101 protein-coding genes, 1 pseudogene and 1 riboswitch (2 of these 103 running past the window's edge) are annotated in these 115,042 nt (G+C 64.9%); of the genes and pseudogenes, 60 read left to right on the top strand and 42 right to left on the bottom strand.

The window, feature by feature from the left end; all coding sequences use genetic code 11:
• Both FB466_RS08700 and FB466_RS08695 read left to right on the top strand, forming a co-directional pair.
• On the top strand, window positions 1-1,011 hold the end of the coding sequence (locus FB466_RS08700; protein WP_141917659.1) for an invasin domain 3-containing protein. It extends 14,802 nt beyond the left edge of the window; 1,011 of the gene's 15,813 nt are visible here — the last part of the coding sequence; its start codon lies off the left edge, out of view; it ends in the stop codon at window positions 1,009-1,011.
• A gap of 45 nt (window positions 1,012-1,056) precedes the next feature.
• The gene (locus tag FB466_RS08695; RefSeq protein ID WP_141917658.1) at window positions 1,057-1,440 is read left to right on the top strand and encodes a hypothetical protein; all 384 of its coding nucleotides are present in this window, start codon (window positions 1,057-1,059) and stop codon (window positions 1,438-1,440) included.
• A 145-nt stretch (window positions 1,441-1,585) separates the two neighbouring features.
• On the opposite strand, the gene FB466_RS13495 is transcribed toward FB466_RS08695, so the two are convergent.
• The 4 genes from FB466_RS13495 to FB466_RS08680 form a co-directional block, all read right to left on the bottom strand.
• Window positions 1,586-1,744, bottom strand: a complete 159-nt coding sequence (locus FB466_RS13495) for a hypothetical protein (RefSeq protein ID WP_170206084.1) — start codon at window positions 1,742-1,744, stop codon at window positions 1,586-1,588.
• On the bottom strand, window positions 1,741-2,850 hold the full coding sequence (locus tag FB466_RS08690; protein ID WP_141917656.1) for a hypothetical protein: 1,110 nt from the start codon (window positions 2,848-2,850) through the stop codon (window positions 1,741-1,743). The genes FB466_RS13495 and FB466_RS08690 overlap by 4 nt, the downstream gene beginning before the upstream one ends.
• Entirely contained in the window at window positions 2,847-3,248 is a 402-nt protein-coding gene (locus FB466_RS08685) for a PadR family transcriptional regulator (protein ID WP_141917654.1), read from the bottom strand. Before FB466_RS08685 ends, FB466_RS08690 begins: the two co-directional genes overlap by 4 nt.
• A gap of 592 nt (window positions 3,249-3,840) precedes the next feature.
• A complete protein-coding gene (locus FB466_RS08680) occupies window positions 3,841-4,824 on the bottom strand; it encodes a magnesium and cobalt transport protein CorA (protein ID WP_141917652.1) in 984 nt (327 codons plus the stop codon).
• Window positions 4,825-5,004: 180 nt separating this feature from the next.
• Here FB466_RS08680 and FB466_RS08675 point away from each other — a divergent pair, with 180 nt between their 5' ends.
• The 3 genes from FB466_RS08675 (at window position 5,005) to FB466_RS08665 (ending at window position 7,058) form a co-directional block, all read left to right on the top strand.
• Window positions 5,005-5,988 carry a Gfo/Idh/MocA family protein gene (locus tag FB466_RS08675; protein ID WP_141917650.1) on the top strand — a complete coding sequence of 328 codons (984 nt, stop codon included), beginning with the start codon at window positions 5,005-5,007 and terminating at the stop codon, window positions 5,986-5,988.
• A gap of 38 nt (window positions 5,989-6,026) precedes the next feature.
• Window positions 6,027-6,614, top strand: coding sequence for an isochorismatase family protein (locus FB466_RS08670; RefSeq protein WP_141917649.1), 588 nt, complete (start codon window positions 6,027-6,029; stop codon window positions 6,612-6,614).
• A 159-nt stretch (window positions 6,615-6,773) separates the two neighbouring features.
• Window positions 6,774-7,058 (top strand): hypothetical protein, encoded by a 285-nt coding sequence (locus FB466_RS08665; RefSeq protein WP_141917647.1) that lies wholly within the window; start codon window positions 6,774-6,776, stop codon window positions 7,056-7,058.
• Window positions 7,059-7,166: 108 nt separating this feature from the next.
• Here FB466_RS08665 and hpaD read toward each other — a convergent pair whose 3' ends face one another.
• The 5 genes from hpaD to FB466_RS08640 are packed head-to-tail and all read right to left on the bottom strand — an operon-like array spanning window position 7,167 to window position 12,954.
• Complete coding sequence (gene hpaD / locus FB466_RS08660) at window positions 7,167-8,243, bottom strand: 3,4-dihydroxyphenylacetate 2,3-dioxygenase (RefSeq protein WP_141917646.1); 1,077 nt, start codon at window positions 8,241-8,243, stop codon at window positions 7,167-7,169.
• Complete coding sequence (gene hpaE, locus FB466_RS08655; RefSeq protein ID WP_141917644.1) at window positions 8,240-9,829, bottom strand: 5-carboxymethyl-2-hydroxymuconate semialdehyde dehydrogenase; 1,590 nt, start codon at window positions 9,827-9,829, stop codon at window positions 8,240-8,242. The genes hpaD and hpaE overlap by 4 nt, the downstream gene beginning before the upstream one ends.
• 2 nt (window positions 9,830-9,831) lie before the next feature.
• Window positions 9,832-10,776, bottom strand: a complete 945-nt coding sequence (gene dapA / locus FB466_RS08650) for a 4-hydroxy-tetrahydrodipicolinate synthase (protein WP_141917643.1) — start codon at window positions 10,774-10,776, stop codon at window positions 9,832-9,834.
• 55 nt (window positions 10,777-10,831) lie between these two features.
• Complete coding sequence (locus FB466_RS08645) at window positions 10,832-11,494, bottom strand: GntR family transcriptional regulator (protein ID WP_141917641.1); 663 nt, start codon at window positions 11,492-11,494, stop codon at window positions 10,832-10,834.
• Window positions 11,491-12,954, bottom strand: a complete 1,464-nt coding sequence (locus FB466_RS08640; protein WP_141917640.1) for a fumarylacetoacetate hydrolase family protein — start codon at window positions 12,952-12,954, stop codon at window positions 11,491-11,493. Before FB466_RS08640 ends, FB466_RS08645 begins: the two co-directional genes overlap by 4 nt.
• 238 nt (window positions 12,955-13,192) lie before the next feature.
• Between FB466_RS08640 and FB466_RS08635 the strand changes: the two genes are divergently transcribed.
• The 10 genes from FB466_RS08635 to FB466_RS08590 all read left to right on the top strand — a co-directional run bounded on the left by FB466_RS08635 (window position 13,193) and on the right by FB466_RS08590 (window position 28,521).
• On the top strand, window positions 13,193-14,587 hold the full coding sequence (locus FB466_RS08635; protein ID WP_246054591.1) for an MFS transporter: 1,395 nt from the start codon (window positions 13,193-13,195) through the stop codon (window positions 14,585-14,587).
• Window positions 14,588-14,673: 86 nt separating this feature from the next.
• Entirely contained in the window at window positions 14,674-15,219 is a 546-nt protein-coding gene (locus FB466_RS08630) for a flavin reductase family protein (RefSeq protein WP_211344790.1), read from the top strand.
• A gap of 63 nt (window positions 15,220-15,282) precedes the next feature.
• Complete coding sequence (locus FB466_RS08625) at window positions 15,283-16,827, top strand: 4-hydroxyphenylacetate 3-hydroxylase N-terminal domain-containing protein (RefSeq protein WP_141917638.1); 1,545 nt, start codon at window positions 15,283-15,285, stop codon at window positions 16,825-16,827.
• Window positions 16,824-17,798, top strand: coding sequence for an AraC-like ligand-binding domain-containing protein (locus tag FB466_RS08620; protein WP_141917637.1), 975 nt, complete (start codon window positions 16,824-16,826; stop codon window positions 17,796-17,798). The genes FB466_RS08625 and FB466_RS08620 overlap by 4 nt, the downstream gene beginning before the upstream one ends.
• 173 nt (window positions 17,799-17,971) lie before the next feature.
• A complete protein-coding gene (locus tag FB466_RS08615; RefSeq protein ID WP_141917635.1) occupies window positions 17,972-19,780 on the top strand; it encodes a thiamine pyrophosphate-binding protein in 1,809 nt (602 codons plus the stop codon).
• A 118-nt stretch (window positions 19,781-19,898) separates the two neighbouring features.
• On the top strand, window positions 19,899-20,726 hold the full coding sequence (locus FB466_RS08610; RefSeq protein WP_141917634.1) for a hypothetical protein: 828 nt from the start codon (window positions 19,899-19,901) through the stop codon (window positions 20,724-20,726).
• A gap of 57 nt (window positions 20,727-20,783) precedes the next feature.
• Window positions 20,784-21,470, top strand: coding sequence for a potassium channel family protein (locus FB466_RS08605; protein ID WP_141917632.1), 687 nt, complete (start codon window positions 20,784-20,786; stop codon window positions 21,468-21,470).
• 200 nt (window positions 21,471-21,670) lie between these two features.
• Window positions 21,671-27,172 carry a DUF6531 domain-containing protein gene (locus FB466_RS08600; protein ID WP_141917630.1) on the top strand — a complete coding sequence of 1,834 codons (5,502 nt, stop codon included), beginning with the start codon at window positions 21,671-21,673 and terminating at the stop codon, window positions 27,170-27,172.
• The gene (locus FB466_RS08595; RefSeq protein ID WP_141917629.1) at window positions 27,169-27,549 is read left to right on the top strand and encodes a hypothetical protein; all 381 of its coding nucleotides are present in this window, start codon (window positions 27,169-27,171) and stop codon (window positions 27,547-27,549) included. The genes FB466_RS08600 and FB466_RS08595 overlap by 4 nt, the downstream gene beginning before the upstream one ends.
• 711 nt (window positions 27,550-28,260) lie before the next feature.
• On the top strand, window positions 28,261-28,521 hold the full coding sequence (locus FB466_RS08590) for a hypothetical protein (RefSeq protein ID WP_141917627.1): 261 nt from the start codon (window positions 28,261-28,263) through the stop codon (window positions 28,519-28,521).
• Between the two features lie 359 nt (window positions 28,522-28,880).
• On the opposite strand, the gene FB466_RS08585 is transcribed toward FB466_RS08590, so the two are convergent.
• The gene (locus FB466_RS08585; RefSeq protein ID WP_141917625.1) at window positions 28,881-30,329 is read right to left on the bottom strand and encodes an aldehyde dehydrogenase family protein; all 1,449 of its coding nucleotides are present in this window, start codon (window positions 30,327-30,329) and stop codon (window positions 28,881-28,883) included.
• A gap of 218 nt (window positions 30,330-30,547) precedes the next feature.
• Between FB466_RS08585 and FB466_RS08580 the strand changes: the two genes are divergently transcribed.
• Complete coding sequence (locus FB466_RS08580; protein WP_141917624.1) at window positions 30,548-32,080, top strand: GMC family oxidoreductase; 1,533 nt, start codon at window positions 30,548-30,550, stop codon at window positions 32,078-32,080.
• A gap of 56 nt (window positions 32,081-32,136) precedes the next feature.
• Here the strand turns inward: FB466_RS08580 and FB466_RS08575 are convergent, their stop codons facing one another.
• Both FB466_RS08575 and FB466_RS08570 read right to left on the bottom strand, forming a co-directional pair.
• A complete protein-coding gene (locus FB466_RS08575) occupies window positions 32,137-32,316 on the bottom strand; it encodes a hypothetical protein (RefSeq protein ID WP_141917622.1) in 180 nt (59 codons plus the stop codon).
• Between the two features lie 219 nt (window positions 32,317-32,535).
• The gene (locus FB466_RS08570; protein ID WP_141917945.1) at window positions 32,536-33,183 is read right to left on the bottom strand and encodes an NADPH-dependent F420 reductase; all 648 of its coding nucleotides are present in this window, start codon (window positions 33,181-33,183) and stop codon (window positions 32,536-32,538) included.
• 198 nt (window positions 33,184-33,381) lie between these two features.
• Between FB466_RS08570 and rfbB the strand changes: the two genes are divergently transcribed.
• From rfbB to FB466_RS08545, 5 genes are all read left to right on the top strand, one after another.
• Window positions 33,382-34,377 carry a dTDP-glucose 4,6-dehydratase gene (rfbB, locus tag FB466_RS08565; protein ID WP_141917620.1) on the top strand — a complete coding sequence of 332 codons (996 nt, stop codon included), beginning with the start codon at window positions 33,382-33,384 and terminating at the stop codon, window positions 34,375-34,377.
• Window positions 34,378-34,407: 30 nt separating this feature from the next.
• A complete protein-coding gene (locus FB466_RS08560; protein ID WP_141917618.1) occupies window positions 34,408-35,463 on the top strand; it encodes a glycosyltransferase family 4 protein in 1,056 nt (351 codons plus the stop codon).
• On the top strand, window positions 35,460-36,902 hold the full coding sequence (locus FB466_RS08555) for an O-antigen ligase family protein (protein WP_141917617.1): 1,443 nt from the start codon (window positions 35,460-35,462) through the stop codon (window positions 36,900-36,902). Before FB466_RS08560 ends, FB466_RS08555 begins: the two co-directional genes overlap by 4 nt.
• Window positions 36,899-38,179, top strand: a complete 1,281-nt coding sequence (locus tag FB466_RS08550; RefSeq protein WP_141917615.1) for a polysaccharide biosynthesis protein — start codon at window positions 36,899-36,901, stop codon at window positions 38,177-38,179. The genes FB466_RS08555 and FB466_RS08550 overlap by 4 nt, the downstream gene beginning before the upstream one ends.
• A gap of 209 nt (window positions 38,180-38,388) precedes the next feature.
• Window positions 38,389-39,633, top strand: a complete 1,245-nt coding sequence (locus FB466_RS08545; protein WP_170206083.1) for a polysaccharide pyruvyl transferase family protein — start codon at window positions 38,389-38,391, stop codon at window positions 39,631-39,633.
• Window positions 39,634-39,674: 41 nt separating this feature from the next.
• Here the strand turns inward: FB466_RS08545 and FB466_RS08540 are convergent, their stop codons facing one another.
• Window positions 39,675-41,672, bottom strand: a complete 1,998-nt coding sequence (locus FB466_RS08540) for a primary-amine oxidase (protein ID WP_141917611.1) — start codon at window positions 41,670-41,672, stop codon at window positions 39,675-39,677.
• 187 nt (window positions 41,673-41,859) lie between these two features.
• Between FB466_RS08540 and FB466_RS08535 the strand changes: the two genes are divergently transcribed.
• Window positions 41,860-43,380: an APC family permease gene (locus tag FB466_RS08535; RefSeq protein ID WP_141917609.1), complete on the top strand. Its 1,521-nt coding sequence runs from the start codon at window positions 41,860-41,862 to the stop codon at window positions 43,378-43,380.
• A gap of 107 nt (window positions 43,381-43,487) precedes the next feature.
• On the opposite strand, the gene FB466_RS08530 is transcribed toward FB466_RS08535, so the two are convergent.
• Complete coding sequence (locus FB466_RS08530; protein WP_141917607.1) at window positions 43,488-44,447, bottom strand: AraC-like ligand-binding domain-containing protein; 960 nt, start codon at window positions 44,445-44,447, stop codon at window positions 43,488-43,490.
• 112 nt (window positions 44,448-44,559) lie between these two features.
• Window positions 44,560-45,375, bottom strand: a complete 816-nt coding sequence (locus FB466_RS08525) for an IclR family transcriptional regulator (RefSeq protein ID WP_246054590.1) — start codon at window positions 45,373-45,375, stop codon at window positions 44,560-44,562.
• A 55-nt stretch (window positions 45,376-45,430) separates the two neighbouring features.
• Here FB466_RS08525 and FB466_RS08520 point away from each other — a divergent pair, with 55 nt between their 5' ends.
• The 5 genes from FB466_RS08520 (at window position 45,431) to FB466_RS08500 (ending at window position 49,896) form a co-directional block, all read left to right on the top strand.
• On the top strand, window positions 45,431-45,967 hold the full coding sequence (locus tag FB466_RS08520) for a flavin reductase family protein (protein WP_141917605.1): 537 nt from the start codon (window positions 45,431-45,433) through the stop codon (window positions 45,965-45,967).
• A gap of 45 nt (window positions 45,968-46,012) precedes the next feature.
• Window positions 46,013-47,470, top strand: a complete 1,458-nt coding sequence (gene hpaB, locus FB466_RS08515) for a 4-hydroxyphenylacetate 3-monooxygenase, oxygenase component (protein WP_141917603.1) — start codon at window positions 46,013-46,015, stop codon at window positions 47,468-47,470.
• 193 nt (window positions 47,471-47,663) lie between these two features.
• Window positions 47,664-48,314 (top strand): hypothetical protein, encoded by a 651-nt coding sequence (locus tag FB466_RS08510; RefSeq protein ID WP_141917602.1) that lies wholly within the window; start codon window positions 47,664-47,666, stop codon window positions 48,312-48,314.
• A 62-nt stretch (window positions 48,315-48,376) separates the two neighbouring features.
• Window positions 48,377-48,805: an OsmC family peroxiredoxin gene (locus tag FB466_RS08505; protein ID WP_141917600.1), complete on the top strand. Its 429-nt coding sequence runs from the start codon at window positions 48,377-48,379 to the stop codon at window positions 48,803-48,805.
• A 101-nt stretch (window positions 48,806-48,906) separates the two neighbouring features.
• Window positions 48,907-49,896: a hypothetical protein gene (locus FB466_RS08500; RefSeq protein WP_141917598.1), complete on the top strand. Its 990-nt coding sequence runs from the start codon at window positions 48,907-48,909 to the stop codon at window positions 49,894-49,896.
• Here FB466_RS08500 and FB466_RS08495 read toward each other — a convergent pair.
• The 3 genes from FB466_RS08495 to FB466_RS08485 all read right to left on the bottom strand — a co-directional run bounded on the left by FB466_RS08495 (window position 49,893) and on the right by FB466_RS08485 (window position 52,892).
• Window positions 49,893-50,651, bottom strand: coding sequence for a polyprenol monophosphomannose synthase (locus FB466_RS08495; RefSeq protein ID WP_141917597.1), 759 nt, complete (start codon window positions 50,649-50,651; stop codon window positions 49,893-49,895). The two genes, FB466_RS08500 and FB466_RS08495, sit on opposite strands and share 4 nt — an antisense overlap.
• Window positions 50,652-50,654: 3 nt before the next feature.
• Window positions 50,655-52,262 (bottom strand): glycosyltransferase family 39 protein, encoded by a 1,608-nt coding sequence (locus FB466_RS08490; RefSeq protein WP_170206082.1) that lies wholly within the window; start codon window positions 52,260-52,262, stop codon window positions 50,655-50,657.
• 69 nt (window positions 52,263-52,331) lie between these two features.
• Window positions 52,332-52,892: a MarR family winged helix-turn-helix transcriptional regulator gene (locus FB466_RS08485; protein WP_141917594.1), complete on the bottom strand. Its 561-nt coding sequence runs from the start codon at window positions 52,890-52,892 to the stop codon at window positions 52,332-52,334.
• Window positions 52,893-52,976: 84 nt separating this feature from the next.
• Between FB466_RS08485 and idi the strand changes: the two genes are divergently transcribed.
• From idi to FB466_RS08455, 6 genes are read left to right on the top strand one after another with little or no spacing between them, the layout of a single operon-like run.
• On the top strand, window positions 52,977-53,558 hold the full coding sequence (idi, locus tag FB466_RS08480) for an isopentenyl-diphosphate Delta-isomerase (protein ID WP_141917592.1): 582 nt from the start codon (window positions 52,977-52,979) through the stop codon (window positions 53,556-53,558).
• Entirely contained in the window at window positions 53,558-54,646 is a 1,089-nt protein-coding gene (locus FB466_RS08475) for a polyprenyl synthetase family protein (RefSeq protein WP_141917591.1), read from the top strand. The genes idi and FB466_RS08475 overlap by 1 nt, the downstream gene beginning before the upstream one ends.
• The gene (locus FB466_RS08470) at window positions 54,646-55,539 is read left to right on the top strand and encodes a phytoene/squalene synthase family protein (protein ID WP_141917589.1); all 894 of its coding nucleotides are present in this window, start codon (window positions 54,646-54,648) and stop codon (window positions 55,537-55,539) included. Before FB466_RS08475 ends, FB466_RS08470 begins: the two co-directional genes overlap by 1 nt.
• A 29-nt stretch (window positions 55,540-55,568) precedes the next feature.
• Entirely contained in the window at window positions 55,569-57,155 is a 1,587-nt protein-coding gene (gene crtI / locus FB466_RS08465; RefSeq protein ID WP_246054589.1) for a phytoene desaturase family protein, read from the top strand.
• Between the two features lie 33 nt (window positions 57,156-57,188).
• Window positions 57,189-57,536, top strand: a complete 348-nt coding sequence (locus tag FB466_RS08460; RefSeq protein ID WP_141917586.1) for a lycopene cyclase domain-containing protein — start codon at window positions 57,189-57,191, stop codon at window positions 57,534-57,536.
• Window positions 57,533-58,693: a prenyltransferase gene (locus tag FB466_RS08455; protein ID WP_246054588.1), complete on the top strand. Its 1,161-nt coding sequence runs from the start codon at window positions 57,533-57,535 to the stop codon at window positions 58,691-58,693. Before FB466_RS08460 ends, FB466_RS08455 begins: the two co-directional genes overlap by 4 nt.
• Before the next feature lie 27 nt (window positions 58,694-58,720).
• Here the strand turns inward: FB466_RS08455 and FB466_RS08450 are convergent, their stop codons facing one another.
• From FB466_RS08450 to FB466_RS08440, 3 genes are all read right to left on the bottom strand, one after another.
• On the bottom strand, window positions 58,721-60,574 hold the full coding sequence (locus FB466_RS08450; protein ID WP_141917584.1) for an ABC transporter ATP-binding protein: 1,854 nt from the start codon (window positions 60,572-60,574) through the stop codon (window positions 58,721-58,723).
• A 42-nt stretch (window positions 60,575-60,616) separates the two neighbouring features.
• Window positions 60,617-60,835 carry a hypothetical protein gene (locus tag FB466_RS08445; RefSeq protein ID WP_141917583.1) on the bottom strand — a complete coding sequence of 73 codons (219 nt, stop codon included), beginning with the start codon at window positions 60,833-60,835 and terminating at the stop codon, window positions 60,617-60,619.
• A gap of 94 nt (window positions 60,836-60,929) precedes the next feature.
• On the bottom strand, window positions 60,930-62,384 hold the full coding sequence (locus tag FB466_RS08440; protein ID WP_141917581.1) for an MFS transporter: 1,455 nt from the start codon (window positions 62,382-62,384) through the stop codon (window positions 60,930-60,932).
• Window positions 62,385-62,595: 211 nt separating this feature from the next.
• Between FB466_RS08440 and FB466_RS08435 the strand changes: the two genes are divergently transcribed.
• The 8 genes and pseudogenes from FB466_RS08435 to FB466_RS08400 all read left to right on the top strand — a co-directional run bounded on the left by FB466_RS08435 (window position 62,596) and on the right by FB466_RS08400 (window position 70,498).
• Entirely contained in the window at window positions 62,596-62,889 is a 294-nt protein-coding gene (locus tag FB466_RS08435) for a S24/S26 family peptidase (RefSeq protein ID WP_141917579.1), read from the top strand.
• Window positions 62,890-62,980: 91 nt separating this feature from the next.
• Complete coding sequence (locus FB466_RS08430) at window positions 62,981-63,985, top strand: sensor histidine kinase (RefSeq protein ID WP_141917578.1); 1,005 nt, start codon at window positions 62,981-62,983, stop codon at window positions 63,983-63,985.
• The gene (locus FB466_RS08425; RefSeq protein ID WP_141917576.1) at window positions 63,978-64,700 is read left to right on the top strand and encodes a response regulator transcription factor; all 723 of its coding nucleotides are present in this window, start codon (window positions 63,978-63,980) and stop codon (window positions 64,698-64,700) included. The genes FB466_RS08430 and FB466_RS08425 overlap by 8 nt, the downstream gene beginning before the upstream one ends.
• 209 nt (window positions 64,701-64,909) lie before the next feature.
• Entirely contained in the window at window positions 64,910-65,257 is a 348-nt protein-coding gene (locus FB466_RS08420; protein ID WP_141917574.1) for a hypothetical protein, read from the top strand.
• A gap of 100 nt (window positions 65,258-65,357) precedes the next feature.
• On the top strand, window positions 65,358-67,502 hold the full coding sequence (locus FB466_RS08415) for a YcaO-like family protein (protein WP_170206081.1): 2,145 nt from the start codon (window positions 65,358-65,360) through the stop codon (window positions 67,500-67,502).
• On the top strand, window positions 67,486-68,817 hold the full coding sequence (locus FB466_RS08410) for a nitroreductase family protein (protein ID WP_141917571.1): 1,332 nt from the start codon (window positions 67,486-67,488) through the stop codon (window positions 68,815-68,817). Before FB466_RS08415 ends, FB466_RS08410 begins: the two co-directional genes overlap by 17 nt.
• Before the next feature lie 65 nt (window positions 68,818-68,882).
• A pseudogene (locus FB466_RS08405) lies at window positions 68,883-69,737 on the top strand (ABC transporter ATP-binding protein); the annotation flags it as partial.
• Window positions 69,734-70,498 (top strand): ABC transporter permease, encoded by a 765-nt coding sequence (locus FB466_RS08400; RefSeq protein ID WP_141917568.1) that lies wholly within the window; start codon window positions 69,734-69,736, stop codon window positions 70,496-70,498. The pseudogene FB466_RS08405 and the gene FB466_RS08400, both read left to right, overlap by 4 nt.
• On the opposite strand, the gene FB466_RS08395 is transcribed toward FB466_RS08400, so the two are convergent.
• From FB466_RS08395 to ribD, 6 genes are all read right to left on the bottom strand, one after another.
• Window positions 70,448-71,944 carry a DUF6421 family protein gene (locus tag FB466_RS08395; protein ID WP_246054587.1) on the bottom strand — a complete coding sequence of 499 codons (1,497 nt, stop codon included), beginning with the start codon at window positions 71,942-71,944 and terminating at the stop codon, window positions 70,448-70,450. The genes FB466_RS08400 and FB466_RS08395 overlap by 51 nt on opposite strands.
• Window positions 71,945-72,062: 118 nt before the next feature.
• Window positions 72,063-72,578: a GNAT family N-acetyltransferase gene (locus FB466_RS08390; protein ID WP_141917566.1), complete on the bottom strand. Its 516-nt coding sequence runs from the start codon at window positions 72,576-72,578 to the stop codon at window positions 72,063-72,065.
• Window positions 72,579-72,585: 7 nt separating this feature from the next.
• Entirely contained in the window at window positions 72,586-73,059 is a 474-nt protein-coding gene (ribH, locus tag FB466_RS08385; protein WP_141917564.1) for a 6,7-dimethyl-8-ribityllumazine synthase, read from the bottom strand.
• Window positions 73,056-74,387 (bottom strand): 3,4-dihydroxy-2-butanone-4-phosphate synthase, encoded by a 1,332-nt coding sequence (ribB, locus tag FB466_RS08380; RefSeq protein ID WP_141917562.1) that lies wholly within the window; start codon window positions 74,385-74,387, stop codon window positions 73,056-73,058. Before ribB ends, ribH begins: the two co-directional genes overlap by 4 nt.
• Window positions 74,387-75,070 carry a riboflavin synthase gene (locus FB466_RS08375; RefSeq protein ID WP_141917560.1) on the bottom strand — a complete coding sequence of 228 codons (684 nt, stop codon included), beginning with the start codon at window positions 75,068-75,070 and terminating at the stop codon, window positions 74,387-74,389. The genes ribB and FB466_RS08375 overlap by 1 nt, the downstream gene beginning before the upstream one ends.
• Window positions 75,070-76,131, bottom strand: coding sequence for a bifunctional diaminohydroxyphosphoribosylaminopyrimidine deaminase/5-amino-6-(5-phosphoribosylamino)uracil reductase RibD (ribD, locus tag FB466_RS08370; RefSeq protein ID WP_141917558.1), 1,062 nt, complete (start codon window positions 76,129-76,131; stop codon window positions 75,070-75,072). The genes FB466_RS08375 and ribD overlap by 1 nt, the downstream gene beginning before the upstream one ends.
• A gap of 61 nt (window positions 76,132-76,192) precedes the next feature.
• Window positions 76,193-76,379, bottom strand: a riboswitch (FMN riboswitch).
• 373 nt (window positions 76,380-76,752) lie between these two features.
• Here ribD and FB466_RS13490 point away from each other — a divergent pair.
• The 3 genes from FB466_RS13490 to FB466_RS08360 all read left to right on the top strand — a co-directional run bounded on the left by FB466_RS13490 (window position 76,753) and on the right by FB466_RS08360 (window position 78,352).
• Complete coding sequence (locus FB466_RS13490) at window positions 76,753-76,926, top strand: hypothetical protein (RefSeq protein ID WP_170206080.1); 174 nt, start codon at window positions 76,753-76,755, stop codon at window positions 76,924-76,926.
• A gap of 137 nt (window positions 76,927-77,063) precedes the next feature.
• Window positions 77,064-78,113, top strand: coding sequence for a glycosyltransferase family 2 protein (locus FB466_RS08365; protein WP_141917556.1), 1,050 nt, complete (start codon window positions 77,064-77,066; stop codon window positions 78,111-78,113).
• Complete coding sequence (locus FB466_RS08360; RefSeq protein ID WP_170206079.1) at window positions 78,059-78,352, top strand: hypothetical protein; 294 nt, start codon at window positions 78,059-78,061, stop codon at window positions 78,350-78,352. Before FB466_RS08365 ends, FB466_RS08360 begins: the two co-directional genes overlap by 55 nt.
• Here the strand turns inward: FB466_RS08360 and FB466_RS08355 are convergent.
• The gene (locus FB466_RS08355) at window positions 78,349-79,359 is read right to left on the bottom strand and encodes a sugar-binding transcriptional regulator (RefSeq protein ID WP_246054586.1); all 1,011 of its coding nucleotides are present in this window, start codon (window positions 79,357-79,359) and stop codon (window positions 78,349-78,351) included. The genes FB466_RS08360 and FB466_RS08355 overlap by 4 nt on opposite strands.
• Window positions 79,360-79,481: 122 nt before the next feature.
• Between FB466_RS08355 and FB466_RS08350 the strand changes: the two genes are divergently transcribed.
• The 3 genes from FB466_RS08350 (at window position 79,482) to glpK (ending at window position 83,587) form a co-directional block, all read left to right on the top strand.
• The gene (locus FB466_RS08350; RefSeq protein WP_141917553.1) at window positions 79,482-81,215 is read left to right on the top strand and encodes a glycerol-3-phosphate dehydrogenase/oxidase; all 1,734 of its coding nucleotides are present in this window, start codon (window positions 79,482-79,484) and stop codon (window positions 81,213-81,215) included.
• A gap of 73 nt (window positions 81,216-81,288) precedes the next feature.
• Window positions 81,289-82,041 carry an MIP/aquaporin family protein gene (locus FB466_RS08345; RefSeq protein ID WP_141917551.1) on the top strand — a complete coding sequence of 251 codons (753 nt, stop codon included), beginning with the start codon at window positions 81,289-81,291 and terminating at the stop codon, window positions 82,039-82,041.
• A 31-nt stretch (window positions 82,042-82,072) separates the two neighbouring features.
• Window positions 82,073-83,587: a glycerol kinase GlpK gene (glpK, locus tag FB466_RS08340; RefSeq protein ID WP_141917550.1), complete on the top strand. Its 1,515-nt coding sequence runs from the start codon at window positions 82,073-82,075 to the stop codon at window positions 83,585-83,587.
• A 107-nt stretch (window positions 83,588-83,694) separates the two neighbouring features.
• Here glpK and FB466_RS13885 read toward each other — a convergent pair whose 3' ends face one another.
• From FB466_RS13885 to sdhC, 9 genes are all read right to left on the bottom strand, one after another.
• Window positions 83,695-84,570 carry a DUF3592 domain-containing protein gene (locus FB466_RS13885; protein WP_141917548.1) on the bottom strand — a complete coding sequence of 292 codons (876 nt, stop codon included), beginning with the start codon at window positions 84,568-84,570 and terminating at the stop codon, window positions 83,695-83,697.
• Between the two features lie 282 nt (window positions 84,571-84,852).
• On the bottom strand, window positions 84,853-85,368 hold the full coding sequence (locus FB466_RS08330; RefSeq protein ID WP_170206078.1) for a DUF3592 domain-containing protein: 516 nt from the start codon (window positions 85,366-85,368) through the stop codon (window positions 84,853-84,855).
• A 148-nt stretch (window positions 85,369-85,516) separates the two neighbouring features.
• The gene (trpS, locus tag FB466_RS08325) at window positions 85,517-86,524 is read right to left on the bottom strand and encodes a tryptophan--tRNA ligase (RefSeq protein WP_141917544.1); all 1,008 of its coding nucleotides are present in this window, start codon (window positions 86,522-86,524) and stop codon (window positions 85,517-85,519) included.
• A 50-nt stretch (window positions 86,525-86,574) separates the two neighbouring features.
• A complete protein-coding gene (locus FB466_RS08320) occupies window positions 86,575-87,423 on the bottom strand; it encodes an exodeoxyribonuclease III (protein WP_141917543.1) in 849 nt (282 codons plus the stop codon).
• A gap of 23 nt (window positions 87,424-87,446) precedes the next feature.
• On the bottom strand, window positions 87,447-88,487 hold the full coding sequence (locus FB466_RS08315; protein ID WP_141917541.1) for a YihY/virulence factor BrkB family protein: 1,041 nt from the start codon (window positions 88,485-88,487) through the stop codon (window positions 87,447-87,449).
• Window positions 88,488-88,608: 121 nt separating this feature from the next.
• A complete protein-coding gene (locus tag FB466_RS08310) occupies window positions 88,609-89,373 on the bottom strand; it encodes a succinate dehydrogenase iron-sulfur subunit (protein ID WP_141917539.1) in 765 nt (254 codons plus the stop codon).
• Window positions 89,374-89,375: 2 nt separating this feature from the next.
• On the bottom strand, window positions 89,376-91,190 hold the full coding sequence (gene sdhA, locus FB466_RS08305; protein WP_141917538.1) for a succinate dehydrogenase flavoprotein subunit: 1,815 nt from the start codon (window positions 91,188-91,190) through the stop codon (window positions 89,376-89,378).
• Between the two features lie 28 nt (window positions 91,191-91,218).
• Window positions 91,219-91,665 carry a succinate dehydrogenase hydrophobic membrane anchor subunit gene (locus FB466_RS08300; RefSeq protein WP_141917536.1) on the bottom strand — a complete coding sequence of 149 codons (447 nt, stop codon included), beginning with the start codon at window positions 91,663-91,665 and terminating at the stop codon, window positions 91,219-91,221.
• A gap of 11 nt (window positions 91,666-91,676) precedes the next feature.
• Window positions 91,677-92,108 (bottom strand): succinate dehydrogenase, cytochrome b556 subunit, encoded by a 432-nt coding sequence (sdhC, locus tag FB466_RS08295; protein ID WP_170206077.1) that lies wholly within the window; start codon window positions 92,106-92,108, stop codon window positions 91,677-91,679.
• Between the two features lie 235 nt (window positions 92,109-92,343).
• Here sdhC and FB466_RS08290 point away from each other — a divergent pair, with 235 nt between their 5' ends.
• The 12 genes from FB466_RS08290 (at window position 92,344) to FB466_RS08235 (ending at window position 106,943) form a co-directional block, all read left to right on the top strand.
• Window positions 92,344-93,462 (top strand): mannose-1-phosphate guanylyltransferase, encoded by a 1,119-nt coding sequence (locus FB466_RS08290; RefSeq protein ID WP_141917534.1) that lies wholly within the window; start codon window positions 92,344-92,346, stop codon window positions 93,460-93,462.
• 65 nt (window positions 93,463-93,527) lie between these two features.
• Entirely contained in the window at window positions 93,528-94,592 is a 1,065-nt protein-coding gene (locus tag FB466_RS08285) for a BMP family lipoprotein (protein WP_141917533.1), read from the top strand.
• A gap of 171 nt (window positions 94,593-94,763) precedes the next feature.
• Window positions 94,764-95,864 (top strand): BMP family lipoprotein, encoded by a 1,101-nt coding sequence (locus tag FB466_RS08280; protein WP_141917531.1) that lies wholly within the window; start codon window positions 94,764-94,766, stop codon window positions 95,862-95,864.
• Window positions 95,865-96,022: 158 nt separating this feature from the next.
• A complete protein-coding gene (locus FB466_RS08275; protein ID WP_141917529.1) occupies window positions 96,023-97,540 on the top strand; it encodes an ABC transporter ATP-binding protein in 1,518 nt (505 codons plus the stop codon).
• Complete coding sequence (locus FB466_RS08270) at window positions 97,537-99,132, top strand: ABC transporter permease subunit (RefSeq protein WP_425460902.1); 1,596 nt, start codon at window positions 97,537-97,539, stop codon at window positions 99,130-99,132. The genes FB466_RS08275 and FB466_RS08270 overlap by 4 nt, the downstream gene beginning before the upstream one ends.
• Window positions 99,132-100,379, top strand: coding sequence for an ABC transporter permease (locus tag FB466_RS08265; protein WP_141917528.1), 1,248 nt, complete (start codon window positions 99,132-99,134; stop codon window positions 100,377-100,379). Before FB466_RS08270 ends, FB466_RS08265 begins: the two co-directional genes overlap by 1 nt.
• Window positions 100,380-100,437: 58 nt before the next feature.
• Complete coding sequence (locus FB466_RS08260; RefSeq protein WP_141917526.1) at window positions 100,438-100,905, top strand: cytidine deaminase; 468 nt, start codon at window positions 100,438-100,440, stop codon at window positions 100,903-100,905.
• Complete coding sequence (locus FB466_RS08255) at window positions 100,902-102,191, top strand: thymidine phosphorylase (protein WP_141917525.1); 1,290 nt, start codon at window positions 100,902-100,904, stop codon at window positions 102,189-102,191. The genes FB466_RS08260 and FB466_RS08255 overlap by 4 nt, the downstream gene beginning before the upstream one ends.
• 403 nt (window positions 102,192-102,594) lie before the next feature.
• On the top strand, window positions 102,595-103,908 hold the full coding sequence (locus FB466_RS08250; RefSeq protein WP_141917523.1) for a quaternary amine ABC transporter ATP-binding protein: 1,314 nt from the start codon (window positions 102,595-102,597) through the stop codon (window positions 103,906-103,908).
• Between the two features lie 11 nt (window positions 103,909-103,919).
• Window positions 103,920-104,819, top strand: a complete 900-nt coding sequence (locus FB466_RS08245) for an ABC transporter permease (RefSeq protein WP_141917521.1) — start codon at window positions 103,920-103,922, stop codon at window positions 104,817-104,819.
• The gene (locus tag FB466_RS08240) at window positions 104,816-105,694 is read left to right on the top strand and encodes a glycine betaine ABC transporter substrate-binding protein (protein WP_141917520.1); all 879 of its coding nucleotides are present in this window, start codon (window positions 104,816-104,818) and stop codon (window positions 105,692-105,694) included. The genes FB466_RS08245 and FB466_RS08240 overlap by 4 nt, the downstream gene beginning before the upstream one ends.
• Window positions 105,695-105,815: 121 nt before the next feature.
• Window positions 105,816-106,943, top strand: coding sequence for an adenosine deaminase (locus FB466_RS08235; RefSeq protein ID WP_141917518.1), 1,128 nt, complete (start codon window positions 105,816-105,818; stop codon window positions 106,941-106,943).
• A 60-nt stretch (window positions 106,944-107,003) separates the two neighbouring features.
• On the opposite strand, the gene FB466_RS08230 is transcribed toward FB466_RS08235, so the two are convergent.
• The 4 genes from FB466_RS08230 to FB466_RS08215 all read right to left on the bottom strand — a co-directional run bounded on the left by FB466_RS08230 (window position 107,004) and on the right by FB466_RS08215 (window position 111,982).
• Complete coding sequence (locus FB466_RS08230; protein ID WP_141917516.1) at window positions 107,004-108,371, bottom strand: CoA transferase; 1,368 nt, start codon at window positions 108,369-108,371, stop codon at window positions 107,004-107,006.
• Window positions 108,372-108,510: 139 nt separating this feature from the next.
• Complete coding sequence (locus FB466_RS08225; RefSeq protein WP_141917515.1) at window positions 108,511-109,311, bottom strand: hypothetical protein; 801 nt, start codon at window positions 109,309-109,311, stop codon at window positions 108,511-108,513.
• A gap of 94 nt (window positions 109,312-109,405) precedes the next feature.
• A complete protein-coding gene (locus FB466_RS08220) occupies window positions 109,406-111,118 on the bottom strand; it encodes a phospho-sugar mutase (protein ID WP_141917513.1) in 1,713 nt (570 codons plus the stop codon).
• A 15-nt stretch (window positions 111,119-111,133) separates the two neighbouring features.
• Window positions 111,134-111,982, bottom strand: a complete 849-nt coding sequence (locus tag FB466_RS08215; protein WP_141917511.1) for a purine-nucleoside phosphorylase — start codon at window positions 111,980-111,982, stop codon at window positions 111,134-111,136.
• A 270-nt stretch (window positions 111,983-112,252) separates the two neighbouring features.
• Between FB466_RS08215 and FB466_RS08210 the strand changes: the two genes are divergently transcribed.
• Window positions 112,253-113,692 carry an NAD(P)H-quinone dehydrogenase gene (locus FB466_RS08210; protein ID WP_141917510.1) on the top strand — a complete coding sequence of 480 codons (1,440 nt, stop codon included), beginning with the start codon at window positions 112,253-112,255 and terminating at the stop codon, window positions 113,690-113,692.
• Window positions 113,693-113,763: 71 nt separating this feature from the next.
• Here the strand turns inward: FB466_RS08210 and FB466_RS08205 are convergent, their stop codons facing one another.
• A protein-coding gene (locus FB466_RS08205; protein ID WP_141917508.1) for an acetyl/propionyl/methylcrotonyl-CoA carboxylase subunit alpha crosses the window boundary here: on the bottom strand, window positions 113,764-115,042 show its 3' portion. Its footprint extends 491 nt past the window's final position; 1,279 of the gene's 1,770 nt are visible here — the last part of the coding sequence; its start codon lies beyond the right edge, outside the window — the gene reads right to left on this strand; it ends in the stop codon at window positions 113,764-113,766.

Below are 115,042 nucleotides of genomic sequence, written 5' to 3'. Positions count from 1 at the left end.
GCCGGGACGAAGCCCGTCACGGTGACCCTGGATGGCGATCCGGTGACCCTCTCGGGAAACGGCGGTGCCCTGTTCGTCTCGGCGGCCGCTGACCCCGCCCAGACCGTGATTGAGGCCACCTCGCCCGTGTCGGCTAATGGCAGCGACTACAGTACCGTGACGGTCTCGCTCTTCGACCAGTTTGGTAACCCCGTGACCCAGCAGGTGCCGGTCACGGTCACCTCAACCCTCGGCACGGCCGGGGCCACCGCCTACCAGGGCGGGGGTGTGTACACCGCCCAGCTTCGGTCAACGACGGGCGGCACGGCCACGGTGTCGGCGACCGTCAACGGGACCCCCGTGACGGCATCCGCCGAGGTGGTGTTTGTGGATGGCACCCCGCCGGCCCCGCCCGCCCTCGACCCCACGGATGGTTCCACGGTGACGGGATGCGCCGAGCCCGGCTCAACCGTGACGGTCTACGATGCGAATGGCACCGTGATTGGCACGGCCGTGGCGGGCGATGACTGCCGCTTCGTGGTCACGCTCAGCCCGCCCCAGCAGCCGGGTAGCGAGATCACCGTGACGGTAACGGATCTGAACGGCAATGTCTCCGATTCGGTCACGATCCGGGTGGGTCTGCTCTGGATGGAGCTGGAGGGCGACCCGATCACTGTGGGTGGTATCCAGCGCGCCTACGGTCATAACTTCCAGCCGGGCGAGGTGGTGTCGGGGCTCATCCAGTCCGATCCGATCAGCCTGGGTACGCAGGTTGCCGACGAGAGCGGCGATGTGGCGTTTGAGATCCGCATCCCGGACAGCTTTGAGCTGGGGGTGCACACGATCACCCTGTCGGGTGGGTTCAGCGGCAGCGTTGACGAGTCGTTTACGGTGATCGCGAAGAAGCCCGGCCTGTCGATCACGGGGGCCGGCGATGGCCTGCCGCTCGCGCTGGGCGGCCTCGGCCTCCTCGTGGGTGGCCTGGTGTTGGTGCTTGTGCGTCGCCGACGGGAGCGCGCGGATGCCTGTTAGCCTGCCCACACAGGACCGTTACGTCATACAAAGGGGATGTCTACCATGAGAAACGTTCGAACTGTTCCGGCCGCGCTGGCCCTGGCCGTCACGCTGCTGGCGGGTGGGGCCCTCGCGGGCTGCACCGCGGCCGATAGTGGCCTGCCTGAGGGTCTACCGGCGAGTTTTCCGGCGGCCGAGGGGGAGGTCTCTAACGCTGTCACCACGGGTGACAACGGTTGGTCGTTCTCGGTGGCGGTGAAGGATGCCGCCGCTCAGAAGGCCGCCGTCACGCGGCTCACCGACAACGGCTACACCGTGATCGGTGAGAGCGAGGCGGGGGGAATCACGACCTACTCCCTCAGCAACGACACGATCAACGCCACCCTCGTCCTCAGTAAACCCGCCGACGACTACCTCGTCGTCTACAACCTCGTCAAGGTCGGCTAGCCCCGCCCGCCGCCCGCTCCGCTCTGCCCTGCCCCACTCCGGGTGACTTTTCCTCACAGATCGACGTTTATTTCGTCGAACTGTGAGGAAAAGTCACCCGGAGCGCTGTGTGAGCGGCAGGCGGCGGCAGGCGGGGCAAAGGGGGTTAGGCTCCGCCGTTGCTGGGTTCCTCCGCCGGCCACGCGGCCACGATCAGCGAGCGGGATGCCCGCGGCAACACCTCCGAGGCCGTGATGCTGCGGTGGATGACCTCCGTTCCCGGGGTGGTGAAGAGGTCGCCGGGCAGGTGGGCTGCGTCGATCATCCCTTGTCCTCCGGGTTCTCGTCGGTGCTGCCGGGGGTGGGGGTGCCGGTCGGTGCCGGGGTTGCGGTCGGTGCCGGCGACTCGGTGGGCTGCGCGGGGTCGTCCGGGTCCTCCGTGTTGGCGCTGGGTAGTGAGTTGGTCCGCTCAAACGGACGGGCGGCTTTCTCGGGGGTGGAGCCGATCTCTCCGATCCCGTTGAGGCGGGCCTCTCGCAGCGGGTAGACGTTCCACACGCTGTTGCCGTTCTCAATCCCGTAGGTCACCAATCCGTACTCGACCATATCTCCGTCGTAGAAGGTGTTGCCGATACTCATGGTGCTGTCGCCACCCGGGGTGGTGGATAGCGGCTGACCGGTCTCGTCAAACAGCTGCACATTGTCGAGCGGGTTGCCCTCGGCGTCGTACGGGAAGATGTTGAGCACCTGTCGGTCGTCCAGCCAGAGACCGCCGCCGTTGGTGGAGATGGAGACGGTTTCCGGAATCAAGCGTGAGGTGGCGTAGCCGGTCACGGCGGGCAGTGCGAGCACACTGCACACGTTGACCAGGACGAGAAGTTTGCGCATCCAACGCCGCCACAACCAGTGCCCGCGGCCCCACTGCACGCTCACCACCACGCAGACGAGCCACGCCGCCCAGGCCACCCAGTAGCCCCGGTTAAAGTACCCCAGGCCGACCTCTGCCATGACCGCCAGGGTAAAAAAGATGACGGTTCCTCGTAGCACCCACCAGAGGGGCCGCAGCGCCACCAGGAAGTCGAGTGTCCCGTTTCCGAGTGGTGTCGAGCGGATGCTCGCGGCCCACGTCGCCCGCACGTCACGTGCCCAGGTGCCCAGCTCCCGTAGCGGTCGCCGTTCGGCCGTCACGTCGGTGGCGGGTGCCGCCTCGGGCAGTCCCGCGGCGGTGCGCAACTCGTTGGCGTAGGCGACGGCGTCGTCCAGGGTGAGCTGCTGGGCCTCCGGGGTGGCGGCCAGGTCGGCGGCCTGGTCGGTGAGGTCGGATTCGAGCCCTTCGGTGAGCTCGGTGATCACCTCGGGGGCGAGGTCGCCGAGCGCCGCCCGAACGGCATCGGCAAATTCCCGGATGCGGGGTGCGTTCTCAGTAGTCATGACTTGTCCTCGGTGTGGCTGGGTGAGCCCGGGTGGCTCGCGGTGGTGATCTGGCTGGGTGGATCGGTGAGGGGGGCCGGTGTTTCCGCCAGCAGAAGGTTGAGGGTGTCGGCAAATCTCTGCCAGCTGGTGCGCTGCTCGGTGAGCATCCGTTTTCCCTCGGGGGTGATCGCGTAGTACTTGCGGTGCGGTCCGCCCTCGGAGGGCACCACGTAGGTGGAGAGCGCCCCGGCGGTGTAGAGCCGACGCAGGGTGCCGTACACCGAGGCGTCCCCCACCTCGCTGAGGCCGGCGGCGCGCAGTCGGCGCACAACGTCGTAGCCGTAGCCGTCCTCGTGGCGGGTGACCGCCAGCACGGCGGCGTCGAGCACCCCCTTGAGCAATTGAGTGGTATCCATGTGTCTCCTATCAACGGACTCCACACTACTACGCAATCCACACTAGTGCGCAAGTCGAAAGACTAAAACGCGATAGTGAATGCGGTTACACCCGCTCGTGCGCGCTCGGGTGAGATGTTCTGTCCCACGCGTCTACCGGCGTGCAGAGCGGGATGCCCTGCCCCTCGGCAAACGCCCTGCTCGTCACGGTGATCTCCAGTCACAACGGCGAACGGCGCGGCGGTAATCTGTCGCGATCCGGTCGCAGAGGACTGGACATATCGCGGAGGTGCGCGGTAAAACTCCGCGAAACCACAGGAGTGGCACGTCTGGAGAGAGTCACAGGAGGTCAAAATCTTACGAATTATGCTCGCAAGCATTTTTCCGTGCAGTGGAAAAACATCTAGCCTCAGAGAAACGAAATATATTTAATATGGTTAACTGAGGGTGCTATTCTAAGATCTGTCATTGTGCCTACGTCGAGCCGCCCTAACAGCTCCGGGGTGCCGTGGCAGAAACTCTGCCCCCGGCAGAGGCTGCCTTCTGGTCGCACCCTACCCTTCATGCGGCCAGAAGGCAGCTCCGGGGTACCCTGGGGGCCGGTACTCAGGGTTTAGAGCCACCGCTTCCACTTGAAGGCCACGTAGAGACCCCCACCCAGCAGGCCCATCCCCACGAGTGCCAGTGCGTAACCGTACTCCCAGTGCAGCTCGGGCATGTGATCGAAGTTCATCCCGTAGATGGCCCCGATCAGCGTGGGTGCAAAGAGAATGGCGGCCCAGGCCGAGATGCGCTTGGTCACATCGTTCTGTTGCTGCGCCACGAGCGTCGCGTTGACCGTGAGTGCGTTCTGCAGGAGCGAGCGGAAGGACTCGGAACGTTCAATGACCCGGATGACGTGGTCACGAACATCCCGATACCGGCGCTGCAACTCCACGGGCACCTGGTACTTGTCGGCCCCACGCAGCAGCGCGTCGAGCATCGACAGCAGGGGGCGGGTGGCGCGCTGAAACTCGACGACCTCGCTGAACAGTTCGTAGATGCGCCGCGAGACCTCGGGGTAACCGGCAAAGAGCTGCTCCTCAATCTGGTCGATGTCTTCCTCTAGCCCGTTGGTTACGGGGGTGTAGGCGTCAACCACCTCGTCGAAGAGCGCGTAGAGCAGCGCCTGGGGGCCCATCGCGAGAAGCTCGGGTTTGCGCTCCAACCGGCTGAGGCTGCGCCGCACGAACCCGCTGTCCCCCGGGTCCACCTTGACCACGCTGATGAAGAAGTTGGGCCCCACAAACAGGTGGAGCTCGCCAAACTCCACGCGCTCATCCTCGTCCACGTAGACGGCGGGCCGCAGCACCACAAAGAGGGTGTGGGCGTAGCGTTCCAGCTTGGCACGCTGGTGGCCGCGCAGGGCATCCTCGACGGCCAGCTCGTGTAAACCAAACTCCTGACCCACCGAGATGAGCTCGTGCTCGGCGGGCCGGTCCAGGGCGATGAAGGCCATCCCTCGGTTCTCGCGCAGCAAGCGGAAGGTGTCGTCGAGCGTCTCGGCGGTGTGGGCAAGTTTGCCGTCCACGTAGATGCTGTTGGTTGAGAGGGTCATGGCGTTCTCCTGGCGGTGCGGCCGTGGGCGTGCGGATGGTGCGTGTGGATGTTCGGAGAGGGTGGGGGAGTGGGGCCAGCGTACCAGCGCGGTCCAGCCCCTCGGGCGCAGAATACCCTAGCATTGCGGAAAGGGCCGCCGCGCACCCCCGTGCTGGCCAGAAACGAGAGGAGTCGCACTATGTCCCGCACCATTCGCTGGGGTGTCCTGGCCCCGGGCGGTATCGCCCGCATCGTGGTCGCCGACCTCATCGCCGAGGGCCTCGTGGTGCACGCCGTCGGTTCGCGCGATGCGGAGCGGGCCCGCGCTTTTGCCCGGGAGTTTGGTATCCCCGCGACCCACGGAAACTACGCAGATCTTGTGGCCGACCCCGATGTGGATGTGGTCTACATCGCGAGCCCGTACCCGTTCCACCACGAGCACGCCCTGCTCGCGCTCCGGGCGGGTAAACACATCCTGGTCGAGAAGCCGTTTGCGCTCAACGCGGCCCAGGCCGCCGAGGTTGTCGAGGTCGCGCGGGAGCGCTCCCTGCTCGTGGTCGAGGCCATGTGGACCCGGTTCCTGCCGCATATGGCGCGCATCCGCGAGATCATCGCGAGCGGGATGATCGGCGACGTGCACACGCTCATGGCCGACCACACCCAGGCCCTCTCCGCGGACCCGGAGCACCGCATCAACAACCTGGCCCTCGGCGGCGGAGCGCTCCTCGACCTGGGCGTCTACCCGGTCTCGTGTGCCCACGACCTCTTCGGCGAGCCCGACACCGTGCAGGCCACAGCAATTTTTAAGGAGACGGGGGCGGATGCCCAGGTCGCCACGATCCTGGGCTACCAGGATGGCCGCATCGCCACGAGCCTGTCGGCCAGCGACACCCGCGGCCCCAACCGCGCGAGCATCCTCGGCACGGAGGGTCGCATCGAGATCGAGGGCGTCTGGTACCAGCCCACCGGCTTCACGGTGTACGACCGGGAGGATCGGGAGATCGACAAGTTCATCTCGCTCGTCACGGGTACGGGCCGCGGTCTCCAAGCCGTCGAGGTCACCCGCCTGATTGAGGCGGGCGAAACCGAGTGTGAACTCATCACGCCCGGTGAGTCCATTGCCGTGATGCGCACCCTCGATCGGGTTCGCGCGGAGGTGGGGCTCGTGTACCCGGGGGAGTAGGCTGGCGCGAGTTATCCCTGTGCGAATGGAGACCCGTTATGGCTAAGGCCTTGCTCATCATTGACGTTCAGAACGATTTTGCCGAGGGTGGTGCGCTTGCGGTGGATGGCGGCGCGGCTGTCGCGTCGGGGATTACCCGGCTGATGACGGCGAGCGTGGGTGAGTATGACCTCGTGGTTGCCTCCCGCGACTGGCATACGGCCGGTAGTGACAACGGTGGTCACTTTGCCGTGCGGGGTGAGGTGCCTAACTTCTCGACCACCTGGCCGGAGCACTGTGTGGTGGGTACCGAGGGTGCCGACTACCACCCCCTGCTCAACCTGGAGCCCATCGACGTACACCTGCGTAAGGGTATGGGAGTGCCCGCCTACTCGGCGTTTGAGGGGGTGGCTCCCGACGGTTCGACGTTGAACGAGGTTTTCGCCGCCAATGACATTACCGTTGTGGATGTTGTGGGCCTTGCCACCGACTATTGCGTGTTGGCCTCGGCCCGGGATGCCCTCGCTGCGGGCCAGCAGGTGCGGGTCTTCACCGACCTCGTTGCGGGGGTGGCCCCCGCAACGAGTGTCGCGGCGCTCCGGGAGCTGGCCGCGGCGGGCGCGGTGCTCGAAGAGGCCGATGTGTAGAGTGTCTACATTAAATAGCGGATTTCTTATAATGTTTTCTGTAGATGTCGCCGGTATTTCCGCGATCGCGTGACTTAATCAAAAGCCATTTATATGTTTCTGTTGACGGATAATTTTGGCCCCGCAGCGCCGCTCAGGGCCCTTCGTGCAAGGGAAACCATGAAAAACTACCTCATTACCCGGCCCTCCGTGCTCTGGCTGATCGCCGGGGCTCTTCTTCTGTCTGTGTGCTGCTACTCATGGCTACACAGCGATCTTCAGATCACCACCGTGCTATTCACCAACGGCGGGAGTTTCCTGGGCGTGCTGCTCCTGCTCCGATACTTCTTCGGTACGCGCCGTGCCCCCAGCGTCACCGCGGACGCTCCGGTCGCCTCTCCGGCCCTCCCGAGCGATAACGTCCTCGTGCCCGCCGCCGCGCAGGCCACCGCCGAGCACATCTAATACCTGCACGCGCAGCAGGCGCGGGCCTCCCACAACGGTGCCCTCTGCATCCCCATCGGTTGGGGGGAGATGCAGAGGGCTCGTTTACGTGCGGCTGGTGTGCGTGGGCTACAGCTGGTACCCCAGCTTGTACTCGGGCATATCCTCGCCCTTGCGGGTGTAGGAGAAACCGTCGGCCCCAATCGTCACGGCCATCTCGCTCGGTTCCTCACGAGCCACAATCGGCTGGGGGATGCCGTCCAGGTCAAGCACCGGCGAGGCATCCGTGTACCAGCTGGGCACCACCGGGCTGCCCCACCAGTCGCGGCGCTGGTTGTCGTGCACATCCCAGGTGACCACGGGGTTATCCGGGTCCCCCGTGTAGTAGTCCTGGGTGTAGATTTCTACGCGGTGGCCGTCCGGGTCGCGCAGGTACAGGTAGAACGCGTTCGAGACGCCGTGGCGGCCGGGTCCGCGCTCGATGGTGTCCGATTTGCGCAGCGCGCCGAGCTTGTCGCAGATGTAGATGATGTTGTGTTTCTCGTGGGTGGAGAAGGCTATGTGATGCATCCGCGGGCCGTCGCCACCGGTGAGCGCGGTGTCGTGTACGGTGCCCTTGCGGTGCATCCATGCGGCGTAGGTCACCCCGTCCTCATCCTTGATGTCCTCGGTCACTCGGAAACCGAGCTCCTCCATGTACGTGCGGCCGCGGGGCACATCGGGGGTCACCTGGTTAAAGTGGTCGAGGCGCACGAGCGCTCCGGCCCCGTACAGTTCGTAGTTCCAGGCCAGGCGCTCCACATGGTCCACCTGGTAGAAGAACTCGTAGGGGAAGCCGAGCGGGTCCTCCACGCGCACCGAGTCACCCACGCCCCGCACGAAGCCGGTTGCGCGGCGCTCCACCCGGCAGCCCAATTCGCGGTAGTAGGCCTCGGCTCGATCAACATCTTCGGGGGTGCGCACCCGGTACGAGAAGCTCGCAACCGCGGCCACGGGGCCCAGGCGCAGCACCAGGTTGTGGTGGATGAACTCCTCCAGGGAGCGCAGGTAGATCTCGGTGTCCGACTCCTCGGTCACAACGAGCCCGAGGATGTCCACGTAAAACTCGCGGGAGGCGGCGAGGTCGGTGACCACCAACTCCATGAAGGCGCAGCGCAGAATGTCCGGTGGGGTCGCCGTGGGGGTGGGAATGATGCCATTCGTCATTGAATTGTCCTTTTCCTAGGGGGTGGGTACCGGATGCGCGGTGATCGGGGGGCGAGCTCCGCGCATCCGGGTTTCTGTGGTTCGGCGGGGCTAGCGGCCCCGAAGCGGGCGGTGTGCACGGCCCCGAGGGTGATGTGCACGGCCTGCTGGTCGGTGTAGAAGTCAATCGAGCGGTAGCCGCCCTCGTGGCCGAGGCCGGAGGCCTTCACCCCGCCGAACGGGGTGCGCAGGTCGCGTACATTGTGCGAGTTGAGCCAGACCATGCCCGCGTCGATTGCCTGCGCGAAGGTGTGGGCCCGCTTCAGGTCGTTGGTCCACACGTAGGCGGCCAGGCCGTAGCGCACGCCGTTGGCGAGCCGTAGCGCCTCCTCGTCGCTGTCAAACGGTGTGATCGCCACGACCGGGCCGAAGATCTCCTCCTGGAAGATGCGGGCCTCGGGAGACACATCCGCAAACACCGTAGGTGAGACGTAGTTTCCCTCGGGGAGGTTCTCGGGCCGCCCCCCGCCAGCAAGTAAGCGGCCTTCCGTGCGTCCGATCTCCACGTAGCTCATGACCTTGGCGTAGTGTTCCGGGTGCACGAGCGCGCCCACCTCCGTGGCCGGGTCGTGCGGATCGCCGACCACGATGTTCTTCGCGCGGGCCGCATAGCGCTCGCAGAACTCGTCGTACACGGCGCGCTCCACCAGGATCCGGCTGCCCGCCGTGCAGCGTTCGCCGTTGAGTGAGAACACCCCAAAAAGTGTGGAGTCGATGGCGGCGTCGAGGTCGGCGTCGGCAAAGACGATTGCCGGGGATTTGCCGCCCAGCTCCATCGACATACCCTTCAGGTTCTCGGCACAGTTGCGGAAAATCAGCTGGCCCGTGCTGCTCTCGCCGGTGAACGAGATGAGGGGAACCTCCGGATGCTTCACGAGCGCGTCGCCCGCCTCCTCCCCGATGCCGTTGACCAGGTTGAAGGCCCCCTCAGGCAGCCCCGCCTCCGCAAAAATGCTGGCCCAGAGACTCGCGGAGAGCGGGGTGAACTCGGCCGGTTTGAGCACAACCGTGCAGCCCGAGGCGAGTGCGGGTGCGAGCTTCCAACTTTCCAGCATAAACGGCGTGTTCCAGGGGGTGATCAGGCCGGCCACCCCGATGGGCTTGCGGTTCACGTAGTTGATCTGCGTACCGGGTACCTTGTAGAGGTCGTCACGCTGGGCCACGATCAGATCGGCGAAGAAACGGAAGTTTTCGGCCGCCCGTTGCGCCTGGCCGAGGGCCTGGGTGATGGGCAGGCCGGTGTCGAAGGTTTCAAGCTCGGCCAGCCGGGCATCCTGGGCCTCGACGGCGTCGGCGATCCGGTTGAGCACCCGGAAGCGTTCGCGTGGTTTCATCCGCGGCCAGGGTCCCTCACGAAAGGCGGTGGTTGCGGCGGCGACCGCGAGAGCGATGTCCTCCCGCTGCCCGGCCGCAGCGGTCGCGTAGGTCTGGTTTGACACGGGATCAAGCACGTCAAACGTGGCACCGTTCACACTATCGACGAATTTTCCGCCAATGTAGTGCTGGATGTGCGTGGGCAGATTCTCGGGAATGTAGTGCTGTGCCATGATTATGCTCCCTTAATAACAAAGCCCTCGGGGGAGGTGAGGTAGTCGGACCCCGCCGCCAGCAGGCTCCTGATCTGCACCAGCCCGGCCTCGGTGGGGGCAATCAGCGGTGGGCGGACATGCCCGGAGTTGATGAGCCCCTGCTGCTCCAGCACCCACTTGCCGGGGGCCGGGTTGGTCTCGACGAAAAGGAGGTCAACGAGCGGGTGCAGGCCGTAGTGAATTTTTCGGGCCAATTCGAGGTTGCCCGCCTCGGCCGCCTCGAACATCTGTGCCGTGGCCGCCGGGGCGATGTTGGCTGTTGCGCTGACGAAGCCCGCGCCGCCCAGCGAAAGGAGGGGCAGGCAGAGCAGCTCAATGCCCGACCAGACAAGAAGTTCGGGACCGCACAGGTGAAGCACCCGGGAGAAATGCTCAAAGTCTTTCGTGGTCTCCTTCACCCCAACAAAGTTGTCGAGGTCGCGGAACAGGCGGGCGACGGTCTCGGGGGCGATATCCACGGCCGTGCGGCTGGGCACGTTGTACGCCACGATGGGCAGGTCGGGAAACTCCTGGGCCACCGTCGTGTACCAGCGATACAGGGCCTCCTGGGTGGGGCGCGAGTAGTAGGGGGTGATGATGAGCGCGGCATCCGCGCCGGCGTCACGAGCTGCCGCCGTGAGCTCGATGGTCTCGTCGAGTTTCGCGGAGCCGGTGCCGGGCATGAACGGCACCCGGTCGCCCACGGCGGTGGCGACCGTGCGGATGGCCTCGGCCCGCTCCGCAACGGTCTGTGCGCTCGGCTCACCCGTGGACCCACCGAGTGAGATGCCGTGCGAGCCCGAGGCGAGCTGCCACTCCACCAGGTTACGGAGTGCGTCGTGGTCAACGGCACCCTCGGCCGTAAACGGCGTCATGAGGGGGGCAATCGAGCCGCGAATCTGGTGCGGATTACTGCGGAATTTCATGGTGGGTCCTTACTGCTGGGGCGGGCATCGTTGCTCGCGGGAGGGGGACGGAGGGTCAGTGCAGCGGGTCTGGCCGGTGCGCCAGGAACGCCTCAAGAGTGTTGGTGCGGTGGGCTCGCGCGGCCTTCTCAACCTCATCGGCCGGGGCCCCGGTCTCGATCAGGTGCAGGATGTTGTCGTGCTCTCCGACCGATTGCGCGGCTCGCCCCGGCACAAACGAGAACGTGGTCTCGCGTTGCCTGGCCAGGTTCTCCCAGCCCTTGCGGGCCAGGTCGAGCAGGTGCGGATTGGGGCAGCGCTCGAAGAGTACCGAGTGAAACTCGTGATTGAGCTGGGTGAAGAGGGCCGGGGCGAAGTCGGTGAGGGCGGCGCGCATCCGCTCGTTGACGGCGCGTGCCGTTTCGATATCCTCCGGCGTGATGCTGCCCAGGGCGAGCGCCGTGGCGGCACCCTCAATAATGCTCAGCGTCTGCATCGTGTGGTGGTACTCCACGGTGTCGATCACGGAGACCGTGGCCCCCACGTTGCGCTGGTATTCGATCAGGCCCTCGGCCTCCAACATCCGCAGGGCCTCGCGCACGGGCACGGGGCTCATGTCGAGGGTGCGGGCGAGCTGGTCGAGCACCAGGCGGTGACCGGGGGCGTAGCCGCCCGAGGCGATCTCCTCCCGGAGGTGCTGGTAGGCGCGCTGGGCTTTGCTGAGGGTTGTGCTGGTCATCCGCGGGTCTCTTTCCAGGTGGTGTAGGCCTCCCGCCAGGAAGCGTTCATGGGGTACAGGCCATCCACGCCGTGCCCCGCGGCCACCTGTTCGGCGATAAAGGTTTCCTCGTCCTCCTGAATAATGGAGTCGGCTACCAGCTCGTCAACGAGGTGCTCGGGGATCACGAGGAGGCCATCGGCGTCGCCCACGATAATATCGCCGGGTTGCACGGCCGCCCCGCCACAGGTAATGGTGGTGTCCACCTCCCACGGGACGTGGCGCCGGCCGAGCACGGCCGGGTGGCCGCCACCGTGGTAGGTGGGGATGTCCATCGCCGCCACGAGGGCGAGGTCGCGCACGCCGCCATCGGTGATCAGCCCCACCGCGCCGCGTACCCGGGCGCGCAGGGCGAGGATATCGCCCAGGGTGCCCGTGGTGCGGTCGCCGCGGGCCTCGATCACGAGCACATCGCCGGGGGTGAGGGAGTCGAATGCGCGCTTCTGCGCGTTGTAGCCGCCGCCGTGTTCGCGGAACAGGTCTTCGCGGTTGGCGATGTAGCGCAGGGTGCGGGCCCGGCCCACGAGGCGTTCGGTGGGGCGGGTGGGGGTGAGGCCGTCAATGGAGACGTTGTTGAGGCCGCGTTTGCGCAGCTGTGCGCTCAGCGTGGCCGTGCCCACCGAGTTGATCCGCGCGATGCGTTCGGCGGTGAGGAAGGGCTCGTCGGCGGCTAGTCCCGCGGCCTCGGCGCTGCCCCAGGCCTCGGCGCGCTGGGTGTCATCAACCTGCGGGCCAGCCCCGAAAGCACCAAAGGGGACGGTTCCCTCGGTGATGGGGGTGACCAGGCGGCCGGTGCGGGGTGCGCCGGGCGAGTGGGGGGCATCCACCTCAACCTCGACCGTGTCGCCCGGGACCACAACGCTCGATCCGGCGGGTGTTCCGGTGAGGATAATGTCGCCTTTTTCGAGTGTGATCAGCTGTGAGAGGTCGGCGATGAGCTGACCGAAGGGGAAGAGTAGCTCGCCCGTGGTGTCCTCCTGGGCGAGGGTGCCGTTGACCCAGGTGCGCACGCGCAGCCGGGCGGGATCAACCTCCGCCGCGGGGATGACGTGGGGTCCGAGAGGGGTGAAACCGTCGCCCCCCTTGGAGCGCAGGTTGGAACCCTTGTCGGGGACGCGGAGGTCGTAGAGGCCAAAATCGTTGGCCGCCGTGATGCCGGAGACGGCGGCCCAGCCCTCCTCGGGGCTGACGCGGCGCGTGGTGCGGCCGATGATGAGCGCCACCTCGCCCTCAAACGCGAGAAGTTCGGTGCCAAGGGGGCGTTCGAGCGGGGTGCCCGTGCGGGACACCGAGGTGCTGGGCTTGATGAAGTAGGAGGGGAGTGCGGGGGTGCGGCCGCGCTGCTCGGCGCGGCTGCGGTAGTTCAGGTGAACGGCGATGATCTTCCCCGGGTCAATGTCCGGGTGGGGGATGCTCGTCATGACGTCCTCGTCTCGTGGGTGCCGCTGTGCTGCTGGCGGTGGTGTCGGGGTTATTGCCGGTGGGTTCCCGGGGATATGTGCGGTGATGCGACGTGCTTGCCGTTTATATCTAATATCGTATACGATTACTCGGGAAGTTATCAACGTTGAAACTTTGACCCGCTACCGGGACCGAGAGGCCCGGGACCGCATCCCAGAATCACCCCACCCCAGAATCACCGAGACAAGGGAGTCTTTCGTGACAACACTCGATACCCGCACGGGGCGCGAACAGCGCCGCGTCGCCGCCGCAACAATCGTGGGCACCACGGTTGAGTGGTACGACTTTTTCATCTACGCGAACGCCGCCGCACTCGTCTTTGCCCCGCTCTTCTTCGAGCCGCTGGGTGCCCAGGCCGGCATCATCGTCTCGTTCGCCACCGTGGGCGTGAGCTTCCTGTTTCGCCCCATCGGTGCCATCGTGGCCGGCCACCTGGGTGACCGCCTGGGGCGCCGGGCGATGCTCGTCATGACACTGCTCCTGATGGGCCTCGCAACCGTGCTCATCGGCGTGCTGCCCACCTACGCCCAGATCGGCCTCGCGGCCCCCATCCTGCTCGTGCTGCTGCGCGTGATTCAGGGATTCTCGGCGGGCGGCGAGTGGGGCGGGGCCGCCCTGATGGCGGTCGAACACGCCCCCGACGGAGCGCGCGGTCGCTACGGGGCCTACCCCCAACTGGGGGTGCCCCTCGGTATGCTGCTGGCCACTGCGGTGCTGGCCGTCATGACGGGCACCCTCACCGAGGAACAGTTCCTCGGCTGGGGCTGGCGCGTGCCGTTCCTGCTGAGCATCGTGATGATCGCGGTCGGTTTTCTCGTGCGCTACCGGGTGAGCGAGAGCCCCGTCTTCCAAGAACTGACCGAGAGCAAAGCCCAGTCGCGGATGCCCCTGGTAGAGCTGCTGCAGAAGCACTGGAAAGTCGTGCTGCTGGCCGCCCTCACCTTCGCTGCCAACAGCGCCGTGGGTTATATGGTCACGGGCGGGTACGTGCTGTCGTACACGACCGCCGAACTGGGGATGGACCGCACCACGATCCTGTTGTGCGTGAGCGCATCCTCCGTGGTCTGGCTGCTCAGCACACTCTACGCGGGGCACCTCTCCGACCGGATCCGCAGCCGCACCCGGGTGTACCTGATCGGTTTTGTGCTCACCCTGATCTGGGTGTTCCCGATGTTCTGGCTGATCAACACGCAGTCGGTGCTGATGATTCTGGTCGCGCTGCTCGTACTCTCGGTGGGCCTGGGCTTTACCTACGGACCCATCGCGGCGTTCTTCTGCGAGACGTTCCCCGCCCGTGTGCGCTACTCGGGGTCCTCGCTCGCCTACGCTCTCGGGGCCATCCTGGGTGGTGCGTTTGCTCCGATGATCTCCACGGCGCTCGTGCAGCGCACGGGAACCACCCTCTCGGTGTCGGCGTACCTGGCCGGGGTGACGGCTGTGGGCATCGTGGCCATTCTGCTCATGAGAGACCGTTTCGGCTCCTCCCTACGCCAGGACGGCCAGGATGACCGCGACCGCGAGTTCCGGGAGACCGGGGCGATCAAAACCGCGGCCGCAGAGGCGCGACGGGCGGCCCGCGCCGTGCGCTCGTGACCATCTTCCGGGCGCTCGTGCCCAACATTCCCCGGCCACTCCGCCGTAGATTGAGGGCATCGCCCGCCACAACGAAGGAGGAGACAATGATGTCTGTTCACATCGCCCCCGGCCCCGTGCCGGTTACCGCCCCGGCCGCTGCGCCCTCGGCCCCGCTCGACACCCGCGCTCTGCGCGGCGCTCTCGGCCAGTTTGCTACCGGGGTCACCGTGGTGACCTACGAGCATGCGGGCACCACCTACGGGGCCACCGTGAACTCGTTCACCTCCGTATCGATGGACCCGCCGCTCGTACTCGTCTCGTTTATGCGCTCCAGCGGGGCCGCCGTCCGCCTACCCGACACGCCGTTCTCCATTAACATCCTGCACGACTCGCAGAACGCGACCGCCTGGCACTTCGCCGGTCGGCCGCAGGACGATCACAGTGTTGAGTGGGTCGTTGACGGTGTGGCCCCGCGTCTGGCCGACTCCCTCGCCTACGTCACCTGCACCCCCTGGGCGCAGTACGACGGTGGCGACCACGTGCTGATCGTGGGCCGGGTAGAGAGCTTCGGGGCCGAGGAGAGTGTCGGTGAGACCGGGCGGGCACCGCTGCTGTTCTTCCGCGGTGGGTGGCGGGCGCTCGCACGCTAGACCCGCCGCGCATCCCCAGCCCCCTTCTCCCGCCCCTCACCCCAGCACCCGAAAGAGACCCCCATGACACCCCCCACCACCCGCCCTATGACGGGCAATGAATACCTGGAGAGCATCCGCGACGAGCGCACCGTCTTCGCCTACGGCGAGCGCGTGAAGGATGTGACCACGCACCCCGCGTTCCGCAACTCGGCCCGCATGATCGCCCGCCAATACGACGCCCTGCACGACCCCGCGACGAAGGACGCCCTCACGGTGCCCACCGACACGGGCAGCGGCGGCTACACCCACGCCTTTTTCCGGGCCCCGAAATCCGCGGATGATCTGATTAGGGGTCGTGACGCCATCGCCGAGTGGGCCAAGCTCAGCTACGGCTGGATGGGTCGCTCGCCCGACTACAAGGCCGCCTTTCTCGGCTCGCTGGGTGTCAACCACGAGTTCTACAACCCGTACGTGGAGAACGCGCAGCGCTGGTATCGGGAGTCGCAGGAGAAGGTGCTGTACTGGAACCACGCGATTGTGAACCCACCCATTGACCGCAACCGTCCCGCCGACGAGGTGGGGGACGTGTTTGTGCATGTCAAGCGGGAGACCGACTCGGGGGTGATCCTGTCCGGGGCCAAGGTGGTTGCCACGGGCTCGGCGCTCACCAATATGAACTTCATCGCGCACTACGGTATGCCCATCAAAGACAAGCGTTTCGCGATTGTGTGTACCCTGCCCATGAACGCGCCCGGGCTCAAATTGATCAGCCGTGCCTCCTACGCGATGGCCGCTGATGTGGTGGGCAGCCCGTTCGACTACCCGCTGTCCAGCCGACTCGACGAGAACGACGCCATCCTGATTCTCGATGAGGTGCTGGTGCCGTGGGAGAACATCTTCGTTTATGGCGATCTCGATAAGGTGTCGAACTACTCCACCAAGTCGGGGTTCAAGGCTCGCCTGCTGCTGCACGGCTGCACCCGTCTGGCCGTGAAAATGGACTTCCTCACGGGCCTGCTCGTGAAGTCGCTGGAGATGACGGGGTCGCGCGACTTCCGCGGGGTGCAGACGCGGATCGGTGAGGTGATGGCCATCAGGCACCTGTTCTGGTCGCTGTCCGAGGCGATGGCGCGTAAGCCGGAAGCCTGGATTGACGGGTACGTACAACCCGACCGGGTGGCCTCGATGGCGTTCTCCTGGTTCCTCACCACGCAGTACCCGCGGGTGCTGGAGATTGTGCAGCAGGATCTCGGTTCGGCGCTCATCTACCTGCCGTCGCACGCCGCCGACTTTAGCAATGAGGAGATCCGCCCCTACCTCGACCAATACGTGCGCGGCTCGGGTGGGGTGGACTCGCTCGAACGGGTTAAGACACTCAAGGCCATGTGGGATGCCACGGGCACCGAGTTTGGTTCGCGCCACCAGCTGTACGAGCGCAACTATCAGGGCAACCACGAGCAGGTGCGCATCGAGATCGACGCCGTTACCACCGAGCGCGGGATGACCGGCGACTTCATCAGGTTTGCCGAGCAGCTGATGAGCGAGTACGACGAGAACGGCTGGACCGTTCCCGATATGATCCCGAATGATGACGTCACCGTGATCGGAAAGCTGAACCTCGGGTGACCACCTTCTCCACCGTGGCGGAGGTTCACGGTCTGTCCGAGTGGCGACAGACCGTGAACTCTCTGCTCCTCCCGCTCGTGATCGAGAGCGTGGATGCCGACCACTTTTCTGCACGGATCGAGACGTGCCGGGTGGGCGGCATCCGCCTTTTTAACGTGTGGGCGTCGCCGCACACGTTGGAGCGCACGAGCCGCCTGGCCGAGGCCGGTGCCGACCCGGTGTACTCGATCTCGCTGCAGCTGACCGGCAGGAGCACGGTGACGCAGAACGGCAACCACGGGGTGCTCGAACCGGGTGACTTTGCCGTGTACGATTCGACGCTGCCCTATCGGCGCGAGTTTCCGGTGGACTCCCGCACGCTCGTGGTTATCTTCCCGCAGCAGATGATTGCCCTGCCGCCGCGGGCGCTTGCGGGTATTGGCGGGGTGCGCATCGCCGGGTCCGAGGGGCTGGGGCGCATCGTGTCACCCTTTCTGGTGGGCATTGCGGAGAACCTGGCCGTGCTGGGCGGGCGCACGGGCCTGAGCGTGACCCAGTCGGTCGTGGAGATGGTGTCGGCCGCGTTTGTGGAGACCATCGGGGTGGTGGCCGCAACCGCGGGGGCGGGCGGCTCGGCGGCCGTCACACCCTGCGCCCGGCTGGAACAGACCATGCGCATCCGGGAACACATCATGGCGCGCCTGGGCGACGCCGACCTTACCCCGGCCGTCATCGCCGCCCACCACTTCATTTCGACCCGTCACCTACACCACCTTTTTCGGGAGCAGGGTACGAGCGTGGCCACCTGGATTCGGGAGCGGCGGCTGGAAATGAGTCGGCGTGATCTCTCCGACCCGATGCGGGAGGGCGAGACGATTCGGGAGGTGGCGAGTCGCTGGGGTTTTGTGGATGCGACGCACTTCTCCACCCTCTTCCGCCGCACCTACGGGGCGAGCCCGCGTGAGTATCGGCGGAGCGCCCTCGGCGAGTAGCCCGGGTGGGCCGGGGGCTTGAACTGGGTGACGGATGCGGGGTACAGTACGTGGGTCCGACATCCTTCTCGATGTCGTTGCTCGAAAAAGGGGCAACAGCGCGGATGCCCCCAGCGACGGCGGCCCGTAGACACACACGGAAATCTGTCCGTTGTCTGGAGAAGGAAGCCCCCATGACACACCCGTCTTCTGTCGTACCCGTTTATGCCGACCCTGCCCGCCCCGACCGGGTAACCGTCTCGATGCGGGTGGCCGGGGCTCTCGCCCCGCACCTCACCGACTGCTTCGGGGTGATGGGTAACGGCAACGCACACTTTCTGGATGCGCTGTGCGGCCCGGACGCGGGCGACCTCGCTGCGGTCGCCGTGCGCTACACCGCCGTGCGGCACGAGTCCGGCGCTGTGGCCGCCGCGGACGCCTACTACCGGGCGAGCGGCCGGGTGGCCCTCGCAACCGCGACCTACGGGGCCGGGTTCACCAACACGCTTACGGCGCTCGCGGAGTCGGTACAGGCGCGCATCCCGCTGCTGCTTGTGGTGGGGGATGCCCCCAGCACCGGGTTCCGCCCCTGGGATATCGACCAGCCCGGGGCCGCCGCCGCTCTCGGCGCGCGCACGTTCACGGTGGGCATCGGGGATGCCGCTGCCACCGCGATGCGCGCCCTCAACTATGTCCGCGAGCACCGCACGGCGGCGGTGCTCGCGATCCCCTACGACCGGGCAACGGCCACGGCGCTGCCCGAGGCGGACCTCCCGCCGCTGTCGGTGATCGCCCCTGTGGAGCCGGAGGCCGCCGCGATTGCCGCCGCCAGCGACGCCCTGCTCGGTGCCCGACGCCCACTCCTGCTCGCCGGTCGGGGGGCGTGGCTGGCCGGGGCCGGTCCGGAGGCGCAGCGCCTCGCCGACCTGCTCGGCGGGTTTACCGCGACGACGCTCCTGGCCCGTGGCCTCTTCGGTGAGAGCACCGCCGACCTGGGCATCGCGGGCGGCTTCGCCTACGACCGCGCCGCCGAACTGATGGCCGAGGCCGATGTGCTGCTCGTGGTGGGGGCGGGACTCAACCAGTTCACCCGCAGTTTCGGGGCGCTCTGGGGGGAGGGTGCCCATATTATCCAGATTGACCGGGAAGAGAGGGCGACCCACGAGGGGGTACACACCTTTGTGCGTGGGGACGCTCGGGTGGCGCTCAGCCGGATCGCCCAGCGCGTTGCCCGGAGCCCTCGCCCCTCCGGCCCCACCTGGCGGGAGCGGATGCCCGAGGTTGCCGCCGGGGCTCACGCGCAGCGCCCGCCGGGGGATGCCGTCGCCCGTGACGGTCGCCTCGACCCGCGCAGCCTGGCCCGCCGTCTCAACGAGATCATCCCGGCCAATCGCACGGTGGTGCAGGATGGCGGTCACTTCCTCGGCTGGGCCCCCAGCTACTGGGATATTTCCGCACCCGACCGTCTCGTCATGGTGGGGACGGCGTTCCAATCGATTGGTCTGGGGATGTCGAGCGCCGTTGGTGTCGGGGCTGCGGTGGCCGACGGCACGGTGGTGCTGTGCACGGGGGACGGTGGGGCGTTGATGGCGCTCGCCGATTTTGAGACGGTGGTACGCACCCTGCGCAGCGGTATCGTGGTGGTCTTCAACGATGCGGCCTACGGGGCGGAGATTCACCAGTACGGTTCGCGCGGTCTGGGTACCGGGCCCATGCTCATCGACGAGGTTGATTTTGCGGGGGTTGCTCGTTCGCTGGGTGCGACGGCGGCCACGGTCACGACCCTCACCGATCTGCGCGCGCTCGAACACTGGGTGGCCGCCGGTGCGACGGGGGTGTGCGTGCTCGATTGCCGCGTCTCGACGACCGTGCGTGCCCCGTACATTGGGGAGGTTGTGGCGGCGGCCCGGGCTGCCGAGTCTCTGGCTGTCGAGCCTGTGGTCCCCGCCCTGGCGGCCCCCGCCTCGCCGGCCCTCCCCCCAACATCCCCAGCCCTGCGGTGATTTTTGTCCGCCAGCCCGAGTTATTTTCTCGGTCCGGCGGACAAAAATCACCCGGGGGGAGGCGTGGGTGGGGGGTCCGATATGCTCCTTGCCCGCCGGAGCCGCTACCCTGGGTGTCATGAAGCATCAGCTCGTCCTCGACAAGATCCCCTCCCGTAGTCTCGTCTACGCTCTCGACCAGGACATCGCCCGTTGTACGCGTACGCAACTGGCGGTTGCCAAGCTCGAAGGCCGGTCCCTGGCCTCCACCGAAGGCTCGGTACTCGGGCCCGTCCTCACCCGATGGCGCTGCCTGATCGACGCCGAGGAGGCCGATATCAACGCCCGCAACGTCGGGCTCGTTGCCCTGGCCGTCCAACTCCACGCCCACGGATTCGCCGATTCCGGCATCACGCGGCGTGCGCTCGCGGCCATCGACGAGCTCAATGACAACGTGGTGCTGTCGGACGCTTTTTGGCGTGACTCCCCGGCGATCAAGGCCCTCCTCACCTCCGCGCCCGCCGCAATCACGCGCGTGCCGCGGGTTTTCCAAGACTTCACCGCGTTCCGCGTCGGTGATGCCGTCTCGATTCGGGTGGGTGATCTCTACTACGCGGCCGCCGTCATCGACATTGAGGACGACACCGATCACCCCATCCTGCACGTCTACGAGGGCGAGTTCACCGAGCCGCCCACGGCCGAGCAGTTGGAGGGTCGCTCCGAGGCGCGGCCCCGAGGGCGCGGCAGGTGCAGTGTGGCTGGTTTGGCGCTCCTGCCCGATCCCGCCCGTCAGGTGAGTCTGATCGAGGGATACCGTATCCTCTGGCCCATCGGCGAGGAGCCGCGGGATGGCGAGGGTCGCTACGCCTCCATCTCGTTGCCCGAGCTCGCGGACTTTGTGGTGCGGGTGGCTGGCGACCGCGCGCCCGCACCCGCTCACGCGAGCGCTAACGCGCTGGTCGGCTAGCCACGGTTCCTTCCGGGTGCGGGGTATTATTTCCTCACCCGGAAAGGTGGCCGCCGCATGACGAGGTCCGAGAAACCCGACCCCCGTGTGGTTCGGCGCGCCCGCTGGGAGCGTGCGACCAGTTCTCCCCTGCTGGTGTGCGGGGTGCTGTTTATCGTGGCCTATTCGGTGCTGGTGCTAGTACCCAGCCTACCCGGCTGGCTTTCTCCGATTATTCTCGCGGTGGTTATCGCCACCTGGCTTATTTTTCTGTTCGACTACGTCGCCCGTTGGTTGCTGACGCCACGCGGGCAACGGGGGCGTTTTGTGCGGGCCACCGTGCCCGACCTGCTCTCGGTGCTGATGCCGCTCTTCCGGGCGTTCCGGGTGCTCCGCGACATCCCGTATCTGAGCCACCGTACCGGTGCCGCGGTGCGCACGCGCGTGGTTGCCTACGCCGCCTGCTACGCCGCCGTTTTCATCTACGTCATCTCTCTCGCGACCCTGCGGGTGGAGCGGGATGCCCCCGGCAGCACCATCACCACGCTTGGTGATGCACTGTGGTGGGCCTGTGTGACGGTTGCCACCGTGGGCTACGGCGACACCTACCCGGTCACGGGTCTGGGCCGCCTCTACGCCGTGATGTTGATGGCGGGCGGAATCGTGATCGTGGGTACGGCCTCGGCTGTTGTGATCTCGTACCTGAACGAGCACATCCTGCGGGTGTCTCGGCGGGATGCTGAGGGCAGCACTCCCGTCGAGTAGCGCCCGTAAAAATAGTTGTTGTGGGTGTTTCCGGGGGGTTATCGCCGTGAGCAGGTGAAATCCGGGGCCCGGTGGTGGGCTTTTGGCGAGACGCTCTGGGGCGGTCGGGGCCGGGGTGTGTGCTGGGGTATCGTGGCTGTTGCTTTGTTATTTGTGCGGTGCGTAGCATCCCTGCTGACGGGCCCAGGAAAGGTGAGTTTATGTCTGGAATGCACGGCAGCGACCCTCTGGTCTTCAACTACGGCACCGCAGACGGGCTGGTGTCGGCGTTTAATAACGCGGCCTCAACGGTTGAGGGGCAGTCGGCGTCACGGGCCTCCTACGTTACGACCGGGCAGCAGGACTTCCAAGGCCACTTTGCGAACCTGTTTACGGCGAATGCGTCAACAGCTGCGAGTGACGCGACGCGCCTCGTGGCGGCGTTGCGGCTGGTGGCGACGTATGCGCAGGAGCTGCGGGATGCCGCCACCGAGGAGGATGCCCGTCGTCGGCGTGCGCGGGAGTGGGAGGAACGCCAGGACAATCGGAGCGTGGGCGATTACATTAGCGATTTCTTTACGGGTGGCGAGGATGCCCCCACCGAGAAGCCTCAGCCAGCCCCGCGCCACGAGGCCCCCGCGCCCACGTCCGGTTCCCGTGACACCCCGGCTGGGGCGGCTGGCGGTGCGGCTGGCGGCACCTCGGCGGCCCGGCCGAGCAGTCTGCGCTCATTCGCCACGGGTATCTCGGGCCTGGATCAGCTGCTGAGCACGACCCCGGGAACGCTGCGGGGCACGCTCGCGGATTTTGTGGCCCAGTGCCAGTGGGGCACCCTGGACGGTTCGGGAGTGGTGACGGCCTACGACAAGTGGTTGTTGGCTAATGCTAACGATGCGACGTGGGCGAACACCCTGGCGGCTGCGTTTGCGGCGGCTGGCGGTGAGGCTGCCGTGTCGCGGGTGTCGGATGCTGCGCTGGGCTCGGCCCTGGCCGCGGCGGGCGTGAACGCGTCGCGTTCGGCCCTGCAGATTGATCCGCCGACGGCGTTTGGGGCACCGCCCACGACGGGGTATTCGATGGACCCGGTGAACACGGCCACGGGTAATTTTATCGAGCCCGAGGTCGATCTGGGTGGTGTTGGTGGGGCTGCATCCCTGCGGCTGTCTCGGATGTATAACTCGCTGGACTCGCGGGTGGGGGTCTTTGGCCCCGGGTGGTCTTCGGTCGTGGAGATCGCGCTGACCCTCTCCGATGAGGGGGCGGTCTGGCGGATGGGTGACGGGCGCGAGGTTCATTTCCCGCGCCAGGGCGCGGGCTGGGATCGCGCGCGCGGCGAGAACTTTTGGTTGGTGGTAGAGCCGGAGGCCGGGCACGGCTCGGTTCTGGTGGTGCGGGATAACGCCGGGTCGCGGTGGGAGTTCACGCCCGCCGGAGTGTGGCTGGGTTCCAGTTCGGGCCCGGGCACCGCGGTGCGGGTGGTACGCGGTGCCGACGGCGAGGTCGCCCGCCTCGCACACGAGCGTGGCCGCTTCATCGACGTGGAGTATGCGGATGGCCGGGTGGCCGTGGCTCAGGCCTCGGATGGGCGCCGGGTGGAGTACGTGTACGACGACTCCGGGCGGCTCGTGGAGGTACACTCGTCGGCCGGGGTTCGTACGTATCGGTGGAACGAGGCGGGCCTGATTGAGGCCGTTGTGGCGGCCTCCGGTGTGGTGGAGGCTCGGAACGAGTACGACGACTCCGGCCGGGTGACGCTCCAGGTGTCTCCGCACGGCCGTCGGGTGCGGTTTGCGTATCTGCCGGGTCGGGTGACGGTGGTGTCGGATGAGGACGGGTCGCGGTCGAACTCGTGGATCGCCGATGCCAAGGGCCGCCTCGTGGGCGTGCTTGATAGCGAGGACCGGCGTCAATCGATGTCGTATGATTCCCACGGCAACCTGGTGTCCTCAATTGCGCGGGACGGTGGCGTCACGGTGCACGCGTATGACGAGCGTGGGCGTAAGGTGCGTACGGTCACGCCAGAGGGTGCGGATATCACGTACGGGTGGGATGATCGTGACCGGGTGACGACACTGGTGACCGAGTCCGGAAGTGTCGTTGAGTACGAGTATTCCGGGGATGACCGTAACCCGTCGGTGATTCGGGATCCCCTCGGCGGGCGAACCGAGATGACCTGGACGGGCGGCCTGCTCACCCGGGTGGTTGACCCGGTGGGGGTGGCCGTCTCATTCACCTACGACGACTGGGGCGACCTGATCGCCACCACCAGCCAGACCGGCGCCTCGGCCCGTATCGTTCGCGATCACGCCGGTCGGCCGGTGCAGGCGATTACCCCGGCCGGCAGCGTCACACGGTTCACCTACAATTCTGCGGGGCAGCTCTCGGCCCGCGAGGGCCCGGATGGTGCCCTCTGGCGGTTCGAACATGACGGTGTGGGCCGGGTCACGGCGATTGTTGACCCGCTCGGTGCCCGCACCGAGATGACGTACGGGCCAAGCGGTGAGCTCACCCGCACGACGGATGCGCTGGGGCGTGTCATCGAGCGTTCCTTCGACGACCTGGGCAACGTGGCTAACGTGGTGCTGCCGGACGGGGCCAGGTGGGGTTTTGCGCACGACGCACTGTCGCGTCTGACGGCGATTACCGACCCGGGCGGTCACGACTGGACGCGCGAGTACGGCCCAAACGGTGCGCTCACCGCGGTTGTTGACCCCACCGGGGTGCGCCTGGATGCGAGCGCCGACCGTGCCGCGGGCACCGGTGCCCTCACGGACGCGTTTACCTCGATGTCGTTCCAGTTCGACGAGTTCGGCCGCCCCTCCCGGGCGGAGTCCGCCGACGGCACGGCCGAACTTGTCACCTACGACGGGGCCGGTAACCCGGTTGAGCTGGTGGACGGCGAGGGCGGGCTGACCCGCCTCGAACGTAACCTGGCGGGCCGCATCATCCGGATCACGTCACCGACGGGTGCCGAGACCCGGTTCGAGTATGACGAGTGTGGGCGCCCGTGGCAGACGGTTGATCCGCTGGGTGCCGTCACCACGCTGTCGTACAACGCCGATTCGCGCGTCGCGTCCCGCACCCTGCCGACCGGTGAGGTGGAGTCCTTCACCTACGACGCGGCGGGCCGGTTGATCTCGCGGGTGGCCCCGGGCCGGGGCGTGGCCCACTACGGCTACGACCGGGTGGGCCGCCTCACGTTCTCGCGGGACACCTACTACGGCACGCGCCGGTTCCGCTACAACCTGGCTGGTGAGCTCGTCCGGGTGGAGAACGGTGTCGGTGGGAAGACCTGCTACGAGTACGATGCCCGCGGTCGTCTCATGCGGATCACGGACCCGGTGGGCGGGGTCACGACCCGTACGTATACGAGTACCGACAAGGTGGACTCTGTGACCGACCCGCTCGCCCGGGTCATAACCGCGACGTATGACGCGGCCGGTCGGCAGCTGACGCAGACGGATGCCGACGGGCACGTCACCTCCTGGACGTATGATGCGGCCGGTCGGCAGGTCACCGTGAGTATTGATGGCCGGCTGGTGTCCTCCGTGTCGCGGGATGCCGCGCGGCGGCGAGTGCAGTTCACCGACCACACCCGCACGGACGGCCGGGCTGTGGAGCACGCGTTGGAGTATGACCGTCGCGGCCAGTTGATCCGCCGCACCCGGGGCGAGAGCGAGATGAGCTGGGCCTACGATGCGGATGGTCGGCGGGTGTCGTTCACCGATCACACCGGAACCACCACCCGCTACACGCACGATCGGGCGGGGAACCTCACGGGCGTCGCTCACCCGCACCTGGGTGAGGCGTTCTTCGCCTATGACGGTGGAGGCCGCCTGGTGAGTTCGTCTGCGGGCGACCTGGCCCAGTCCTGGGAGTACTCGGACGGGTGGCTCACGGCCCATACCCGCACCGGTGCCGAGGGTGTGGGCAGCACCGTCATAGGCCGCGACGAGGACGGCCGCATCACGTCCGTCACCCACGACGCCACCACAACGTACCGTTACGACGGGGCTGGGCAGTTGGTCGCAGCCGTGACGGATACCGGCGGCGTCGCCGCGCAGGCGTCCTGGACCTACGACGCCGCCGGTCGCCTGGTCACCGAACGCGGTGCGGGCGGTGCTGAGCGCCAGTACACGTATGATGCGGCGGGCCAGTTGCTGAGTACCATCCACGGTGGCGTGACGACCCGCTACTCTTACGACGGTTCTGGTCGGCGCATCCGTGAAGCGTCAAGCGACGGTTCTGGGTGTGACTATGTGTGGGATCCGCGCGGGTATCTCACCCGGGTAACCGCGACGAATACCAGCGGGGTAACAACGCGTCAGCACGAGTTGTGGGTGGATGCCACAGGCGAGCTGGCCGAGATCACCGCAACCGGCACTGGCAGTACCGCTCCGGCGGCGGTGCCGGTGTGGTGGGATACCGCCCGTCCGTTCCCGATGCTGATTGGCGTTGGTGAGACACAGGTTCTCCCCGTGTCTGGGGGCGTGACCGGTATTGGTGGTGTGTGGACCACCCCGGGGTGGCGGGCGACGCGGGCGACGGATGTTGTAGACCCGTGGGCGGTGATTGGTGCCGCGGCCGTGCCCGGTACGCCCGTCCCGGGCAGTGGTGGTGGCGGTGCGCCCGGCAGCCTTGCCGGTGGTGCGGAATCGGATGCGGCCGGTGCCCTCGCCGGTCTGCTCCCTGTGGGTGTGGATCTGACGGCCTCGGGTGGTGTGAGTGTGGGCGGTCTGGAGTGGTTGGGTGCTCGTACCTATGACCCGGCTACGCGTGGTTTTTTGTCGGTGGATCCGTTGGAGCCGGTGTTGGGTGCGGGGTGGTCGGGTAATCCGTATGCGTATGCGGGTAATAACCCCGTAGGTTTATCGGATCCGACGGGGTTGCGTCCGGTGACGGATGAGGAACTTGCGGCGTATAACAACGCGAATAATGGTGCGTTGGCGGCTGCGGGTGAGTGGTTGGGCGATAACTGGGAGTACCTGGCTGGTGGTGCGATGGTCATTGCGGGTGGGGTGCTCATCGCGACGGGGGTGGGTGGGCCGCTGGGCGGTGCGCTTCTGGGCGCGGGTGTGGATGCGATCATTCAGAAGGCGACCACGGGCAGTGTGGATTGGGGCCAGGTCGCGATTAGTGGTGTCTTTGGCATGGTGGGTGGGGGTATTGGTGCGCAGATCGCGGGTCAGGTGGGGGAGGCTGTTGGTTCGACGGCGTACGCGTTCCTGACGGGTCCGGGGCCGCATACGCTGGAGGGTGCGGCGAGTAGTCTTGGTGCGGGACTCGCGATGGCTGTGGTCCCGGGGGGTTTGGGTAGGGTGCTGCCGCCCGCCGCGACCCGGCCACTCGGAGACTTACCCGTCGGCGGCGGAGCCGCGAGTAAACTAGATAACTTGACGCCATCGACTGGAGGATCTGTTTCTGTCTTTAGGGGCGTTGATGGAGCAGAATTTGATTCGATCGCGGATACCGGAATTTGGGCTACCGGTGCAGGTATGGAGGGGAAATTCTTTACCACCACCGGGGATTATGCTGAACAGTGGGTGCAAAAGCTCCTCAAGGGTGATGGTGTTGTACTCGAGACGAATATCCCTAGATTTGTTTTTGACCGGCTTGAGCTAATCGGCCAGAACCTCGATGGAATTGGGCCGGGGATGTATGCTCAAGAGGATGTCCTAGAGCTTATAAACAAAAATATGGATGGAATTAGGTTGTGGGAATGATTAAGAATATTGATAATCCGCTTATTATAGTTCGGTTAGCGTGGTTGCCAAAAGAGAGTGGCGGACGTCGGGCTGGTCCACCAAATACCGAAGGAGTCTACGCTTCAACTTGCCGATTTGAATTATGGCCGAACCCAGAACAAGACGCTGAATCAGAGTCCGAAGCGTTTAGCATTCTGCTTCAACGAGTTGTCGATTCAAGCGAAGAGTGGCAGTACAAGGCAACCTTCTTGGCTCCAGAGCTAGTTGAGTCCATGCTGAAAGTTGGCCGGAAATTAGTTGTCACTGAGGGGCTTCGCAAGGTTGCGTTCGGGGAAATAATTAAGGTTCCGAACGTGGAAGAAAAGGGCGGTGTCATCCGTCGGAACATTAACTGAGACCCTCAGTTCGTCAGCAAGTTTCAGGACTATTCACTCTTACGTTCACCCCAGAGGCTTATTAAAGCGGATACGCCCCCTAAAACAAGTGACGATTTACCCCACGTAGAGATGTGGTTCGCCCCCACCTCCTCCACCACCACATGGTGGGTGGGGGTATTGGTGCGCAGATCGCGGGTCAGGTGGGGGAGGCTGTTGGTTCGACGGCGTACGCGTTCCTGACGGGTCCGGGGCCGCATACGCTGGAGGGTGCGGCGAGTAGTCTTGGTGCGGGACTCGCGATGGCTGTGGTCCCGGGGGGTTTGGGTAGGGTGCTACCGCCCGCCGCGACCCGGCCACTCGGAGACCTACCCACCACGGCACATATTGGTGGGGCACCGGACTCTGTATTGATTTACAAAGCCCTACCGGAAGGAACGACTGATAGGGTCCTTCGAGATGGGTTTGACCCAGCAGACTACCCGGGAAGCGGATGGGGGTATCCCAACGGCAGGGCATACTTCGGACTCGGTTCAGAAGGAGAACGCATAGCGACTGACTACTCGACTTATAGAGGCTACGACCCAATCCCGATAGAAATTGCAATACCAAGGGCGGATTTCGATGCCCACTTCAGTGAGCATATTGGTAGGCATAACGGTGTGCCAAACTCTGAAGTAGCAATCCCTAAAGAGCAATTCGATATTCTTAATCAGTATCCGAGGTCACTTTATGGCTAGCAGTGAGCGTGAAAAAAAAGAAACAATAGGCATGATAGTTCAGGGGGTGGTTATCGATGTCTATAGGTGGGGGGTTTTTGTCGATATAAAAAAAGAATCAATTGGTAATATCGATCCAATATATATTGAGAACGACACTTACGTTGCTGGCGAGAAAGTTACTGTTTTCGTTGAAGCCTATAGAGATAATGAAGGACAGTATTTCTTGCGGCCGTTGGGTAAAGTTCCCTACCGTGAAAGGCTTGAGTTGTAGGCGGAAGCTGGCGTAGCCAGATTGAATCTGGACGGTAGCCTCGAACCAGGATGTTCATGGACTGCTGGTGGTGGTGTCATAGCGCGGTAGCAACGGGAAGGGGCGTTGCTGATGTTTCCACGAGGGCAGTTGACGTTTCAGGACCGGGCAGAGACTCAGTACCGGGTTGAAAGCGGAGTGATCCCTTCGTCACCGGAGCCGCGACTGGTGGCGGTCATTTATGGCCAGAGAATCCGGGTAAAACACCATTCCCGCACGACTGGTCGCAGGACAGAATTATGCACGAAATTTCCGACGTTGTGACAGATCCAAGTTCAGGAACATCGCCGGGGCACTCGGGACGCACCGCGAGCCCCGGCCTACGACTGCCCGTAGTGCAGCCACACCGCCTTCGTCTCGGTGTAGGCGTCAATGGCCTGCGGTCCCATCTCGCGGCCCCAACCGCTCGCCTTGTAGCCGCCCCAGGGGGCCGCCATATCGGGCACGGGCGGCATATTCACAAACACCGCGCCGGCCTTGATGCCGTTGGCGAGCCGCTGCGAGGTGCGGATGTCGTTGGTCCACACCGTCGCCGCCAGGCCGTACTCGGTGTTGTTGGCCCGGGCGATGATGTCGTCCAGTTCATCCTCGCCGTCGTAGGCCATGACCGAGAGGACCGGTCCAAAGATCTCCTCGGTGGCGATGGTCATAGTGTCGTGCACACCCGAAAATACCGTGGGGCGGTAGAAGTAGCCCTCGCGGTCGAGTCGCTGGCCGCCGGTGACCAGCTCGGCCCCCTCGGTGCGGCCGAGGCCCACCAGGCGATCCACGTGACAGAGGTGTTTCTCCGAGACGAGCGGCCCCAACTGGGTCTGCTCGTCGGCCCCCGGCCCCACGGACAGGGCAGAGACGGCCGCAGCCAGCTTGGTGACAAACTCATCCTCGCGTTTCTTATCCACGTAGAAGCGGGTGTAGGCGGCGCAGACCTGGCCCGTGTTGAGCGTGGCCCCCGCGGTGTTTCCGGCCACGGCCGCGTCGATGTTGGCGTCGGCCGCGATGATGCTGGGGGCCTTGCCGCCCAGCTCCAGGGTGAGGCGCTTCAGGTTAGAGTCGGCGCTTGCCCGGGCGATGATCCGACCGACGTTCGTGGACCCCGTGTAGGAGACGTGGTCAACATCCATGTGTGAGGTGAGGAATCCGCCGGTCTCGCCGCCGCCCGTGACCAGGTTGACCACACCGGCGGGGAACCCGGCCTCCGCCGCCAGCTCCACCAGCCGGATGCTCGTGAGTGGGGTCACCTCGGAGGGCTTGATGACGACGGTGTTGCCGGTGGCCAGCGCCGGGGCGAGCTTCCAGGCGAGGATCATCAGGGGAAAGTTCCAGGGGGTGATGAGTGCGTTCACCCCGATGGGTTCGCGCCTCGTGTAGGCGAGCGTCTCGGGGAAGGAAACGGGGGTCGTGCTCCCCTCGATCTTGGTCACCCAACCCGCGTAGTAGCGGAAGTGTTCGGCCGCCCCGGCCACGCTCACGGCCCGCGAGACGCCAATGGGTTGGCCCTGGTCGCGGGTTTCCAGCTGTGCGAGTTCTTCTGCGTTCCTCTCGATCAGGTCGGCGAGGCGGAAGAGCAAGGCGGCGCGCTGCACGGGCAGCAGCCCGGCCCACTCGGCGGCCCCGAGGGCGGCGCGGGCGGCGGCGACCGCGGCATCCACCTCCGACCGGGTGGCGCTGGCCACCTCGGTGATGACGGTGCCGGTCGCGGGGTCGAGGGTGGGGATGGCCTCGCCCGACCCCGTGTCCCACTCGCCGTTAATGTGCAGGCTGTTTGTCATCGAAGTGCTCCTTAGCGTCGGTGGCGCGGTCGTGGCATCCGGGTGCGGCATCCGGGTCTCGCGTCTTCTCTCAGTATTCCGGGGCGACCCCCGACCTTCTTGTCGGCCCAGGTACAGCAGTTGACCACGAGCGAAGGCCCTGAACCGCAGGTGTGCCCCGCCGCGGGTAGCGTGCCACCCTGTCAGGAACGAAGTGGTTCAGAGAGGAGACACACGTCATGGTTCAGGGTTTTGACACGATCATTGTGGGGGCGGGTTCGGCGGGTTCGGTCATCGCCCGCCGACTGGTGGATGCCGGCCAGCGGGTCCTGCTCTTAGAGGCCGGACGGCCCGACAGCAATCCCCAGATTCACGACCCCGCACTCATGGGCCAGCTGTGGGGTGGCCCCGACGACTGGGACTACTACACGGTTCCGCAGCCGCACGCCCACAACCGCCGTCTCCAGCTGCCGCGCGGCAAGGTTCTGGGCGGCTCGCACTCCCTGAACGCCATGATTTATGTGCGCTGCGCACCGCAGGATTTCGACCACTGGGCCGCCCTCGGTAACGACGGCTGGGCCTGGCGTGACGTGCTGCCGATCTACCGGGAGATCGAAAATTACGAGGGCGGCGCATCCGAGCTACGCGGTACCGGCGGGTTGCTGGATGTGGTGGCGAACGGCCCCCTCCACCCCGTGCAGGCCTCGATTATTGAGGCGTCAACGCAGATCGGCCTGGAACACAACCCGGACTACAACGGTGAGCACCTTGACGGCGTCTCGCAGCAGCAGATTACCCTGCGCGGCGGTGAACGTCTGAGTACCTGGCGGGCCTACGCCGAACCGGTCAACGACGGCGAGCGGCTCGTCACCCGTACGGGCGCGTGGGTGCACCGCCTGCTGCTGGATGCGGCCGGTGATACCGTGCGCGCCGTGGGCGTCGAGGTGGAGCGCGACGGGCAGACGGAGGAGGTGCGAGCCGGGCGGGTGATCCTGTGCGCCGGTGCAATCGACTCGCCGCGCATCCTGCTGCGCAGCGGAATCGGACCGGCCGAGGAGTTGCGCGAGGTGGGCATCACCCCGGTGGTGGATCGCCCCGGGGTGGGGAAAAACCTGCACGATCACCTGCTGGCCCCCGTGATTTTTGCGACGGATAGGCGCGAGGTCATCCCGCCCGCCCCCGGCCAGTCGCCCACCCAGACGCACACCTTCTGGACGTCACGCCCCGAGTTGGAGGTGCCCGACACCCAGCCGATCAACTTCTCGGTGCCCATGTATCAAGACGGTATGACCGGCCCGGAGCGCGCGTTCACGCTCATGGCCGGTATCGTGACGCCGAGGTCACGGGGGAGTATCCGGCTCTCCGGCCCCCACCCGCACGATGAGTTACTGATCGACCTCGCCGCCCTCGAACACGAGGACGACCTGCGCAGCCTCGAAGCCTCCGTTGCCCAGTGCCGCGAGATCGGTGCGGCCCCCGCGCTCGCCGAGGGGTGGGGTGCGCGCGAGATCTACCCCGGGCCGGGGGTGCAGACGGCGGCGGAGCTGCGCGAGTACGTGCGTGAGCGGGTGTGCACCTACCACCACCAGGTGGGGACGTGCGCGATGGGGGTGGGTGCGCTCGCCGTCGTGGACCCGCGGCTTCAGGTTATCGGCGTGGCCGATCTGATGGTGGCGGATGCCTCGATTATGCCCACCGTGACGACCGGGAATACCAACGCCCCGAGCATCCTGATCGGTGAGCAGGCGGCGCGGTTTATTCTCGCGGGGTAGCTGGGTAGCTGGGTAGCTGGGTAGCTGGGTAGCCGGGGACCAGCGGGGTTGGGTGTCTACCGATACAGCAGCTTGTACGCGTTCCAGGTGGTGGCAGCGGCCCCGCCGTTGACGACGGCGATGACGTCGTACCCGCCCGGTGGGACCAAGGATGTGGCCACCGAGGTGTCCCCGGAGTGGGCCCGCACGGCGCTTGTTGATCGGGCCGTGTTCTTCGGGGAGACCGAGGCTGACATTCGCCGGGTGTGTGGCGACTCGGAGCTGATTCTCTCGCTCGGCCGCGGCCCTGCTGCAACGGGAGGGCGAACTCGGCGTGATTCAGCCCGGCGCGCTGGGCGACGCGATCCTGCTGGCGGATGACCCGCTCGTGGACATCTCGGTGCTCGCCGAGTCGCGCATCGAGCGGGTCATCCAGGGGGGAATTCCGGTGTAGAGAGCGGAAGCGTCCGCCCCTCTTACGAGGCGGTGGCGCGCTGGGCGCGGCTCAACGCCTCGGTCATCTCGGCGACCGTGAGGCGGGGGCCGTAGCCGGGCGTGCCCACCTGGATGCGCCAGCTCTCGGCCAGGCTGCCGACATCCACGACATCGAAGCCAAACCGGTCAATCAGCGCGGCAACGGTCTGCTTCGCGTCGGCGTCGTTGCCCGCGATCACGAGCGCGCGGCGGTTATCGGTGCCCGATGGGAGGGCCTGGGCGGTCAGATCGCCGAACGCGATGTGGTTAAACGCCTTGACCACGTGCGAGGTGGGGAGGTGAGCCTGGAGTAGTTCGGCCGAGGTGCTGCTCTCGTCGTCAAGCTCCGCGATAGCGCCGTCGCGCTGCGGGTAGTAGTTATTGGTGTCGATCACGACCTTGCCCGCGAGGGGGGCAACCGGCACGCTCCCGATGTTCTTCAGGGGGATCGTCACGACCACGATCTCCCCGGCCTCGGCCGCCTCCTGCGAGGTTCCGGCGCGGGCGTGTTCGCCCAGTTCCGCCACCAGCTCGGTGAGCGTCTCGGGGCCACGCGAGTTGCTCACCACAACGTCGTATCCGTGTGCCACCGCCAGGCGTGCGAGTTGGCTGCCAATGTGTCCTGCTCCAATGAGCCCGATAGTTGTCATGCAGGCGGCAACCGTGGGCGGATGCCCACTATTCCCCGCATCCGGGATGCCCACGGAATAACAGGGTATGATTCCACCGGAACCCGGCACTGCCCTGCGCGGGCCCGGGCAGCTCTCAGCGCGCTCGTTGGCCAGCATTGCTACGCTATAACCTGTCGGTTTTCGGGGAACCCCCAAATATATATAAGGAGTGGTCATATGCGCGTTCTGGTTACCGGTGGAGCGGGATTCATCGGCAGTAACTTTGTGCACTGGACCCTCGCCCACCGGCCCGAGGTGAGCATCACGGTGCTCGACGCGCTCACGTACGCGGGTAACCGCTCCTCGCTCGCGTCGGTCGAAGACCGCATCACGTTTGTCGAGGGCCGCATTGAGGATGCCGTCGTTGTTGACCCGCTCGTCGCGGAGGCCGATGTGGTGATCCACTTCGCCGCCGAGTCGCACAACGATAATTCCCTCGCCGACCCGGCACCCTTCATTCAGACCAACCTCATTGGCACGTTTACGCTGCTGGAGGCGGTGCGGAAGCACGGTGTACGGTACCACCACATCTCTACCGATGAGGTGTACGGCGATCTGGAGCTTGACGATCCGCACAAGTTCACCGAATCGACACCCTACAATCCGTCGAGTCCTTACTCCTCAACCAAGGCGGGGAGCGACCTGCTCGTGCGCGCGTGGGCCCGCTCGTTTGGTATCCACGCGACCATCTCCAACTGCTCCAACAACTACGGCAACTTTCAGCATGTGGAGAAGTTCATCCCGCGACAGATCACCAACCTGATTGACGGTGTACGCCCCAAGCTCTACGGTGCAGGCCTCAACGTGCGCGACTGGATCCATGTGGATGACCACAACTCGGCCGTGTGGGCCATCATTGACCGCGGTGAGATTGGTCGCACCTACCTGATCGGCTCCGATGGTGAAAAGAATAACCTAGACGTTGTCACCACGCTGCTGCGCATCTTCGGCCGCGCCGAAGACGACTTTGACCACGTACAGGACCGCCCCGGGCACGACCTCCGCTACGCGATTGACTCGACGCCGTTGCAGACCGAGCTGGGCTGGACTCCGCAGTACACCAACTTTGAGCAGGGTCTGACGGACACCGTCAACTGGTACCGCGAGAACGAGGCCTGGTGGCGCGCCGATAAGGCCGCGACCGAGGCCAAGTACCAGGCCAGCGCCTCATAGCTCTCAACCCTCTCACCCTGAAAGCCCCCCGTGATCGTTATTAACTGTCGTTTTCTCACCCAGCCCACCACGGGCGTGCAGCGTTTTGCTGAGCAGATTGTGGCGTCACTGACCCGTGAGCGAGACGACCTCGTGCTCGTCGCCCCCCAGGGTGAGCTGCGGGCGACCTCGATTGGCGGGGTGCCGGTGACGCGGGTGGGTCGGGCATCCGGGCACCGGTGGGAACAGCTCGACCTGCCACGCTATCTGCGCCAGCACGGCAGCCCCCTGCTCGTGAGCCTGACGAGCACGGCCCCCATCCGTTACCGCAACCAGATCTCAACCCATCACGATGTGACCTACGTGCGACACCCGGAGAGCTTCTCCCGCCAGTTTCGCGCCCTGTACTCGTTCCTTGCCCCCCGCTTCTTGAAGAACAGCCGGGCCGTGGTCACGGTCAGCGAGTTCTCGCGCGGTGAGCTGAGCGCGCACTATCACCTCGACCCCGACACGATTACCGTGGTGGGTAATGCGGTTGATGACCGTTTCCGGCCGGGAGACTCCCGGGATACGGATGAGGCACCCTACTTTCTCGCGGTCTCGTCACCGAACCTGCACAAGAACTTTGGCCGGATGATCGAGGCCTACGGCCAGTACGCCGACGAGACGAATTCCGATCTCGTGGTGATCGGAGAGGCCCCCGCCGCCGTTTTTGGTGCGCGAGCTCCCGGTGCCCCCGGCACCGACAGGGTACGCTTCCTGGGGCGGGTTGACGACGACGAATTGATCCGGTTATACCAGAACGCTCGCGCCTTCATCTTCCCCTCGCTCTACGAGGGTTTTGGCATCCCCCCGCTGGAGGCGCAAAAGTGCGCGACCCCGGTGATTGCCGCGCGTGCGGCCGCCATGCCCGAGGTGCTGGCCGATAGCGTGGTGTATTTCGATCCGCTCAGCACCGACGAGATTCGTGAGGCAATTCGCTCGATTGACCGCTCGGCCGAGTTGCGCGCGGATCTCGTGCAGCGGGGTCTCGCCAATGTGCAGCGCTTCTCTTGGGAGAGCTCGGCCCGCACCCTGTCGGGCCTGATAACTCGGGTGACGGCGTGAGTTCCGTGGGCCCGGGCAGCCACTCCGCCGCGGGGCGGGTGACGCCTCGGGTCTCCCGCCGCCGTGACCGGCCGGCCGCCGTGTCTTTCCGTGGCCTGCCGATCTATCAGAAAGCCCTGGTCGGTGCGATCATTTTCTCGCCCCTCCAATCCGGCTTTACCCTCAACCTGGGGTTCCCGCTCAAGATCAGCGAGGTGCTGATCATGTTCGCGGTGCTCAGCTATTTTTTCGGCCGGAGGACCCGCCCGACACCCAGCCTGGAGCGCAAGCTTTTTGTGGCGTTGGGCTTCCTCGTGGGGGTATCGACGGCCTACCATCTGCTCACGCCCGTCACCAACGTAGAGTTACACGGATTCACCCGCTCACCCGAGGTCGATCTCGCCCTCTACTTTTTCTACTCGATGCTCGTACTGGTGATGTGGCTCCTGATGACCACGCTGCCGAGCGGGGTGATGCAGAAGGCGATGATCTGGTCCATCTGGGTGTGTGCCGCTGCCACCTTCCTCCAGTGGGTGCTGAGCCAGGCGGGGATGCTGGAGGTCCTGGAGACGCTCAACTACCAGACCAAGGCCAAGGGGCTGAATCTCGACGGTTCCGACGATGACGTCATGCGCACGGGTTCCTTCGTGGAGGGCCAACAGCTCGGCTTTTTCGCCGGCATGATGATGCTGATCGCGCTCAAGAATCGCGCCTATATCGCGGTCGGCCTCGCCGTGTACTGCCTGATTTACTCGCAGTCCACCACGGGGTTTCTCGGGGTCGCCGTCGCCGTCGCCACGATCCTGTTTCTTCGCCCGCGTCTCAACTCGATCCTGCGCTTCCTGCTGAGCGGGGCCATCGTGGCCGGTATTCTCGCGAGTGTTCCCGCCCTGCGCACCCTGCTCAGTTTTCAGCTGGCCAAGCTGGGCCTTTTTGGGTTGGACGAGCAATTCTCCGGCTCGGATGACTCGCTTGACCTGAGATCCATTAAGACGGAGATCGGGGCCAGGATGACCTTTGACCACCCCCTGATCGGGGTGGGTCCTGGCCGTTACGGCATTAACTTCTTCGACTACGCCACCAACCCGCCGGTGCCCATCTACTACTGGAACCCCGACCACCGTGCATCGGCCGAGAACGTCTACATCCACATCAGTTCGGAGCTCGGTATTCCGGCGCTTCTCTGTTTTGTTGTTGCGCTACTTGCCCTGGTACTCAAGCAGTATCGCGGGCTGCCCGTTGATTTCGCTGTTGGCCTGTACCTCGTGATCGGTATCATTACGCAGGGGTCGTGGACCTTCATCCCCATCTGGATTGGCCTGGCCTACCTGGCCGTTAACGCTCACGATCTGCGCGAGAAACGGCTCATCCGATCGAGGTCAGCCCCGAGTTCTCCCAGCCTCTCGGCGACCGCTCCGCCCGGCCCCACTGTGGATGAGCCGGTGAAGGGGCTTTCGTGAAAAGACTGCTCGGGTTTGCGGGCCAGGCCGGTGGTATCTCTCTCGCCCCCCTCCTGGTGAGTATTGCCTCGGTGTTGACGGTTCCGGTCATTATCGCGACCAGGGGTGGTGACTTTTGGGTGAGCGTCGCGGTGGGTCAGGCCATCGGTGAGATCGCCCGGAGCATCTGCACCTGGGGCTACTACAGCCGAATTGCGCCGGTGAGCGCCCTGTCTATCCCGGACCGCCTTGACCACTATTTTGAGTCCATCGTGACGCGCCTGCTGATTGTTATGGTGGTCGTTCCGGTCATGATCGTGGTCATGCTCCAGATGTCGTTTTCAGACCCTGCGGTGGCGCTGTTCATGGTGCTCAGCGGATGCTTCTACGGGCTGAGCGCTAATTGGTACTTTATTGCGGGGAATGAGCCCCGATGGCTGATTGCCCTGGATGCGCTTCCCCGCGCTCTCACGCTCGGCCTGGCCGCCGTGAGTCTCCTGGTGGTGACCGGTCCGGCTGGTACCTGGGTGTTTGGGGGGATCGTCCTGCTGGGAAACGTGGTCTCGGTGGTGGGTCCCTACATTCTGCTGCGCATCCGCCGTACCCGGATGCGGATGGCCAGGGCACCCATTACCCTGGCGGGCATCCGCCGTGTGATCGTGGAGGGCTTTCCCTCGCTCGTGATCAGTGTCGCACTCACCCTGCGGCTGTCCTTGCCGGTGACCATCACCCCGATCGTGGCCCCTGCTGCCGGTGCGAGTGTTGCCCTGGCCGATAAATTGCTGCGCTGGATCAACACGGCCGCGACTCCGCTCATGCAGGTGATGCAGGCGCGTGTGCCGCAGGGTAAGGATCCCCTCGACGTGAAGATCCGTCGCGCGCTCGGCTACGCCTGGATTCTGGGCGGGATGCTGGGGGTGGGCACCGCCCTGGTGGTCCCCGTCCTCGGTAGCTTCATGAGCCTCGGGGTGGTTGACGTGGGGTTCTTGGCCTCGATCCCCATCGGGATTTCGCTCTGCATGATCTTCGTGTCGGCGGTCATCGGGTTGGCCGCCCTCACCCTGCTGGGTAAAAGTAAAAATGTCGCCCTGGTCTCGTTTGTCGCCCTCGGTGTTCTGGCCGCCACGATTGTGCCCCTCGTCTCCCTGTGGGGTGCCGCCGGTGCGTTTTGGGCGTTGGCGTTGGCGGAGGTCAGCGCGGTGGTTTTCCAGCACCTCACGCTGTGGCGGGAGCTGCGGGATTTTCCCGCACGATCGGTGTCGGTTCCGGGTGAGGCGGTTTCGCCGGAGGGATTATAGGGGAATCCGACAACCGTGTTAGTATCACGATGTCGGTTTTAGTGTCTCTACCCAGGCATCCGTTTCTGCGTCGGCATGGTATCGAGTTGTGTCGGCTGCCGGGCCCGCGCCGACAGCCGCGGTTGTCGCGCACGGGTTTTCCCCGGGTGTCTTGACACCGGAGGCGGGGCGCCAACCGGATGCGTGCTCGCTTCAGGATACGAAACCACGTGAAAAACACCCTCCGCCCCTTTGTCCGCCGAGTCTGGAATACGCGACTGTACGCGTGGGCCGTTCGGTGGGCCGATGTTCTGGTCTTCTCACTCTCCGGGTGGCGAAGACCGTCTCGCTCGGGCTACACCCTGGTTCTCTCACCGGCTGGCGACGGAAATATCGGCGATCACGCCGTCCTCAACTCGTTTATCGCTCATACTCCGGGGGATATCCATGTTGTCCTCTTTGCCGCCCGTTCGCTTGTCCACCCGCATCTCGGCGGTGACGACGCCCAGCGGGTGAGCGTCTCGGTCGAGCGCCACGTAGTGATGTCGCCGCCCCTCTTTCGGATACGGTCCATCTGGCGGTTCTCTCGGCTCCTGCGGGGTGCTTCTTCGTTCCATATTCACGGAACAGACACGATGGATGGCGGCCACATCGCCGCGAGCCTGGCCCGCCTCAGTCTCTGCAACCTGGCCCGCAGGGCCGGGGTGCCCACCGCCGTCCTGGGGTTCAGCTGGCGACCGGATGTGCCCCGGGTTGTGGCCGACGCCTGCGTGGGGATTAGCGGTCACAGCACGCTTTACCCGCGGGATCCCCAGGGGTTTCGGCGGCTCGAAGCGCTGGGGGCCCAGAATCTCACCCAGGCGGCCGACGTTGCGTTTGCCCACCAGAAGTCGGTGCGGCCGAGTGGCCCTCTCGGGGACTGGCTGGACGAGTGCGAGCGGACGGCTACGCCGTTTATCGTGCTCAACATTAGCGGCCTGATCGCGCGGGGGATTGACCAGCGCCCGGAGTACCGGCGCATTGTCGAGCAGGTGCAGTCGCTGGGGCTCTCGATTCTTTATCTGCCGCATGTGATCCGGCCGGGCGACAGCGACCTGGAACCGTGTGTTGAGCTTTTCGAGGAGTGCGGTCGGCCCCGAGACTACCTGCAACGGATGCTGCTGTCTCCCGAACAGGTGCAGTACTTGGCGGTGCGGGCCGAGTTCTCGATCTCGGGCCGGATGCACCTCTCGATTCTGTCGTTGAATAACGGCACCCCCGCGATTACCCTGGCCACGGCGGGCAAAGTGGAGGGGCTCTGCGAGCTCTTCCGGCTCCCAGAACTGACGGTCCAGCCGGTTCCCGGGTTCGGTGAGGCGGTCGCCCACCGGGCGGTGGAACTCACACGAGGGCGGGCCGAGGTGCGGTCACGAATCGCTCAGGGGCTGCCCTCCGTGCGGGCACAGTCCCTGCGAAACTTCGGCCAGGGAGTATGACCCCGGTGCCCGGCTGATGCGTGCCGGGCACCGACCCCTTGTTACTCCGGTGCCTCGGTCTCGCCGTGCGAACAGGTGCAGTCCCCGTCTGTGCAGCAGGCGGATGCGGCCGACCAATCCGGGATATCCATCGCCGGGTTCTGGTCGAGGAAGCCGTACGGTTTTAGGAGGAAACCTGAGTAGTCCACGGGCATCACGGGCCAGTCCTCTGGGCGCGGGATGTGGGTGGGGCCAAAGACGTGCCAGAGCACCAGATTCTCATCCACGAGGTTGCGGTCGGCCGCGGTCCAGGCGGGCAGCCCGGCCCCACCGGCGTGGCCGTTGGGGTAGTCACCGGCCGGGTACATCTCGTCGGGCCGGTACGGGGTAGCCCACAGGTGCTTGGTGGCAAACGTGGCGCGATCCCACACCCGCGAGCCGGGTTGAGCCATGAGCGTTGCCGAGCCCTGAGGGATCAGGTGGAACGCGGTCGGCTTGCCCAGGCGGTTGGTGCGCTCGGCGCTGCGAATCTCCCAGTGACGGCCCGCGGAGGGCAGAGCGTCACGCTGCGCGGCGTGCTCCGAGGTGAGCGGGGTTTCCCGCCAGGTGAAGGCGTTGCCGTGCGGGTTGTCCGGGCCTGTGGGGAGGCCCACCACATCCACCTCAAACAGGTTATTCCGGTCGCCGTCAATCGCGGTGTCCAGGCGCGCGCAGAAGAGGTGCTGGTGTACGGGGGCGAAGAGGCCTGGTGCGATCTCGGGGGCATGCGGGCTGGTGCTGCCGGGTTCGCCGCCGCCGGCGAACACGATCCCGGTGGCTTTCGCCTCTATCTGGATGGTGCCATCCAGATAGAGGTACCAGAAGAATCCGTAGTCGTAGTTGCCGATGGTGGAGAAGGAGGAGATCACGAGGCGGCGCGAGCGGCGCACCTCGGTTTTACCGTTCAGGTCGGTGTGTTTCCAGAGGATGCCGTAGTCCTCCTCGTGCATGCAGATCGCCTGCGGGATTGTGATGGGGTTGCCGTGGTCGTCGGCAACGCACGCGTCAAAGTATTGGATTACGCCCAGACAATCGCAGCCGAGCGTGAGCGTGTTGGCGTTTTTGCCGAGCAGGTACTCACCGGCGTCGAAGTAGCTAATCCAGTAGCGGGTGGGGGTCGTGTCCCCGTAGGGCACCACCATCTCGGGTACGGATGCGCGGTAGAGCACCGAGCGATCCTCCTCGCCGTCACGGAATGTCAGCTGGGTGAGCACGAGGCCCTCGCGGCCGTTGAAGCCGACGCGGAACTTCCAGTTCTCCCAGCTCACACTCGCCCCGTCCACCGTGAAGCTGGGCCCCTCCGGCTGGGTGATCTCGATGGGGGTGAGACTTGTGCGGGCCGGTCCCTGCGCCTGGGGTCCGTAGTTGCCATGCTCGGCCGGAACGGGGATGTCCCCCTCGTCTTCGACGCGCACCACCCGGTTCTCGGTCAGGTTGATGTGCAGGATGAGACCTTCGACGGGGTGTGCCCACGGGCTATCGTTGTCGTCGTCGCGCAGAAAGGTGAGCGAGCGGATGATGCGGTGCCCGGCCTCGTCCTCACGGCCGAAGTATCCGGGGGCGAGCGGTGAGCAGAACGCCCGCTCGGGATTTTCGATGCCGCGCCGCGCCATCGCGGCTCGCCACTCGGGGGATGCCTTCGCGATCTTCTCCGCCCGCTCGTACTCCTCGAAGAGGTACGGGGGCTGGCCGTGCGGGTGAACATCGTTGTTCAGTTCCGTCCACGATACGACGGTGCCGCCCGTGACCGAGACGACCGCCTCGGCGGCCCGGCCGGTATCGACCTCGAGCGCGACGAACAGGATCTCGCGCTCGAGCGGGTCACCGGGGCGGAAGGCGGCGACGGCATCCTTCGCCGGTTCCACGGGAAGAACCGAGGGGAATCGGGTGTGTGGCCCGATTTTTCCGGCCGCGGCCAGGATCTCCCTGCCGCGGGCGATCTCGGCCCCGCAGAGCGGGTCAAGCGGATGCCGGGGAGTTCCCGGGTGTATCGAGCGAAGTGTGTGGTGAGCGTGGGTCATTCCGACCTCCCGAAGAGTCGATTGCGTATGCACTCACTCTCCCGGGTTGTTGCGGGCGGGGGAAGGCGTGGGCGGGCAGGTGTGCAGGTGGGGGCAAGCTCCGTGCTCTCACGGCACAGACGACACCTTCTTTTGGGGGCATGATCGCTAGGAAACGTCAGCACTCAACGAGGAGGAGAAGGCAGCCATGGCATCACAGACGGCAGTTGAAGCGGAACAGGCTGGCCCGGACATCCCGAGCCTTGCGGACCATTCGGGTGGGGAGGGCAGCCGCAGGCGGCTGGGCGTGCCCGCCATCACGTTCTTGATTATTGCGGCCTCGGCTCCGCTGACGGTGCTCGCGGGTGGGGTGACCACCACATTCTCGGTGACGCACATCCTGGGGGTGCCCGTGTCGTTTGCGCTGTTGGCGCTGTCGCTCGGTATCTTCGCGGTGGGGTACACCACCATGAGCCGGTTTGTACGTAATGCGGGGGCCTTCTATGCCTACATTGCGCAGGGGTTGGGCCGCCCGCTGGGGGTGGGCGCGTCGCTTGTGGCGCTCGTGGCCTACAATGCCATGCAGATTGGCATCTACGGAATGTTCGGCTTCCAGGTGTCGAACCTGATCTCCGAGAAGGTGGGGGTGGATATTCCGTGGTGGATTCCGGTGCTCGCTTCGATTGCGGTTGTGGGCCTGATGGGGGTCAACCGGGTTGACCTGTCGGCGAAGGTGCTCGCCGTGCTCGTGGCGCTCGAATTTATTGCCGTGATTGTGTTCGACGTGGCGGCCTTTGGGGCACCGGCCGAGGGGGTCGTGAGTGTGCAGGCGCTTAACCCGGCCGAGCTGTTTGTGCCCGGTATCGGTGCCGTATTCGCGTTCGGCATTGCGGCGTTTATGGGCTTCGAGTCGGCCGCAATCTACAGCGAGGAGGCTAAGGACCCGCAGCGCACGGTGCCGCGGGCGACGTTTCTCGCGGTCATTATCATTGGGGTGTTCTACACAATTTCGTCCTGGGCGATGACGCTTGCGGTGGGGCCGGGCCGGATTGTGGACCCGTCAGGTATCACGGCGGAGGAGGCTGGACCCCCGCTATTTTTCACCTTTGTTTTTGAGCGCCTCGGCCCCGTGTGGGTTGACCTGATGTCGGTGCTGTTCATCACGAGCATCTTTGCGGCGTTGGTTTCGTTTCACAACGCCGTGGCCCGCTACTTCTTTTCGTTGGGCCGTGAGGGTGTTGTTCCCCTGCACTTGGCCCGGGTTCGCCGTGTTTCTCGGGCCCCGTGGGCCGGTTCGGTTGCGCAGACGGTGATCGCGATTGTGGTCATTATCGGGTTTGCGATTGCCGGAACCGGCTCGGAGTACGGCCCCGCGTATCCGGTCGTCACGCTGTTCAGCTGGCTCACGAATACGGGGGCACTGGGTCTTGTGCTGTTGATGGTGTGCATTTCGCTCGCCGTCATCGGTTTTTTCTGGCGTGACGCGCGCGGGGTAGGCCGGTGGGCGCGGATGATCGCCCCGACCCTCTCGTTTGTGCTGCTGTTGGTCGTGTGTGTGCTCGTGGTGTTTAACTTCAACGTGCTGCTTGGTCAGGCGGAAACCACCGCTGCCACGTTCATTTTCCCCGCAATCGCGGTGCTGCCCGGCGCGGTGGGTGTTGTGTGGGGCCTGCGGATGCGCGCCAAGCGCCCCGAAATCTACCGCCGAATCGGCCACGGCGCGGAATGAGGCCCCCACCCAAACACCCAGGGTGACTTTTCCTCACAGAGCGACGAAATAAACGGCGTTTTGTGAGGAAAAGTCACCCTGGGTGGGGTGTTGCCGGGGTGTGCCTCCTACGCCGCCCGTCGCCCCCGCATCTCGGTGGGTGACACCTCGAAAGCGGCTTTGAAGACCCGGCTGAAGTGCGCCGCATCCACGAACCCCCAGCGGGCTGCGATGGCCGCGATGGGCTGGTGCGCAAAGAGGGGGTCACGTAGTTCGCGGCGGCAATGTTCTAGCCGTCGCGTGCGGATCCACGAGGATACGGTGGTGCCCTGTTCGTGGAAAAGACCGTGCAGGTGTCGCGTGGAGATGTAGTGCGCGGCTGCGATCTGCGCGGGGCCCAGCTCGGGCGAGGACAGGTTGTTTTCCACGTAGTCGCGGATCCGCTGCACGAGGGCGTGGCGGGGGTCGGTGGCCGCGGGCGCGGCCTCCAACTCCAGGCTCAGCATGGTGGTGATGAGGTCGAGCGCGCTATTGGCGAGCCGCACCCCCGCCGCCCCGCCCAGCTGATCTAAGTTGTGGGCAAACTGCGCCAGGAAGGGGGGAATCATCGCCCCGACCCCCGTGTCGGTGGCCAGGGTCACGGCTGTGAGCTGTTCGATGAGCCGGGCCGGGATGTCGAGCAGGCTGCGCGAGAACATGATGACCAGCACGCGGACATCGGTGTCGAATACAAGCGTGTACGGTCTGCCGGTGTCGTAGATCGCGATGTCGCCGGGGTGTAGGACCGCCTCACGATCGTCTTGGATGAGTATCCCGGTGCCGGAGAGCTGCATACTGAGCTTGAAATAGTTCTCGTCGGATCGGGCAATGAGCTCCGGGGTTCGCTCGATGAGGTGCCGACTGGCGAGGACCTCCGAAATATGGGCGTCACCCACGTCGCGGCTTCGGATGCGCCCGCTGAACGCGGTCCCGCGGCGACCGCTGACGCGCAGCGGGACAAAAGATTGCTCGCAGGCGGTTTTGAATTCGCTGAGATTACGGGCCACGCGCGTGTGAACGTGGCTGCCTGAACCGGTCCGAGTCGTCATGATGATGTACCTCCGGGGGGCGTCAATCGAATCGCAACGACGTTGTATACGATTCGTGTTCCGGATCATATCAAATCTTGCCGGGATTGATCGAGGTTGCCTCGGGGCGGAGCTACCGCAGCGCGTTGATGATGCGCGGCACCGAGGCGGCCAGCCGGGTGCCAATCTCCTGATCATCGTGGGTGGTAGCCACATAGACCACCGCGAGCGCTCCCGGGCTGTGTGCGGGAATACTGAGTGGAACCGCCACCGAGTGCAGCCCCGCTATCACCTCATTGTGGCTCGTGGCATACCCTCGAGTGCGGATTTCCTGTAGCTCTGCGGGGCTGCGCGCATCGGTGAGGCGGGCTGTGGCATCCGCCCCGAGAATGCTCTGGATGGCCAGTCCCGGGGCCCCCACCGCCAAGGAGTGCTTGGTTCCGGGGCGCTGGGCCACCGTTGCGTGGGTTTGTTGCGGTTCGACGCTCGTGAGGGTGATGCACTCGGCGCGGTCAAGCACGGCGATGAAGGCGGTCATCCCCAGATCCTGAGTAATTGCCGTGAGCTCGGGCAGCGCCGCCGTTTGGAGGTCGCGGTACACCCCTCTCGCGAGTGTTGCGAGGCGCGGGCCCAGGGCGAGCAATCCTGATTCGCTGCGCTGGACGATGCCGTGATCTTCCAGCGTGCGCAGTATGCGGTACGCCACCGAGCGGTGAACCCCCAGTTCAGCGGCGAGTTCGTCGATGCTGAGGGGGTGCGGGGATGCGGCCAGGATTTCGATCGCTACGATTCCCCGAGACAGGGTCTGGGCGTGGCTGGAAGTATCGCGCTGCGGCTCGGAGTGGGTGACCATGATTGCTCCATTCTCGCGCACGATGGGCGGTTGCGGGTGGTGAGCAATGCGCGCGGGCTTGCGGGACTCCGCAAATGCCCCTAGTCTTTCGTTCAATAATAGAATTCAATGTTCAAATAATGAACATTCACCCCTCAGTAAGGAATCAACGATGATTGCTACGCCCGACCGGTCTGCGGGATTCCGCCCCGAGTCCAAGCTCTATCGCCCGCCTCAGCACTTCTTTCGGGGCAGCCTGGGCCGCTTCGCCACCGGGGTGGCGATTGTCACCTTTGAGGGTGAATCCGGCGTCCACGGGATGACCGTCAACTCGTTCACCTCCGTCTCGATGGACCCGCCGCTCGTGCTCGTGAGCATCGCCCGCAGCACCCGCTCACACGATGAGCTGGTCGGTAAACCGTTTGCCGTCAATATCCTCGGCTCCGAGCAGCGTGCCCTGGCCCTGCACTTCGCGGGTAAACCCGCGGCCGAGCCCTCCTGGATTGAGGGCGGCGTCGCCCCCCGGTTGGCTGGAACCCTCTCCTACTTCACCTGCACTCCCTGGGCCGACTACGACGGTGGCGACCACACGCTTTTCCTCGGCGAGGTGCAGGACTACGGTTACCGCGCGGGGGACGCCCTGGGCTTTGTGAACGGGCAGTTCACGGCCATCCCGGAGGCTGCCGCTGGCCATGAAGACATTTTTTAGTTTTACCCCTAGACCCCATCCACACCGCGACAAAGGAGTACACCCGTGGGAATCAGAACCGGACAGCAGTACCTTGACAAGCTCAACTCGATGCGCCCGCACGTGGTTATCGACGGTGAGGTCGTCACCGAAAATATTGCCGATCATCCCGCCTTCGCCACTGTGGCCCGCACCTACGCCGAACTGTTCGATCTTCAGCATGCCCCCGAGCACCGGGCCGCGCTCACCTACACCTCGCCCACCACCGGAGACCCGGTCAACGCCTCCTTCCTGCGCCCCACGACACCGGAGGAACTGGCCCACCGGCGCGAGGCCATCCGCACCTGGGCCGAATACTCGCACGGTTTCCTGGGCCGCTCCGGCGACTACATGAACAGCTCGCTGACCGCGTTGGCCTCGGCCGAGAAATGGTTTGCCCAGGCCGACCCGCAGTTTGGTGAAAACATCCGCAACTATTACGAGTACTGCCGCGAGAACGACCTGCTCGCCACCCACACGCTGATTCCGCCGCAGGTGAACCGGTCCGAGTCGGCCGCGCAGCAGGGCGGTGGCCAGTTGGCCGCGCGCATCGTGGAGGAGCGTGAAGACGGCATCGTTGTGCACGGCGCCCGGATGCTCGCCACGGTCGCCCCCATCGCCGACGAGCTCCTCGTCTTCCCCTCCACCGTGCTGCGTGGCGGCCCCGAGGACGCACCCTACTCGTACGCGTTTGCGATCCCCAACGATGCTCCCGGTGTGCGCTACCTGTGCCGCACGAGCCTGCACAATGGTGGCAGCACCTTCGACGAGCCCCTCGCGGCCCGCTACGAGGAGATGGATGCCGTTGTGGTCTTCGACAACGTCTTTGTGCCGAAGGAACGCATTTTCCTGCTCGGACACCCCGAGCTCTGCAACGGCTTCTACTCGGAGACGGGTGCCGGTGCCCTGATGACCCACCAGGTTGTCACCCGCACAATCGCCAAGAGCGAGTTTTTCCTGGGCCTGGCCTCGGAGATCGCCGACTCGATCGGCATTGACGGTTTCCAGCACATCCAGGAGGATCTGGCCGAGCTCATTACCGATGTTGAGATCGGCAAGGCCCTGTTGCGGGCCGCCGAGGCAGACGCCGAGTTGAACGAGTTTGGCGTACTGCTGCCCAAGTGGGACACACTCAACGCGGCCCGCAACTGGTACCCGAAGATCGCGCAACGTTTCCCGGAGATCATCCGTAAGTTTGCCGCCTCCGGCCTGATGGCGCTGCCGGGAGAGGCGGATATCGCGAGTAATGCCCTGCCCGATATCGAACGTTACCTTCAGGCGAAGAGCCTCACCGGCCCCGAACGGGTCAAGCTGTTTAAGCTGGCGAGCGACGCGAGCATCAGCGGATTCTCGGGCCGCCAATCGCTGTACGAGTACTTCTTCTTCGGCGACCCGGTGCGCATGGCCGGAGCACTCCTCAAAAGTTATGACCGAGAACCGGTGCGTGCGCGGGTGCGGGCGTTCCTAAACCGGCCGTCGAGCTAGGCGGATGCGCGGCCCGCCGCTCGTGCGGGCCGCGGCGGTGTGACGCTCCGCGCACGCTGCATGACCGTCCGCGCAGCGTATCCACCCCGCGCCCGCGCCCCGGGTAGGGTCGAGGGCAGAGGGCACCGCCGCCCACACCCGAGGGGGATTCTGTGATCACCTGCCGTGCCGTTGTTCAGAGCCCAACCCCGCCATGAACACCCTTATGGCCGCACCCCTGTTGGCTGCTCTGCCCCCGCTCGCCCTCGCCTGCGCCCTCGTCGCGGGGGTGTTCGCTGTCCATCGGGTGCGCCGCCACGGAGTCCCGTGGGCCTCGCTCGGGGCAGAGGCCATCATGCTCACCTCCGTGATCGATATGCTATTCCTCGGCGGACGCCTGCTGCCAGCCCTCCTCTGGATTGTCGTTCTTCTGGCTGTCGGAATGCTGACGTCGCGCCGACACCCCGGGTCCACTCTCACCGCCGTGCACGGCCTGGGTTTTGTGCTCATGGCCGCGATGTGGGCACTCATGATTCCCGGGTCTGCCCGCGCAGATACCGTGCACGTCGCCCTCCCGCCGACCGGCCACGCCTCCCACGGGAGTGCGTCCGGTGCCTTCTCGGGCGTGCTGTTACTGCTCGCGGGTATCCTCGTCCTTGCGCTTCTGGTCGTTCCTGCTGCCTGCGCCTGGCGCACCCGTCCAGTCTTGTCCGTTGCGACCGCACGGGATGCCGCATCCGGTGCTCCCCGCCGACAGCGTACCCGCTGCGCCGCCCACCGCCTCGAACTGGGCCACACCCTTGTGATGGCGGTGGGGATGCTCGTGATGCTGCTCGGGATGCTGGCCCCCGCCACCTCGCCATAGCCAGACGGATCCTGCGCCGGTAGGGTGGGCACATCCCCGCGATGTTGTGAAAGGACACACTTATGGCAATCACCAGCGCAGCAACTGCACAGTGGTCGGGCTCTCTTGCGGAGGGCTCTGGCTCGGTGCACCTCGATTCGTCAGACTCTGCCGAGATGGAGGTTACCTGGAAGGCCCGCTCCGAGGGCTCGCGCACGGTAACGACTCCCGAAGAATTACTGGGGGCGGCCCACGCCGCCTGTTTCAATATGGCCCTCGCGCACGAACTTGCGCAGAACGGCACGCCGCCCGACCGTCTCACCACCACGGCCCGCGTTGTTTTTGCGCCGGGAACAGGCATCACGTCGAGCAACCTGGCCGTTGCCGCGACCGTTCCCGGCATTGACGCCGACACCTTCCAGACGTTTGCCGAGGGCGCGAAGGCGGGTTGCCCCGTTTCGCAGGCCCTCACGGGCGTTGAGATCACGCTCGTGGCGACGCTCATCAACTAGCCAGGTGGCGGGGTGGGGATGCATTTCAGCGGTAGGCTTCGACGGTTCACTGGTCGCCCACATGGTATCTTTAGCGCACAATGCAACCGGAAGGTATTTCCATGTCTCGTACGCCTCACCCAGCCCGCCTGGTCTTCGCCGCCCTCGCCACCGTTGCGGCGTGTGGCGCTGCTCTCATGAGCCCGCCTGCGGTCACTCCGGCCGTGGCCGCGTCCGCTCCGGACAAGGTGAGCTACATCGTCATCCCACACCCTGATGACGAGTTCGAAGCCTGGTCGCTCGTGGAGAACAGCCCCGACAATTACAAGGTTTTTATCACCGTGACTCGGGGTGACGAGACCGGCTACTGTACCCCCGCCTCACAGGCGTACCAGGTCGGCCTGGAGAAGGCCCCCACCCCCAAGCCAACCGATAAGTGGACGGCATCGTGTGATAACGCCCGGCTCAACTCCTGGTTGAGTTTCTTCACCGATATGTCCAAGACGGACCCGTCAATTCCCGGAAGCTGGGCGGCCGGCACCACAGTGGGGCCGTTCCCCGCCAACGGCACGGCAATCTCGCGGGTAGACGGGTCCACAACAGTCACCGACAGGAGCGCAAAGGTCTGGGTCGATACGCAGGGCCGGGGTGCGGCAATTGCCTTTAACCTCGGTGACGGTGATCTCACCGCGGCCGAGGTCACCTGGGCCGTCAAGACGGTGCGTGACAACCGCACGGCGCTCGGCATCAATTCCACCCTGCCCAACTGGAACCTTGTTACCAGCTTTGCTAATAGTGTTTACGGGTCGTGCGCCGTCTATACACATCCCGATCACCGGGCTATCCACGAGTCTGTCTGGAACACCAACTTTGGGTTCGGTTACCAGGCCGGAGCCACCTGTGCGACAGACCCGGATGCCAGTCGAACCCAGCTCGTCACCGCGGCAAGCACTAATGCTGCCTTCTCGGTCAACACCGCAACCGGACTCCGTACCGGGGCCCACACCTGGAACTATGGCTGGCTCAACGACACCTATTTTGCCGTGTCTCGGAATGCCCAGAACTCTGTTTTCATGCAGCGCCAATCATTCTGGATTCGCTGGGTGAACTAGCGCTGGGCCTCCGCCGGTACCGGCTTGGATTTGCGGCTCAACCGGCTGGGCAGGTAGCGGATGCCCCAGCCGGTTACCCGCAGCATAGCCTCCACCACGATTCCGCCCGAGATTTTCGACTCGCCCAACTCACGCTCCACAAACGTGATGGGAACCTCGACGATGCGTAGACCCACGCGATGCGCGTGCCAGAGCATATCCACCTGGAAGCCGTAGCCCTGGCTGTGCACCGTCTCTAGCCGGATGGTCTCGATTGCGTGCGCGCTGAACACGCGGTAGCCGCCCGTGACATCCTTAGCGGGTAAGCCCAGCATGATGCGCGAGTACAGGCTGCCGCCGCGCGAAAGTAACTGGCGGTGGAGCGGCCAGTTGACCACGCCGCCGCCGGGAATCCAGCGCGACCCTAGCACCACATCCGCGTTGTAGGCCGCGGCCAGTAGGTCGGGGAGCTGCTCGGGGGCGTGCGAGCCGTCGGCATCCATCTCGACCAGCCGGGTGTAGCCCTGGTCGAGGGCCCAGACGAAGGCTTCCTTGTACGCGGCCCCGAGACCCTCTTTACCCTGGCGATGCAGCACTCGGATGTGGTGATCCTCTGCGGCGAGCTCGTCGGCGAGAGCGCCCGTGCCATCGGGGGAGTTGTCATCCACCACGAGGATGTCAACCTCGGGGGTCGCCGCACGCACCCGACCCACGATGAGGGGTAGGTTTTCGATTTCATTGTAGGTGGGGATAATCACTACAGTGCGAGTCGTCATGGGTTAGCCTCGTGTCAACTTGTAGATAATGGTGCGGTTGATCGTGATCTCGTCAACGACCGTGTAACCGGCATCTTCCAGCGCGGGAATATAGGCATCCCGTTTTGCGACGTCATCGGAGTATCGTTCGTCGGTCAAAATCAACCACACGGTGGGGACGTCGTTGAGACGCTCGATCGTGTCGGCGCGTGAATACACCGTATCCCACAACCCGTCTGTCTCCTGGTGGGGCGTCTTGAGGCCTACGTCGATCAGCCCCTCGAAGCCTTCCGGGTACAGGTACTTGGCCAGGCGGGGTTTGCGGGCGTTGCGGGTGAACTGGTCGAAGATGACCGCGTCGCCGGGGGAGGCCTGGTCCGAGAGGGTGGCGCTCACCGCGTTCCAGTCGGTGCCACCGTTTTTGGAGAAATCTCCGCGCTGGGTGAGGTAGGCGGGTGTTGCTGCGGCCACGATTGCCGCGGCGAGTAGTACGGCCACCCAGCGCTGGCGAATCGCACGGGAAATCGTGGCGATGCCGAGGCCGATCAGGAGCGCGATCGCGGTCGAGGTGAACGACAGGTAGCGCGGTGAGTACATGGGGGTCTGGGTGTTCCCGAGGGCGAGGAGCACGGAGGGTGTTACGAGCGACAGCCCCGCCACCGTGAGGAGGGTGGGTAGTCCCGCGGCTGCCGGACGATAGAGTTCGAGAACATTCTCGTTCACGGACGCACCGGTGCGTGCACGGAGGAGGGTGGCGATTCCGATGGCCAACCCGATCACGATGATGCCCCAGCAGAGCGCCGCGAGGCGCTGGTCAATGAACCACGGCGAGATGAAGACGTTCTTGAGGTTGTAGCCCCAACGTGAGTGGAGGAATGCAACCTGGGCGCGCTCGGTGAAAGAAATGTACACCACGGGTATGGCGAGGATACCGCCCACCGCGATGGCGGATGCGGCTCGTAGGACCATGGCACGTCCCGGTCTCATGAGAAGTATGATCGCGCCAAAAACCACGGAGAAGAGGGCCGTGTAAATAAAGAGGACGCAGGACAGGGCAAAGAGGGCGGTGAATCCAGCCCAGGGCCAGAAGCGAGTCTCCCGCTTGGCCACGAGAGAGATAACGTAGATGGTGAGCCAGACGACCAGGGCCGTAATGAAGGCGTATTGGCGGGCCTCGGAGCCGTTGAACGTGGAGCGGGGCAGGATCATGAAGACGGCGGCGGCGAGTACACCGACGCTCGGCCGTGCTAGCCGATTACCCAGGATGGCCACGCCCACGGTCCCAGCACCGATGCCGAGGGCGCTCGGGAAGCGGACGGAGAAAGGGGAAGCCCCAAACACGTCGATCCACAGGTGCAGAAACGAGTAGTACAGCCCGTGCACGGCGTCAACGGTGGTCAGCATCCTCCCCAGGGAGTCCCACGAGCGTTGCGCCGACATGATGCTGGCCGCCTCGTCGCCCCAGAGCGAAGGGTTCCACGACCAAGCTGCGGAGAGGGCCGTTCCCACAAGGCCGAGCAGCAGGAGGATGTGCCACGGAAGTTTTCGTGCGGTATCCGCAGGGGGTGAATTCTTTTCGGTAATGGGTGGCGGTCCTGCACTTTTTGTTGCGGTGGGGCTTAAATCTGTCACACCCCATCCAATCATCTTCGGGATGTGGTTATGCTGAGTACAGCACTAACGGTGCCGGTATGTCGGTATTTAGTGATCGGGGGGATCTGTGGCGTTAACGTCGCTGAGGGCGGTGAGGAAGTGGATGATGGTGTCGCGGTTTTCTGGGCTGAGTCTGGCCGCCACATCAAACATTTGTGAGTGGCGCGAGCCCAGGGTGGCTCGGATCTGGCGGTGTGATTCCGCCGTCACAGTGAGCAGCACGGCGCGTCGATCTCGCGGGTGCGGGTTGCGTGTGACGTGCCCGGAGGCTGCGAGTCGGTCGAGGAGCTTGGTGGTTGAGGCTGAGGAGATGCCGAGGTGGTGAGTGAGCTCTGTGGGGGTGACGGCGCGGTTGTTGGCCTGGGCGGCGATCAGGAAGCGCAGCGCCTTCATGTCGTTTTCACCCAGGTTCATATCGGATTGGGTGGATTGGCGCATCTGCTGGTCGGTCTCGCGCCAGCGGCGCAGCGCGTTAAGCAACTCGACGGTGTGGTCGATATCCGCATCGCTCAGGTTCTCGCGGTCCATGATCTGCCGACTCGTGTCGAGGGCGCGGGGATCAGCCGGCCGGTCCCTGAAAGAGGAGAACCAATAGCGCGATGTGCTCATTTTTTCAACTGTAGCTTTCCATGCTGTCGCCTCATGATAGCTTATTTACTAGCTAGGCTAACTAATTACTTTCGAGGGGGAACGATGTCCGCAGATACTGTTGACACAGCCGAAGATGTGGTCCTCGTGGACGACGCAGGGACACCTATCGGAACGGCCTCGAAGCTGAGCATCCACGGCACCGACACGGCGCTTCATCTGGCCTTTTCCTGCCACCTCACCAACCAGCACGGTGAGATGCTGGTCACCCGCCGCGCGCTCAGCAAGGCTGCGTGGCCGGGGGTGTGGACCAACTCGTTTTGCGGGCATCCTTTACCGGCCGAGTCCATGATCGCGGCCGTTGAGCGCCGGGCCTATCACGAACTGGGCGTCACGCTGGAGCGGATTGAGCCGATTCTCCCGCTGTTCCGCTACCGGGCCACCGACCCGAGCGGTGTGGTTGAGAATGAGATTTGCCCTGTCTACAGCGCCTACACCACGGATGCTCTTGAGGTGAACCCGCACGAGGTTGTTGAGCATCGCTGGGTGCGCCCCGACGACCTGCGCACCGCAGTCCGCGCGGCACCGTGGGCATTTAGCCCCTGGTTTGTGTTGCAGATGGAACACCTTGGCTATGTCGAAGCCAGCTCAGATGTGCAGCCCGGGCCGCTTGAGGCGGGTGCTTGATGGCTGCGACCGTACAACTAGATAGCGCCGAGCTGGATAGCTCCGTGGCCTACCGTGAGGCACTTGATCGCGAGTTGAACCGTTTTTTTCGGGAGCAGTGCGCGCGGGCGCGCGACTACGACGAGTCCTACGTGCGGCTCTGGGATGCCCTTCGCGCCGTCAGCCACGGCGGCAAACGCATCCGCTCCCGTCTGGTGCACGAAACCTACGCGGCGCTCGGCGGGCGCAACGTGGGGCACGCCACCGCGGTGGGGTTGGCGTTTGAGCTACTGCACACGGCCTTTGTGATTCACGATGACATCATTGACGGCGATGTCTTGCGCCGCGGTCAGCTGAACGTGACCGGGCAGTTCCTCTCTCATGCGCAGCGCGACGGCCTCGACTACGCGACCGCGCGGCACTGGGCCGAGTCTTCGGCGTTGATCGGTGGCGACCTCATGCTGACGCACGCCCAGCGGTACCTGGCTGTGGCGAGCATCCCTGAGCCCGTGCGCAGGCAGCTACTCGACCTCTTTGAGTATGCTCTCTACGTGACCGCGGCGGGTGAGCAGGCCGATGTGAGCTACAGCGTGCGGAGTCCCGAAGAACTCACGCTCGACAATGTGATCACCATGGCCACCCATAAAACCGCTGTGTATTCCTTTGGTGCGCCGCTGCGGGCGGGCGTATTACTGGCCGGTGGTTCCGCTGACCTGGCTGCGCTTGTGGGTGACTTTGGTCTGATGCTGGGCACTGCCTATCAGCTCAGGGATGACTTTCTCGGCCTCTACGGTGATAGTGCCGTGACGGGGAAGAGCGTGCTGAGCGACCTGCGCGGCGGGAAAAACACCCCGCTGATGATTTTCGCCCGCGGCACCGACGCCTGGCCACTCGTGGAAGAGATGCGCCACCGGGAGGATGTGGACTCGAGCGAGCTTGCCGCCGTGCGCACGGCCCTCGATGAGTGCGGTGCCCGGGCTTTCCTGGAACGGCTGGAAGCAGAACATGTGGAGCGGGCCGATCTGCTGACTCTCGGTGAGGATATGCCCGCCGCTCTCGGCGAACTGCTGCGCAGCACAATGCGTAGCCTGGCCGCGCGGGCCGCCTGATGGTCGTGCGCACAGGGCTTGACCTCTACACCGAGGTGGCCGCGCGAAACTCGCGCACGGTGCTACGCCAGTACTCCACCTCGTTCGGGGTGGCCAGTTCGCTGCTGCCCCGGCTCACCCGCCGCGACATCGCGCAGGTGTACGCGCTCGTGCGCATCGCCGACGAGATCGTGGACGGCCCGGCTGCGGCCTCGGGCCTCACCGTTGCGGCCCAGTGCGAGCTGCTGGATGCCCTCGAACGTGAAACCTACGCTGCCGTGTCCAGCGGGTTCAGCAGCAACCTGGTGGTGCATTCATTCGCGCAGACCGCGCGTCGCGCGGGCATCGGCCGCGACCTGATCGAGCCGTTTTTTGCGTCCATGCGGGCCGACCTGACGTGTGTGGCGCATGACACGGCGAGCATCCGGGCCTACATTTACGGCTCGGCCGAGGTGGTCGGGCTGATGTGCGTTGCTGTTTTTCTGGCCAACTCGCCCACCGGCGTACGCACGGAGGCGGAGCGCGCCGTGATCGACGAGGGTGCCCGGCATCTGGGGGCTGCGTTTCAAAAGGTCAACTTTCTGCGCGATCTGGCCGCCGATGTAGACGGACTGGGGCGCAACTACTTTCCTGGCGTTGACGTGGAACACCTGAGTGAAAGCGACAAAAAAGTGATTATTGACGACATCGACAACGACGTGCGGATTGCCCGGGAGAGTATCCCGCTACTGCCCCGACCCTGCCAGAGCGCGGTGCTGTTGGCGACCGAACTCTTCGCCGGGCTCGCCGCCCGGCTGCGCCGCGCCCCCGCTGCGACGCTCCTCACCACCCGCGTGCGGTTATCCACCCCGGTCAAGGCAGCCGTTGCCGCTCGGGTCCTGGTCGGCGCGCCCGCGCGGCGGTGGCAGCGATGAGGGCCCGGGGGCGCGCTCGGGACGTGACGGTGGCATCCAACCGGTCCGTCGTGGTGATTGGCGGTGGCATCGCGGGGCTTGCTACGGCCGGTCTGCTCGCGCGGGACGGCCACTCGGTGACCCTGCTGGAGAAGAACGCCACGGTGGGTGGGCGCACCAACACCTGGGAAAAAGACGGCTTTCGTTTCGATGTGGGGCCGTCCTGGTACCTCATGCCCGAGGTTTTCGACCACTTTTTTCGGCTGATGGGTACCAGCGCCGCCGAACAGCTCGAATTGGTGAAGCTCGACCCCGGGTACCGCGTGATCTTCGAGGAGTATCGCGAGCCCGTGGATATTGTGGGCGACAGGGAGCGCAACCGGCGCACGTTCGAGCGCATCGAGCCGGGTTCCGGTCGCAACTTCGACCGCTACGTGGAGTCTGCCCGCGATACCTACGCGGTGGCGGTGGAGAAGTTTCTGTACACCAACTTTGAGACGTTCTCCTCGTTCCGCACCCCCGCGGTGCTGCGCCGAGCAGGTAAGCTCGTTCGATTACTGCTACAACCGCTTAACAGCTTTGCGAGCAGGTATTTTAGCGATCCGCGATTGTTGCGTATCCTGGGCTACCCGGCCGTTTTTCTGGGCTCGTCGCCGTTTCAGGCGCCCGCGATGTACCACCTAATGAGCCACCTCGATCTGACCGACGGCGTGTACTATCCGCAGGGCGGATTTTACCGGCTGATTGAGGCGATGGCGCGGCTCGCTGAGGACGCCGGGGTCACGATTGTGACCGGTGCCGAGGTCACCGAGGTCACGACGACCACGGGCGGCTGGCTGGAGAGTTCGGGTCGGTCTGGGCCCGTCGTGACGCTGGCCACTGGTGTGGCCTACGCCGATGCGGCCGGGTCTGCGCAGACCCTTGACGCCGAGGTGGTGGTCTCCGCCGCCGATCTGCACCACACCGAAACCGCGCTGCTGCCACCGGAGTTGCAAACTCGCCCCGAGAAGTCGTGGGAGAAGGCCGTCCCCGGCCCGGGCACCGTGCTCGTCTTCTTGGGAGTCGAGGGCGAGCTGCCGCAGCTGCAACACCACACACTCTTCTTCGCCGAGCGCTGGCAGGATAACTTCGAGGCCATCTACGGGCCGGATGCCGGGGTGGCCGAGCGCACCTCGCTCTACGTCTGCCAGCCCAGTGTGACCGACCCGGCCGTGGCCCCCGCCGGATCCAGCAACCTCTTCGTGCTCGTGCCCGTGCCCTCCGACCCGGGGTTGGGCGGCGAGGGGGACGCACGCGTGGACGAGATCGCGCATAACGCGATCGATCAGATTGCGGAGTGGGCGGGCATCCCGGATTTGCGCGAGCGCATTGTGGTGCAGCGGGCGATTGGGCCGCGCGACTTTGAACGCGACTACCACTCGTGGCGGGGAACAGCCCTTGGGCTCGCGCACACAACTGGTCAGAGCGCATTTTTCCGAGGGAAGAACGAGTCCGCCCGGGTGGGCAACCTCTACTACGCGGGTGCGACCACTGTGCCGGGTATCGGTCTGCCCATGTGCCTGATCAGTGCCGAGCTGGTGCTGAAGCGGCTACGCGGTGACCGCACCGACGGGCCCGTAGCCGAACCGAAAGCGTAGGGGCGGGATCATGACGGCCGAGGTGGTGCCGTGATGCCCGGGGTCTATCTCGCGCTGCTGCTTATAACGCTCGGCTGTATGGTGATTCTGGATTGGCGTTACCGGCTGTTTTTCTGGCGGGGCCCGGTGCGGGCCGCCGCAACGCTCATCCTGGGCGTGGTTTTCCTGGGGGTCTGGGACGCGCTCGGCATCGGGCTCGGTATCTTCTTTCGTGGCGACAGCCCGCTGCTCGCGGGTCTGACCCTGGCCCCGGAGTTCCCGGTGGAGGAGGTCTTCTTCCTCGTGCTGCTGTGCTACCTCACGATGAATCTGTACGTGGCGGCAACGCGGCTGCTGAGCCGTCGCGGGGGAGTGGGCGGAGACGGAGGGAACCCCTCGTGAGCTACGCCGCCCTCGACCTCGTGATGCTCGGTGCGGCCGCGCTCATCGCGCTCGTGGCCGTGGTCTTCGGCCGTGCCCGTGTCTCCTGGGCCGCGGCAGGCCTCGCCCTGGCCGTGCTTCTCGTTGCCACGGGGGTGTTCGATAATCTCATGATTGCGGTGGGGCTGTTCCACTACGCACCCCACAGCGTGCTGGGGGTGGCCGTGGGTCGCGCACCCCTCGAAGACTTCGCGTATCCGCTCGCCACCGCCCTGATGCTGCCCGTCGTGTGGGAGGCCGTGGGGCGCTGGCAGCCCGCGGATGTCCGCACCGTGATCGCCTCCTCCCGTCCGATCAGCTGGGTCAACACCGCCTACCCCTTTGCCGCCGCCTACCTACTGAGCACCACGAACATCAGCGTGACGTTCGTGGTGGGTACGCTGTTTTTTCTCGTCCCCTACAACCTGCTGATGTACGGCATTAACGACGTGTTCGACTACGAGTCCGATCTGCGTAACCCGCGCAAGGGTGGGGTGGAGGGGGCCGTACTGCCGAAACGCCTGCACCGCCCGGTGATCCTCGCCGCAACCCTCAGCACGCTGCCCGGGATGCTGTACCTGCTGGCCGTGGGCAGTTGGCTATCGGGCCTGCTGTTGGTGCTGTGCGTGCTGGGCGTGTTGATCTACTCGACGCCGCCGTTGCGCACCAAAGAGCGGCCCGTTGCCGACTCGATTACGTCGAGTCTGCACTTTGTGGGCCCGGCGATTGTGGGTCTTGCGCTCGGTGACGCCGCCTGGACGCCGCAGCTTCTCGCTCTGCTCGCCGCGTTTTTCCTCTGGGGGTACGCGAGCCACGCGTTTGGGGCCGTGCAGGATGTGCTGGCCGACCGCGCGGCCGGAATCTCCTCGACCGCAACCGTGTGGGGGGCCAGGGTGACCGCGCGCATCGCGATTGTCGCCTACGCTCTCGCCGGGGTGGCGGTGCTGCTGAGCGGATGGCCGGGGCCGCTCGCCGCGATCCTCGTCATCCCTTACCTGCTCGTCGTTGCCCCGCACTGGAATGTCACGGATGAGCGCTCGCCCGAGGCCAACCGGGGCTGGAAATGGTTCCTCTGGCTCAACCAGCTCACGGGGTTCGGCGTGACCCTGCTGCTGATCTGGTGGGCGCTGGGTCGGTAAGCGCGCATCCGGGGTGCCGTCTGACCGTTAGGTGAGTAGCTGGTGTTCCGCCAGGTTGCGATACAGCGGGGTGGACTCGATCAGTTCGGCGTGGGTGCCCTCACCCACGATCCGGCCGTGCTCAAACACCACGATCTTGTCGGAGTCAACCACGGTGGACAGTCGATGCGCGATCACGATGAGCGTGCGGTCGGTCGCGACCGCGTCAATGGCCTCGCGCATCATCCGCTCATTTGCCCCGTCGAGGCTGGAGGTGGACTCGTCGAGCAGCAGGATGGGCGGGGCCGCCACGAGCGCGCGGGCAATAGCCAACCGTTGCTTCTCACCGCCCGAGAGCATAATGCCGTTCTCGCCGACCTCGGCATCGAGCCCGGCCGGGTCCCGCTCCAGCACCTCGCTCAGGTTGACCGCGTGCAGCACGGCCGAGCACTCTGCGTCTGTTGCGTCGGGCGCGTTGAGGCGTAGATTGTCGCGTAGCGTTCCGGCCAGCACGGGGGCGTCCTGTTCCACGTAGCCGAGTTGGGCGCGCAACTCGGTGCGTTCCAGGGCGCGAATGTCTACGCCGTCCATCCGGATCACCCCGGAATCCGGGTCATAGAAACGTTCGATGAGGTTGAGTGTGGTGCTCTTGCCCGCGCCGGAGGGGCCCACCAATGCGATCCGGGTGCCGTGCTCCGCGGTAAATGAGACACCGTGCAGCACGGGGGTTTCCACGATCGACTCGGTTGAGCCCTCGCCGTCCACCCCCTCAACCGTGACGGTTGAGCGGTAGGTGAAGTGCACCTCCGCGAACTCCACGCTCGCGGCACCGGGTACGGCACTCGCGGCGAGGGTGGTGGCGGGCAGCACGGAGCGGTCGAATTGGTTCTCGGTGGGCAGCGCGATGATCTCTTGGATGCGTCCGAGTGCGCCGAGCGCTTGGTTCACGGCGCTGATTGCGCCGAAGGCTTGGCCCAGCGGCATGATCATCATGAACAGGAAGATGATAAACGCCACAAGGTTGGCGATGGTGATGTCCCCGCTCGCCACGCGCGCGCCGCCGATGCCGAGCACCACGAGAAACGAGACCTGCATGGCCACACCAGCCACGGGCACGACGAGCGCAGAGACCTTGGCCACCGTGATGCCCATCCGCCACGCGCCCTGGGCGTTCTCGGCCACGGCGGCGGCCTCCCGCTCGGTGGCGTTGGAGGCGCGTACCGTGCGGATCGAGCTGATTGCCCGCTCGACCGAGGCGGCCAGATCGCCCACCCGCTTCTGCGCCTCGGCGCTCGCCGCACGGATACGGCCGGCGAGTGAGACGACGGCCACGACCGAGACGGCGATCACGAGCACGGTGAGTCCCAGCAGCACGGGGTCGAGGAGGAACATCGCTATCAGCGCGCCCATAAATGTGAGTGAGCCGCCGATGGCCTCGACGAGCCCCTGGGTGAGCACGGCCCGCAGCAGGGTGGTATCGCTGCCCACGCGCGAGACGAGGTCGCCCGTGCGGCGGCGATCAAATTCGCTGATGGGTAGGTTCAGGATGCGCGCGATCAGCCGCCGACGCGACGAGAGCACCACCCCCTCACCCATGCGTTGCAAGAGATAGTGCTGGTAGCCGCTGATCACCCCCGATACCACGACGAGCCCGACGAGCAGCCAGACGAGCAGGCCGAGCGGTTTGCTCTCGCCCACGATTGTGATCACCTGACTGACGAGCAGGGGCTGGGCGAGTGTGGCGGCGGCACCGAGTACGCTCAGCACGATCACAAAAGCGAGGGTGCCCCGCTGCTCAAAGATGTAGGGAAGGAGTTGGCCAAATGTGGCGCGGGGGCCGGTGCCGCCGCGGCCGGGACGGCCTCCGCGTCGCGCGGGACGGCGGGTGGGTGTGTCGCTCATGGGTTCTTTCTGCTCAAAACTCTCACGGGGCGGGTGTGTCGGTCATGTGCGCCGCCCGTACCTCTTGTGCACGGCCTGTCGGGACACGCCGAGGGCCACGGCAATCTCATGCCACGACAACCCTAGGTTACGCGCCTTCCGCACCGTCAACTCTTCGTAGCGTTCGAGTTCGCGGTTCAGCTCTGCAATCGCGAAGAGCGCGGCGAGGGGATCCTCGGAGTCCGCGTTTCCCGTGAGGGTGTGAATGGTGGTGATGCTCATAGCAGTCTCCTGTCAACTCTGATTGACAGAGTAGATGAAAAAGAACCCCGCGTCAACCTGGGTTGACGCGGGGTTCGAGGGAATATCCACTGTATTAGTCGGTAATATTTCCCGCGTAGTCGTCGTCCTTGGTCTCGCGCGAGAAGAGCAGCGCGATGAGCGTGAGCACACCCATCGAGGACAGGTAGATGCCCACGAGCCACGGGTTACCGTTGCCCACCTTCCACAGCCACACGGCGATGAACGGGGCCACGGCGGCACCGAGAATGCTCGACATGTTGTAGGCGAAGGCCGAACCCGTGTAACGCACATTGGCCGGGAACAGCTCGGGCAGTAGCGCACCCATTGGTCCAAACGTCATCCCCATCAGGGTAAACCCGATCACGAGGAAGGCCATCGCGCCCACCATGCGGGGGGTCTCGTCGGCAGTGCCACCCAGGAAGAGCGAGAAGGTGCCACCAAACACGATAATCAGGATCGTGACCCAGATCAGCAGTGTGCGGCGGCCCAGGAAGTCGGCCATCGGGCCGGAAATGAGCGTGAAGATGCCGAAGAAGATCACGCCCACGATCATCATGATGATGAAATCGTTGCGGCCAAAGCCCAGGCCACCCACCCAGGCATCCGCGGTCGTGAAACCCTTCGCCCCGAGTGCCTCGGCCTGTGGTGCCGTCGGCGTCGTGCCGAAAGTGAGCGTAAACGTGGTCATCAGGTAGAACAGCGAATACGTGGCCACCATGATGAACGTGCCGATGATGAGGTTGCGCCAATTGGAGCGGAACACGCTCGCGAGGGGCAGCTTGCGCACCTGGCCAGACTCAACGACCCGGGTAAACGAGTCGCTCTCGACCAGGCTGAGTCGCACCCAGAGGCCGATAATAACGAGCACGGCCGAGATCAGGAACGGGATGCGCCAGCCCCAGGCCAGGAACGCCTCGGAGGCGAGGGCCGGGTTATCGGAGTGGGGGAGCATCCAGTTGATGATGAGGAAAACGCCGTTGGCGAGGATAAACCCGATGGGCGCGCCCACCTGGGGGAACGTGCCCCAGAGGGCCCGGCGCCCCTTTGGTGCGTTCTCGGTTGCGACCAGAACGGCACCGGACCACTCACCGCCGAGACCAAGTCCCTGGCCAAATCGCATCAAGACGAGCAGCCCGGGGGCGAGGTAGCCGATCTGATCAAACGTGGGGAGCAGGCCGATGATGAAGGTGGAAATCCCCATCGTCAACAGCGAGGCGACGAGGGTGACCTTGCGGCCGTGTTTATCGCCGAAGTGGCCAAAGAGCAGGGCCCCAACCGGGCGGGCAACGAAGGCCACCCCGAAGATGGCAAATGAACTGAGCAGGGCGATGGTGGGGTCGTCCTGTGCGGGGAAGAAGAGGGCGGGAAAAACAAGAACCGCGGCGGTCGCGTAGACGTAGAAATCGTAGAACTCGATTGAGGTGCCAATCAGGCTCGCGAGAATCACGCGTCCGCGGGTGTTCTTTTTCTGTCCGGTCTCTGCGGTGTGTCCCGAGTGTGTTTCGGGCGAAACAGTCTTGGCTGACATGGTGCTCCATTACGGAAGTGGTGGGAAAGAATGAGACGTCGCCCCAACGCGGTGCGGGCACGTCTGTGGACGTGCGCGGCTCAAAACAGTCGGGACCCCGGCGGCTCGTGGCCGACCAGCGTCAACAATACACCCGCTGAACCCGCGCGAAACGGCGGGTCACACCCGATATCCTCTCGCGGGGGCGCTCACCTTCGCCCGTTCCATCGACGTGTCTGAGATCCAGGTTGGCGATGCCATAACCGTGCAGCGCAACATCGGCACGGGCCTCATCACCCACCGGGTGACGGCCATCAACGAGGTGGATGGCGTGACCGAGATCACCATGAAGGGTGACGCCAACACCAGTGAGGACCCCACGCCATACCGGGTGAAGACCGCGGGTCTCGTGGCCGTGGCGTTCATCTTCGCGTTCTTCTGGGATCCGAACAAGTCGGCGCGAAAGCGCGATGAGGCTACCGATCAGGGAACGGACGGGGAGCCGCCCGCGACCGAAGCCGGTTAGGCCCGGCAGCCTCATGACCTGAAGCCGAGTTTTTTTTTCCCCAGGTAATTGCCATTCTGACGGCGCGCGCGGGCTGATACAGTTTGCTGGCATGACTCTCCGTGTGCCAGCCGCCGTGCTGTGGCTGCTCGCGCGACTCGTATCCGTGGGCAGCGTGATCGGTATTGCCTGCGGCGATCACTGGATGCTCATCCCCTTTATCTTGGTATCTGCCGGTGAGATTGCGGGCTCGGCCCGTCACGGTATCCGCCCGTTTGTATACCTTGCCGTGAGCGGTATGGTTTTTATGATCGCCGATGTGTGCACCGGATTTGATGCCCCCACCGCCAAGATGATGATGGTCGGCATGGTTCTTTCCCTGCTGATTGGGTCTCTCGGTAAGGCGCTGATCGCCCAAAAGCAGCGCGAAACCAAGATCCTGCGCGAGCATATCTACGCCACAGCCTCGGCGGAGCGGCGGCGAATCACCCGCGACCTTCACGATGTCCTCGCGGAATCGCTGGGTGCCATTATTCTGCAGGCCGACACCCTACAGGCGCTTCGCCAATCGGGAACCGTGGACGGCCCCGCCCTGGACGAACGCATCCGGGGAATTCGCCAGATTGCGCAGGAGGGCCTGATTGAGGTTCGTCGGGCCATCGACGGGGTTCGGGTGCAGGAAGATTCCCCCTTTGACCTGGTGCTGGGCGAGTTGGTGTCCCGTCTGGAGCGAACAACCGGACAAAAAATACACTTGTCTCTGAACAATGCTGCGGATCTCACCCATCGAGAACATAGCGCGGTTCTCCTCGCGGTGGCCCGGCAGGCGGTATCGAACGCCCTGGAGCACGCCCCCGGGAGCGCGGTCAGCGTGTCCGCGACGGTACAGGATGGGCGCGCCTCCCTGATCGTTGCCAACCCCGTTTCGTCCCGCGGCGGCGCGGAGCGCACCCGGGCGGCCGTGGCTCTCTCGTCGCTGAGCGCCTGCGGGGAGCGACGTCGCGGCCATGGGCTCCGCTTTATGCGAGAACGGCTCGACCTGGTGGGCGGAACCCTGAAAGCTGGGCTCAACGGGGAGGGCGACTGGGTTGTCCGGGCAACGGTGAGCAGTGAGTAGGCGGGTGGCGGAGTGCCAGGGCATCACCCTCCTCGTGGTGGACGATCAGGCAATGGTGCGGGAAGCCATCGCCACGATGCTGGGACTCTCTGACGATTTCACCGTCATTGGGCAGGCTTCCTCTGGAGAAGAAGCGGTTGAGCTGGCAGCCGTGCTGCTGCCAGACGTGGTGCTGATGGACGTCAGTATGCCGGGAATGGGGGGGATCGCTGCGGCGAGAACGATTCTGTCCACGCCGGATGCCCCGGCCATCCTGGCCCTCTCCACCTTCGCGGATGCGGAGGAGGTGACCGGTATGGTCAGCGCGGGAGCGGGTGGCTACATCACCAAGGATTCGGGCCTCGAGCAGCTGACCGCGGCCATCCGGGCGGTTGCCCTGAACGGTCGGGTCTTTGACGAGGCGGCGATCGAGTCGCTCATGGCTGACAGTCTGGGCCTCATCGCACCGGGCCGGGCGTGCCCAGACCTCCAGTCGGTTCCTGCGCTCGGTGCGCGGTACAATCTCACCAAACAAGAGGTCGAGGTGTGGACGCTGATTGCCCACGGCTACGACAACACCGAGATTTCCGAGCGCCTGTTCATCGCGCTATCGACCGTGAAAAGTCACATTAATCATCTTTTTTCTAAGCTACAGGTGGGCACGCGCCGGGAAGCCAGGGCGCTCTTCCCCGGCACCGATCCCGTGACCGCGGGAGAGCGGCTCCGCCAGCGCTAGGCGTGTCTGGCGTGAGGTTGTCGCGCGACAGAAAACTCCACCCGTGAGGTTGAGACGACGCGTGTGATTCCACCCCGGGAGGGGGCGACGGTTGCGGCGGGGAAGCGCAGAGTGGGTGCATCGCTGGTTCACCGGATCTACCGGATGACCAGGACCAGCCAGATGCGCTGGGCCCCACCGGCCCGGCACGAGGAAAGGATACTCTCGCAATGAAATCACACGTCGAAACCTCCACCGTTCAGGGTCGGTTGACCGTTGACCCCGGTGCGATGGCCCGGGTTATGGGCCGCGCTTACGCGGACCAGGAGTACCGCGACACGCTGCTCGGGTCGGGATGCGTCTCCCTACTCGCCGAGGCGGGGGCCGTTGAGCCGGGCACCCCGATCACCGTTTTTCAGGACGACAATGTGACCCCCTGGACCTTCGATGTCACCCGCTTTGACAGTGGTGTGCTGGTGCGGATTAACGTACCGGCCGTGGATAGCGACCTGACTCCGCTGGGCGAGGACTGGTCCTTCACCCTGTGCTGCTGCCCCTGCTGCTGCTGCTGCCCATAACCGATCCCGCTCTGGGGGTCGGCGACCGCTCGACAAAGCGTAACCGACCCCCCACTCGATGTCCGTGTCATCAGCTGAGGCTTTAACGAAGGTAAAAATTATGAAGAGAAAAACGGATGTACTCACGCGTAACCCGCACTACCAGTTCATCGACCTCTCGCCGGACCGGGGCGTTGCGATCGTGAAGAACGATGTGGAGGTTCAGCAGGTACACGGCGCTGCCGCCGAAATTCTGCGGTGGAGCGGGACGCTGGACGCCGTCGCAATTGCGGATCAGACCCTCTTCCCGCTCGCCGAAATTTACGGCACGCTGGCGGCCCTGGAATCGGGCCGTATCCTGGTGCCCGAGGGGTTACCCCCGCAGAGTGCCGGAGACACGGAGTTGGAGCGGGCACAGCTCCAGAGTGAGTTGACACACCTCTCGGAGTCACTGGCCAGGGGGGCCACCCCGGTGCGGGTTGTTGTCCTGGGTGACTACCTCGACACCGCAGCCCAGGGGGAGAGGCAGCCCGGCCACCCCGTTGTGTATGTGGGGTCGATCAACCAGAGGTTCTTCATGGGTCCCTGTGCCACGGCCGACACCCCCGATGCGCTGGCCAACCTCACCTTCTGGGTGAAATTTAACGACCGGGCTCACCAGATGGGTGGTACCCGGTTGCCCACGTCCTCCGGCAACGGGGTGGTGGCGCTGCCGGTTGCCGAGATCCGACGGCTGGTTGCCGACGAACTGGCCCGATACTATGCCGGGGAAGCCCCGCTGACCGGGTCCTCCCTCCTCGCGGCGGACGGGACCTGCGGTCGGCACTTCTTTCAGAATGCCCTGGGTGCTGCCCCGGATGACCGAGGTGCGGCCGACCTGCCGACACCAGCCAGCATCCGCATCGACCTGAGCGCGGCCCACACCGATGCGGTGGGTCGGACGGTGACACCCGAGGAGTTCTTGGCGGCCCACCGGCATCTCGTCTCCCCCCTGACCGGCCCCGTTGTCTCCCTGGAGCGGGCCGTCGAGAACTCCCCGGAGGACCCCGTGCAGATCTTTTTCTCGGGTCACAACTGGGCGGTGTCCGACACGAAACCGGAGGTCCTCAAGAGAAGCCTGCGCTCGACCTCGGGCGGCAAGGGGCTGACCGCTGCCCAGGCGGAGGCCGGGGCGGTGGGTGAGGCCCTCGAACGTCTGAGCGCCATCGCCTTCGGTACGGAACGGCGGGTACAGCGCCGGTTCACCGATCTGGAAAACGCCATTGCCCCCCAGCGCATTCAGCTTTTTTCGGAGCGGCAGTTTGACGAGCGGATCGAGCGAAACGCGGTAGCCAATATGTACAACTGGATTCCGGAGCGGTTCGACCCGGACGCCCTGATCGACTACACCCCGATCTGGTCGGCCACGGAGGACTCGGTGGCCTGGCTGCCCACGAGCGCCTGCTATTTCATGTTTCCCAGCGGAGCCCTCCCTGCGGCGGCGATTGACCCGGTCGGAAAGCGCTTCGCAAAGGCCGACTCAAACGGGGTTGCCGCCGGGGCCACGGCCGGCGATGCCGCGTTCCAGGGGATGCTGGAACTGATCGAGCGGGATGCCGTTGCCGTCTGGTGGTACAACCGTCTGCATCGGCCCGAAATTCGCATTGACGATCTCGGCGATGCCCAACTCACCCGGGCGCAGGGCTGGCTGAACGCGCACGGTCGTGATCTGTGGCTGCTCGACCTCACCCACGATCTCGGTGTGCCGGTTGTGGCAGCTGTCAGCGTCAGCCATCACCCGGTGAACGGTTCCGACCACATCATGTTGGGCTTCGGCGCCCACACCGATCCGGTTCTGGCCGCGCGGCGAGCGGTGTCGGAGGTCTTCCAGTTCTACTTTTCGACGCCGCTGGCGGTGCGGAGCGGAGAGGTGCACAACATCCCGAACCTGAACGATGCCATGGATTGGCTGGTCACCCAGCGGCTGGCGGATCACCCCCACCTGCAACCGGATGCCTCGGCACCCTCCGCCCCCCGCGATGGCGACCTGCGCCCGAACGCAGACAGCCTGATTCGCCTGCTGACGGCCGTGGGGCTGCGGCCCTACTTCCTCGACCTGACCCGGCCCGAACTGGGCATCAACGTTGTCCGGTCAATCGTTCCCGGTCTGCGCTCCTGGTGGCAGCGTTTCGCCCCGGGGCGGCTCTTTTCGGTGCCGGTCTCTCTGGGCTGGCAGCTGAGCGAGACGGATGAGGGGGAGGTGAACCCCCGTGCTATGTTCTTCTGATTCTTCTGATTTTTACGGAATTGAGCTGCTGGTGTTGACCGGAACGACCGAACACCCCGTCACCATTCAGCGGGTCCCCGCTCGGACCTCCGCGGTGGAGGGGCCTCCGGTCACGATCCCCGCCCAGGAGCTGGGGCGCCTCGAAATTCTGGCCGGTCAGGGCCGGGTTCGTAGCATCATCCGGTGTCACGGGCAGGAGGTGATGGCGCTCGCCGGGCCCCACGCTATTCCGACCCTGGATGCCTCCCCGCGTCGGGATGAGCGGACACCGGTGTGCCTCGACCCCGGCACGTATATCCACTGGGAATCCGGTATCGCGGTGATCGCCAACCTCGCCACCTCCACCAGGATCACCGTCCCCGGCGAGGTGGTGGCTCAGCTCCTGGGGCCGCACCTTCCGGCCTGGCAGGCACAGCTTTTGCTGCACGCGGGGGTGCTCCAGAAGGGCCCAACACCGGCAGGAGAACCCGGCCGGTGGTGGAGCTTTGAGGAACTGCTCAGCTACAACCGATCACGGCTCGGCACCCACCTGGGGGAGTACGGCGGCAGTTACACCAGGGCCACGGCCCACGGTTCCATTCCGGAGTGGACGGATGGCAGCGAGGGTGCGCCCGCGTGTGAGCCGGAACCCGTCGTGGCCGCCGGTCGCACGCTGGGGGAGTGCCTCACCAACCGGCATTCCCGGCGAGACCACTCCGCCCCACCCGCGTCGCTGAGCGAGGTGGCCGCCCTGCTGACGCGCAGCGCGCACGCGACGCCCTGCGACCCGGACCCCGGGCAGGGCACCGCTCTGTACTCGCTGCCCTACCCGGCGGGCGGGGCCCTTGATGAGCTCTCGCACTACATTGTGGTGAATCGCGGGGTTCACCGTGGGGCGGACCTCTCCCACTCTGTGTTTCGCTACGACCACCTCAGCGACGCGATCACGCCGGTGGCGGTCAACGCCGCCGCGTGCGACCGGCTCTGCGCCCTCTACGCGCGGATGGGGATGATCCCCCCGGATGAGCTGCAATACCTCATTCTGGTGGCGTGCGATTTCCCGCGGCTCAGCCACAAATACGAGTCCGTCGCCGCCGCCCTCATGTATAAGCACGTCGGGGCGTGGATGCAAACCGCGAGTCTGGTGGCCGAAGACCTGAACCTCGCGGTGTGCCCGCTGGGTGGCGGCCCGGCGGATATCCTGGACAGCCTGTTCACGGAGGCCACCACCACGACCTCCGGGCCGAAAGTGGTCGGTGAGTTTGTGGTGGCCTCCCGGCCCGCCGCCGAGAGCGCCGGATATGCTGCGGCGAAGAGCGACCGGAGAACACCATGACCCCGGTGATTCAGCTGGCCGCAGTGGGCAAACGATTCGGCACGATTTCTGCTCTCGATGGCGTCAGCCTGGAGGTGCGGGCGGGAGAACTGGTGGGACTGCTGGGGCCCAACGGGGCCGGAAAAACGACGCTCCTGCGGGTGCTGGAGGGGCTTCTCCCCGCCGACTCGGGAACGGTGCGTCTCTGTGGGGAGGACCCCCGACGGCCTCACGCCCGGCTCAGTCTGGGTGCCACTCCGCAGGAAACGGCCCTGCCGGATACCCTCCGGGTGCGTGAACTGCTCCGGTTTGTGAGCGACCACTACCCGCATAACCGACGGGAGGAGGTGATCGACAGCTTTGCTCTGGCCGGGCTGCTGAAGCGCCAGGTGGGCGCGCTGTCGGGCGGTCAGAAGCGACGCGTTGCGGTTGCTCTCGCGTTCATCGGAGCGCCCAGGGTCGTCCTGCTCGACGAGCCGACCACCGGGCTCGACGTTGAGGGGAGGCACGCGCTGTGGCAGGCTATCCGTTCTGCGCACACGGACCACACCGCCATCGTCATCACAAGTCACTACATCGAAGAGGTCGAGGTGCTCGCTCAGCGGGTGGTCATTATGGATCGGGGCCGTACCCTCATGGACCGGCCCACCCGCGAGATCGTGACCGGTCGGAATAGCCAGCACGTCCACTTCACCGTTGGTCGGGCGGAGGAGCCGCGGGTGCGTTCGCTCCTCCGAGCCCACGCCTGCACCACCACACGGGGGGAAGCAGCTACTCGCTTCGCGGTGAGCACCGATGATCCGGACTCGGTGGTCCGGCTGATCTCGGAAAGCGGTCTGGCCTTCCGCGAGATCAGTATCGAAAAGCCCAGCCTCGAATCGGCCTTCCTGGCGGCAATTCGGCAGAATCGCGCCCCCTCGGCGGAGGGGATGAGCTCATGAGCAGCGCCCGGTCGCAACTCACCATGATTCGGGCGCACCTCCGATTCTCGCTCATTGACACGCTGCGCTCGCCGATCTCCCTCGTGATGACCGTCCTCTTTCCCTCGATTATTCTCGCGGCGTTTAGCCTGGTGCAACCGGAGTTGCGGACACAGGCCGGTGCGGCCACCCAGGCCACGGCTCAGCTTGCCGTTTTCAGCGCGCTCACGGTGGGGCTCTGTGCCGTTGGCTTCGATACCGCCCGCTTGCGGGAATCGCCGTGGTTTCGGTACGTTCGGATCCTTCCGGTGCGCCCGGTGGTCACCGTTCTGGGGCTCCTGGTGGGAAATCTTGTGCTCGCGCTGACCTCTCAGGGTGTTCTCGTGCTCACCGCGCTGATCTTCACCCCCGCGCGGGTGACCCCGTCGCACCTGATTGCGGGGGCGGCAGCGGTTGTGATCTCGCTCATCCCGTTCATCCTGATGGGGATTACCATCGCGTATGCGGTGCCACAGAAGGCCGCGGCCGCCATCACAATGCCGACCCTGTTTATCTGCGCGGCGCTGGGTGGTTTGTGGTTTTCCCCGGCGACGCTTCCGGCCGCTGTGGCGCAGATCAGCCGGGTTATCCCCACGCGCGGCCCCCGAGACCTGGTGCTGGGGGCCGTCCTGGGGCAACCGATTGATCTGTGGGTGGCGGTCAATATCGTGGGCTGGGTGATCCTGCTCGTGCTATCGGCCACCTGGTTGATTCGTCGGGATACCGGGATGCGGTACCGGTGAAACCTCCCGGGTCGCCGTGTCCCCGGCCTCCTCGCCCGTGATCCCCGACGTTGACTCGATCACCCCGCCTAACTTCTTCTGCAACGCCTCGTAGAACATCGACAGCGGGAACTCGTCGTCCAGTACCAGGTCGGTGAGTTCCCGCGGTGCGCCGGTGAGGGGCAGCGCCTCCGGTCCCTGTGCCCAGATGGATGCCGGGTGCGGTGTCACGGTTGTGGAGACGAGCGCGTAGGCGGCGAGCCAATGCGCAACCTTGGGGCGGTCGATGGAGTGCCAGTAGAGCGAGTTGATCGCGTCGCCGAGAGCCATCACCACCCCGGGCACTTCGGCCCAGTCCAGGGTGAGCCGGGTGTCCGTCCAGTGCAAAACGTGGTGCTGGTGCAGCCAGGCGAAGAGCAGCTGCCCGCCCAACCCGTCATAGTTGCGTGAGCGGCTGCCGGTGAGTGCAAAGCGGAAGATCCGGTCGAAAATGATCGCGTACTGCACCTGCCTGGCGCGGTCCAGGGTCTGCGCCTCGGTTGCGGTGAGCGACTCGGGGCTGCGCGCCGCCAGCCGCCGCTCCAGCCCCACGCACTCCCGGTATGCGGTGAGGTCGCAGCGCAGTTCCTCCAGGGTGTAGAGGAAGAACGGCATCCGCTGCTTAATCATGAACGGGTCAAAGGGCAGGTCGCCGCGCATGTGGGTGCGGTCGTGGATGAGGTCCCACAGGACGAATGTCTCTTCGGCGACCGCCTGATCGGCGAGAAGGTGTTGCGCCTCCCCGGGCAGGTCGAGCCGGGTGATTGTGGCCGCCTCGCGCACGACCCGCCGGAAACGTGCCGCCTCGCGGTCGGCATAGATCGCGCCCCAGGTGAAGGGCGGGGTCTCACGCATCGCGACCGTCTCCGGGAAGAGCACGGCCGAGTTGGTGTCGTACCCGGACGTGAAATCGAGAAACCGGATGGGCACAAAGAGCGCGTTGCTGTAGTCGCCCGCCTCCAGCTCGGCCACGTAATCCGGCCAGATAACCTCAATCAGTACCGCCTCGACCAGCCGCGAGCGGCTGCCGTTTTGCGTGTACATGGGGAAAACGACCAGGTGCCGGATGCCATCCACCCGTTTCGTCTGCGGCTGGAAGGCCACGAGCGAGTCGTAGAAGTCGGGCACGCCCACACCCGCCGCGCCCCAGCGCCGGAAATCGGCGGCGAGGGCGGTCAGGTAGGTGGCATCGTGCGGGAACACCGGGATGAGCGATATCACCCGCGAGGCAATGGTCTCGATGAGCGCCCGGGCGCGGGTGCGGCTCTGCGGGTCGGCGAGCGAGCCGTCCGGTAATTGGAGCGCCTGGAGCTCCGAGACGGAGGCCTTCAGGAGCAGCCAGCGCGAGTCGGTACGGACATCCTCGACGACCTCGGGTTCTCCAACAATGGCCGGTATCGCGTGCGGGTCGGTGCGCGGGGTGGACATGGTGAACCTCCGATCTACGGTGATGCGTGAGGTCAGGGTACCGCGTCGGCGGTCCCGGGAACAGGTCTTGGGCTGGATCCGGTCGAGGCGCTCCACCCCCGGGTCACGAGCCGTGTCGTTACCCGCTTGCGGCCGCGCTGTCCGCCGCGCCGGTCACCGCTTTTCGCAGGTGCACCATCTGGTACTCCCCGGCGTCTACCCGCTGCCACTCCCGGTAGCCGAGCCGGGTGTACAGGCGGATGTTGGCCACGCTTCGGTCGCCCGTGTACAGCCGGATTTCGGTCGTGCCCTCCGGCAGCTGCTCCTCGACGGCGCGCATCAGGGTGGTGCCGAGTCCGGCTCCCTGCCGGTCGGGGGCAACCACCAACCGGCCGAGGGTGGCCACGGCCCCCGCACACTCAACGCGCACCGAGCCAATCAGTCGGCCCTGCTCCCGAATACCCAGTGCGAGCACATCCGCGCGGGCAATCTCCGCCCGTAACTCGTCAAGAGACTGGGTCAGCGGTGGCAGGCTGAGGTCGTTGTGGGCCTGTGCTTCGGTGATGAATCCCGCGCGTTGCAGGGTGAGGAGTTCGCCGACGTCGGTGAGCCCCAGGCGCAGTATCACCCGGGAGGAGAGTTCGGTGTGGACCATTGACGGGCTACCGTCCGCGCAGTTCGCGCAGGAGGCGGGCGGCGCTCACCGCGGCCAGCGCGGCCTCCTCGCCCTTGTCCTCCGTGGAACCGGGGAGTCCGGCGCGGTCGAGGCCCTGCTGTTCGTCGTCGAGGGTGAGCACACCGAAGCCCACGGGCTTACCCGCGTCGAGGGCGGCCCGGGTGAGGCCGCTCGTTGCGGCATCCGACACAAACTCGAAGTGGGGTGTGCCCCCGCGAATGATGACGCCCAGGGCCACGGCCGCATCGAAGCCGTTTTCCAGCGCGGTGCGCGCAACCAGGGGGAGCTCGAAGCTTCCCGGCACGCGGATCAGTTCGTAGTCGGAGCCAATCGCGGTGAGCGTCCGCTCGGCACCCGCGATGAGTCCGTTCGTGATCTCCTCGTGCCAGCTGCCGGCCACGATGGCCACCCGGATGCCGCTGCCGTCCACCTCTAGGGTGGGGATACCTTCGACGCTCATACCTGTGCTCCCGTCTGCGGGGCCTGATCGCCCGCCGTATTGTGTGTGGGTGGTGCCGGGGCATCCGCGATGGCCCGGTCGGCTCCGATTAGTGAACCCGCGGGCAGCTGGTGGCCCATCCGGTCCCGCTTCACCTGAAGATAGCCGTCATTGTCGGCCCCTGTCCCCACCACGAGGGGGACCAGCTCTGTGATCGTCACGCCGTGAGCCTCCAGTTGCTGCGCCTTATCCGGGTTGTTGCTGAGTAGGCGGATGGAGGAGATGCCCAGGTCACGAAGGATATCCGCGGCCGCACCGTAGTCGCGTGAGTCGATCGGTAGGCCGAGGGCCAGGTTGGCGTCGAGGGTATCCAGGCCCGCCTCCTGGAGTTGGTAGGCGCGCAGCTTGTTGGCAAGGCCGATGCCGCGCCCCTCCTGCCCGCGCATGTAGATGACCGCGCCGCCGTGTTCCGCGATGTAGTCGAGCGCCGCATCAAGCTGCGGTCCGCACTCACATTTGAGCGAGCCGAAGGCCTCGCCCGTGAGACACTCCGAGTGGATGCGCACGGTTGTGCCGTTGCCGATGTTATCGCCGGAGAGCACGGCCAGGTGGTCGATGCCGGTTGAGCGGTCACGGTAGGCGCGCATCCACATCGTGCCGTGCGAGGTCGGCACGGTGGTCTCGGCTTTGAGGCTTACCCGGCGGTGGGTGGCCCGCTCGGCCGGGGCCTCCGTTTCGCCGTCGCGCTCGCGCAGGTGGGCGATCAGCTGCTCGATCGTGATCACGGGGATGTTGTCGCGCTCGCCGAGGAGGAGGAGGTGGGGCAGGCGCATCATCTCGCCGTTGTCCTCCACGATCTCACAGATCGCGGCCACGGGGGTGAGGCCCGCGAGCTGCATGAGCTCCACAGAGGCCTCGGTGTGGCCGTCACGCTCGCGCACGCCGCCGTCTACGGCGCGCAACGGAACGACGTGACCGGGTCGGTTGACGCTCGTGGGCACCGACTCGGGGTCGGCGAGCACGCGCAGAGTGTGGGCGCGGTCGGTCGCGCTGATTCCCGTGCTGATGCGGTTGGCCGCGTCAACCGTGACGGTGTAGGCGGTGCCGCGGTCGTCCTCGTTGTGGGCGACCATGACGGGAAGGTCGAGGCGGTCGGCGATCTCGTTGGTCATGGGCGCGCAGATGAAACCCGAGGAGTGGCGCACCGTCCAGGCGATCCATTCCGGGGTAGCGAGCTCCGCGGAGAGGACCACATCGCCCTCATTCTCCCGGTCCTCGTTGTCGGCGACGATCACGGGGCGACCCGCGCGCAGAGCCTCAATGGCGTCGGTAATAGTGGAGAGTGCCATTAGCGTGATCCTTCCGGGGTGGGTAGTGGTAGTGCAGTTGGTTCTGGTTCTGGTTCTGTCGCGGGCGAGGTCGTGAGGGTGGCGAAGGCCGCGGCTCGTAGGATGTGGCGGGCCAGGATGTCTGTCTCAATGTTTACGCTGTCGCCCACCGTCCGGGTGCCGAGCGTGGTTGCGGTGAGCGTTTCGGGGATGAGCGACACCTCACACCACTGCTCCGGCTCACTCGCGGGGGAGACCCTGCTGACGGTGAGTGAGACCCCGTCAACCGTGAGTGACCCTTTATCAACCACAAGCGGTGCCTGTTCGCGGGGAAGGCTGAAGCGCAGCACACGCCACGCATCGGCCGGGGTCACGGTGAGTACGGTGGCCGTGCCGTCCACATGGCCCTGGACGATGTGGCCACCGAGGCGGTCGCCGAGTGCGGCTGCCCGCTCCAAATTGACCGGCCGTCCGGGTGCGACCTCTCGCAGCGTGCTCATGGTGAGGGTCTGAGCCATCACATCCGCGGTGAACTGGGTATCGTTGTGGTCCACGACTGTGAGGCACACGCCGCTCACAGCAATCGAGTCGCCGTGCCGCACACCGTCGAGGACAGTCCGGGCGCTCACCGTGAGGCGCAGCGAGTCGCCCACGCTTTCGACGGCCGTGATGTGGCCCACTTCTTCGATGAGTCCGGTAAACACTAGTTGTCCTCCGTATTCGGGATAGGGGCGGTGGGCTGGGCGACGATCAGGATGTCTTCGCCGAGGGTGTGGGTATGCACGGGGGTAAATCGCCGCGCGCCGCCGATTGTGGTGACCCCGATGCTGTCGAGGGCCATCCGGGGGCCGCCTAGGAGCACGGGGGCGAGGTAGACGAGCACCTCGTCCACGAGTCCGTGGCGCACGAGCGCGCTGGCCACGCGGGGGCCCCCTTCCACAAACACACTGCGGATACCGCGGCTGCCCAGTGCGGTCAGGGTTGCGGCCAGATCGTGGCCGGGATAGAAAAGCGGGGGGGTCGGATGCGCGTACAGCGCGGCCTCTTCCGGGATAACGGTGTCACCAACCACCACGGGAATCGGTTGCCGTTCGAGCAGCGTGCCATCGGCCGCGCGGGCGGTCAGTGAGGGGTTGTCGGCGAGGGCCGTGCCCGTGCCCACGAGGATGGCGTCGGCCCGGGACCGGCGCAGGTGCACGTCGGCCCGGGCCTGGGGTCCTGTGATCCACTGGCTGGTGCCGTCGGCTGCGGCGGTGCGTCCGTCGAGGCTTGACGCCCATTTGAGGGTGACCCGGGGTCGGCCGAGCGCGCGGTACGTCAGCCACGGGGCGAGGAAGCGTTCGACCTCGGCGCGCAGAAGACCCCCTTCTGTGGGAATTCCGGCGGCGCGCAGTCGATCCGCCCCGCCTCCCGCAACGGGGTCGCTGTCGGATACCGCGAAGTACACGGCTCCGATACCGGCCTCGATCAGTGCGATGGCGCAGGGCCCGGTGCGACCGGTGTGGTTGCAGGGTTCGAGGGTGACGACGGCCGTGAGCTGTCGCGCGGCCTCCGGGGTGCGCAGCGGAACGGGTAGCCCGGCGAGGGCCACGACCTCGGCGTGTGGACTGCCCGAGCCGCCGTGCCAGCCCTCGGCTACGACGGTGCCGTCGGCGGCGAGGATGACGCAGCCCACCTGGGGGTTCACATCCCGGTCCGGCCCGAGGGCGGCCAGCTGCAGCGCGCGGCGCATTGCCGCAGTGAGAGCGTCTGGTGTGGGCACCATACCCGGTTCCTTCCCTAGGTTCCGGGGTTCAGTGCACAATACGCGTGGCGACAACGCATACCCATGCTTCCTCTCATCCGGACTCGCACCCACTGGTGTGGGTGCATCACCGTCGGTCTCGGATTCTCACCGAATCAACCGCGGCTATTCTCTGCGAGACACCGCATTTCTGCCATGAATCGCGGGGAACAACCGCGGGTCGCGGACTATCACCGCCGGTTCGGATTCTCACCGACCCCGGAGCATTTCTGGTTACAGTCTAGGTCAACTCCGGTGATGCGCTGGCTATTCCCGGTGGTGTGACGAAATGTGCCGATCTCTGATCACCGAGGGCGTTCGCGGGGCGGCTGTGGTGAAGTTTTTCGACGATAACAAACATGGGAGTTAATACATTTTGTGCGCAATAATGAGGTGGAAAGGTATTTATCGATCAAGAAACCCTGAATTTTCCCGGTGATCGTCGCGTTTTTCGGCTCATCCTACCCCCTATGGTAGGCGTGCATCAACAAGTTTGGTGCGGTGAATGCATCATGTGTCCCGCTGCTGTTCCCACAGGGCGCTCGGGCCTCTCTCCTCCAAAAAGTTGAACGCCGTTCGACGGCAGATTGAGACAGGTGTGATATGAGCATATTTTTGGACGTCCCGTTCTCCGCAACAAGCGTGCTGGTCTCCCCGTCATCAGCCCTCACCACTGATGTGTGGTTGTACGCTGGCGTGGGGGTCGCGGTCGTAGGAATTGCCGCGGCGATCCTGCGCTTTACCCGCCGCAGCCCGCGTCGTGGGCGGGGGCTTTAGCCGTGGGAGAGATTCACCCTTCCGCATTTTCCGACCCACTGCCCCGAGCCCACCGAACTCGGCACCGTGATTTTACGGTTGCCCTGGTTGTCGGAGTGTGTATTCTCGCGTTTCTGATCAGCCGAATCATCAATTTTGTGGCGGTTGAGAATGCCTCGGGCATCTACCTGCTGTTGCTGGTCTATATTATTTTCCAGCTGGTTCTTGCGGCGCTGGAGCGGCCCATCGTGGCCACACCCAGCCAGCAGATTGATCTGGACCAATTGAGCGTCGTTGCCCTGGTGCCCGCCTACAATGAAGACCCAGCTATGCTGGTGCGCTGCCTGCGCGGGTTCTTGGAGCAGACAAGACGTCCCGATGCCGTTGTGGTGATTGACGACGGCTCGACTTCTTCAGATTATCGGGAGGTCCGCGATTGGTTTGCTCGGGCCTGTGCAGAGGTCGGCGTCCGGGGGAGCTGGGAACGCCAGCCCAACCGGGGGAAACGCGCCGCCCAGATTGCCGGGGTAGAGGTTGAACCCGGCGCGGACATCTACATCACTGTGGATAGTGACAGCATCCTAGATCGGCACGCTGTGGAGCAAGCGCTCTACCCATTTGCCGACCCGGAGGTGCAGTCCGTGGCCGGTGTCATTCTCACGACCAACGTCAGCACAAACCTCCTGACCCGGATGATGGACGTGTACTGCCTGGGCATTCAACTTTTTGAGCGCTCCGCTTTTTCCCGACTCGGCTCCGTCATGGTCAACTCGGGTGGGTGCGCCTTCTATCGGGGCGATGTGATCCGTGAGAATATCTCCACCTACCTCGGCGAAACGCTGTTTCGCCGACCGGTACACTTCTCCGATGACAGCATGCTCACCCTGTTTGCGCTGCTCCGTGGGCGGGCGGTTCAGCAACCCACCGCCTTCGCTTTTACCCTGATGCCCGACCGCTTCAGCCATCACCGGCGTCAGCAGGTTCGGTGGATGCGCGGCTCATTCATCCGCTCGGGGTGGCGGATGCGCTACCTCCCGCTGGATAGGTGGGCCTACTGGTTGCACGCGATGAAGTGGGGTATGTACGCTGCGATGACGGCCGCCTTTTTGCGCTCATCATTGGCGGAGTGTTCTTGCACCCCATCGTTGCGGTGGTGGGAGCTTCGGCCGCCATCACGATCTACTGTATTACTGCCGCCCGCTACCTGACCGTGGTGCGAAGCGATCAGAGTAGGGCGCAGCGGATTCTGACGTTTGCCACGGTACCGCTGGCCGCGATCTGGTCGCTCACGTTTATGCGTGTGCTGCGGTGGTACGCGATGATCACGGTCGGTCGCTTGGGGTGGGGTACCCGTGAGAAGGTGGAGATCACCGCCGCGTCAGTGACGGCCGGGCCGGAACCCTCAGACGAGTTCGTCGAACTGTTTAACACGATACGGCGCCCCTAGAGGTGTGTGGGGGCCGAGCCAGCCTGGTCGCGGTCAGGCCCCCGATCTAGGAGTTGCCGGGCGCTCTCCTCGTCGATCACGAGATCGGTCACCACGCCCCCGGCGAGGAGTCCGGCTAGGCTGCGCACTTTAGTGGAGCCCGAGCACACGCAGATGCGGCGTGGGATGCCGCGCAAGACATCCAGCCCCGGCCCCGAGGCCCGGGCGTTGAGCGGGATATCCGCCCACGTCCCGTCGGCCCGGAAGAACACCGTTGCTACGTCGCCCACCACGTTCTGTTGACCGAGTGAGCCGAAGTCTTCACGGTCGAGGTATCCGCCGCTATACACATGACTGGGCACCTCGGCCAGTGGCGAGCCCACGCTGAAGAGCGCAATATCGAGTGTTTTCTGCGCCGCCACGATGCGGCTAATGCTCCGCTCCTGCCACAGTGCCTGCTTGGTCGCGGGGTTGTCGAAGAATGCTGGCACGGGAAACTGCATGACGTGTGCGGTGTAGGCTTCGCCGAACCGGCTGAGAATTTCGCTCGCGTATCGGCTGCCCGAGGTGCGCGAGTTGGCCGCTCCGTTGAGCTGCACGATGCGCGAGTTGCGGGTGGGACGGGGGGAGAGGTTGCGGGCGACCGCACTGATGGTGGCCCCCCAGGCCACACCGAGCGACATATCGGAGTCCATCTGCTGACCGAGTAGCCGGGCCGCGGCGAGGGCCACCCGCGCCAGGCGATCAGTCTCATTGATGGACTCCGGGGTGGAGACCACCCGGGCGCTGATGCCGAAGCGGGAGTGCAACTCGGCCTCGATCAGCGAGGGCTCCACGAAGGGGGAGTGCACCGTGATATCTACCAGACCGGTCGTGCGCGCGTAGGACAGGAGGCGAGAGATGGTGGATCGCGAGACGCGCAACTCACGCGCGATGGCCTCCATGGTCCAGTCTTTGAGGTAGTAGAGGCTGGCCACCGTGATCGCGGTGCGCACCTTTTCTGTGTTCTCGGTGCGAGACTCGCCCACAATACCCCACTTTCTGCACGTTTGTGCATTCGTTATGAGCCTAGCGTGCACCTGGTCATACTGAAACAAGTTTGCACGGGAGTATCTGGAACGCCTCCCGACGGTCACAAAGGAGCACCACCATGTCAGCTGCCCCAGAATCCGCGTCGGGCCCTCCCGCCCTCCGCGAGCCTGTTGCCCTCATCGCTCGGCGGCCCCGTGCACAGGTGCTGATTATCGGTGGTGGCATCAACGGTATTGCCACGTTCCGCGACCTGGCTCTCCAGGGGGTTGACGTTGTCCTGGTGGAGCGTGGCGACTGGTGCTCGGGCGCGTCCTCGGCGTCAAGCCACATGATTCACGGCGGCATCCGATACCTCGAAAACGGTGAGTTCCGTCTCGTGCGCGAGTCGGTCCAGGAGCGCAACGGGCTCATCAAGATTGCCCCGCACTATGTGAAGCCGCTGCCCACGACCGTACCGATCTTTAGTACCTTCTCGGGCATCCTGAGCGCACCGCTGCGCTTCCTCACGCACAAGCAGGGCAAGCCGAAGGAGCGGGGCGCGTTCCTCATCAAGCTGGGGCTCATGATGTACGACTCTTTCTCGCGCGACGGCGGATCGGTGCCCCGTCACCGCTTCACGGGGCGCACGAAGTCGCTCGCCGAGTTACCGCAGCTCAACGGTGGCCTCAAATACACCGCCACTTATTTTGATGCGTCGATGCACGACCCGGAGCGCCTCGCCCTCGATGTGCTCCTCGACGGCCTCGCGGCGGGTCCGCACGCCCGCGCCGCCAACTACCTGGAAGCCGTGGGGATGACCGACGCAGGGGTGACCGTTCGCGATACCCAGACGGGGGCCGAGTACACGATTGCTGCGGATGTTGTGGTCAACACGAGCGGCCCCTGGACCGACCTCACCAATCGTGCCCTGGGCACCCCCACTCACTTCATGGGTGGTACCAAGGGTTCGCACATTGTGCTCGATAACCCCGAGCTGCTCGCGGCCACGGGCGGTCACGAGATCTTCTTCGAGCACAACGACGGTCGTATCGTGCTGATTTACCCGCTCAAGGGCCGCGTGATGGTGGGCACCACCGACATCAACGCCGACCCGAGCACACCGAGCGTGTGCACCGAGGAAGAGATCGACTACTTCTTCGATCTGGTTGCTCACGTTTTTCCAGCGATTGAGGTGAACCGTGAGCAGATCGTGTACCGATTCTCGGGTATCCGCCCGCTGCCCACGCACGACGATACCCAGCCCGGCTTCGTCTCCCGCGATTACCGCATCGAGAAACGTCACGAACATGCCGGGTCTCCCACAGTGTTGAGCCTGGTGGGCGGTAAGTGGACCACGTTCCGCGCCCTCGCCGAGCACCTCAGCACCGAGGTGCTGGACGCCCTGGGCCGGAAGCGCACCGTGAGCACGGTGGGGCTGCCCATCGGTGGTGGCCGCGACTTCCCCCGTACCGACAGTGAGCGTGCCGCCTGGGTGGCGACCCACCGTAACGGTCTGCCCGCCGAGCGGGTGGATACGCTGCTGACCCGCTACGGCACCCGGGCGGTCAACGTGATCGAAGCCTTGGCGGAGCATGGTGATACACCCCTGCTACATACATCCGGCTATAGTTATCAGGAGATCACTTACCTGATTGAGACCGAGCACGTGGTGAGCGTGCTCGACCTAACTCAACGCCGCACGAGCCTGTCTTTCACGGGGCAGGTCACCACTCCGGTGATTGTGGAGCTTGCGGATGTGGCCGCCTCGGTGCTCGGCTGGACAGCAGCGGAACGAGTCGCCGATATCCAGAAGACCCTCTCCGTGCTCGCGGACGAACACGGGTTGCAGCTCGACGCCGTCGCGCACAACTAACCCCAAAAAATCCCCAACACCCCCGCCACGTTGGCGGGGGTGTATAACCCCTGTGTGAAAGGTCAATGCTGACATGAATTTAGGAACAATTTTCCTCTCTGAGACGGTGGGAACCGCGCTCCTGTTGCTGCTGGGTGGGGGTGTTGTCGCCAACGTTCTCCTCGCCAAGTCGAAGGGTAAGGACGGCGGTTGGCTGCTCATCAACTTCGGTTGGGGTCTCGCTGTGTACATTGGTGTTCTCGCTTCGTACGCCTCGGGCGCGCACCTCAACCCCGCCGTCACGCTGGGCGTGATTACGAGTGGGGCTACGGAGTTTGTCCCCGGTATTGCGGTTACGCCCGTCTCCACCCTCACCTACATCGCCGCCCAGATGGTGGGTGCCATGCTGGGTGCCGCACTCGTCTACCTCAGCTACAAGAAACACTTTGACGAGACCGAGAGCCAGGCCGACAAGCTGGGCGTGTTTTCGACGGGCCCCGGTATCCGCTCCTCCGGGTGGAACCTGGTCACCGAGGTCATCGGCACCTTCGTGTTGGTCCTCATGGTGATGGCGTTTGGCCGCAACGGTGACGCCACGGGTCTCGCCTCGCTCGGTGCGTTGCCCGTTGCCCTCGTGGTGCTCGCCATTGGTGCTTCTCTCGGTGGCCCGACCGGGTACGCGATCAACCCCGCCCGTGACCTTGGCCCGCGTATTGTGCACGCTCTCCTGCCGATTCGCGGCAAGGGTGGCAGTGACTGGTCGTACGCGTGGGTGCCCGTGGTGGGTCCGCTGCTCGGCGGCGCGCTCGCCGGCTGGGCCTCCGCCTTCCTGCTCCCCATTCTTTAACCGCACCTCCGTGATAATAAGGAGTTAATTTATGTCCGAATACGTTATTGCCATTGACCAGGGGACCACGAGTACCCGGTCGATCATCTTCGACCGCCAGGGGTCCATTGTGGCTACCGGGCAGCTGGAGCACGAACAGATTTTTCCGCAGGCTGGGTGGGTTGAGCACGACCCGGCCGAGATCTGGAACAACACCCGCGAGGTGATTGGCCAGGCGCTGTCGAAGGCGGGGCTCACCCGCCACCAGATCGTGTCTATTGGGATCACCAACCAGCGCGAGACCACCGTGGTGTGGGATAAGACCACCGGTCAGGCCGTGTACAACGCTATCGTGTGGCAGGACACCCGCACCCAGCCGATTGTGGACCGCCTGGCGGCCAACGGCGGGGTGGAGCGTTTCAAGAAGACGGTGGGCCTGCCCCTGGCCACCTACTTCGCTGGCACCAAGATCGCCTGGATTCTGGAAAATGTGCCGGGCGCGCGCGCGAAGGCGGAGGCGGGCGATCTGCTCTTTGGCACGACCGACTCGTGGGTGCTGTGGAACCTGACCGGGGGAACGGATGGGGGCGTGCACGTCACCGACGTGACCAACGCCTCCCGCACCCTGTTTATGAACCTGGAGACCCTGGCCTGGGACGAGGACATTGTGGCCGAGTTCGGCGTGCCGATGTCGATGCTGCCCGCGATTAAGAGCTCCTCCGAGGTGTACGGGCATGCCCACGACACGTCGCTGCTGCGCGAGGTTCCCATTGCGGGCATCCTGGGCGACCAGCAGGCCGCCACCTTTGGCCAGGCCGCTTTTGATGCCGGTGAGGCGAAGAACACCTACGGTACGGGTAACTTCCTGATCTTCAACACGGGTGAGGAGATTGTGCACTCCGAGAACGGTCTGCTCACCACGCTGGGCTATCAGCTGGGGGATGCCAAGCCCCACTATGCACTGGAGGGCTCAATCGCGGTCACGGGTTCGCTCGTGCAGTGGCTGCGCGACAACATTGGCCTGATTAGTTCGGCCCCCGAGATTGAGCAGCTCGCCAACACGGTCGAGGATAACGGCGGTGCGTACTTTGTGCCCGCGTTCTCGGGCCTGTTTGCCCCCTATTGGCGGCCGGATGCGCGGGGTGCCCTCGTGGGTCTCACCCGTTTCGTGAACAAGGGCCACATTGCCCGCGCCGCGCTGGAATCCACCGCGTACCAGACCACCGAGGTGCTCGACGCGGTGAATGCCGACTCCGGTGTCCCCCTTGCTGAGCTGAAGGTCGATGGGGGGATGACGGCCAACGACACCCTGATGCAGTTCCAGGCCGACATGCTGGGTGTGCCCGTCGTGCGTCCGGTGGTTGCCGAGACCACCGCGCTCGGTGCGGCCTACGCCGCGGGCCTTGCCGTGGGTTTCTGGAAGAACCTGGGTGAGCTGCGCAACAACTGGCAGGAGGATCGCCGCTGGGAGCCCAACCTGGAGTCTGCCACGCGTGACCGGCTCTACCGCAACTGGAAGAAGGCCGTTCAGAAGACCCTGGACTGGGTTGATGAGGATGTTGTGTAGCAGGCACTAGCCGATGCCATTGAGGCGCTGGTCCCCGCGGGGACCAGCGCCTCAATGCTGTCCGATGACCTGTTGGCGCGGCCTGTCGAGCGCACCCTTCTCCCGGGCTAACGCTGTCCGGGCTGTCCCGGATACTGTTGTCCCGGATAGTTCTGATCGCCCGCTGGCGACCCCGGCTGTGGCTGCGGGGGGTACGGTTGTCCCTGTTCTGGGTAGGGCTGCATTGGATTGCTGGCGGGTGTCAGCCCAGCATTCTGGGGCGACTGGCCGTACTGTTGCGGTTGTCCGTATGGTGGAGTCTGGCCGTACTGCGGCTGTGGTTGCCCGTACTGCGGGGTCTCACCGTACTGCGGCTGTGCCTGCCCATACGGTGGGGTGGTCTGCCCATACTGCTCTTGCGGGGCCTGGCCGTACTGTTGCTGTTGCCCGTACTGCGACCCCGGCTGCCCGTACCCGCCGCCCTGGTAGGCCGGAGCGGACGTTTTTGACCCGCCTCGGCCACGTACAGCGAAGAAGATGATCGAGCCGACGAGCAGAAGCAACCCACCCACAAAAGCCGACACGGAGAGCACCACGGCAATGGTCATCTTGTTCGCGGTGTTCTGGGTGTTCACGAAGGCGACCTCGGGGTTGTTCGGGTCGTAGACAATCGGTGCGGTAGCGCCCTCGTGGACCTTGCTCCGGGAAGACTGGCAGTCGCGGTCATCAGTCAGGCTCAGTCGTTCGCCGTCCACTGTCGTGTAGGAGTAGATCGGGCAATACTTTGTGGTGGTGCGCCCCCGTCGGCCGTGCGAGATATCGGTCTCCGTGGAGGTCACCGTTCCAGTGACCGACTCGCTTTTCCCGTCGAGCGACTGGTACGTCACCGCATCCGTGATGGACATATATCCGGCAAACACGCCGACCAGGAGCAGAACGACCGATAGAAAGAGGAAGGTGATCAACGTTTTTACGGGAGACTTTTTTACGCGAAACTTTTTCATGGGGGGCTTTCTTGTGGGGAGGCGCAACGGGCCCTATCCCGCGCACAAAAACTCCGGCATCCCACCCGGAGTGAGCGTGGATGCCGGAGTCGAGTTTACCGACCGACGGTGCAGGAGACCAAACCGGTCGTAGACCGTATTCAGCGTCTTCTCGGCCTGGATCGAAGACCGCTACAATCGCCGCAGGCACTCCGTGATCGGGAACCTCACACCTGCGGGGTTCGAGATGCGATACTCGTCACACGCCGCTGAAAGTCAACTCGCGGCTTAACCCGTGTGATGTCACTGCGGCTGCCCATACTCCACGGGCGGGTAGACCGGGTCGGCGAGTGCCGCGTTGCGCCGCGCCCGCCTGCGGGAAACGACCGAGATCGTAAGAGCCACTATCCCCAGGATCACCGCGACGACCCCCACCACACTGTTGACGGTCAAGGCCGAGGCGGTGTGCTGGGTGTCCACAAACGCCACGTCGGGGTCGTTCGGATCGTAGGAGATGGGTGCCGTCTCGCCGGAGTGCACGCTGCTCATATTCGAGTTGCAGTCGTGGTAGTCGATCAGCTGCAGCGTCGTTCCGCCCGTGGGCGTGTAGGAATACACCGGGCAGTAGGAGTTGTTATTGCTCCCGCGCCGCGCGTGGGTGGTCTTGGTGTGTGAACTGGTCACGGTTCCGGTCACCGTCTCGCTGCGCTGGGCCATTGCCTGGTGCTGGATGTTCTCCGTAATCGCGGGCACGCTCATGATCAGGCCAAAAAAGATCAGCACGATGCCGAGGAGAGAAAAATTCAGGTACTTTCGCACGGGGGGACTTTCTGTTGGGGGATGCGCAGGCATTCCCCTACACACAGACTCCGGCACCCATACCCCCGAGGGAGGACAGCGATGCCGGAGTCGAGCCTAGTGGATGCCGGAACTGGAGTGCACACTCATCGAGGTGACGCTGGGCGGCCTAGCGCCGACGCAGCAGCCCAAACCGGTCGTACACCGTGGCAAGCGTTTTCTCGGCGACCTCGGATGCGCGGTCGGCCGCTTTCGCCAGGATGCGGTCCAGCTCGGCCGGGTCGGTCAGGAGCTCGTTGGTGCGCTCCCGGATCGGTGTGAACGTGTTGGTGACCTGCTCGGCGATGGTCTTTTTGAGGTCTCCGTATCCGCGCCCCTCAAACTCGCGTTCAATCGACTCGACCGTGCGACCCGCGAGTACCGCAAAGATGGTCAGCAGGTTAGACACGCCAGGCTTGAGCTCGCGGTCGAAGCGGATCTCGCCGTCCGTATCCGTCACGGCGCGCATGATCTTCTTGGCCGTCACCGCCGGGTCGTCGAGGATACTGAGCAGCCCGGCCTCGGTCGCCGCCGACTTGGACATCTTGGCGGTGGGGTCCTGAAGGTCGTAGATCTTTGCCGTCTCCTTGAGGATCTGCGGCGTGGGCACGGTAAACGTCTGGCCGTAGCGCGTGTTGAAGCGCTCCGCTAGGTCGCGCGTGAGCTCTACGTGCTGCCGCTGATCCTCGCCGACGGGCACCGTGTCGGCCTGGTAGAGCAGGATGTCGGCGGCCATCAGGATCGGGTACGTAAACAGGCCGACGGATGCCGTATCTGACCCGTGCCGCTGTGACTTGTCTTTGAACTGGGTCATCCGGCTGGCCTCACCGAACCCCGTGAGCGTGTTGAGTACCCAGGCGAGCTCCGCGTGGGCGGGTACATGCGACTGCACGAACAGCGTGGATTGCTCGGGGTCGATCCCCGCGGCGATGTACTGAGCGGCGGTTGAGCGGGTGCGTTTTACGAGTGAGGCCGGATCCTGCGGCACCGTGATGGCGTGCAGGTTGACCACGCAGAAGAACGCGTCAAAAGTCTGCTGCATCCCCACCCACTGCGAGAGAGCACCGATGTAGTTGCCGAGGTGGAGGGAGTCGCTGGAGGGCTGCATCCCCGAAAAGATGACGGGCTTGGAGGTCATGAACGAGTCTTTCTGGCCAGAGTGGTGGTAAATATCTGTGGATATACGAGCTAGATCGCGTAGTCAACGACCACGGGGGTGTGGTCGCTCCACCGCGCGTCGTAGCTGTCGGCCCGGTCAACCGCGTAGTCGGCGACGGTTGCCGCGAGAGCGGGTGTGGCCACGTGGTAGTCGATGCGCCACCCCGTGTCGTTGGTGAAAGCCTGGCCGCGCCAGGACCACCAGGTGAACGGTCCGTCCACCTCGCCGGCGTGCTGGCGACCCACGTCAATCCAGCCCAGGCCGGGGCCCACCGTGTCGTCCACCCCCACCACATCCTCGCCCAGCGGGCCAAAGAAACGGTCGAAGTAGGCGCGCTCGCGCGGCAGGAAGCCGGAGCGTTTGCGGTTGCCGCGCCAGTTTTTGATGTCGAGTTCGCGGTGCCCCACGTTGAGATCGCCCGTGACGAGGGCGTACTCGCGCTCGGCTGCGAGCTCGGGGAGTCGTTGGGTCATGGCGTCCAAGAACAGCCACTTGGCATCCTGTTTGGGGGTGTCCACCTCGCCCGAGTGCACGTAGGTGCTCACAATCGTGACGGTCTTCCCGTTGATCTCAAAGTCGGCTTCCAACCAGCGGCCGGAGCTGTCAACGGTGTCGTCACCCAGTTCGGTGCGGTGGGCGAGTGCGGGCTGGCGGCTGAGGATGGCCACCCCGGCGCGGCCCTTGATCTCGCACGGGTCGTGCAATACGTGCCAGCCGTCTCCCACAAGCGCCTCAATGTCTGCCGTGGTCGCGCGGACCTCTTGAATGGTGACAATATCCACATCTCGCGATTCCAGCCAGTCACCCATCCCCTTGCGGAAGGCGGCGCGGATGCCGTTGGTGTTGATCGAAGCGATACGAAGTGCAGACTGAGGCATAGACCAATCTTAGTCAGGCTGCGCTACATCGCGGGCGGCTCGATTCGGCCCCGCCGTCGCCCGCGTCGTGTCGCCCGCGGCGGTACCCCGGACGTTGTGGTTGCCTCGGTCGTTGTGGTTATCTCGGTCGCGCCGGGGTCGCCCATGTCGGGGGTGTGGCCGGGTGCAAAGCCAAACCGGTCTTCCGATTCAACCGAGATCCAGGCTGCCCCCAGCAGCAGGATACGGCAAATCAGGTTAAACCAGACCAGGATCCCGATGAGGGTGGCAAACGACGCCAGCAGCGGATTATTTCCCGCCCCCGATGCGAGCTGTGAGCCGAGTAGCTGGATGACGGCGAGAGCGGCCCCGCCCACGACTGAGACCCGGATCAGGATGCCTCGGTTGACCCGCACCCCTGACAGCACCCGATAGATGGACATGAGCAGGATGGCGTCGAACACAAACATCACGAGGAGCGCCACCACCCGGGTGAGCGTGCCGAAGAACCAGGAATCCTCGGCGACGCCCACGCACGTGAGTACGGTGGTCAGCAGCGAGCTGCTGAGAATCATCAGGACCGCGGAGATCACGATCCCCACGGCGAGCACGGCGGCCAGCCCGAAGTCACGCAGCTTGAGCAGGAAGGCGTTGCTCGGGACAACCGGTACGGCCATCATCCGACGGATCGCCTCTCGGGCCGTGGCGAGCCAGCCCACCGCGACCGATATGAGGCTCACGGCCGCTAGTGCACCCGTCCAGCCCAGGATTTCTGCCTGAATCAGGCTGTCGAGGCTGGTGGCCCCCTGCTCGCCGATGAGGCCGGGGACGAGCGTGTTGAGTTGCTCCACGATGGCGTGCTGGAGTTCGGTGTTGCCAGCGATGGCGAGGCCCAGCGTGGCAAAACCCACGTAGAGTGCGGCGAAAAGTGCAAACACGGCCTGGAATGACATCCCCGCCGAGAGTAGATTGCCGCCCCGCTTACCGAAGTGCAGGAAGACGCGCACCACTCGGAAGGTCTTCACCCACTCGATCAGCCGCTCCACCCGGCCCTGCACCTGCTTGAACGTCCGCTGTATCCCCACGTCCCCACCCTAGTACGGGCCGTTTTCGTGGAACAGTTTTGTGAGTGTGGGTGGACGTTAATGTGAGGCGGCCCCGACGCGGTTTCTGGGAGAAACGCGTCGGGGCCGCCGTGGGCCTGGGTTAGACCTTGCCGCGCACGATGGCCTGCTTGACCTCGGCGATGGCCTTGGTCACCTGGATGCCGCGGGGGCAGGCTTCGGAGCAGTTGAAGGTGGTGCGGCAGCGCCACACACCCTCCTTATCATTCAGGATGTCGAGACGCACGCTCGACGCCTCGTCGCGCGAGTCGAAGATGAAGCGGTGCGCGTTCACGATTGCGGCGGGGCCAAAGTACTGGCCGTCCGTCCAGAACACGGGGCAGCTTGAGGTGCACGCGGCGCACAGGATGCACTTGGTCGTGTCGTCAAACCGTTCGCGGTCGGCGATGGTTTGCACGCGCTCCTTGCCAGCACCCGGCTGTGAATTAGCGATCAGGAAGGGCTGAACATCGCGGTAGGAGGCGAAGAAGGGCTCCATATCCACGATCAGATCCTTCTCGAGCGGGAGACCCTTGATTGCTTCCACGTAGATGGGCTTCGAGATGTCGAGGTCCTTGATCAGCGTCTTGCAGGCGAGGCGGTTGCGGCCGTTAATGCGCATGGCATCCGATCCGCAGATACCGTGCGCACAGGAACGACGGAAAGTGAGCGAGCCGTCCTGGTCCCACTTGATCTGGTGCAGGGCGTCCAGGATGCGATCAGTTGGATACATCTGGACGTCAAAGTCTTGCCAGCGCGGCTCGTCATCAACCTCTGGATCAAACCGGCGGATGATGAGCGTGACGGTGAAGGACCGGTGTTCCTCGGCAGCGGCCGGTACGGACGCCTCAACAGTAGGGGTACTCATGCCTAGTACTTCCTCTCCATCGGCTGGTAGTTAGTCACAACAACGGGTTTCCAATCGAGCGTGATGTGATCCTCGGGGTCCGGCGAGTGCGGGTCGCCCGAGAGGTAGGCCATCGTGTGCTTCATGTACTTCTCGTCGTCGCGGTCGGGGTAATCGTCGCGCATATGTCCGCCTCGACTTTCTTTGCGGTTGCGCGCGGCAAACACGAGCACCTCGGCCAAGTCGAGCAGGAAGCCCAGCTCAATTGCTTCCAGTAGGTCGGTGTTGTAGCGCTGGCCCTTATCTTGGATTGCGATGTTCGTGTAGCGCACGCGCAGGTCGTGGATGGTCTTCAGCACGTTACCGAGTGACTCGTCAGTGCGGAATACCTGGGCCCCGCGGTCCATCTCCTCCTGCAATTCTTTGCGGATGGTGGAGAGACGCTCGGTGCCTGTGCTGTTGCGCAGCATATCAACCAGTTCGCGGACCTCCTTGGTGGGGTCTGCGGGTAGCGGGACGAAATCTGCCGTTTTCGCGTAGGCGGCGGCAGCGTTACCGGCGCGCTTGCCAAACACGTTGATGTCGAGCAGCGAGTTGGTGCCGAGACGGTTTGAGCCGTGCACCGATACGCAGGCGCACTCGCCCGCCGCGTACAGACCGGGAACAACCGTGTCGTTGTCGCGCAGTACCTCGGCCTGGACGTTCGTGGGGATGCCCCCCATCGCGTAGTGTGCCGTGGGAAACACGGGGACAGGCTCGACCACCGGGTCAACGCCCAGGTAGGTGCGGGCAAACTCCGTGATGTCTGGCAGTTTGGTTTCGAGTACCTCGGCACCCAGGTGGGTGCAATCGAGGTAGACGTAGTCCTTGTTGGGGCCGGCACCGCGGCCATCCAGCACCTCCTGCACCATGCAGCGGGCCACGATATCGCGGGGGGCGAGGTCTTTAATGGTGGGGGCGTAGCGTTCCATAAACCGTTCGCCGCTGGCGTTACGGAGGATGGCACCCTCGCCGCGTGCACCCTCGGTGAGGAGAATGCCGAGCCCGGCCAGGCCGGTGGGGTGGAACTGGTAGAACTCCATGTCTTCCAGGGGGAGTCCCTTACGCCAGATAATGCCGACGCCATCGCCCGTGAGTGTGTGTGCGTTGGAGGTGGTTTTAAAGATTTTGCCAAAGCCGCCCGTGGCGAAGATGATCGACTTGGCCTGGAACACGTGCAGCGTTCCGGTGGCCAACTCGTAGGCGACGACCCCGGAGGGCTGCTTCACGCCGTCCACCTCGGTCATTGCCAGGTCAAGTACGTAGTACTCGTTGAAGAAGTTGATGCCCAGCTTGACGCAGTTCTGGAACAGCGTCTGGAGGATCATGTGACCGGTGCGGTCGGCGGCGTAACAGGCACGGCGCACCGGAGCCTTACCGTGGTCGCGCGTGTGGCCGCCGAAGCGCCGCTGGTCAATCTTGCCCTCGGGCGTGCGGTTGAAGGGCAGGCCCATGTTTTCCAGGTCGATGACCGCGTCGATGGCCTCCTTGGCCAGGATCTCGGCGGCATCCTGGTCAACCAGGTAGTCGCCACCCTTGACGGTGTCGAAGGTGTGCCATTCCCAGTTGTCGTCTTCTACGTTGGCCAGCGCGGCGGCCATACCGCCCTGGGCGGCACCCGTGTGCGAACGGGTGGGGTAAAGCTTGGTGATGACGGCGGTCTTCGCCTGGGGGCCAGCTTCAATGGCGGCACGCATTCCGGCACCACCGGCTCCGACGATGACGACATCAAATTGGTGGTAGTGGATTCCATCGACGATTTTTACCTCGTCGGTCTCGCTCTGAGGAGTGCTATTCACGAAAATGTTCTCCGGTGTTCTGAAAGTTTTAGTTAGCGACGGGGCAGAAGCTGGCGACCAATGAGGGGTCAGCGCCCGCGGGGCAGGGATCAAACGTGTAGATCACCAGGGTGCCGAGCACGATCAGGATTACGGTCGCGAGCAGCAGTGCCCACTTGAGAATCCCGTTGGTGAGTCGCTTGGTGGCGTAGTCGTTGACGAGGGTGCGCATACCGTTGGCCCCGTGGATGAGAGCGAGCCACAGCAGTAGCGTGTCCCACACCTTCCAGAAGGGGTCGGAGAGCTTTCCGCCGACGAAAGCGAAGTCAATGGCCTTGATGCCATCGCCCACCCAGAGGTTGACGAATAGGTGGCCGAAGATGAGAACGACGAGCAGCACTCCGGATGCTCGCATATAGATCCAGCCCCATTTTTCCCAGTTAACGCCTCGTCGGCGGGTCACTGCGGGGGTGCGTGGTGCCTGAATTGTGGTCATGATGCGCCTCCTTAGTGACTAAAAACGTTGATGAGGTGACGGGGGGCAAACGCCAGCATGGTGACGACCCAGAGCCCGATAACCACGTAGAAGAGGTACTTCTGATATGCGGTGCCCTTGCTCCAGTAGTCCACCAGGATAATGCGGAGGCCGTTGAACGCGTGGAAGACAATCGCGCCGACCAGCCCCACCTCGCCGATTCCCATGATGGGGTTCTGATACGTACCGATCACGGCGTTATACGCCTCTGGGGTGACGCGGATGAGCGCCGTATCCAGAATGTGTACGAGTAGGAAGAAGAAAATGGCTACGCCGGTGATTCGGTGCAGTACCCAGGACCACATTCCTTCATTTCCGCGATAGAGAGTGCCAGCAACAGCCGACTTCTTTTTCTTTTGTGCGGGCCGATGCCCCTCGGCTAGGGTTCCTGTCGGTGCTGACACGAACAACCCTCCTTGGCTGTATGGTCGCGGCGTAAATTTCCGCGCCTCAGTGGATGCGCGTTACGGCGCCCACCTAGCTTAGTCATCAATATCCGGGTTCGCTGGTTAGGGACGCCTAAGTAACTCAGGGTCCATCATTATTGTGATCGTGTTGTGACCCGTGTGGTTCTGGGGTGAGAGAGCAAGGGGGAGGGTGCGGAGAATCGTCAGGATCGGCCTGGGTAGACTGTCGCGCATGAATACATCTCAGGAGTTTGACCGGTTTTACAGCATCATTCCGGCCGGTGGCGTTGGCTCCCGCCTGTGGCCGCTCTCCCGTGCTGATGCCCCCAAATTTCTGCTTGACCTCACGGGCTCCGGCCAATCGTTGCTGTGCGACACCTGGGATCGGGTCACTGCACTGGCGGGCCCCGACCGCGTGATGGTGGTGACAGGCCGCACTCACCGCCGGGCGGTCTGTGAGCAACTGCCCCACCTGGGCGAGAGTAATACCGTGCTGGAGGCGCAGCCTAAGGATTCCTCCGCCGCGATTGGCCTGGCCGCCGCCATTTTGGAAAAGCGTGAGCCCGGTGTGATCGTTGGCTCGTTTGCGGCCGACCATGTGATCCGTGGCCAGTTGCTCTTTCGCCGTGCGGTCGCCGAGGCGGTGGCGCTTGCGGATGCCGGGCGCATCGTGACAATCGGGATCGCGCCCACCGAGGCCTCCGTGGGCTTTGGATACATCCACACCGGGGAACCCATTGATTCGCTGGGTGGTCGGGATAGCTACGAGGTGCGTTCGTTTGTGGAAAAGCCTGATGCTGAGACCGCGCAGCAATATCTTGCGAGCGGTGAATACCTCTGGAACGCGGGGATGTTCATCTCGCGCGCCGATGTGCTGCTTGACCAGATGGCGCAGAGCGAGCCCGAGCTTGTGGCCAACCTGCGTGCCCTGGCCGAGGTCTGGGATACTCCGCAACGAGATGCCGCGGTTGACCGGATCTGGGACAGTCTGCCCAAGGTGGCCATTGACTATACGGTGGCCGAGCCGGCGGCAGAGCGCGGTGCGATGGCCTGTGTCGCCGCCCACTTCGAGTGGGATGACGTGGGCGACTTCGCGAGTGTGGCCAAGTTGCTGACCCGTGGCCGACCGTCGGACCTGGCGGTGCTTGGCCACGATGCCCGCATTTTGTCGGATGCGTCCAACGGCATCGTGGTGGCCCAGTCGGATCGTCTGATCTCACTGATTGGTCTCGAAAATATTGTGGTCGTGGATACCCCCGATGTGCTCCTCATCACAACCAAAGAAAACGCTCAGAAGGTAAAGTCTGTTGTTGACCTGGTGAAGAGATCCGGCGAAAGCACCGTACTCTAGTCGGGTGAGCGGGTGGTGGGAGGACACGGCACCGACCGCACGGCACAACTGAGGAGTTTCGCGCCATGAACAAACTGCCCCGCATCGCCCTCGGCCTTGGCCTCGCAGGAGTCCTGATCGGTCTCGCTGCCTGCCAGCAGGCTCCCCAGCCTGTCGAGACGCCCGAGGCTACGACGGACTATTGCGCTCGTATGGTCACCAACTCGGGCGGCCTTGATGATCGTTCCTTCAACCAGTCCACGTGGGAGGGCCTCCAACAGGCCGAGAAAACGCTCGGCATCGAGGCCACCGCGCTTGTCTCTACAAACGAGACCGACCTCTCGCCCAACGTGCAGCAGGCCGTGGAGTCGGGCTGTCAGATGGTCGTCACGGTGGGCTGGGAGCTCGCGGAGGCCACCGCGACCGAGGCTGCGGCCAACCCCGATACCCACTTTGTGATCGTGGACGAGGTGGTTGACGCCCCGAACGTGAAGCCCCTCGTCTTTCAGACGGCTGAGGCCTCCTACCTGGCCGGGTACCTAGCCGCAGGGGTGTCCAAAACCGGAATCGTCGCCACCTTTGGCGGCGACGCACAGCCTCCCGTTACGCTGTTCATGGACGGCTTTGTGGGCGGGGTTGCCGCTTACAACGCCGCGCACGGTACCGATGTGCGGGCCCTGGGGTGGAATGCCGAGACCCAGCAGGGCTCGTTCACGGGCGACTACGAAGATGTCAGTAAGGGCAAGACCCTCGCGCAGGGATTCATTGACCAGGGTGCCGATGTGATCCTACCGGTTGCCGCCCAGGTGGGCGAGGGTGCCGCCGCCGCCGCTCTCGACAACGGCAACGTGATGATTATCTGGGTGGATAACGACGGCTTCGAGACTCTCCCGAGTGAGTACCGCTCGATTGTGTTGACGAGCGTGCTCAAAAACACCGGCACCGCGATCCAGGACATTGTGTCGGATGATCTCGCGGGTCAGTTCACGAGCGATGCGTTTATCGGCACTCTCAAAAACCAGGGTGTTGATATCGCGCCTTACCACGATCAGGCCGTCGCCGTGAGCGAGGAACTGGGGGCCGAGATCGATCAGTTGAGACAGGACATTATCTCGGGCGCGGTTCTCGTCGAATCGCCCAGTGCCCTCTAGCATGATCGGGGTGGCGGCGATTTTCTGCCGGTGTGTATGGTCTAGGAGTTCAGTGATTGGGTTATAACCGTTGTGTTGCAGCGTGCGGGTGGTTGTGTCTTCCCTCGTAATAATGTGTAACGTTGTGGCAATACGAGGCCTGCACGCGTGGGCCAGCACTTGGAGGATATTGTGAAAATCACGTCACGCAAGGCCGCGCTCGGCGGTTTCGCTTCGCTCGGTGTGGTCACCCTGCTCGCGGGTTGTGGGTCGGCGCCGACCGATGACAGCACGAAATCGGCCGCATCCGATTTCTTGCCCTGCATGGTGTCGGACGCTGGCGGCTTCGATGACCGTTCGTTCAACCAGCTCAGCTTCGAAGGGATGAAGGCTGCGGCGAAAGAGCTTGGCGTGGAGACGAAAGAGGCTGAGTCCAGTGTGGAGACCGACTTCCCGAGTAACCTGACCAGCCTGGTCGATGCGGATTGTGACCTGATTACGAGCGTGGGCTACAACCTGTCCGCCGCAACGGTTGAGTCGGCCACCGCCAACCCCGAGGTGCACTATGCGATTGTGGACGATCTGGCCGACAACAACTTCGACGGCACGACCGACGCCGACAATATCAAGCCCATTATCTTTGACACCGTGGGTGCGGCCTTCCTAGCCGGCTATGCGGCTGCTGACACCACCAAAACCGGTATTGTGGGCACCTTCGGCGGCATGTCGATCCCGTCGGTGACGATCTTCATGGACGGATTCCAGCAGGGTGTGAACTACTACAACACCGAAAAGGGTGCCGAGGTGAAGGTTCTCGGCTGGGACTACACCACGCAGGAGGGTAGCTTCACGGGTGGCTTTGAGGCCAACGAGAAGGCCAAGTCGCTCGCCCAGGGTCTCCTGGACCAGGACGTCGATGTGATTATGCCCGTCGGTGGGCCGATCTACCAGAGCGCCGCCGAGGCCATCATCGACTCGAAGAAAGACATCGCGCTGATCGGCGTGGACGCCGACCTCTTCGTGAGTGACCCCACCTACAAAGACATGTACCTCACGAGCGTTCTCAAGGGCCTATCGAAGGGTGTGGAGGAGACTGTTCTCTCCGCGGAGAAGGGCAACTTCTCAACCGATCCCTACGTGGGAACACTCGAGAACGATGGTGTGGGTATCGCCCCCTTCCACAACTGGGAGGACAAAGTTAGCAAGACCCTACAGGCAGAGCTTGACGATGTTAAGGCGGGGCTGATCGACGGGTCCATCACGGCGACCTCGGTGTCGTCGCCGAAGCAGTAGGTTCCGACGGCCCGACCTCGTCGGGTCGTCTGTGCGAAGAATGGTGTGGGGAGAGCCAGCATTGCTGGCTCTCCCCACCGCCGTCAGCGCTGATACCCGCGCATCCACCACACCCATCTACCGTTCCCCTGCTGGAACGGACCGGATAGATTGACACTATGAAGCTCGAACTACGCGGCATCACAAAACGCTTTGGCTCGCTCATTGCAAACAACCACATCGACCTGGTGGTCAACCCCGGTGAGATTCACGCCCTCTTAGGGGAGAATGGTGCCGGAAAGTCAACCCTTATGAACGTGCTCTATGGCCTGTATCAGGCGGAGGAGGGCGAGATTCTGCTGGATGGGGTGGTTCACAACTTCGCCGGCCCCGGCGACGCCATGGCGGCCGGTATTGGCATGGTGCACCAGCATTTTATGCTTATCCCCGTCTTCACGGTGGCCGAGAACGTTGCCCTGGGACACGAGTCTACAAAGTGGGGCGGGACGCTCAACCTTGAGGCTGCGCGCGAAACCGTCCGTACCATCTCCCAGCGTTTCGGGTTCGAGGTTGACCCCGATGCGATTGTGGGCGAGCTACCCGTTGGTGTGCAACAGCGCGTGGAAATCATCAAGGCCCTCTCGCAGAATGCCAAGGTCCTTGTATTCGATGAGCCCACCGCCGTGCTCACCCCGCAGGAGACCGATGAACTCATGGCCGTCATGCGTCAGCTGCGCGACGAGGGCACCGCGATTGTCTTTATCACCCACAAGCTGCGTGAGGTGCGAGCGGTGGCCGACCGGATCACCGTGATTCGTCTGGGGGCCGTCGTAGGGGTGGCATCCCCCACCGACAGTAATGAACAGCTCGCCTCGATGATGGTGGGCCGGGCCGTGCTGCTCACGGTACACAAGGACGAGGCGACGCCCGGGGAGGCCGCGCTCGTGTGCACGGGGCTCACGGTGCTGGACGCGACCGGGCACCGCGTGGTTGATAACGTGTCCTACGCGGTACACGCGGGGGAGGTTCTGGCCATTGCCGGGGTGCAGGGCAACGGGCAGACCGAGCTGACGGAGGCCATCATGGGTCTCCAGAAGCATGTGCTGGGTTCGATTATGCTCGACAACCGGGAGCTCACCGGGCGCTCGGTGAGGCATGTGCTCACGAGCGGCGTGGGATTTGTGCCCGAGGACCGCACCGAAGACGGTCTTGTTGCCGAGTTTACGGTGGCGGAAAACCTCATGCTTGACCGCGCCGACCAGGCTCCATTCGTGCGGAGGGGAACCCTCCAACTCGGCTACCTGCGCGCCTTTGCGGAGGAGAAGCTGCGCGAGTACGACATCCGCGCCCAGGGGATCGGCACCCACGTGGGGCGACTCTCCGGGGGAAACCAGCAGAAGGTGGTGCTCGCCCGCGAGATGAGTAAAGACCTGCGGCTGCTGGTCGTGGCGCAGCCCACGCGAGGTCTTGACGTGGGATCAATTGAGTTTGTGCATCGGCGCATTGTGGAGACTCGCGATGCGGGCATCCCCGTGATCGTTGTATCGACCGAGCTCGATGAGGTGTCGGCGCTCGCTGACCGCATCGCTGTGATGTATAAGGGTGGGATTGTGGGCATTGTTCCGGGGGATACCCCGCGCGAGGTGCTGGGTCTGATGATGGCCGGCGAAAAGCCCGCGGGGGTGAGTGCCGCGTGATTGCTCTCTGGATCGTCCTCGCCGTGGTGCTCTATGCGGCCCATTCCTTTCTGCTGAGTCGGCTGTATGAGAAGGCGGATCTGCCCGTCTCATCCGCCTGGATTCCCCTCTACAACCTCTGGACATTTTTCCGCCTCGCCGGGTTGAGCGGTTGGTGGGCTGTTGTGGCGGTTATCCCGATTGTGAACATCGTGGCCTACGTCGCCGCGATCGTGGCAGCGTACGTGATCGGTGTCCGGCTCGACCGGAACCCCTACTGGACCGTGCTCTTCGGGGTGTGTCCCCTGGCCTGGTTGATCATGGCGGGCCTGGGCCGCTCCGAGTGGCGGGCAGAGGTGCCCGAAAATGGTGAGGCCCGCGATCTGCGGATCCGCCTGGCGGTTCGCGAGGTTGTGAGTGGGAACGCCATGATCTCGGTGCTTGCCGTGGTGCTTGCAATTGTGGTCGGCGGTGCGCTGATCGCGGCCACCGATGAGAGCGTGCAGCAGGCCGCGGGATACTTCTTCTCGCGCCCGCTCGACACCGTCCAGGCCATCTGGGATTCCGTCGCGGGGGCCTACACCGCACTCTTCCAGGGGTCGGTCTACAACTTCCGCCGAGACAGCTTTGCCGACGGTATCAAGCCACTCACCGACACCCTCATGTTTGCCACGCCGCTGATTGTGGCCGGTCTGGGTGTCGGGCTCACCTTCCGGGTGGGGATGTTCAACATCGGTGGCCGCGGTCAGATGCTGATTGCCGCCGCCGCCGCGGGGTGGGTGAGTTTCACGTTCGACCTGCCCATGTACATCCACCTGCCACTCGCCGTCCTGGCCGGAGTTGTGGGTGGCGCGGTGTGGGCCGGTATCGTGGGTGTGCTCAAAGCGCGCACGGGCGCGCACGAGGTCATCGTCACAATCATGCTCAACTATGTGGCCTTCTACCTGATCCAGTGGATGCTGCGCACCCCCGGCCTGCTCCAGGCCCCCGGCTCCAATAACCCCAAGACGCCCCCGATGTCGGATACGGCCATCTTTCCGGCGATGTTCGGGGCCAAGTACTCGCTGCACTGGGGTTTTGTGTTGACCATCGCCGCAACCGCTCTGGTCTGGTGGCTGCTGAGCCGATCAAGTCTCGGCTTTCAGTTCCGCGCGGTGGGCGAGAATCCCAGCGCGGCCCGGGTCGCCGGTATCAACGTCAAGATGATGTACGTGTACGCCATGCTCATCTCGGGTGGGCTCGTAGGCCTCGCGGGCGTCTCGCAGGTGCTTGGCACCGTGAAGACGGGCTTCAGCGACGGGATTGACGCGGGCATCGGGTTCGACGCCATCACGGTGGCGTTGCTGGGCCGGTCAAAACCCTGGGGGATCTTTGGGGCTGGCATCCTCTTCGGTGCCTTTAAAGCGGGCGGATTCTCGATGCAGGCCGCCGAGGGTATCCCCATCGATATTGTTCTCGTGGTGCAGTCGATGATTGTGCTCTTCATTGCGGCTCCGCCCCTGATTCGGGCCATTTTCCGCCTGCCCAACCCCGCACGAACGCTGGCCCTCGCGCAGTCTCTTTCTGCTGCTCAGGCCGCTACGGTCGCTCAGACGAAGCAAGAGGTCGCGTAATGTCCACGGAAACCGTCCTCCGCCCCGGGTGGAAAGTGCCCATCATTCTCGGGGTCTTCTCGCTGGCCTCTCTGCTGCTCTTCCTCCTCTCGGGTAGACAGGGAATTAGTGTTTTCCGGCTCTCCAGCTCGGGCGAGGCGGTGCAGCTCCCCGCGCTGGAGCTCCCCGTGATGGCCTCCGGAATCGTGATTTCGGTGTTACTGATCGGCCTCGCGGGGTTCAGCGCCTATCGGGTGACGCGCGCCCAGCGCACGCCGCTGTACGTCATCGTGATCTTTGGTGTGCTGTTCATGGTGGGTCTGCTGGTGTGGGCTTTCGTGGATGCCACGCTGCCGGTTACGGGTTTACTCACCGGAACCGTTGCCCTGAGCGCGCCCATTATTTACGGTGCCCTCGGCGGCGTGATCTCGGAGCGCGTCGGCGTGGTCAATATCGCGATTGAGGGGCAGCTGCTCGCGGGTGCCTTTACCTCAGCGGTTGTTGCGAGCGTGACGCGGAACCCCTTCCTGGGGCTTGGCGCGGCAATGATTGCCGGAATGCTTGTCTCCTTTGTGCTCGCCGCCTTCTCGATCAAGTACCTGGTAGACCAGGTGATCGTGGGGGTGGTGCTCAACGTGCTGGTGCTGGGCCTCACGAGCTTTTTCTTCTCCCAGGTGCTGTCTGAGGATAAACAACTGCTCAATTCGCCCCCGCGCTTCGATAAGCTGCCGATCCCTTTTCTGAGCGACATCCCCGTGATCGGGCCGGTTTTGTTCAACCAGACCGTGATTATCTACATCATGTACGTGGCGGTGGCGCTCGTGTACTACGGGCTGTTCCACACCAAGTGGGGTCTGCGCGTTCGCGCCGTGGGGGAGCATCCCACGGCCGCCGACACCGTTGGCATCGCGGTCAATCGCACCCGGTTCTGGAATGTGAGCCTGGCGGGGGCGGTCGCCGGGCTCGGTGGTGCGTTCTTCACTCTCGGCTCGGTGGGTTCCTTCCAGAAAGAGATGACGGCTGGCCTCGGTTTTATTGCCCTCGCCGCCGTGATCTTCGGCCGCTGGGACCCCATCAGGGCTACGCTCGCCGCGCTGCTTTTCGGGTTTGCGACCAACCTACAAAACGTGCTGGGTATTATCGGCTCCCCGATCCCCAGTGAGTTCATGCTCATGCTGCCCTACATCGTCACGATCATCGCGGTTGCGGGGCTGGTGGGTCAGGTGCGCGGACCGGCCGCCGCCGGAAAACCCTACGTTAAAGCCTGATAGGGACGCGCTGCCGGGGCTGCCCCGTCCGCGCGACCCCGCCCCCGAGGAGGAGCACATGCCACAAGGTCCCACAGCTGACGACGCGATATCCGCGGCCACCGTATCCTCGCCGGTGATCGACTGGGTGCAGTTGCGGGAGACGGCGATTGCCGCCTCCCGGCACGCCTATGTGCCCTACTCGCACTTTCCCGTGGGGGCTGCCGCTGTGGTTGATGACGGCCGGGTGATTTCGGGGTGCAACGTGGAGAATGCCAGCTACGGACTGACCCTGTGCGCCGAGTGTGCGCTCGTGTCGCAGCTCGCCCTGACGGGCGGCGGGCGGCTCGTCGCTTTCAGCTGTGTGGACGGTCGCGGCGACGCCCTCATGCCGTGCGGCCGCTGCCGCCAGCTGCTCTACGAGCACTCCGCCCCCGGGATGATCCTGGATACCGTGAGCGGCTTCAGAACCATTGATGAGGTGCTGCCCGACGCGTTCGGCCCGCGCACCCTGATCGACTACCAGGAAACCGGAGAAAGCCGTTGAGTGTAGAGCAGTTTGACGTTGTTGACCTCATCCGCGCCAAGCGTGACGGTGGTGAGCTGAGCTGTGAGGAGATCAACTGGGTGGTTGATGCGTACACCCGTGGCTATGTGGTGCCCGAGCAGATGTCTGCCCTCACCATGGCGATCTTTCTGAACGGGATGGGTCGCCGCGAGATTCGTGACCTCACACTCGCGATGATCGCGAGTGGTGAGACCATGAGCTTTGCGGGCCTCGGTAAGCGCACGGTCGATAAGCACTCGACCGGCGGGGTCGGCGACAAGATTACACTGCCTCTGATGCCGCTGGTGGCCGCTTTTGGTGTGGCGGTGCCGCAACTTTCGGGGCGGGGACTGGGGCACACGGGGGGCACCCTCGACAAGCTGGAGAGCATTCCCGGCTGGCGGGCCGAGCTGACGAGCGCACAGATGTATGCCCAGCTGCGTGACGTGGGCGGGGTGATCTGCGCCGCGGGGGCCACCCTGGCTCCCGCGGACAAGAAGCTGTACGCGCTGCGTGACATTACCGGAACGGTTGAGGCCATCCCGTTGATCGCCTCGTCGATCATGAGCAAAAAGATCGCGGAGGGAACCGAGTCGCTCGTACTCGACGTCAAGTTTGGCTCGGGTGCGTTCATCACGGATATTAATCGCTCGCGCGAACTGGCCCAGACCATGGTGCAGCTGGGTGCGGATGCCGGTGTCACCACGAGCGCTCTCCTCACCGATATGAGCGTACCGCTCGGCCGCGCAATCGGCAACGCTAACGAGGTACGCGAATCCGTCGAGGTTCTCGCCGGGGGCGGGCCTGCCGATGTGGTTGAGCTCACGGTGGCCCTCGCCCGCGAGATGCTCACACTGGCCGGACAGCCCGACGTGGATGTGGCGGCGGCGCTCGCCGATGGGCGTGCCATGGACGTGTGGCGACGCAGTATTCTCGCTCAGGGCGGGGACCCGGACGCCGCGCTACCGGTGGCCCGCGAAACGCACACGGTGCTCGCGGAGTCGAGCGGTTACGTGACGGGGGTGGCGGCGCTGCCGTTTGGCGTGGGGGCCTGGCGGCTCGGCGCGGGCCGTGCCCGGCCCGGTGATGCCGTGCAGCACGCCGCCGGAATTGATGTGCATGTGAAGCCCGGCGACGAGGTCCGCGTGGGCCAGCCGCTATACACCCTATCGGCGGATGAGCCGGCGCGGTTTGAGCGTGCTCTCGCTGCTGTCGCGGGCGCGCTCACGGTGGGTTCTGAACGTCCGCCGACCCGCCAGCTCGTTGCCGAACGGGTCTCTGCATAGCACATCGGGCCCGTCGGCGTGAGGTAACAACTAAGTAACGACTGTGTATGGAAAAAACACCCCTCTGAACAGGGTTAATATTTTGAATAAGGTAAAAACTCCCGCTCGGGTACCGGCCGCTCGGAGCGGGGCGGGTGAGAACTTGATACGTTATTTAACGGTCTCGCTGTCAACAACTGCGGCCAACAACCAAGGACGCGACCGATCACACCGTGTGCCCCCCCCAGGTACCGATGGTTGAGCGTATGGTTGCCGATGTGTGTGGCTCCGAAGTCACGCAGAACCACGTTTTGTTCGCCGGGCGATTCATGTCGGCTTGAGCGAGGCCGGTGATCCACCGGTAAACCCGTCCGTAACCAGACGGCCCCGTGCCCCGCGTGCAGGGCGGCCCGCCAGGAAATACGTGAACGAATCCATAGCTGTCCAGGCCAAAAATCTCTACAAGGTGTTTGGTAAAAAACCGAAGGAAGTCGCTCGTCGCCTCAGCGAGGGAGCCTCCCGCGACGAGGTCAGCGCGTTGGGCACCGCCGCCGTCATCGACGCATCCTTCGAGGTGAAAACCGGGGAAATCTTTGTCGTGATGGGTCTGTCCGGCTCGGGAAAATCCACGCTCATCCGGATGCTCAACGGGTTGGTGGAACCCACCTCCGGTACCGTGACGGTGGTCGGCACCACCATCACGGATATCTCGCAGGCCGAATTGCGCCGGGTACGCCAGAAGAGTGTCTCCATGGTGTTTCAGCACTTTGCCCTGCTGCCGCACCGCACGGTGCTCGAAAACGCCGCGTTTGGTCTGGAGGTGCAGGGGATTGCCCCCGTGGAGCGCCGCGCTCGCGCCCAGCGGGTGGTTGAGCTCGTGGGGCTGGCCGGCTGGGAGGACAAACTACCCCGCCAACTCTCGGGTGGTATGCAGCAGCGCGTTGGCCTGGCCCGGGCGCTCACCGCCGAGACGGATGTCCTGCTCATGGACGAGGCGTTCTCGGCGCTCGACCCGCTTATCCGTCGTGAAATGCAGGAGCAGCTCGTGGAGCTGCAGGCAGAACTGGGTAAAACCATCATCTTCATCACCCATGATCTCAACGAGGCCATGTTTCTCGGCGACCGGATTGCCGTGATGCGGGATGGCCGGATCGTGCAGGTGGGCTCGCCTGAGGACATCCTCACCGACCCCGCCAACGACTACGTGGCTCAGTTTGTGCAGGATGTGGACCGGGCGCGCGTGCTAACCGCGGCGAGCGTGATGGAGCCCGCATCTGCCGAGGTGTCCGTGACCTCCGGGCCGCGCAACGCCCTGCGCACGATGCGTGATCTACAATCCTCCGCCGTGTTTGTGGTTGGACGTGGCCGTCAGTACCTCGGTGTGGTGCGTGATCGCGACGTGATGCGGCAGGTCAAAGCCGGTGAGACCGACCTGCGCGACATTCTTCGGAAGCCGCAGGCCGTCTCGCCCGACACCCCGCTCGTTGACCTCGTGGAGCCCTCCATCGAGAGCGGCCTCCCTCTTGCCGTGGTCAATGAGACCGGCAAGCTGCTGGGCACGATACCCCGGGTGACTCTGCTGGCCGCCCTCGGCAACGTGCCGCTGACCACGCAGAGCATCCCGATTATGGAGAGCCCCTCGCGGCTCACACGGCGAGACATATCGGAGGCCCTGACCGAGACGGTCGGCTATGAGGCCGCCGCCGGTACCGAACATCGCACGGGAGGTCGGGCATGAGGGGCAGCGTCATGAGCCTCACCAGCAACGACCTCTTCCGTCTGCCACTCGGCCGGTGGGTGGAGGCGGCCGTTGATTGGGTTACCCACAGTTTCACGGGCCTCTTCACGGTGATCCGTAGCCTTTTCCTGGCGCTCTACGATGCCGTGGACTGGGCCCTCGTCACCCCGCCGTTCTGGGCGGTCATTATCGTGCTGGCCACCCTCGCGTGGTATCTGTCGAGTTGGAAGCTGGGGCTCGGTACCGTCCTGGGCCTGCTGCTCGTGGTGAGTCTCAACCAGTGGGCCAACGCGATGCACACGCTCGCACTCGTGCTCGTGGCGAGTGCGATTGCGATCGCGCTGAGCCTGCCGCTGGGGATCTGGGCCGCGCGCTCCACGGTGGCCTCGCGCGTCATCCGCCCCATTCTCGACCTGATGCAGACCATGCCGGCGTTCGTGTACCTGATTCCGGCGCTCATCCTGTTTCGGGTGGGCGTGGTTCCCGGCATCGTGGCCACCGTGATCTTTGCGATGGCACCGGGCGTACGACTGACCGAGCTGGGCATCCGCAGCGTTGATCGCGAGGTGGTGGAGGCCGGGCAGGCGTTCGGCGCGTCGCCCGGGCGGATCCTGCGCCAGATTCAGCTCCCCCTGGCCATGCCAAGCATCATGGCGGGGGTTAACCAGGTGATTATGCTGTCGCTCTCGATGGTCGTCATCGCGGGCATGGTGGGTGCCGGCGGCCTGGGTAACGACGTGGTCGCGAGCCTCCAAACCATTGATGTGGCCCTCGGCTTTGAGGCCGGAATTTCGGTGGTCATCTTGGCGATTGTGCTGGACCGGATGACGGCGGGCCTCGGCGCGCGCGTCGTGACAACGGGCCAGCCTGCCGCGTCCTCTTTTTTCCCCCTAGAGAAGGAAAATACATGAAAAAACGCATCATTTCACTCGTCGCCGGTGCTGCCGTTGCGGTGCTCGCCCTCTCCGGATGCTCGGACAGCACCGACGCTGGCGACAACAAGGACCTCACGATTGCCGTCTTTAACGGCTGGGAGGAGGGCCAGGCTGTCTCCTACCTCTGGGAGCAGATCCTGACCGACAAGGGGTACACCGTGACTCTGACCAATGCCAATGTGGCCCCGGTGTATGCCGGTCTGTCCACGGGCGATTACGACGTGGTCCTGGACACCTGGCTGCCCGCAACCCACGCCACCTATATGGAGCGCTACGGTGACGAGTTGGAGGACCTCGGTGCCTGGTTTGACGAGGCACAGCTCACGATTGCGGTGAACGAGGATTCACCCATCCAATCGCTCGATGAACTCGCCGGTGCCGCCGATTCCTTCGGTAACCGCATCGTGGGTATCGAGTCGGGGGCCGGTCTCACCCGCGTGACCACGGAGGACGTCATCCCGGGTTACCAGCTGGAAGACATGGATTTTCAGGTTTCCTCAACGCCCGCCATGCTCTCTGAGCTGACCGCTGCGACCGAAAACGATGAGAATATTGTGGTCACGCTGTGGCAGCCGCACTGGGCCTACGATGCCTTCCCCATTCGTAACCTGGAAGACCCGAAGGGGTTGCTTGGCACCGCGGAGGGCATCCACTCGATTGCCCGCATCGGGCTCGCCGAGGACAAGGCAGAGGTGTATGGCTGGTTGCGTGACTTTCAGATGAACGCCGAACAGCTGTATTCGCTGGAGAACGCACTCTTTAACTCGGATGCCGACGCATCGGATTACCCCGAGATCACGAAGAAGTGGATGGCGGACAACACGGAGTACGTGGACTCGCTCACAACATAGCGGCTCCGACCCGCACACCGCCGGGTGACGACGCGGTAAGTTGGACGGGCGCGGTTCCTTCGGGGCCGCGCCCTGTCGCGTCTTCCGGGGCGCACCATCCGCCGCGCCACCGAGGAGTCTCATGAGCCACGAAACCGCCACCCACCGTCTGCCGAGCGGCGTCTCCGCCGAATCACTGCCCAAAATCTCGTTACATGACCACCTGGATGGTGGCCTGCGACCGCAGACCATCATCGACCTGGCCGCCGAGATCGGCCTGGCGCTGCCCGCTGATACCGCGGATGCGCTTGGCGAGTGGTTTACCACGAGCGCGAACTCGGGTTCACTCGTTGACTACCTCAAGACGTTTGATGTGACGACCGGTGTGATGCAGACCGCTGCGAGCCTCACCCGAGTGGCCCGGGAGTTTGTGCAGGACCTCGCCGCCGATGGCGTGATCTACGGCGAGATTCGCTGGGCCCCCGAGCAGCACCTCACGAAGGGTCTCACCCTCGACGAGACGGTTGAGGCCGTCCAGGCCGGACTGGAACTGGGCGTTGAGGACGCCGCAGCGACGGGCCACACCATCCGCGTGGGCCAGCTGGTAACAGCCATGCGTCACGCCGATCGCAGCCGGGAGATCGCCGAACTGGCCGTGCGCCATCGTGAGAACGGCGTGGTGGGTTTCGATATTGCCGGTGCCGAACTGGGCTTTTTGCCCGCCCAGCACGCCGAGGCGTTCCGCTACCTCGCCGAACAGTGCTTCCCCACGACCGTCCACGCGGGCGAGGCGGCCGGCCTCGACTCGATTCGTAGCGCCCTCGTGGACGGACACGCCCTGCGTCTGGGCCACGGCGTGCGGTTGGCCGAGGACATCGAGATTGACTCCCAGGACGACCAGAACACCTACGTTGTTGTCGGCCAGCTCGCGCAGTGGGTGAAAGATCGGGGAATCGCGCTTGAGCTTTCGCCCTCATCCAACCTCCAGACGGGGGCGATTGAGGCCTGGGGTGACGATATCGCTGACCACCCGTTTGATTTGCTCTACCAGCTGGGTTTTAACGTGACCGTCAATCCCGACAATCGCCTGATGAGCGGCACCACTATCAGCCGTGAGCTCGCTCTGCTCTCGGACGCGTTCGCCTACGACCTGGACGACCTGGAGCAGTTCCAGCTCAACGCCGTCTCGGCTGCATTCTTGTCGCTGGAGGACCGGGTAGACCTGGCGCTCGCGATTGAGGAAGGATTCGAGAACCTCACACGCGACTAGTTTGATAGCGCGCACTCCTGTGCCGACCGATCAGGGCGGTGGTCGCTCTTTCTCGGGTGGTTAACGCCAGAGGGGTGCGTCACGCCCCAGCGCTCGGGCCGGGGTGGCGTCAAGCGTGATGCCCACGATGCTGATGGGGTGCCGGAGCCGCAGCGCCGGGCCCCAGCTGGTCTCCTCGTGCCGGGGGCTGACATCCTCCGGGGTGGGTGGGAAGAACTCGTGAGCGCCCATACCCCGGCGCGCGAGGAGTAGCTGTGCCGTGCGGGCAAGCGAGAGGCGCGCCGACCGGCCCACCCCCGTATCCCGCCGGTGGGCGAGTGCGCTGAGCGCGGCCGCGGCGAGCAGATAACCGGTGGCGTGGTCGAGGGCCTGTACGGGGAGGGGGATCGGATGGTCGGCCCCGGTATCCATCATGCCGGCGGCGGCGATCCCACAACTCATCTGGACGAGACTGTCGAAGCCGCGGCGACCGGCAAGCGGGCCGCTCCACCCGTAGGCATCGAGGGCGAGGTCGATGAGGCCCGGGCGGATGCGCTGGCGTTCATTCTCGTCGTAGCAGAGGCTGTCGAGCGCGCCGGGTCGGTAGCCGTGGACCAAGACATCGGCTGAGGCGAGCAGGGTGGTGAAGATGTTCCGGTCGCTCGCCGCGGTGAGATCGAGGCGGGCGGTGCGTTTGCCCAGTGTGACCTCGGGGATGACACTCTCCTCCCAACCGGGTGGGTCTACCCGGAGCACATCAGCCCCGAGGAGGGCGAGAAACCGGGTAGCAACCGGGCCCGCGAGCACCCGGGTGAGGTCGAGCACACGCACTCCGGCGAGCGGGCGTGAGGAGGGCGCGATGGCGGTGTGGGCCGCGGAGTGATCGGTGCTGAGGTCTCGCCACGCAATCAGCGGTTCTGCGGTAACGGCCTGTCCCTGCTCACTCGCTGACCAGGTGTCGGGGGTGTGTAGAGCGGCGGAACAGCCGCCGGTGATGGCGATGGCGGCCTCCAGGGTGTCTCCATCCCAGGCGGACACCGCCGCGGTGACCGCCTCCCGGGTCGCCTCGGTGCCCAGCACGGAGAGCATCGCAGCCCGGTGGTGCGGTGCGTTGGTGTGGAGCCGAATCCAGCCGGTGCGGGTGCGATAGTCGCCGGTGAGCGGGTCCCAGAGCGGGGGAAGCTCCCAGCCGAGGGGTCTGATGGAGCGGTCGAACCAGGCGGAGGCCAACCGGCGGTTGACCGTCACCCGCGGGTGTGTGCTGCTGGCTTGCTGGTCGGGGCTGAGGCGGGCCGCCGCGAGGCCCGCCGCGGCGATTGCGGTGCTGGCCAGCTCGGCGACGGGGAATACCGAGGGGAACCCGCTCGTCGCCTCGAAGGTGACGCCCTCCCGGTCAACCCCGGGGAGGGCGGTGAGTATTTCGTCGAGCACAGTGTGTTCCGTTGACATGGCAATACCTCCGGGTCTACGGTTGCGCGGTTGTGTAACCGTGTCAAGTGCGGGGCACTGATAGACGGAGGCGGAGGGCCGCGTTCTGGCTGCACTCTCCTTTGACGGCCACAATTTTTAGACGCCGGTGCCGCGGCATCTAGACCAGATACTCCACCCCCTCGTAGTTGCCGACAACGGTGATCGTTACGAGCATCAGGACCACATAGACCGCTGGAACGGTGATTCTTGACCGTCGGGACAAGGGGAGGCCGGGGGCTCGTCGTTGGCTGAGGCCCCACCACAGTGCTGCCGCGTAGAAGTAGATGACCGAGGCGAGTATCGCTGCCGCGGTGGGATAGGCCGCGGCCTGGATAAACTGCGCGGTGTCCCAGGATAACCCGTAGCGGGTCGCGACATCGGTAGCGGTCACGGTGTGGGTCCGACTGTTAAGGAAAGACAGGGAGGTGACGACTGTCCACAAGCCGCAGGTCAAGCAGACAAGTGTGCGTATCCGACCCCCCGGTCGCCCGAGGGCGATCCAGGCCCAGATCGCCGCGAGGATGCCCGGGGTGACCGAGACCGCAACCTGGAGCCAGTAGTCACCGGCGGTGAGGAGGGTCGGCTGATCGAGCCCGCGAAGCTGTACCCATTCGCGGACAAGGCCGTGTGCCAGCAGGAGGGAGAGAAGGACGTAGCCCGCCACAAGGCCAAGTGCGAGGAGGGCGGAGCCCGCTACGCCGAATGACTGCGGGGTGACGGTATCAATCCTGGCCGACGGCAGCTCTGGCCGGGCGGAGGAGGCGGGAGCGTCTGGGCGTGCGCTCTCGTCGGCCACCGTCACGGACTCGGGAGTCGTTGCGGACGTGCGCCTGCCGGGGCGGACTGAGACGATGGCGAGCACCACTCCGAGGGCACCGAGAACGCCGAGTGCGGTGCGGGTACGGCGGTTGCGCGGCACGACACTCCGATCTCGGGGGTGACCAGTTCTAGGGCTCAGTGTATCTGGGCGCGCTCGGGAACGTAGTGCCACAGCAACCGGAGGAGGGCGGTGCCTACTCGGCGATCAGTTCCCGCATCCCCGCTTCGAGGGCGGTGAGCGTGGCCGTGCAGGCGGCGCGGCGCTCCGCGAGGGTGCCGTCGGCCGCCTGCACGTCGAGATAGACCTTGAGCTTGGGCTCTGTGCCACTCGGGCGCACCATAATGCGTGAGCCGTCGGCGAGGCTGAGTCGTAGGACGTTGCTTGGCGGAACATCCGCGGTGCCGTGCGCGAGGTCGTCCACGCGGTCAACGGCAACGCCGCCCACCGTTGCGGGAGGAGTGGCGCGCAACCGGTCCATCACGCGGTCGATGATGCTGAGGTCGGTGACCCGCAGCGACACCTGGCCGGAGGCGAACACGCCAAATTTTTCGGCGCAGCGGTCAAGTAGTTCCGCTACGGTCACGCCCTGGGCGTGGTACTCCTGTGCCAGGTCGAGGAACATCACGGCGGCCGAAATGCCGTCCTTATCGCGCACGGTCTGCGGGTTGACGAGGTAACCGAGGGCCTCCTCGAAACCGTAGACGAGTTGCGGTACGCGCGAGACCCACTTGAATCCGGTGAGCGTCTCGGCGAAGCCCAAGCCGTAGTGGTCGGCGATGGATTTGAGCCCGGGGGAGGACACGATCGTGCAGGCGAGCGTGCCGAAGGTGTGGCCCGCCGCGGTGTGTCGCTCGGCGGCTCGCCAGCCCAGCAGAAGCCCCACCTCGTTGCCGGTCAGGCGGCGGAATCCCTCGGGGGCGGTCGAATCGGGGATGGCGATGGCCAGCCGGTCGGCATCCGGGTCGTTGGCCACGATCAGGTCCGCACCCACCGTGCGGGCGAGCGTGAAGGAGAGATCCATCGCGCCCGGCTCCTCCGGGTTGGGGAAGGCCACGGTGGGGAAGTCGGGGTCCGGCTCCTGCTGCTCGGCGACGCTATTGGGCACGGGCAGCCCGGCACGGTAGAACACCCGTGCGGCGGTCTGCCAGCCTACGCCGTGCATAGCCGTGTAGACAACGTTGAGGCCACCCGCTGGCGGCTCTTCACCCGTGTGCTGGCCGAGCTCGCAGGTGGCGGTGATGTAGGCATCCACGATGCCGTTGGTCGCGACCTCGTAGTCGTCAGAGCGCGGTAGGTTACCGACGGGGCCCGCCGCGGCCACGCGGTCGATCTGCCGGGCAATATCGGCGTCCACCGGCGCGGTGATCTGCGAGCCGCCGGTGTCGCCGCCCAGATACACCTTGTAGCCGTTGTCACGGGGCGGGTTGTGGCTGGCCGTGACCATGATACCGGCCGAGGTGTCCAGGTGGCGCACCGCAAACGCGAGTACGGGGGTGGGTGACGGCGTGGGCAGGAGGATGGCGCGGAGGCCCGCCCCCGCCATGATCTCGGCCGTGTCGCGGGCAAAGACGTCGGAGTTTTTGCGGCCGTCGAAGCCGATGACCACACTCGGCTGCGGGTGTGACCCCGGCGTGGCGGCGGCCTGGGCGAGCAGATACGCGGCACAGCCGGCGGCGGCCTGGGACACGAGCACGCGGTTCATTCGCGCGCTTCCGGCCCCTAACTCACCGCGAAGGCCAGCGGTGCCAAAGGCGAGTCGGGTATCAAAGCGAGAGTGCAGATCGGCGAGGGCCTCCGCATCTCCCCAGGTGGCGCTCGCAACGAGGGCGCTCAACTTGGCGCGGGTCTCGGCATCCGGGTCCTGCTCGCACCACGCGGCGGCCGTGCTGATGATCGGGTCTGTCATCGTCTCCACGTCTCCTTAAAGTTGGGCCACAACGCGGGCCAGCAGGGCGCTGATCACGGGTTCGGCGGTCTGGCCAGCCTCGATCACCTCGGCGTGGCTGAGGGGGGTTTTCTGGATGCCAGCGGCCAGGTTGGTCACGAGCGAGAAACCGAGGACCTCCATACCAGCCTCGCGGGCGGCGATGGCCTCCAGCGCGGTGGACATTCCGACGATGTGGCCGCCGATGCTCTTCGCCATCTGCACCTCCGCCGGGGTCTCGTAGTGGGGCCCACGGAACTGTACGTAGACGCCCTCGTCGAGCGAAGGATCTACCGAACGGGCATGCTCGCGCAGACGGTGCGAGTAGAGATCGGTCAGGTCGATGAAGGTGGCCCCCTCCAGCGGTGAGTCTGCCGTGAGGTTGATGTGGTCGCTTATCAGCACGGGCTGGCCGGGCGTCCAGGTTTCGCGGATGCCGCCGGCCCCGTTGGTGAGGATCATCACCGTCGCGCCGGTCGCGGCCGCAGTGCGTACGGAGTGTACGACGCGGCGCACGCCGTGGTTTTCGTAGTAGTGGGTGCGCGCGCCGATCACGAGGGCATTCTTTCCGCCCGGCAGGCGGATGGAACGCAGGGTGCCCACGTGCCCCTCCAGGGCCGGTTTACTGAACCCGACAATTTCGGTGGCGGGGATGCTCGCCACCGTCTCACCAATCAGGTCGGCCGCCTTGGCCCACCCGCTGCCGAGCGTCAGCGCGATATCGTGCCGGGCCACGCCGGTTTTCTCAGCGATCTGAGCGGCCGCCTCGCGGGCGATCTCGAACGGGTTGGCGCCGGGGGCGTCCAGGGGATGAATGTCGGTGGTGTAGGGCACATCCGTTGTCATGGAACCAGCCTAGTCGTCAGGTCTCCCCGTGCCGTCCCGAACGTGAGATCGAAACAGACGGTTCGATCTGCACATAGTTATCCGCTCAGCCTCGTACGAACTCGGGTGTGACCGTGTCCGCATCGAGAGTATTTCGACGTCGAGAGACTCGTCAAAGCGGCCCTCCCTCCGGCAGACCAGGGGAACAGCCACATTTTTCCGCGGAATACCAGTGTCAAACCGGCATCTATGCGGTTTGGCGGCGGGTGCTCGTTGGGGGAGAATAGGCCCATGGCGTATGAGTTTGAGCGGAAACATCGGGTTGCTGTTTTGGGTGGCGGCCCCGGCGGGTATGAGGCGGCGCTCACCGGCGCGCAGCTGGGGGCTGAGGTCACCCTGGTGGAGCGTGCGGGCGTCGGCGGTTCCGCCGTCATCACCGATGTGGTTCCCTCCAAGAGCCTGATCGCCACGGCCGAGGCCGCGATTGCGGTGCGGGAGTCGCACCAGCTGGGCGTGCAGTTCTATAGCAAGACGGATGGTGACAAGCCCGTCCGCCCCGAGGTGGCCGTCAACCTGGCCGCGGTGAACAAGCGGCTGCTCTCCCTCGCCCGCGAGCAATCCGAGGATATGCGCACCACCCTGGAGGAGGCCGGTGTGCGCATCGTCTCCGGTGAGGGGCGGCTCGACGGCCCCAACGCCCTGATCGTCTCGACCGCCCAGGGCGAGGAGGGCACCGATTTTGATCGTATTGAGGCCGACACGGTTGTCGTCTCGGTGGGCGCAAGCCCCCGGATGCTCGACTCGGCAATGCCGGATGGCGAGCGCATCCTCACCTGGACTCAGCTCTATAACCTTCGGGCCATTCCCGAACACCTCATTGTTGTCGGCTCCGGTGTGACCGGGGCCGAATTTGCGTCGGCCTACCGGGCTCTCGGGGCCAAGGTGACGCTCGTGTCGAGTCGAGACCAGGTGCTGCCCGGTGAGGACGCCGACGCAGCCGGTGTGATCGAGCGCGTTTTCAAGCGCAACGGTATGACGGTGCTCTCAAAATCCCGTGCTGATTCTGTGGAGCGCGTGGGAGAGAGCGTCGTTGTGACGCTCTCCGACGGCCGCACGGTTGAGGGTTCGCACTGCCTGATGGCGGTTGGCTCGATTCCCAATACGAGCGGAATTGGCCTGCGCGGTGCGGGTGTGCAGCTGACCGAGAGCGGGCATATCCGGGTCAATCGGGTGGCGCGCACGAGCATTCCGTCCATTTACGCGGCCGGAGACTGCACTAATTTCATGCCGCTCGCTTCCGTCGCCTCGATGCAGGGCCGTAACGCCCTCTTCCACGCGCTCGGTGATGCCGTGACTCCCATCCAGCTCCGTAATGTGGCCGCCAACATCTTCACCCAGCCCGAGATTGCCACGGTGGGCTGGACCCAGAAGCAGATCGAGGATGGCGAGGCAGACGGCGAAATCTACAAGCTACCGCTCAAGGTCAACCCGCGCGCCAAAATGATGGGGATCAAGGACGGGTTCGTGAAGCTCTTTGCCCGCCCCGGCTCGGGCACCGTGATTGGCGGCGTGATCGTGGCCCCCAAAGCGAGCGAGCTGATCTTCCCGCTCGCGCTCGCCGTGGAGCACCGCCTCACGGTGGACCAGGTGGCCCGCGCCTTCACCGTGTACCCGTCACTGACGGGGTCCATTTCGGATGCGGCCCGCGCCATGCACACCGTGAATCAGTAGTTCCCGCGCCCAGTAGATGCGGGAGGCCCCGCGCTCCGAGGAGTGCGGGGCCTCCCTGTGGGGCGCTGTCTCTATTCGCCGTCAACGATGTTGAGTAGGACGTGCCCGCTCGACACGGTGCTCCCGGCCATGGCGTTGAGGTTCGCGATCACACCGTCGCGGTGTGCGGTGAGCGGTTGCTCCATTTTCATGGCCTCCAAGACGACGACGAGATCGCCGGCTGTTACTCTCTGGCCCTCCGTTACCTCGGTCTTGACCACCGTGGCCTGCATCGGGGCTTTGACCGAGTCGCCCGTTGCGGTTGAGACGGAGGCTCCGCGGGTGCGTTTGGGGGCCGGGCCGCGGGTGAGGCCCTGGTCGGTGTCGGGCAGCAGCGAGGTGGGGAGGGTGACCTCCACGCGCCGACCAGCGACCTCGACCACCACGTTCTGTCGGGAGGGCGAAGCCGCCACCCGGCCGTGCGTCTGGCCAGACCACGGCTCGATGTCGTTCACGAACTCGTTCTCGATCCACAGCGTGTACACGCCAAAGGTGCCGTCGGCGGCGACAAACGCCGGGTCTCGCACGATCTTGCGGTGGAAGGGGAGCACGGTGGGTAACCCCGCGACCTCAAACTCGTCGAGGGCGCGGCGCGCGCGTTCCAGGGCCTGCTCGCGCGTGGCCCCCGTGACGATGATTTTGCCGAGTAGGGAGTCGAACGCCCCCGTGATCACATCGCCCTGGGTTACACCGCTATCGAGGCGGATGCCGGGGCCACCAAAGGTGCGGAACTGCGTGATCGGTCCGGGGCTGGGCAGGAAGCCCGTGCCCGGGTCCTCGCCGTTGATTCGGAACTCGAACGAGTGGCCGGTGGCAACCGGGTCGTCGTAGTCGAGTACGCCGCCCTCGGCGAGGCGGAACTGTTCGCGCACCAGGTCGATCCCCGTCACCTCCTCGGACACGGGGTGCTCCACCTGGAGCCGTGTGTTAACCTCCAGGAAGGAAACGGTGCCGTCCCGTGCCACGAGGAACTCGCAGGTGCCCGCCCCCACGTAGCCGACCTCCTTCAGAATGGCCTTGGATGCCCGGTAGAGCTCCGCGTTCTGTGCGTCACTGAGGAAGGGGGCCGGAGCCTCCTCGACGAGCTTCTGATGGCGGCGCTGGAGGGAACAATCGCGGGTGGAGATAACGACAACATTGCCGTGGGCATCCGCGAGGCACTGGGTCTCGACGTGGCGGGGCTTCTCCAGGTACTTCTCGACAAAGCACTCGCCGCGGCCAAACGCCGTGATGGCCTCGCGCGTGGCTGACTCAAACTGCTGGGCGACCTCATCGCGAGTGTAGGCGACCTTGAGGCCGCGCCCACCACCG

Source organism: Klugiella xanthotipulae (assembly GCF_006716695.1).
Classification (GTDB): Bacteria; Actinomycetota; Actinomycetes; order Actinomycetales; family Microbacteriaceae; genus Klugiella; species Klugiella xanthotipulae.
The sequence above is the reverse complement of the archived record's forward strand: the minus strand, read 5'-3'. Positions and strand labels throughout refer to the sequence as shown.

What these genes read in the sequence shown, in the direction of transcription:
- FB466_RS08695 (WP_141917658.1), top strand. Translation starts at nt 1,057, where the DNA reads ATGAGAAACGTTCGAACTGTTCCGGCCGCGCTGGCCCTGGCCGTCACG.
- FB466_RS13495 (WP_170206084.1), bottom strand. Translation starts at nt 1,744, where the DNA reads ATGATCGACGCAGCCCACCTGCCCGGCGACCTCTTCACCACCCCGGGA.
- FB466_RS08690 (WP_141917656.1), bottom strand. Translation starts at nt 2,850, where the DNA reads ATGACTACTGAGAACGCACCCCGCATCCGGGAATTTGCCGATGCCGTT.
- FB466_RS08685 (WP_141917654.1), bottom strand. Translation starts at nt 3,248, where the DNA reads ATGGATACCACTCAATTGCTCAAGGGGGTGCTCGACGCCGCCGTGCTG.
- FB466_RS08680 (WP_141917652.1), bottom strand. Translation starts at nt 4,824, where the DNA reads ATGACCCTCTCAACCAACAGCATCTACGTGGACGGCAAACTTGCCCAC.
- FB466_RS08675 (WP_141917650.1), top strand. Translation starts at nt 5,005, where the DNA reads ATGTCCCGCACCATTCGCTGGGGTGTCCTGGCCCCGGGCGGTATCGCC.
- FB466_RS08670 (WP_141917649.1), top strand. Translation starts at nt 6,027, where the DNA reads ATGGCTAAGGCCTTGCTCATCATTGACGTTCAGAACGATTTTGCCGAG.
- FB466_RS08665 (WP_141917647.1), top strand. Translation starts at nt 6,774, where the DNA reads ATGAAAAACTACCTCATTACCCGGCCCTCCGTGCTCTGGCTGATCGCC.
- hpaD (WP_141917646.1), bottom strand. Translation starts at nt 8,243, where the DNA reads ATGACGAATGGCATCATTCCCACCCCCACGGCGACCCCACCGGACATT.
- hpaE (WP_141917644.1), bottom strand. Translation starts at nt 9,829, where the DNA reads ATGGCACAGCACTACATTCCCGAGAATCTGCCCACGCACATCCAGCAC.
- dapA (WP_141917643.1), bottom strand. Translation starts at nt 10,776, where the DNA reads ATGAAATTCCGCAGTAATCCGCACCAGATTCGCGGCTCGATTGCCCCC.
- FB466_RS08645 (WP_141917641.1), bottom strand. Translation starts at nt 11,494, where the DNA reads ATGACCAGCACAACCCTCAGCAAAGCCCAGCGCGCCTACCAGCACCTC.
- FB466_RS08640 (WP_141917640.1), bottom strand. Translation starts at nt 12,954, where the DNA reads ATGACGAGCATCCCCCACCCGGACATTGACCCGGGGAAGATCATCGCC.
- FB466_RS08630 (WP_211344790.1), top strand. Translation starts at nt 14,674, where the DNA reads ATGATGTCTGTTCACATCGCCCCCGGCCCCGTGCCGGTTACCGCCCCG.
- FB466_RS08625 (WP_141917638.1), top strand. Translation starts at nt 15,283, where the DNA reads ATGACACCCCCCACCACCCGCCCTATGACGGGCAATGAATACCTGGAG.
- FB466_RS08615 (WP_141917635.1), top strand. Translation starts at nt 17,972, where the DNA reads ATGACACACCCGTCTTCTGTCGTACCCGTTTATGCCGACCCTGCCCGC.
- FB466_RS08610 (WP_141917634.1), top strand. Translation starts at nt 19,899, where the DNA reads ATGAAGCATCAGCTCGTCCTCGACAAGATCCCCTCCCGTAGTCTCGTC.
- FB466_RS08605 (WP_141917632.1), top strand. Translation starts at nt 20,784, where the DNA reads ATGACGAGGTCCGAGAAACCCGACCCCCGTGTGGTTCGGCGCGCCCGC.
- FB466_RS08600 (WP_141917630.1), top strand. Translation starts at nt 21,671, where the DNA reads ATGTCTGGAATGCACGGCAGCGACCCTCTGGTCTTCAACTACGGCACC.
- FB466_RS08595 (WP_141917629.1), top strand. Translation starts at nt 27,169, where the DNA reads ATGATTAAGAATATTGATAATCCGCTTATTATAGTTCGGTTAGCGTGG.
- FB466_RS08590 (WP_141917627.1), top strand. Translation starts at nt 28,261, where the DNA reads ATGGCTAGCAGTGAGCGTGAAAAAAAAGAAACAATAGGCATGATAGTT.
- FB466_RS08585 (WP_141917625.1), bottom strand. Translation starts at nt 30,329, where the DNA reads ATGACAAACAGCCTGCACATTAACGGCGAGTGGGACACGGGGTCGGGC.
- FB466_RS08580 (WP_141917624.1), top strand. Translation starts at nt 30,548, where the DNA reads ATGGTTCAGGGTTTTGACACGATCATTGTGGGGGCGGGTTCGGCGGGT.
- FB466_RS08575 (WP_141917622.1), bottom strand. Translation starts at nt 32,316, where the DNA reads ATGTCAGCCTCGGTCTCCCCGAAGAACACGGCCCGATCAACAAGCGCC.
- FB466_RS08570 (WP_141917945.1), bottom strand. Translation starts at nt 33,183, where the DNA reads ATGACAACTATCGGGCTCATTGGAGCAGGACACATTGGCAGCCAACTC.
- rfbB (WP_141917620.1), top strand. Translation starts at nt 33,382, where the DNA reads ATGCGCGTTCTGGTTACCGGTGGAGCGGGATTCATCGGCAGTAACTTT.
- FB466_RS08540 (WP_141917611.1), bottom strand. Translation starts at nt 41,672, where the DNA reads ATGACCCACGCTCACCACACACTTCGCTCGATACACCCGGGAACTCCC.
- FB466_RS08535 (WP_141917609.1), top strand. Translation starts at nt 41,860, where the DNA reads ATGGCATCACAGACGGCAGTTGAAGCGGAACAGGCTGGCCCGGACATC.
- FB466_RS08530 (WP_141917607.1), bottom strand. Translation starts at nt 44,447, where the DNA reads ATGACGACTCGGACCGGTTCAGGCAGCCACGTTCACACGCGCGTGGCC.
- FB466_RS08520 (WP_141917605.1), top strand. Translation starts at nt 45,431, where the DNA reads ATGATTGCTACGCCCGACCGGTCTGCGGGATTCCGCCCCGAGTCCAAG.
- FB466_RS08510 (WP_141917602.1), top strand. Translation starts at nt 47,664, where the DNA reads ATGAACACCCTTATGGCCGCACCCCTGTTGGCTGCTCTGCCCCCGCTC.
- FB466_RS08505 (WP_141917600.1), top strand. Translation starts at nt 48,377, where the DNA reads ATGGCAATCACCAGCGCAGCAACTGCACAGTGGTCGGGCTCTCTTGCG.
- FB466_RS08500 (WP_141917598.1), top strand. Translation starts at nt 48,907, where the DNA reads ATGTCTCGTACGCCTCACCCAGCCCGCCTGGTCTTCGCCGCCCTCGCC.
- FB466_RS08495 (WP_141917597.1), bottom strand. Translation starts at nt 50,651, where the DNA reads ATGACGACTCGCACTGTAGTGATTATCCCCACCTACAATGAAATCGAA.
- FB466_RS08485 (WP_141917594.1), bottom strand. Translation starts at nt 52,892, where the DNA reads ATGAGCACATCGCGCTATTGGTTCTCCTCTTTCAGGGACCGGCCGGCT.
- idi (WP_141917592.1), top strand. Translation starts at nt 52,977, where the DNA reads ATGTCCGCAGATACTGTTGACACAGCCGAAGATGTGGTCCTCGTGGAC.
- FB466_RS08475 (WP_141917591.1), top strand. Translation starts at nt 53,558, where the DNA reads ATGGCTGCGACCGTACAACTAGATAGCGCCGAGCTGGATAGCTCCGTG.
- FB466_RS08470 (WP_141917589.1), top strand. Translation starts at nt 54,646, where the DNA reads ATGGTCGTGCGCACAGGGCTTGACCTCTACACCGAGGTGGCCGCGCGA.
- FB466_RS08460 (WP_141917586.1), top strand. Translation starts at nt 57,189, where the DNA reads ATGCCCGGGGTCTATCTCGCGCTGCTGCTTATAACGCTCGGCTGTATG.
- FB466_RS08450 (WP_141917584.1), bottom strand. Translation starts at nt 60,574, where the DNA reads ATGAGCGACACACCCACCCGCCGTCCCGCGCGACGCGGAGGCCGTCCC.
- FB466_RS08445 (WP_141917583.1), bottom strand. Translation starts at nt 60,835, where the DNA reads ATGAGCATCACCACCATTCACACCCTCACGGGAAACGCGGACTCCGAG.
- FB466_RS08440 (WP_141917581.1), bottom strand. Translation starts at nt 62,384, where the DNA reads ATGTCAGCCAAGACTGTTTCGCCCGAAACACACTCGGGACACACCGCA.
- FB466_RS08430 (WP_141917578.1), top strand. Translation starts at nt 62,981, where the DNA reads ATGACTCTCCGTGTGCCAGCCGCCGTGCTGTGGCTGCTCGCGCGACTC.
- FB466_RS08420 (WP_141917574.1), top strand. Translation starts at nt 64,910, where the DNA reads ATGAAATCACACGTCGAAACCTCCACCGTTCAGGGTCGGTTGACCGTT.
- FB466_RS08415 (WP_170206081.1), top strand. Translation starts at nt 65,358, where the DNA reads ATGAAGAGAAAAACGGATGTACTCACGCGTAACCCGCACTACCAGTTC.
- FB466_RS08400 (WP_141917568.1), top strand. Translation starts at nt 69,734, where the DNA reads ATGAGCAGCGCCCGGTCGCAACTCACCATGATTCGGGCGCACCTCCGA.
- FB466_RS08395 (WP_246054587.1), bottom strand. Translation starts at nt 71,944, where the DNA reads ATGTCCACCCCGCGCACCGACCCGCACGCGATACCGGCCATTGTTGGA.
- FB466_RS08390 (WP_141917566.1), bottom strand. Translation starts at nt 72,578, where the DNA reads ATGGTCCACACCGAACTCTCCTCCCGGGTGATACTGCGCCTGGGGCTC.
- ribH (WP_141917564.1), bottom strand. Translation starts at nt 73,059, where the DNA reads ATGAGCGTCGAAGGTATCCCCACCCTAGAGGTGGACGGCAGCGGCATC.
- ribB (WP_141917562.1), bottom strand. Translation starts at nt 74,387, where the DNA reads ATGGCACTCTCCACTATTACCGACGCCATTGAGGCTCTGCGCGCGGGT.
- ribD (WP_141917558.1), bottom strand. Translation starts at nt 76,131, where the DNA reads ATGGTGCCCACACCAGACGCTCTCACTGCGGCAATGCGCCGCGCGCTG.
- FB466_RS13490 (WP_170206080.1), top strand. Translation starts at nt 76,753, where the DNA reads ATGAGCATATTTTTGGACGTCCCGTTCTCCGCAACAAGCGTGCTGGTC.
- FB466_RS08350 (WP_141917553.1), top strand. Translation starts at nt 79,482, where the DNA reads ATGTCAGCTGCCCCAGAATCCGCGTCGGGCCCTCCCGCCCTCCGCGAG.
- FB466_RS08345 (WP_141917551.1), top strand. Translation starts at nt 81,289, where the DNA reads ATGAATTTAGGAACAATTTTCCTCTCTGAGACGGTGGGAACCGCGCTC.
- glpK (WP_141917550.1), top strand. Translation starts at nt 82,073, where the DNA reads ATGTCCGAATACGTTATTGCCATTGACCAGGGGACCACGAGTACCCGG.
- FB466_RS13885 (WP_141917548.1), bottom strand. Translation starts at nt 84,570, where the DNA reads ATGAAAAAGTTTCGCGTAAAAAAGTCTCCCGTAAAAACGTTGATCACC.
- trpS (WP_141917544.1), bottom strand. Translation starts at nt 86,524, where the DNA reads ATGACCTCCAAGCCCGTCATCTTTTCGGGGATGCAGCCCTCCAGCGAC.
- FB466_RS08320 (WP_141917543.1), bottom strand. Translation starts at nt 87,423, where the DNA reads ATGCCTCAGTCTGCACTTCGTATCGCTTCGATCAACACCAACGGCATC.
- FB466_RS08310 (WP_141917539.1), bottom strand. Translation starts at nt 89,373, where the DNA reads ATGAGTACCCCTACTGTTGAGGCGTCCGTACCGGCCGCTGCCGAGGAA.
- FB466_RS08300 (WP_141917536.1), bottom strand. Translation starts at nt 91,665, where the DNA reads ATGACCACAATTCAGGCACCACGCACCCCCGCAGTGACCCGCCGACGA.
- FB466_RS08290 (WP_141917534.1), top strand. Translation starts at nt 92,344, where the DNA reads ATGAATACATCTCAGGAGTTTGACCGGTTTTACAGCATCATTCCGGCC.
- FB466_RS08285 (WP_141917533.1), top strand. Translation starts at nt 93,528, where the DNA reads ATGAACAAACTGCCCCGCATCGCCCTCGGCCTTGGCCTCGCAGGAGTC.
- FB466_RS08275 (WP_141917529.1), top strand. Translation starts at nt 96,023, where the DNA reads ATGAAGCTCGAACTACGCGGCATCACAAAACGCTTTGGCTCGCTCATT.
- FB466_RS08265 (WP_141917528.1), top strand. Translation starts at nt 99,132, where the DNA reads ATGTCCACGGAAACCGTCCTCCGCCCCGGGTGGAAAGTGCCCATCATT.
- FB466_RS08260 (WP_141917526.1), top strand. Translation starts at nt 100,438, where the DNA reads ATGCCACAAGGTCCCACAGCTGACGACGCGATATCCGCGGCCACCGTA.
- FB466_RS08245 (WP_141917521.1), top strand. Translation starts at nt 103,920, where the DNA reads ATGAGCCTCACCAGCAACGACCTCTTCCGTCTGCCACTCGGCCGGTGG.
- FB466_RS08240 (WP_141917520.1), top strand. Translation starts at nt 104,816, where the DNA reads ATGAAAAAACGCATCATTTCACTCGTCGCCGGTGCTGCCGTTGCGGTG.
- FB466_RS08235 (WP_141917518.1), top strand. Translation starts at nt 105,816, where the DNA reads ATGAGCCACGAAACCGCCACCCACCGTCTGCCGAGCGGCGTCTCCGCC.
- FB466_RS08230 (WP_141917516.1), bottom strand. Translation starts at nt 108,371, where the DNA reads ATGTCAACGGAACACACTGTGCTCGACGAAATACTCACCGCCCTCCCC.
- FB466_RS08220 (WP_141917513.1), bottom strand. Translation starts at nt 111,118, where the DNA reads ATGACAGACCCGATCATCAGCACGGCCGCCGCGTGGTGCGAGCAGGAC.
- FB466_RS08215 (WP_141917511.1), bottom strand. Translation starts at nt 111,982, where the DNA reads ATGACAACGGATGTGCCCTACACCACCGACATTCATCCCCTGGACGCC.
- FB466_RS08210 (WP_141917510.1), top strand. Translation starts at nt 112,253, where the DNA reads ATGGCGTATGAGTTTGAGCGGAAACATCGGGTTGCTGTTTTGGGTGGC.